Below are 112886 nucleotides of genomic sequence, written 5' to 3'. Positions count from 1 at the left end.
GCGAGCCGTTGATCACCCTCGAGACCGTGCCCCGGCCCACCCCGGCCCGGGCCGCGACCTCCTCGAGCGTGGGCCGGCCCCCGCTCCGGCCCCGCGCTCCGTGGCTTGCCATGGGCTCCGCCTCTCTCGCCGCGAAAGTCTTACCTGGCCTGGAATCTAACAGCACCGTTCGCGGCGGTGGCCGTCCTGGGGACCGCCGCCCCCCGGGCCTCCGCTCGTCGGTCTTCGACCTCGTCCTCGAGCGCCGGACCGGCCCGGACATCAGCCGTCGGCGCCTCCGGGCGGACGCAGTTAACGCTCAGATAACTGAACACGGTTGCCGTGTCCGCTCCCTTGACACCCCGCCGCCGACCGGCGACTCTTCAACACATCACTGGTGGGAGCGCTCCCACGATACCTGGCACCTACACATCCCGCACGTTCCCCGCCCGAGCCGCAGCGAACACGAACGGGCCCGTTTCCATGCCGTTGGCCGGGGGGTCGGCACGTCAGGCAACAGGAGGACGCAATGCGCACGAGCATCCGCCGGTCCCAGCGGCTGATGGCCCTCGCGGCCGTGGCCGCGCTGACCACGGGGCTGCTGGCCGGCTGCGCCAAGGACTCGGACAACAACTCGTCCGACGGCTCAGGCGGCGGAAACGGCAGTGGCAAGGGCAAGATCACGCTGACCATCGGCACCTTCGGCGTCTTCGGCTACAAGCAGGCCGGCCTCTACGACGAGTACATGAAGCTGCACCCGGACATCAACATCAAGGAGAACGTCACCACCCGTACCGACGTGTACTGGCCGAAGGTGCTCACCCGCCTCCAGGCCGGCTCCGGCACGGACGACATCGAGGCCATCGAGATCGGCAACATCACCGAGGCCGTGCAGACCCAGGCCGACAAGTTCGTGGACCTCGGCAAGGAGGTCGACAAGTCCCAGTGGCTGGACTGGAAGAACGCCCAGGCCACCACCAAGGACGGCAAGCTCATCGGGCTCGGCACCGACGTCGGGCCGATGGCCATCTGCTACCGGAAGGACCTGTTCCAGAAGGCCGGGCTGCCGACCGACCGGACCAAGCTCGCCGAGCTGTGGAAGGGCGACTGGTCCAAGTACGTCGACGTCGGCAAGCAGTACATGAAGAAGGCGCCCAAGGGCACCAAGTTCGTGGACTCGGCGTCCTCCGTCTACAACGCGGCGGTGGGCGGCGCGAGCGAGCGGTACTACGACAAGGACGGCAACGTCGTCTGGGACAAGTCCGAGGGCGTGAAGAAGGCCTGGGACGCCGCCATGAGCGTCGCGACCAGCAACATGTCGGCGAAGCTGAAGCAGTTCGACCCGACCTGGGACCAGGGCTTCGCCAACGGCAGCTTCGCCAGCGTCGCCTGTCCGGCCTGGATGATCGGCTACATCGAGCAGAAGTCGGGTGACTCCGGCAAGGGCAAGTGGGACGTGGCGGCGGCGCCGGCGGCGTCCAACTGGGGCGGCTCCTTCCTCGGCGTGCCGACCGCGACCAAGCACCAGAAGGAGGCGGTCGCGCTGGCGAAGTGGCTGACCGCGCCAGAGCAGCAGGCGAAGGTGTTCGCCAAGCAGGCCAGCTTCCCCTCGACGCCGTCGGCGTACCCGAGCCTGAAGCCGCAGGCCGACACCACGGCGTACTTCTCGAACGCGCCGCTCACCCAGATCTTCTCCGACGCGGCGAAGACCATCCCCTCGCAGCCCCTCGGCCCCAAGGACAAGCCGATCGACAACGCGATCAGCGACATCGGCATCCTCCAGGTCGAGCAGAAGGGCAAGTCGCCGGCCCAGGGCTGGGACGCGGCGTCCAAGGAGATCAAGGACGTGCTCGGCCAGTGACCAGCCCCAAACAGGCTCTCGCGCATCCCGCGTCGAGCGACGAGGCCGCGCCCGGCACCCCGCCGGGCGCGGCCCGGGCCGCTCGCGGTCGCGGTGCGCCGACGGGCGCCGACTCCTGGCGCACCCGGCTGTACCGCTGGGACATGAAGGCGTCGCCGTACGCGTTCGTGTCCCCGTTCTTCGTCCTGTTCGGGGCGTTCACGCTGGTCCCGCTGCTCTACACGGCCTGGTACTCCCTGCACGACGTGCAGTTGTCGTCGCTCGACCACCAGACCTGGGCGGGCCTGGACAACTACAAGAACCTGTGGTCCTCGGACTTCTTCTGGAACGCCCTGAAGAACACCCTGACCATCGGTGTCATCTCGACCGTGCCGCAACTGCTGGCCGCGATCGCCCTCGCGCACCTGCTGAACTACCGGCTGCGCGGCTCGACCGTGTGGCGTGTGGTGATGCTGACGCCGTACGCGACCTCGGTGGCTGCCGCGACCCTGGTGTTCACGCTGCTGTACTCCTGGGACGGCGGCATGGTCAACTGGATCCTGCACTTCTTCGGGGTGAACCCGGTCAACTGGCGCGAGTCCGACTGGGGTTCGCAGTTCGCGGTGTCATCCATCGTCATCTGGCGGTGGACCGGCTACAACGCGCTGATCTACCTCGCGGCCATGCAGGCGATCCCGACCGATCTGTACGAGTCGGCGGCGATCGACGGCGCCAACCGCTGGCAGCAGTTCAGGCACGTGACGATCCCGCAGCTGCGGCCGACGATCCTGTTCACGGTGGTCGTCTCCACCATCGGCGCGACCCAGCTCTTCGGCGAGCCGCTGCTGTTCGGCGGGGTCAGCGGGTCCAAGGGTGGCTCGGAGCACCAGTACCAGACGCTCGGTCTGTACATGTACGACCAGGGCTGGATCATCGGCAACCTCGGCAAGGCGTCCGCGATCGCCTGGTCGATGTTCCTGATCCTGCTGGTCATCGCCGCGGTCAACCTGCTGCTCACCCGACGGCTGAGGAAGTCCCAATGACGACGAGTGAACTGACCATCCCTCGGTCCGTACGCAAGGAGCGGCGGCCGCGTGGCCGGATGGGCGCCGGCAAGCAGCTGCACGCGGGCCCGGTGACGTACGTCGTGCTCACCGTCTTCGCGCTGGTCTCCCTCGCCCCGCTGGTGTGGACGGCGATCGCCGCCTCCCGCACCGACCGGCGGCTCGCCCAGACCCCGCCGCCGCTGTGGTTCGGCGCCAACCTGTTCAAGAACCTGCAGACGGCCTGGGACCAGGCGGGGCTCGGCACCGCGATGTTCAACTCGGTGATCGTGGCGGGCACGATCACGGTGAGCACGGTGCTGTTCTCCACGCTGGCCGGCTTCGCCTTCGCCAAACTGCGGTTCCGCTTCTCCAGCCTGCTGTTGCTGCTGACCATCGGCACGATGATGATTCCGCCGCAGCTGGCGGTCGTCCCGCTGTACCTGTGGATGTCGGACCTCGGCTGGTCCAACCAGCTGCAGACGGTGATCCTGCCGAGTCTCGTCACCGCCTTCGGGACGTTCTTCATGCGGCAGTACCTGGTGCAGGCGCTGCCGACCGAACTGATCGAGGCGGCCCGGGTGGACGGGGCGAGCAGCATCCGCGTCGTCTGGCACGTGGTCTTCCCGGCGGCGCGTCCGGCGATGGCCGTACTCGGCCTGCTGACGTTCGTGTTCGCCTGGAACGACTTCCTGTGGCCGATCATCGCGCTGAACCAGCAGAACCCGACCGTCCAGGTGGCCCTGAACTCGCTCGGCACCGGGTACGTCCCGGACCAGGCGGTCATCATGGCGGGCGCGCTGCTCGGCACGCTGCCGCTGCTCGTCGCCTTCCTGCTGTTCGGCAAGCAGATCGTGGGCGGGATCATGCAGGGCGCGATCAAGGGCTGACCCTTCCCGGGGGCCGGGCCACCGCCGGCCAGGCCCCCGGCAGGCGCCGGACCACCACCGCCCGCTCCTTCCCCTCCCCTCCTCACCTACTACGCCGGGTCCCCTACGACCCGGATGGGAGCGCTTCCATGCCTGAACCCGTTACCCCGGTGACCTTTCCTCCCGCCTTCCTCTGGGGCGCCGCGACCTCGGCGTACCAGATCGAGGGGGCGGCGCGGGAGGACGGCCGCACCCCCTCGATCTGGGACACCTTCAGCCATACGCCCGGCAGGACGGCCGGCGGGGAGACCGGTGACATCGCCGTCGACCACTACCACCGCTACCGCGACGACGTGGCGCTGATGGCGGAGCTGGGCCTGACCTCGTACCGCTTCTCGGTCTCCTGGTCCCGGGTGCAGCCGACGGGCCGGGGCCCGGCGGTCCAGGTGGGCCTGGACTTCTACCGCCGCCTGGTCGACGAACTGCTGGAGCACGGCATCAAACCGGCGCTCACCCTCTACCACTGGGACCTGCCGCAGGAGCTGGAGGACGCGGGCGGCTGGCCGCAGCGGGACACCGCGCACCGGTTCGCCGACTACGCGCAGCTGGTCGGCGAGGCGCTGGGCGACCGGGTGGAGCACTGGATCACCCTCAACGAGCCCTGGTGCAGCGCCTTCCTGGGCTACGGCTCCGGTGTGCACGCCCCGGGCCGCACCGAGCCGGTCGCCTCCCTGCGCGCCGCCCATCACCTGAACCTGGCGCACGGCCTCGCGGCTTCGGCCCTGCGCTCGGTGATGCCCGCCCGCAACGAGATCGCGATCAGCCTGAACTCCTCGGTGGTGCGCCCGCTGTCGCAGGACCCCGCCGACCTGGCCGCGGCCCGCCGGATCGACGACCTGGCCAACGGGATCTTCCACGGCCCGATGCTGCACGGCGCCTATCCGTCGTCGCTGCTGGAGGCCACGAGCTCGGTCACCGACTGGTCGTACGTCCTCGACGGCGACACCCGCACGATCAACGTCCCGCTGAACGCACTGGGCCTGAACTACTACACCCCGGCCCTGGTGTCGGCCGGGTCAGGCAAGCCCGAGGGCCCCCGGGCGGACGGCCACGGCGCCAGCGCCCACTCCCCCTGGCCGGGCGCCGACGACGTGCTCTTCCACCAGACGCCGGGCGAGCGCACGGAGATGGGCTGGACGATCGATCCGACGGGCCTGTACGACCTGCTCATGCGGTACACCCGCGAGGCGCCGGGCCTGGCGCTGTACGTGACGGAGAACGGGGCCGCCTACGACGACAAGCCCGACCCGGACGGCCGGGTCCACGACCCCGAGCGCATCGCCTACCTGCACGGCCACCTCGCGGCGGTACGCCGGGCGATCACCGACGGCGCCGACGTACGGGGCTACTACCTGTGGTCCCTGATGGACAACTTCGAGTGGGCGTACGGCTACGGCAAGCGGTTCGGCGCGGTGTACGTGGACTACGCGACGCTGGAGCGGACGCCGAAGTCGAGTGCGCGGTGGTACGGCGAGGCGGCTCGGACGGGGGCGTTGCCGGGGGTGGAGTCCGCCGTCTGAGGGCCCGTCAGGGGCGCGGCGATCCCCCCGGATCGCCGCGCCCCTCGGAGCGAGTGCGTCAGTTGAAGGCGCCGAACGCCTTCGAGAAGGCGAACGTGTCCTGGACGATCGAGCTGCAGGTGGGGTCGGCGGAGTTCTTCGCGCCGCCGGCGCACTGCTTGTCGCGGGCCGCGGACCACATGGAAAGTCCGCCGAGGCCCTTGGACTTGGCGAAGTTCACCAGCTGAGTGGCGTCGTCCACCTTGAAGATCTCGGAGGAGACGTCGTTGACGCCGATCATCGGGGTGACCGCGACGGCCTTCCAGGCGGCGGAGTCGGACAGGCCGAGGACGCTCTTGACCTGCGCCTGGGTGGCGGTCGCGGCCTGCTGGGCGTAGTCGCCCATGTCGCCGTTGTACGCGGGGCCGTAGTCCATCGCCATGATGTTGACGGTGGAGGTCTTCACGCCGTTGGACTTGGCGTCGGACAGCAGGTTCACGCCGTCCTGGGTGAGACCCTCGGGCATCACCGGGAGGGTGAAGGAGACGTCCAGGTCCGGGTGCTGCGCCTGGAGCTTCGCTATCGCCTTCGCCCGGAGGGTGTTGGCCGCCGTGTTCGGCAGTGCGCCTCCCTCGACGTCGAAGTCGACCTTGGTCAGCTTGAAGGCGTCGATCACCTTGCCGTAGGCCGCGGCGAGGGCGTCCGCGGAGGAGCAGGTGGTGGCCAGTTCGGAGCCGGAGGCGCCGCCGAAGGACACCCGGACGTCACCGCCCTTCGCGCGCAGCGAGCCGATCTGCGCGGCGACCCCGTCGCTGGTCAGGTCGGTCACACCGCCCCACTTGGGGGTGCAGCCGCCGCCGTCGGTGACGAAGGCGAGGTTGTAGTTCTTCACGCCGGTCGCGTCGGCCGCGCCGACCAGGTCGAAGGCGGGGTAGAGGGAGGTGTCGACGTACGGGGCGAAGCCGGCGGAGGCGGTGGTGCCGCTGCCGGTGGTCCGTGAGGCCGTCGGGGTCGGGGTGGCGGTCCTGGTCGGGGTGGAGGTGGGGGTGGCGCTGTTGGTCGGCGTGGCGGTCGGGGCCGGGGACTGGGTCTGGGTGGGGCGGCCGCTCGGCTCGGGGGTGGCGCCGCCGTCCGCGGAGCACTGGGCGTTGTCGATGAGACAGCCCGTGGGGGCGCCGCTGCCGTCGACGACGAAGCCGACGGTCACCGACCTGCCGGGGGCGAGGCCGTCGGTGTCCCACTTCGCCGGCTTCACCGTGACGTGCGAACCACTGGCGCTGTACTCGCCGTTCCACAGGGAGCTGATCTTGGCACCCGCCGGGAGGTCGAACTCCAGGGTCCAGGTCTTCTCGGTCTGGGCGCTGTTGTTGGTGACGACGTACTGGGCGGTGTAACCGGTCGACCAGTCGCTGGTCCTGGTGTACGCGGCGTTCACGCCGGCGGCGTGGGCGGTGCCGGTGAGCAGGACCGCGCCGCCTCCGACCGCGGCCGCGGCCACGAGGCCGCCGATCGTCTTGTTCCTGCCACTGATCCTGCGCCGGTGCGTGCTCATGCGCGTGCCTGCCTTTGCTGCTCACGGGGGTTCACAGGGGTTTCCCAGCCCTGGGGGGTGCGGCAGCACGCTAGCGATCCGGAATCGGGCAAAGCGCTTGTTAGGGACGGCGGTTGCAGACCTTAGGGTTCGCTTAAGGAAGGGATCGGGGGCGATTAATGGTCGAGACCAGTCGGGACCGGTTTGCCCGATCGGCGTCTTCGCACCGATCCCCGGTGTCCCCGCCGGGCCGGCTTGCCCCCGTCCAGCTGGAACCAGATCCGCACCTCGGCGCCGCCCAGCACCGAGGAGCCGACCCGTACGTCCCCGCCGGTGGACTCGGCGAGGCGCCGCACGATGTCGAGCCCGAGGCCGGTCGAACCGGCGCTGCCGGAGCCGCGGCCGCGGGCCATCGCCGCCTCCGGGTCGGCTATGCCGGGACCCGCGTCGGAGACCAGAACGATCACCGCGTCCTCGGCGTTGTGCACGTCGACCGCGAAGGCGGTGCCCTCGGCGGTGTGCCGGAAGACATTGCCGAGCAGCGCGTCCAGCGCGGCGGCCAGGTCGGCGCGGACGACGGGTATCCGCACCGGCCGCTCGACGCCGGCCACCCGCCATGTGCGGCCCTCGTCCTCGGCGAGCGCGGACCAGAACTCCATGCGTTCTCGTACCACTTCGGCCGCGTCGCACCCGGCGCCGGGGCCGGGGGCGGCCGTCTGGGGCTTTGCCTCCCGGGCCGTACGGATGATGGTGTCGACCTCGCGCTCCAGCTGGGCGACGGCGGCCCGGGTCTGCTCGGCGGCCGGCCCGGCGCCCAGCGAGGCCGCGTTGAGCCGGAGCACGGTCAGCGGGGTGCGCAGCCGGTGCGAGAGATCGGCGGCCAGCTCCCGCTCGTTGGCCAGGAGTTGGACGACCTGGTCGGCCATGGAGTTGAACGCGACTGCCGCGAACCGCAGTTCGGCCGGGCCGTCCTCCGGCACCCGGGCGCCCAGTCTGCCCTCGCCCAGCGCGTGGGCCCCCTGGACCAGTCGCTGGGCGGGTCGCACCATGCGCACTCCGAGCCGGTCGGCGACCGCGACCGAGCCGACGATCAGCGCGAGGCCGACGCCCGCGAGCACCGCCCAGGCCGTGCCGACGCCGTTGCTCACCTCGGACTCGGGTACGTAGACCTCGACCACCGCGATGTCCCCGGAGCCGAGCGCGACCGGCTGGAGGAGGGTGGAGCCGCCGGCCACGGAGGTGGTGGAGGCCCGGCCCAGCTTCCGTACCGCCTGGATGTCGCGGGCGGTGGCGCGCTGCCGGCCGACATCGAGCGCGGACCGGCCGTCGCCCGCGGGCAGATGCACGGCCATCCCGGCGTCGGCGCCGGCCGAGGCCACCACCCGCTCCAGTTTGTCCCGGTCGGTGGTGATGGACAGCGCGGGCGCCACCGCGGCGGCCTCCCGCCCGGCGTTGGAGAAGGCCCGGTCGCGCGCCATCTCCTTGACGACCAGACCGAGCGGCACGGCGAAGGCGACCACGACCATCGTGGTGACCGCCAGGCACACCTTGACCAGGGCCCACCTCATCGCGCCGGCTCCCCGTCGCCCGCGCCGGCAGGAGGTTCGATCTTCACACCGACGCCCCGCAGCGTGTGCAGATAACGGGGCCGGGCGGCCGTCTCCCCCAGTTTCCGGCGCAACCACGACAGATGGACGTCGATGGTCTGGTCGTCGCCGTAGGACTGCTGCCAGACCTCGGCGAGGAGTTCCTTGCGCGGGACGACGACACCGGGCCGGCCGGCGAGGAAGGCGAGCAGGTCGAACTCGCGCCGGGTGAGGTCGAGGCGGGCCCCGTCCAGTTCGGCCTGGCGGCGCAGGGGGTCGACGGTCAGGCCGCCGACGCGCAGCACGGACGAGGGCGGGCTCTCCGCGCCGCCCGAGCGGGCCCTGCGGAGCACGGCCGCCATCCGCGCGGAAAGGTGCTCGACGGAGAACGGCTTGGTCAGATAGTCGTCCGCACCGGCGTTGAGCAGCCGGACGATCTCCGTCTCGTCGTCCCGCGCGGTGGCGATGATGACGGGCACGTCGGTGATGCCGCGGAGCATCTTCAGGGCCTCGGAGCCGTCCAGGTCCGGCAGTCCGAGGTCGAGGACGACCACGTCGAAACGGAAATGGGCGACCTCGCGCAGCGCCTCGAGTGCCGTACCGACGCTGCGCACGGTGTGTGCGGCGTCGGTCAGATGCCGGATGAGCGCCGAGCGTACGAACTGGTCGTCCTCCACCACGAGCACACTTGCCATGCGCCGCACCGTACGCCATGCGGCCCACACCGGGCGGGCGCCTGTGGATAACTGGGGACACGTGCGCACGGCGGTGCCCCTGGGGCAGTATGGCCCGCGATGCGCAGAGGACTCGTACACGTACTGGCGTGGCTGCTCGCGACGGGAGCGGCGGTCACGCTGTCGTGGTGGGGTGTGCACACGGTGATGGCCGGGACGGCGTACGACCCGCCACGCGCCCTGCCGGTCACGGCCGCCGACGCCACCACGCAGGGCACGCAGGCCCTGGGCTCGCCGACGCACCGGCCGTCCGCGTCGACGCGGCCGTCGGCCGGCTCGCCGTCACCGGCCCCGGCCACCCGGAGGCCGAGCCCGTCCCCCACCCCCGCCGCGTCCGCGTCCGCGTCCACGTCCATGTCCGGCCAGGTCAAGTCGTACGACACCGACGGCGGCCGGGCGGTGTTCGAACTGGACGCGTCCAGCGCCACGCTCGTCTCGGCGACGCCCGGGACCGGCTGGTCGATGCAGGTGTGGAAGACCACGACCTGGATCCGGGTGGAGTTCACCAGGGGCACGGACCGGGTGTCGGTGATGTGCACCTGGCACGACGGACCGCCGCACGTGGACGTCGGCACCTACTGAGCGTCGCCCCGCGGGATCGGCGAAGGCCGTCCGGCGGTGGAGCGGCCGGACCGTTTCCTTGCGGAGTGGTGGCGCACCAGATCAGCACCGGTCGCAGAACGACACACGGACGGCTCCTGAAATGCCGTGAGTTGGCCCGGGCGGGATCGCTTCCGGCGCATTCCGGTCCGCGTGGCGGCCGGTTCCGACCGGGTCGCGGGGGCTAGCGGAAGACCGAGGGCGGTGGGGCCGGGGAGGCCGCCGCCGTGTCGTCCGTCACGGGGAGCGCACCGCCCGGGAAGTCCGTGAGCGCCTTGCCGTGTTCGACCCGGCCCGGGTGCTGGCCGGAGGCGGCGCGGCGGGTGAGTTCGGCCAGCGGGAGAGGGGCGTCGGAGGCGACCAGGACGGCGTTGCCGAAGCGCTTGCCGCGCAGCACGGCCGCGTCGGCGATCAGCGCGAGTTCGGCGAACCGGGCGGCGGCGGTGGCGATCTGGCCGCGCAGATGGGCGAGCGGCGGGCCGTCGGCGAGGTTGGCGGCGTAGACACCTGACGGTTTCAGGGCCCGGCGGACGTCGTCCAGGAACTCGGTGGAGGTGAGGTGGGCGGGGGTGCGGGCGCCGCTGAAGACGTCCGCGATGATCAGGTCGGCCCAGCCGTCCGGCACCTTGGCGAGACCGGCCCGGGCGTCCGCCGACCTGACCCGGATCCGCGAGTTCGGCTCCAACGGCAGTTCCCGCCGGACCAGTTGGACCAGTTTCGCATCCCGCTCGACGACCTGCTGGGTGGAGCGGGGCCGGGTGGCGGCGGTGTACCGGGCGAGGGTGAACGCGCCACCGCCGAGGTGCACGGCGTGCACGGGCCCGCCGGGCGGCGCGACGAGGTCGATGACATGGCCGAGGCGGCGCTGGTACTCGAAGGAGAGATACGTGGGGTCGTCCAGGTCGACGTGCGACTGGGGCGCGCCGTCGATCAGCAGCGTCCAGGCGCGACGGCGGTCGGGGTCGGGCACGAGCTGCGCGAGCCCGCCGTCGACCGCCTCCACGACGGCTTCGACGGCGGTCGACCTGCGCCGCGCCTGCCGCGCGCTCCTGAACCCGCCCATCGGACCATTGTCGCAGGCCGTCCTCGCGGGCGCCTCACGGGCAGCCGGCGGTCACCCGGCCCCACGGCCGCCCGGACCGCCTCACCGGCAGTTGTCGGCCGCCGCGATCAGCCGGGCCGCCTCACCGAGGGCCCGGCGCAACCTCACCGGGTCCGTGGCGAGGTCGGCCTCGCCGGGCGGCAGCAGCCAGCCCGAGCCCTCGACAGGCGGCTCCGGGTTCAGCCTGAGTCCGCGCCCGTCGGTCTCCGTGCAGGTGCTGCCCGGCACGTCCCAGCCGGCCGCCGTGCCGGCCGGAACCAGAAAGCCGAGGGTCGCGCAACCGCCGTCGTGCAGAACGGGCCCCACCGCGTCGCCGGAGCCGCGCCGCAGGATGTCGACCGCCTCGAGGCCCTGCCGGGCCGGCACCGTCACGAGATCGCATGCCGATGCGTCCGCGTCGTCTCCCCCGGCCGACGACGGCGACGTACAAGGTTCGTTGCTCTGGCTGGTCTCCATGCCGGCCTCCACCACACAGCCCTGTTGCGGTCCATGGAATCCAACGCGCGAGCGCGTCAACGGCCACGGCACAAGTGCGCCGCAAAGGATGGCACTTCATGGCAGATCGTGGATGAGATATCCGGTTTGTAGCCAAACACAGCGTGGCGGGTCCTTCACAGCAGGTACGTTCATGCCCGCCGGAACCAGGGCGTCACTCGGACAACTCGTCCCGAATCCGCCCCGGATCCGGCACGGTTCGACGGTTCGCACGAGAGGACCCGGCCATGGCGTCGTCAACCGTGACCTCGTCACAGCCCGAACGGCCACCCCGGCCGAACCTCGCCTTCCGGCAACTGCGCGGCAGGCGCTCACCAGCCGAGTTCGCGGCGCTCGTACGGCGCGCCGCGCGCGAGATCGGTGAGCGGGTGAGCTGTGACGCGCGGTACGTCGGCAGGGTCGAGGCGGGCGAGATCCGCTGCCCGAACTACGCGTACGAACGGGTGTTCCTGCACATGTTCCCCGGTCGCACGCTCGCCGACCTCGGCTTCGCGCCCCGCTCGTCCGTCCGCGGCCGCGCGGCGCGTACGCCGGCGGAGGCACCGGAGGAAGGCGTCGCCGCGGAGGCGTCCGATGAGTCTCGGGGGGCACTCGAACCGTATGACGCGCAGGACCCGTACGGCGCGCCAGAACCGTACGCGAAAGACCACCTGAACCACGAGGAGAGCGACGTGCTGCGTCGCGCATTCATGACCGGCGGCGGCGCCACTGTGGCCGCCGCCACACTGGGCCCGATGGGGCTCACCACGAACGCCGCGACGGCGGTCCGGCCCGCGCGCCGCCCCGGCGCCCCCGAGGCGACCGCCCTGGAGGAGGCCGTCCGCCGCATCCGACTGCTCGACGACCGGCACGGCGCGGACGGCCTCTACCGCCGCGCGGCGGCTCCGCTGCGCGCGGCCTACGCGCTGCTGGACGCCGGGGCGACCCGGCAGACCACCGCCGACCGGCTGCACTCGGGCGCCGGTGAACTCGCCATCTCCGTGGGCTGGCTGGCGCACGACTCCGGGCGCTTCGACGACGCCCGCTCGCACTACGCGGAGGCGTTGGCCACGGCCCGCATGACGGGGGACCCGGCGCTGGAGGCGCACGCCTTCTGCAACACCGCGTTCCTGGCACGGGACGCCGGCCGCCCCCGAGAGGCGGTCCGCGCGGCCCAGGCCGCCCAGCGCGCCGCCGCTCCGCTGGGCTCGGCGCGCCTGATGTCGCTGCTCGCGCTGCGTGAAGCCGGCGGCTGGGCGGGGCTCGCCGATCGCACGGGCTGCGAACAGGCACTCGTCCGGGCCCAGACCCTCTTCGCCCGGGGCCGCTCGGACGCCGACCCCGAGTGGATGAGCTTCTACGGCGAGGCCGAGCTGGAGGGCCTGGAGGCGCAGTGCTGGTCCACGCTGGGCGACTGGCGGCGGGCGTCCCGGCACGCGCGCCGGGCGGCGCATCTGCAGGATCCGCACTTCACGCGGAACATCGCTCTGTATACGGCCGAGCTGGCCGACGACCTGGCACGTGAGGGTCGTCCCGACGAGGCGGCCGCGGCGGGTCTGCGGGTGCTGGCCCTGCTGGACCAGGTCCAGTCCTCGCGTATCCAGGGGATGCTCGCGGGGACGGCTCGGGTGCTTCTGCCGCACCGGCGGGCGTCGGGTGTGTCGGAGTTCCTGGACCGGCACGCCGCCATGCCGCGAACGGGGCGGGCCTGAGGGCGGTCGCCCCGGTCCGTGGGCGCGTTGTGGCCGGCCGCTACCCCGCCAGGTGGCCCGTGTCGTTCCAGCTCTCGATCGCCGGCTCGTCGTAGGCCCAGCCGAGGACGGACAGCGAGGTCGGGTTCAGACGGATGCGCGCGGCGAAGTCCAGGGGCAGGCCCAGCCAGCGGGCGCCGATCGAGCGGAGGATGTGGCCGTGGGCGAAGACCAGGACGTCACGGTCGGCGGACCGCGCCCACGCCACCACCTCGTCCGCGCGAGCGGTCACGTCGGCGATGCTCTCGCCCCGCGGCACCCCGTCCCGCCAGATCAGCCACCCCGGCCGCACGGCCTGGATCTCGGCCGGCCTCATGCCCTCGTACGCGCCGTAGTCCCACTCCACGAGCGGGTCCCAGGAGGTGGCCCGGTCCCCGAAGCCGGCCAGTTCGCAGGTCTCCCGCGCGCGTGCGAGCGGACTGGTGCGCACCTCCGCCCCCGGCAGCCCGTCCAGCGGCGCCCGGTGCAGTCGCTCGCCGAGCAGTTTGGCTCCCCGCCGGCCCTCCTCCAGCAGCGGTACGTCGGTCCTGCCGGTGTGCTTGCCGGACAGTGACCATTCCGTCTGTCCGTGCCGGGCCAGCAGGATGCGCGGTGCCATGGGAGACCTTTCCGGGAGTGGACGCCACACGGACGCCACGAAAACAAGAAGAGAGGACTTCCCCATCATCGCTCACCCCCGGTCGGGGCAACCCGGCAGGCGGTCTCGGCGTCTTTGTGGGCGTCTTTGGGTGCCGGAGGGCTCTCTTGGGCGAGATACGGACACCGTAAAGTGGCACGGTCGCCGTCCAGGGCGCGCCGCACAGCAGAACGGGGAGGGCGATCGGATGCCGCAGACCGAGACACCGGGCACCGAAGGGGCCCCGCGTACCCGGCTGCGCTGGTGGACCGAGCTGCCTCTGATCCTCCTGGTCTACGGCTGTTACTCGGCCGGCCGTCTCCTCGCGCGCGGTGACGTGCGCACCGCCGTCGACCACGGCCTGTCGATCCTGCGCCTCGAGAAGGCCCTGCACCTCAACGCCGAGCACCCCCTCAACCGGCTGTTCACGCGCGAGCCCTGGCTCGGTGTGCCGGCGGACTTCTGGTACGCCTCGCTGCACTACCTGATCACGCCCGCCATCCTCGTCTGGCTGTTCCGGGCCCGCGCCGAGCACTACCGGCGGGCCCGCACCTGGCTCATGACGTCCACCTTCATCGGCCTGATCGGCTTCACCCTGCTGCCGACCTCCCCGCCCCGGCTGCTCTCCGCCGGGCAGGGCTTCGTGGACACCATGGCGCGCTACAGCTCGTACGGCTGGTGGGCCGGGGACGCGAGCGCGCCGCGCGGCATGGGCGGGATGACCAACCAGTACGCGGCGATGCCGAGCCTGCACGTCGGCTGGGCGCTGTGGTGCGGGGTGATGCTGTGGCGCCACGGCGGCACCCGCCTGGCGAAGACCCTCGCCGTCGCCTACCCGCTGGGCACCGCGCTCGTGGTCATGGGCACCGCCAACCACTACTTCCTGGACGCGGTCGCGGGGGTCGCCGTGATGGGTGTCGGCCTCCTGCTGGCGCCGCAGGTGATGCGGGCTCTGGACCTGCTCCGGGCCCGCCTGTTCCCGCGCCGCACACCGGTCACCGGGCCGGCGGGTTCCCCGATTGTCAGTGCCGGATGCCAGACTTCCGCGGGTGAGCGAATTCCACGGCAGCGCGAGTCGCGGCTCGACGCCGGGGCCGAACCGGACACCTCCCCCAGCGACACGGGAGAAGGGGCTCCGGCACCGGCTCGCTGAGCTGCGCGGTCCCGACGTACCGGCCAAGGCCCTGGACGCGCGCGCCCTCGCGGCGCTCGCCGCGAACCCCGGGTGCGCGCGGCGGGCGATCCTGGACGGCGCCGGGGTGGACAAGGCGCGGCTGGCGAGCGCGCTGGGCGCGCCGTCCGCTTTCGGGCAGTCGCAGTTCGCGCTGACCCGGGGCAACGCGTTCGAGGCCAGGGTGAAGGCGGACGGCGGCGCGGAGCTGCTGCGGCTTGCGCACGCCCGTCTCGATGCGGGCGCCGAACCGCCGGGCGCGGCCGCCGTACCCGACCTGACCGCGCACGGCCCCGAGGGGCGTACGGCCCGTACGGCGCTGGCGCTGCGGAAGGCCACGGGTGCGGGCGGCTGGACACTCCTCGACCATCCGATGCTGGCGCTGGACGTGGCCGGCTCGCTCGCCTTCCTGGAGCCGGACGCGGTGGTGGTGCACCCGGACGGCAGCTGGTCGGTGGTGGAGATCAAGTCCTTCCCGATGCTGGACGGTTCGGCGGACCCGGCGAAGGTCGGCGCGGCGGCCCGCCAGGCGGCGGTGTACGTCCTCGCCCTGGAGGAGGTGGCCGCACGCCTCGATCCCGTGCCGGTCGTACGGCACCGGATCCTGCTCGTGTGCCCGAAGGACTTCTCCAACCTCCCCGCCGCCTCGGCCGTCGACGTCCGCAAGCAGCGCGCGGTCACCGCCCGCCAGCTGACCCGGCTCACCCGGATCGAGGAGATCGCCGGCGCCCTGCCCGAGGGCACGTGCTTCGCGCCCGACCGCAGTGCCGAGGAGCTGACGGCGGCCGTGGAGACGGTACCGGCGACCTACGCACCCGAGTGCCTGTCCGCGTGCGAACTGGCCTTCCACTGCCGGGAACGCTCCCGCGAGGAGGGCGCCGTCACCCGCCTCGGCCGGCCACTGCGCGCGGAACTGGGCGGTCTGACCACGGTCGGGGACGTCCTCGCGGCGGCCCACGGCCGGATGGGCGACCCGGACGACCCGGCCGTCGCCGCCCTGCGCCGGGCGGCGGTCCTGCGCGCCGAAGCACTGGCGGAGGCCTCATGTCCCTGATCGCCACCCTCGCCCGGCTCGAGGCCGTCAGCCGCGACCGCGCCCAGCCCACCGCGACCGTCCGGCACCGGCATCTGTCGGAGCGCCCGCTGGTGTTCGTGCCGCTCACCACCGCCGGTGAGGCCGGTGCTCCGCTCGGCGCGCTGGTCGGCACCGACCGGGACGCCCCGCGCCTGCTGGTCGTACCCCAGCCCCGCGACCGCGACCTGCGGTTCTCCTTCCTCGCCGACCTGGCCGACGTCGTCCTGCCGTACATCGACTCCTACGCGGACTCCGTGGAGGCGGCCGAGCGCACCGAGACCGACCCGGAGACCGGCAGGCGGGTCAAGGTCGAGGTGGAGCTGTGCGCGGACGCGCCCCAGCTGATCGTGCCGAGCCGGGCCGGCCTGGACCTGGTACGGCTCCTCGGCCGCTCGATGCGTTTTCGCCGTACCGCCGAGCAGGACCCGGAGGCGCCCTATCCGGCGCCGCCCCGGGTGCCGCTGCTCGGCCGCTGGCTGACGCACTACGGCGAGCGTTCCCGGGTCCCCGGCTCCTCCCTGCTCCTCGCCCTGACCGAGGTGCTGTCGCAGCACTGGGCGACCGGCCAGTCCAGCCTGGAGGACCAGCACCTGGGCGCGCTGCTCGCCTGGATCGACCCCCCTCAGGGCGAATCCGGCGCCGCGGCCGCCCGTCGGGCCGAGCTCGCCAGGGACTCCGCAGGGCAACTGCTGTGCCCGCCGGCCGGCCCCGCGACCGACCCGGCGTTCGACAACAAACTGCTGGCCCCGGCGATCGAGCGCTACGACCGCGCGCGCACCGCCCTCGCCGCCGCCGAGGACGCCCTGGCCGCCGACGACCGGCTGGCCGCGCTCACGGCGGCCGAGCGGGAGATCCGCGCCCTGGTGGGCAGCCGCACCCTGCCCACCTGGGACGCGGTGTGGCGGGGCCTGGACCTGCTGCGGGCGCTGCCGCCGGGCGCGCATGTCGAGGAGCGCTGGACCCGCGACCGCTGGTCCTTCACCGGCCACCGGGACCGGGTGCTGGCGGGCGAACCGCCGCAGCCGCGCCGGGACGACGCGGTGACCGCGGCGAACAAGCTGGCCACGCGCGAGCGCGAGCAGGCCCGGGTCGAGGCGCAGGAGGCGCTGGACGACCCGCTGGTGATGGCGGGGCGGCGGCTGGCCGGGGAGGCGTTCGCGGGCGAGGTGACCGATGTCGTCATGGCCTTCAGCGAGGGCAAGCGGCCGAGCCCACGTCCCCTGGTGACGGTCCGCACGGACGACCGGCCGTATCTCGCGGAGCGCGCGAAGGTGTACCGCTCGCTGGCCGGCAAGCCGCAGTCGGCGGAGTTCGTGGGGTACGAGGACGCCTCGGACGGCAGCGTGCTGGTCCTGCGCGTCCTGGACAGGATGGGTCGGGGCAAGGAGCCCGAGCCCGGTTCGGTGCCGGAGAAGGGCGACCGGATCTGCTTCACCCTCTTCGAGCACGAGCAGCGCGGCGGGGCGAAGCTGCCCGCCCCGGAGGAGACCCCGTGGACGCACGGCGGGCCGCCGGGTGAGCCCGCGCCGGAGGCCCCCGACACCGTGACCGAGGAGGACGTGCTGTGACGACGGTCGACTTCGATCCCGGAGCCGCTGCCGCCCGCGCCACCGACGCGATCCTCCACGACACCCTGCACGGCACCGAGCGGGGCGTGGTCGTGGACTCCCCGCCCGGCGCCGGCAAGTCCACGCTCGTGGTCCGCGCGGCCCTCGAACTGGCCGACGCCGGACGCCCGTTGATGGTCGTGGCCCAGACGAACGCCCAGGTGGACGATCTCGTCCTGCGGCTCGCCGAGAAAAACCCGGACCTGCCGGTCGGCCGGCTCCACAGCAGCGACACCGACCCCTACGACAAGGCGTTGGACGACCTGCCGCAGGTCCGCACGTCGGCGAAGGCGGCGGACCTGAACGGCCTGCCGGTGGTCCTCTCCACGGCCGCGAAGTGGGCGCATGTCAAGGTGGACGAGCCATGGCGGCACGCGATCGTGGACGAGGCGTACCAGATGCGCTCGGACTCCCTGCTCGCCGTGGCCGGCCTGTTCGAGCGGGCGCTGTTCGTCGGCGACCCCGGCCAGCTGGACCCGTTCGCGATCGTCGGCAGCGAGCAGTGGGCGGGCCTGTCGTACGACCCCTCGGCCTCCGCCGTGACCACGCTCCTGGCGCACAACCCCACGCTTCCGCAGCACCGCCTCCCGGTCTCCTGGCGCCTGCCCGCGTCCGCCGCGCCGCTGGTCTCCGACGCGTTCTATCCGTACACGCCCTTCCGCAGCGGTACGGATCACGGCGACCGGCGGCTGACCTTCGCGGTCCCGTCCGACGGCTCCGGCCCGGACCGGGTGGTCGACGAGGCGGCGGCAACCGGCTGGGGCCTGCTGGAGCTGCCCGCCCGGCACACCCCGCGCACGGACCCGGAGGCGGTGCGGGCCGTGGCCACGGTCGTGCGCCGTCTGCTGGACAGAGGCGGCGCGGCCCTGTCCGAGCGCTCGCAGGCCCCCGCCCCGCTCACCGCCGACCGCATCGCCGTCGGCACCGCCCACCGCGACCAGGCGGCGGCGGTCCGCACGGCGCTCGCCGACCTCGGCGTGGCGGACGTCACGGTCGACACCGCGAACCGTCTGCAGGGCCGGGAGTACGACGTCACGGTCGTCCTGCACCCGCTCTCCGGCCGCCCCGACGCCACCGCCTTCCACCTGGAGACGGGCCGCCTGTGCGTCCTGGCCTCCCGGCACCGCCACGCCTGCATCGTGGTCTGCCGCGAGGGCGTCGGCGACCTGCTGGACTCCTACCCGTCCACGGAACCGGTCCAGCTGGGCACCCTGGTGAAGTTCCCGGACGGCTGGGAGGCGAACCACGCCGTGCTGGCGCACCTGGCGGAGCACCGGGTGGGGTTGCGGGGATGAGGGCCCCTTGCGTTCGCGCGGGACAATGGACGGTGGCCCACCTGAAGGCGGGGCCCAGCGAACCGTACGAGGAGGAGACGAGACATGGCGGAGCCCACGCCGCGTCGTAACGAACCGCGGCTACGCCCCGCGCCCCTGCTCTTCGAGCCCGCGGAGGCGGCCGGCGATCCCGAGCACTTCTTCGATCTGGAGTCGATCGAGGATCCGCGGGCACTGCTGGCCCGGGCCACGGAACTGACCCAGGCGTTCCGCGCGGCCGCCGACCGCGCCGTGGAGTTCCAGGCCATCGCGGCCGCCCAGCTCGCCGACCCGCGCCGGTTCGACCGGCTGACCCCGGCGGACATCGCCGAGCGCGCGGAGTGGACCGAGGACTACGCGAAGAAGATGGTCGAGTTCGGGCGGGACCTGATGCGCGGGAACGCCGAGGGGCGGACGTCCCCCGACCCCGTCTGACCCAGGGCCGCGCCGACCCGGCCGCCGCGTGTAACCCCGTATGGCATATGCCAGGCGGGCAAGATACTCCTCCCTCAGCGGCTCTGTCCCGATTTTCGGCAACTCAGAAGAACGGTTCGCTCACGCCCGGTACATCTGGATCCATGAGCAGCGAACCGAACGTCACCCGAGCCACCTCCGACGGCGTCGACTGGCTCGCCTCGGCAGGCGCGTACCCGCCAAGCGCGCCGGCCCTCGGGGAAGAGCGCCCCGGCAGCCCGGCGGTCCTGCCCTGCGGCACCGTCTTCGACGTGGTGAGCGCTCCGGCGATCTTCGGCCGCCGGATGCTGGACCGGCTGTGGCAGGACGGCCCGGGCTCCGGCCCGGTGGCGGTGTTCCGGGGCCGTGTGCTGCTGTTCGCCGCGCCGGGCACGGCCCAGCGGCTGCCCTCGCTGCTGGCCTGGGAGGAGTGGGGCTCGAATCGTGCGGAGGCGGTGCCGCCGCTGCTGTGTCACGGCACCGGCGACGCGGTGACCGTCCCGGCGCCGGCCGGCGGCGACACCCCCGGCGAGGCGCGCTGGCTGGTCGCCCCGGACAGCCGGCACCCGTGGCTGCCCGGGCCCGAGGTCGTCCTCTGGGCGGCCGTGCGGGCAGCCCGCGCGGCGGTGCGCATATCGATTTTTCCTCCCGCCGACCAGGGTGCTAAGGTCTACGACGTCAGCAGGCGCCGCTAGCTCAGTTGGTTAGAGCAGCTGACTCTTAATCAGCGGGTCCGGGGTTCGAGTCCCTGGCGGCGCACAGTGGCGATGGCGAGGCATGTCCGCAGAAAGCGGGGAATGTCTCGCCATCGTTGTTTTTGCGCGACTTCGCCGCGTGCTGTGGGGGCTTCGCCAGCCCACACCCCCGTCGGGTCGGTCCAGCGGCCCCGGCCCGCACGCGCACCGCCCCGGTGACCGTGGGCCGCGAGCGCGCCTCCCCCGTGATCGCGGGCCGGAAGGTCAGCCGCTCACCCGCGGCGTGATCCGCACCGTCCAAGCCCCCGAAACCGTTCTGCCCTCCACCTCCACCTGGACGTGCTCCCCGGGCACGGTGAAGCTCTCGCCGAGGGCGACCGGGGCGTCGGCGAGGGGTGGGTAGACCGAGTTCTCCCAGCAGGCCTCGGTGTGCGGGTGGGCGTCGACGACCTCCACCGGCCCGCCGCCGGACTCCGCGCCGCTTCTGACCCGGTACACCAGCACCCCCTGCCGGCAGGAGGCCCGGTCGTTCCCGGCCGGGCCGCGGGCCTCGAAGCCCAGGGCGCTGTCGGGACCGGTGCGCACGACCGCCAGCTTGACCCCGTGCCCGAGGCCGAAGGCGGGGGCGCCCGCCGCGCCCTGCACCGGGACGCCGAAGCCGGCCTCCAGCGGCTCCAGGGTCAGCCGGGTCGGCCGCGCGCCGCGCACGCACACCACCTGGCGCGGATCCAGCCAGCCCAGCTTCCACTTGTGCCAGGCGAACACATCGGGCGACAGTCCGAACTGGCTGCCCATCAGGTCCCAGTCACCCACATGGGTGTCCCAGTCACCCTTGCCGTCGACCGGACGGTGGTAGAGGTCGGGCAGATCGAACATGTGACCGGTCTCGTGGGCGAGGACGAGGCGGTCCGGCGGGTGCTTCTCGAAGACCGTGACGACCCGGCGGACGTCCGTGCCGTCCAGGTGCACCGGTGTGTCGAGGTTCACGACCTTCGTGGCGTCCGAGTCGACGCCGGGCGCGTCCGGGTCGGCGACGAAGTACACGACGCGGTAGCGGGAGAAGTCGACCTCCTTGTCGGCCACGGCGAACGCGTCCCGCAGATAGGCGGCCCGGTCCTTTGCGCTCCAGTCCCGTTTCATGGCGTAGGCCGCGGACGGCCGGGGCATGCGCAGCCAGTGCTTCAGCGGGTGCGGGCGCAGCGTGAAGCGGCCGTAGGAGGCCTGTTCGAAGTAACGGCTCGTCCCCGGGAAGTGATCGGCGGTCAGCTGGGCGGGGGTGGTGCGTGGGACGGCGTCCGGGAAGGAGAGGAAGATCAGCACGGCGTCGAGCGCGCCGATCGGGCGGGCGTAGTCCGGGTTCCAGGTGTCCACGCCCTCGGAGTGGTGGGCGTCGGTCCGGTGCAGGGCGCACGGGGCCGTGGAGAAGGGCTCGGCGACCGACGGGCCGGAGAAGATCGATGTCGCGGCGAGCGCCGACAGCGTGGTGCACACGGCGGCGGTGCTGCGCAGCTTGGGCACGGATGACCTCCGGGAGCGGTTCTCGGGACCGCAACCAGATTGCTGGTATTTGTCGCTCTATGCCCTGTTCACCTGCACCACAAGGGTGAGCGCGCCCCCCTGGCGCGCCCGCGCGCTCCGGCGCCCGACACCCCGAAACACTCACGGAACGTCACAACTGGTCGGGGGCCTGAAGAACCCGCCCACGTGCGGGCAGAAACGATCTGTCAGAAACTGTGCTCCGTCCGGGACACTGGAGAGTGGCTGGAAGGGCCCGGGGCCAGCCTCTATGATCGGCACACTTTCCGGCACGGACAGGCACGGACACAGATCGAGTGCACTGCGGGAGCGAGCGGTGAGCGGAACGTCCGAAGGGCCGACGCCCGCGGCAGACCTCGACCGGTCAGCCGTCACAGACAGTGACCACACCACCTACCACCGTGTCTTCGCGGCTGCCCCGCTCGCCATGGCCGTCGTGGACCGCGCGGGCCTCGTCGCCGGCGCGAACGCGGCCTTCGGCGAGCTGCTCGGCACGGATCCGGACACACTCACCGGCCGGGTCGCCGCCGACCTGGTCGACCTGGCCTCGGACGCCCGCAGCTGGCACGCCTACCGCGAGGTCCTGCGCGGCCGGCAGGCGCGGCTGCGCTGCACCCGCCGGCTGAAGCATCCCGAGGGGCACTCGGTGTGGGTGCAGGTGACCGTGGCACCGCTGGGCGGCGAGCCCGGCGTCCTGCTCTCGGTCGCCGACATCGGCGCCCGCCGTGAACTCCAGGCGCGGCTCAGGCACTTGCAGATGCACGATCCGGTGACCCGGCTGCCCAACCGCACGTTGTTCTTCGAGCGGCTGTCCGCGGCACTGGAGGCGGAGGCGTACGAGCAGAGCGGCACCGGCCGGATCGGCCTGTGCTACCTGGACCTCGACGGCTTCAAGGCGGTCAACGACACCCTCGGCCACCGGGTCGGCGACCGGCTGCTGGCGGCCGTCGCCGAGCGCCTGACCCGGGTGGCCGACGAGGCCGGCTACGCCCGCGCCGTCACCCCTCTCGTGGCCCGGCTGGGCGGCGACGAGTTCGCGCTGCTCGTGGAGGACTCCACCGGCACCGAACAGCTCGCCGATCTCGCCGAGTCGGCGCTCAAGGCGCTGGAGGAACCCTTCGATCTGGCCGGGCAGCGACTGTCGTTGACCGCGTCCATCGGGGTCGTCGAACGGCACGCGGCGGGTACGACGGCCACGGGCCTGATGCAGGCGGCGGACACGACCCTGTACTGGGCGAAGGCCGACGGCAAGGCCCGCTGGACCCTGTTCGACCCCGAGCGCAACGCGCACCGGATGACCCGTCAGGCCCTGTCCTCCACCCTGCGCCCCGCCATCGAACGCGGCGAATTCGCGCTCGAATACCAGCCGTTGGTGGGCATGGAGGACGGACGCCTCTCCGGGGTGGAGGCGCTGATCCGCTGGAATCATCCTCAGTTCGGCACACTGACGCCGAATCGGTTCATCGGACTGGCCGAGGAGGACGGCTCGATCGTCCAGCTGGGCCGCTGGGCGCTCGCCACCGCCTGCCGCCAGGCCCGCCGCTGGCAGCTGGACCATCCCGCGGAGCCGCCCATCTTCGTCAGCGTCAACGTGGCCGTACGGCAGGTCTGGGACTCCGACCTGGTGGCGGACGTGGCGGCGATCCTGGCCGAGTCCGGGCTCGCCCCGCATCTGCTGCAGCTGGAGCTGACCGAGTCGGCGGTGATGGGCTCGGCCGGCCGGCCGCTCCAGGCCCTGCAGGCCCTGAGCGACATGGGCGTGCGCATCGCCATCGACGACTTCGGCACCGGCTACTCGAACCTCGCCTACCTCAGCCGGCTCCCGGTCTCCACGCTGAAGCTGGACGGTTCCTTCGTGCGCGGCTTCCAGTACGAGGCCGACCAGGACCCCGCGATCGCCCCCAACCCCGCCGACGAGGTCATCGTCGAGGCGATGATCCAGCTCGCCCACCGGCTCGGCATCACTGTCACCGCCGAGTGCGTGGAGACCTCGGCCCAGGCCACGCGGCTCCGCCGCATCGGCTGCGACACCGGCCAGGGCTGGCTGTACTCCCGCCCGGTGCCGCCGGATCGTATCTCCGAGCTGCTCGACACCCAGGCCTACGCGGCCGGCAAGCCGTAGGCGTCCGCGATCAGCTCGTAGGAGCGCAGCCGGAGTTCGCCGCGGTGGGCGTGGGAGACGAGCATCAGCTCGTCGGCGCCGGTGCGCTTGTGGAGGTCGTCCAGGCCGGCCCGGACCTCGTCGGCGGTGCCGTGCACGATGTTGGACGTCCAGGAGGTGATGAACTCCTCCTCCATCGGGCTGAACTCGTGCTGCTCGGCCTCGTCCGGGTCGGGGAAGAGGCCGGGCCGGCCGGTGCGCAGCCGGAGCATGTTCAGGGCCATCGCCCGGGTCTGGCGGCGGCTCTCGCGCTCGTCGTCGGTGGCGAGGGCGGAGACGCCGATGAGGGCGTACGGCTCGTCGAGCACCGCGGAGGGGCGGAAGGTCTGCCGGTACAGGTCCAGGGCCGGGATGGTGTTCTGCGCGGAGAAGTGGTGCGCGAAGGCGAACGGCAGGCCCAGCAGGCCGGCGAGTCGGGCGCTGAAGCCGGAGGAGCCGAGCAGCCAGATCGGCGGGCGGTGCGGGGACTGGACGCCGCCGGGGGTGGTGGCCTGGACGGGGCCCGGGATCGCGTGGATCCGGCGGTACGGATGCCCGTCGGGGAAGTCGTCGTCCAGGAAGCGGGTGAGCTCGGCGAGCTGCTGCGGGAAGTCGTCGGCGCCCTCGTTCAGGGTGTCCGTACGGCGCAGGGCCGCGGCGGTGGCGCCGTCCGTGCCGGGGGCGCGCCCGAGGCCGAGGTCGATACGGCCCGGTGCCATCGCCTCCAGCGTGCCGAACTGCTCGGCGATCACCAGGGGGGCGTGGTTGGGCAGCATGACGCCGCCCGAGCCGAGCCGGATGCGGTCGGTGTGGGCGGCGAGGTGGGCGAGGATCACGGCGGGCGAGGAGGAGGCGACGCCCGGCATCGCGTGGTGCTCGGCGACCCAGTACCGGTGGAAGCCGCGCGCCTCCGCGAACCGGGACAGCTCCACGCTGGTGCGCAGCGCGTCGCCGGCGGTACTGCCCGCGCCGACGGTCACCAGGTCCAGTACGGAGAGGGGGACGGGGGCGGTCCCGTGCGTCGTGCCCCGGATCTCGTCTGCCGACACGGTGTGGGCCTCCTGTTTGTGGCGTGAGCTGTCCAGCACGCTCTAACAGGAGGCAGTCTCCGCTTATTCCGGTCGGGTCAGGCCTGCACGATCGGTTCCCTGGTGAACAGCTTCCCCAGCGTCGGCGCGTTCACCCGCCGGTCGGCGAGCCGCAGCCCCTCCCACACCGACACCTGGTTCGCCGTGAGTACCGGCTTGGACAGCGCCTTCTCCAGCAGGGGCAGATGCGCCGCCGTGTGCAGCGCGGTGTCCGGCAGCAGCACCGCCTCCGCGTCGGGGACGTCCGCGGCCCGCGCCAGCGTCAGCACGTCCTCCTCGCCCCACGTGCCGACCTCGGCGGCCGTGATGATCCCCGAGGAGCGGGTGCCGGTCACCTCCAGGCCGCCGGCCCGCAGGAAGTCCGCGAACAGCGCGGCGATGTCCTCCGGGTAGGTCGCCCCGACCGCGACCCGCCGCACCCCGAGCTCCCGGGCCGCGTGCACGAAGGCGAACGACGTCGAGGACGCGGGCATCCCGGCCAGCCGGGCGAGCGTGCGCACCTGCTCCTGGGCGCCCTCCCAGCCGTGCACGAAGCCGCCGCTGGTGCAGGCCCACACCACCGTCTCGGCGCCCGTCAGCCGCAGGCTCTCCATGCCCGCCGCGAGCCGGTCGGCGGAGCCCATCTCGCGCAGCGCCGCCACCCGGTGCGCGTCCTCACCGATGTCGGTGTGAACCACGTCCACCCGGATGTCGCTGCCGAGGAGCTGCTCGATGCGTGGATAGTCGTCCTCGGCGGAGTGGCCCGGGTAGAGGAATCCGAGTGCGGTCATGTCCAGCCTTCCTGCGTCTCTTCCGGCAGTGCGGGCGGCCAGGCACGCGCCGATTCGTCCAGCAGCGCCTGGTACGGCCCCACGGCCCGGGTACCCAGTCGGCGCAGCGCCGCCCACATCGTGACCTGGTTGGCGGACAGCACCGGAATGCGCAGCTCGGCCTCCAGCTGGGGGATCACGTCGTAGGTCGGCAGGTTGGTGCAGGAGATGAAGAGCGCGTCGGCGGTGCCGGAGCGGACCGCCTGCCGGGCCATGGCGACGACGTCCCGGTACGGCACCCGCCAGATGTGCCGGGTCAGCCCCATGAAGGCGCACCCGGTGACCTGCACCCCGGCCTCGGCGACGAAGTCTTCCAGGGCCCGGGTGACGGACACCGTGTACGGCGTGACCAGCGCGACCCGGCGGATCCGCAGCTCGGTCAGCGCCTCCAGCAGCGCCCCGGAGGTGGTCACCGGGGGCGGCGCGCCCGCGAGGCTCATCGCCGCGCACATCGCCCGCTCCCCGGCGATCCCGCCGACGAAGCTGCCGGAGGTGCAGGCGTAGGCGACGACCTCGGGCGCGACGGCGGTCAGCGCACGCACGGCGTCGCCGAGGGTCTCGTGCTCGCTCACCAGCCGGGCCAGGTCCAGGCTCACCTCGACCGGCACGAACGGGGTCCGGGTCAGATGCAGGGACACCTCGCCGGGCACCCAGCGCCACAGTTCCCGGTCGAGGGCGAAGTCGAAGGGGGCCACCACTCCGACCCCGCGCTGGGGGCGGGGTCCGCCGAGAAAGGAGACGTCCATGGCTGCCACCCTCACGCTGGGAGACGAGCGGGCAACGGATTGCGGATGCGCCCGTGTTGACGAAGGTAGGTTCGGGTGCGAGCGTGGTCAATCCGCGCATATTCCCCGCGTGATCCGCGCACGTCAGACGCTCGGAGCCGCCCCGTATGACGACCCTCCCGACCCTTCTCGTCCTGGACGCCGAGCCGCCGCCCCGGCTCGGCCGGCTCACCGGCCGCGCCCGGATCGTGCACACGGACGCCGCGCACCTGGCCGAGCGGCTGCCGCAGGCGGACGTGCTGCTGGTCTGGGACTTCACCTCGCGCGCGGTCCGCGAGGCCTGGCCGGGGGACGGGCCGAGGCCGGCCTGGGTGCACACGGCGAGCGCCGGAGTGGACCATCTCCTGGGCCCGGAGCTGGCCGCGTCCGACACGGTGGTCACGAACGCGCGCGGGATCTTCGACCAGCCGATCGCCGAGTACGTGGCGGCCCTGGTACTGGCGGTCGCCAAGGACCTGCCGCGCACGCTGGAGCACCAGCGGGAGCGGACCTGGCGGCACCGGGAGACCCGGCGGGTGGCGGGCACGCGCGCGTGCGTGGTCGGCTCGGGCCCGATCGGCCGGGCGATCGTCCGCACGCTGAAGGCTCTCGGGGTGACGACGGCGCTGGTCGGGCGGGTGCCGCGGACCGGCATCCACGGCCCGGCCGACCTGGACCGGCTGATCTCCCGCGCGGACTGGGTGATCGCGGCGGCGCCGCTCACCGAGGAGACGTACGGCATGTTCGACGCCCACCGCTTCGGCGTGATGCAGCCCTCGGCGTTCTTCGTCAACGTCGGTCGCGGTCAGCTCGTCGACGAGGCCGCCCTCGCCCGCGCCCTGACCCGGCGCTGGATCGCGGGCGCGGCCCTCGACGTCTTCACCACCGAACCCCTCCCCCCGGACAGCCCGTTGTGGGGGCTGCCGGGGCTGATCGTCTCCCCGCACATGAGCGGGGACACGCTCGGCTGGCGGGACGAACTGGGCGCACAGTTCGTGGAGTTGTACGAGCGCTGGGCGGCGGGCAGATCTCTGGTGAACGTGGTCGACAAGAAACGTGGTTACGTCCCCGGTCACTGACCCCTGGGAGGGTGCATGCAGCTCACCGACCTCACCGCCGTATCGCTCCTGGAGGGGTACCGCAAGGGCGAGTTCAGTCCCGTGGAGGCGACCGAGCAGGCCCTGGAGCGGGCGCGGCGCATCCAGCCGGAGGTGAACGCGTTCGTGCGGCTCACCGAGGAGGACGCGCTGGCACGGGCGCGGGAGTCGGCGGAGCGCTGGCGGCGGGGCGAGCCGGCCGGGCTGGTCGACGGGGTGCCGGTGACGGTCAAGGACATCCTCCTCATGCGCGGCCACCCGACACTGCGCGGCTCCAGGACGCTCGCGGAACAGGGGAGTTGGCAGGAGGACGCCCCTTCGGTGGCCCGTCTGCGCGAGCACGGCGCGGTGTTCCTGGGCAAGACGACCACCCCGGAGTTCGGCTGGAAGGGCGTGACGGACTCCCCGCTGTCCGGGATCACGCGCAACCCGCACGACCACTCCCGCACCGCCGGTGGCTCCAGCGGGGGCAGCGCGGCGGCCGTGGCGCTCGGTGCGGGTCCCCTGTCGCTCGGCACGGACGGCGGGGGCAGCATCCGCATCCCGGCCGCGTTCTGCGGCGTCTTCGGCCTGAAGCCGACCTACGGCAGGGTGCCCCTCTACCCGGCGAGCGCCTTCGGCACGCTGTCCCACGCGGGCCCGATGACCCGGGACGCGGCCGACGCGGCCCTCCTGCTCGACGTCATCGGAGTGCCGGACGCCCGCGACTGGTCGGGGCTGCCGGCCGCGCCGGGCTCCTTCACGGAGGGCCTGAAGGGAGGGGTACGAGGGCTGCGGGTGGCGTACTCCCCGTCCCTCGGCGGCCAGGTCGCGGTCCAGCCGGCGGTCGCGGCGGCGGTGCGGCGGACGGTGGCCCTGCTCGCCGACCTCGGCGCGTACGTGGAGGAGGCCGACCCCGATTTCAGCGACCCGGTGGAGGCCTTCCACACCCTGTGGTTCAGCGGCGCGGCCCGGCTCACCGAGCGCTTCTCCCCGCGCAAGCGGCAGCTGCTGGACCCCGGCCTGCGGGAGATCTGCGTCCAGGGCGCCCGGTACAGCGCGCTGGACTATCTCGCCGCCGTCGACGTCCGCATGGACCTCGGCCGGCGCATGGGCCGCTTCCACGAGCGGTACGACCTGCTGGTCACCCCGACTCTGCCGGTGACCGCGTTCGAGGCGGGCCCGGAGACACCGCGGGGCTCGGCGCACCGGCGCTGGACGGGCTGGACGCCGTTCACCTACCCGTTCAACCTGACCCAGCAGCCCGCGGCGACCGTCCCGGTGGGGGCGGACGGGGACGGCCTGCCGGTGGGCATGCAACTGGTCGCCGCCCGGCACCGGGACGACCTGGTGCTGCGAGCCGCACACGCGTTGTACGAGGCCGGGGCGGTGACGGCGCCTTCCCTGCTTCCCTGAACCAGCGGGCGCCGAGCATGCGGCCGCTGCCTACCCTGCCCCGCGGCCCGCACACCACCGGTGAGCCGGCCCACGCCTGGGGACTTTCGCCCCACACCGGTACCCGCCCCTCCTCAGGCCCGCCGGAAGGACAGTGTTTCCCCCGCCGCCCCGGTGCGCCACAGGTCGTTGCAGGCCTCGGCCATCGCCTCCAGGCCCTCGACCACCTGGCCCCAGACGATCCCGGGCACCCAGCCCACGTCGCCGTTGAGGAGCAGGTTGTTGCGCTCGTAGAACAGGGCCAGGTCGACCACCGTGCTGCCGGGGCGGACCTCGCGGTCGTAGCCGTAGGCCTTGGTGCCCAGCTCGGCGCCGGCGAAGGAGAAGTAACAGAGGTCGCCGGGAATCGGGGTGACCGTCGGGTTCTCCAGTGGGGGTTCCGTGGAGGCGAACGGCGGGAAGAGGGCGTAGATCTCGTTGCGGGCGTACTTGGCGTGATAGACGTCACCCGCGAGCGGGAGCGCCTCCCATACCGCCGCGCAGGTCAGGGGCGCGCGGTCGGCCAGCAGTCGTGCCGTGCAGTGCACGTCCCGCTTGTCGAGCGAGACGGTGACGAATCGTTCGGCCATGAAACAAGGGTGCATAGCCGGGGTGCGCTTGGGTAGCCGCGCCGCCATGGCTCCACCACTTGGGAACGACGTACACACAATACGGACGGAACGCAGACACACCCGGCGGTCCGTGCTCGGCGGCCTCGCGGCCCTCGGTGTGCTGGGCGCGGCGGGCTGCACGCGGGTCGCCGAGGCGTCCGGCAAGGAGGGCGGGGACCTGCTCCAGCGGCTCCGCGCGCAGGGCGTCGTACGGCTCGGGATCGCCGGTGAGATCCCCTTCGGGTACATCGACAGGGACGGCCATCTCACCGGTGAGGCGCCCGAGCTGGCCAAGGTGATCTTCAAGCGGCTCGGGGTGGACAAGGTGCAGCCGGTGCCCACCGAGTTCGGGTCGCTGATCCCGGGGCTCAACTCCCAGCAGTTCGACGTCGTGGCGGCCGGGATGTACGTCAATCCGGAGCGCTGCCAGCAGGTGATCTTCGCCGACCCGGACTACCAGATGCTGGATTCGTTCATCGTGCGGAAGGGGAACCCGATGGGGCTGCACTCCTACCGCGACGTGGTCGCCAAGAAGGCGAAGTTCGCCACCGGCACCGGATACGCCGAGATCCAGTACGCGGTCGAGGCCGGGTACAAGCAGAGCGACATCCTCATCGTCCCGGACCAGGTCGCGGGGCTGAACGCCGTCGAGGCGGGGCGCGTCGACGTCTTCGCCGGTACGGCCCTCACCACCCGCGAGGTGGTGAAGAAGTCCGGAAAGGCGGAGGCCACCCGGCCGTTCGCGCCGCTCGTCAAGGGCAAGCCGCACGTCGACGGTGGCGCCTTCGCGTTCCGGCCGACCGAGACCCGGCTGCGGGACGCCTTCAACGTCGAGCTGCGCAAGCTGAAGAAGAGCGGCGAACTGTTCCGCATCCTCAGGCCGTTCGGCTTCACCAAGGCCGAGATGACCGACCTCACCGCGAAGGAGCTGTGCGGCGGATGACCTCGGGACTGTGGGAACTGGTACTCAAGGGCGTCTGGACCACCGTCCAGCTGCTGGTGTTCAGTGCGCTGCTGGCCACCGCGGTGTCCTTCGTCGTCGGCATCGCGCGCACCCACCGGCTGTGGATCGTGCGTTTCGTGGCCGGCTTCTACACCGAGGTGTTCCGCGGCACCTCGGCGCTGGTGATGATCTTCTGGGTGTTCTTCGTGCTGCCGGTCGCCTTCGGCTGGCAGCTGGTGCCGATGTGGGCGGGCACGCTGGCGCTCGGGCTGACGTACGGCGCGTACGGCTCGGAGATCGTGCGCGGCGCGCTGCAGGCCGTCGACCCGGCCCAGCGGGAGGGGGGGATCGCCCTCAGCTTCACTCCGGCGCAGCGGATGCGGCTGATCCTGCTGCCGCAGGCGGTGCCGGAGATGATCCCGTCCTTCTGCAATCTGCTGATCGAGCTGCTCAAGGGCACCGCGCTGGTGTCGGTCATGGGCATGGGCGATCTCACGTTCAGCGCGAACCTGGTCCGGCTGGCGCTGCAGCAGAGCGCGGAGATCTACACATATGTGCTGCTGATCTACTTCGTGATCGCCTTCGTGCTGACGCGTCTGATGCGGGGACTGGAGAAGCGGCTGAAGGCCGGGGTCGGCAAGGACGCCGGCACGGAGTCGGCGGCGCGTGAGCTGAAGCGGGCACAGACGACCGGAGTGGGGGGTGGCGTCGCATGAAGTGGGACTGGAGCGCCGTGAGCGGTTTCATGCCGCACTTCTGGGACGGGCTGCTGGTCACCCTGGAGGCGCTGGCCCTCGGTTCGCTGCTGTCGTTCACCCTGGGTCTGGTGTGGGCGCTGCTGACGCGGATGCCGACCCGGTGGGTGCGCTGGCCGGTCGGGGTGGTCACGGAGTTCGTGCGCAACACCCCGCTGCTGGTCCAGCTGTTCTTCCTGTTCTACGTGCTGCCCGAGTGGGGTCTGACCTTCTCGGCGCTGACCACCGGCGTGTTCGCCATCGGTCTGCACTACTCGACGTACACCATGCAGGTCTACCGGGCCGGTATCGAGGCGGTGCCGGCCGGCCAGTGGGAGGCGGCGACCGCGCTGAACCTGCCCCGGAGACGTACCTGGACCGCGGTGATCCTGCCGCAGGCGATCCGCCGGGTGGTTCCCGCGCTCGGCAACTACGTGATCTCCATGCTCAAGGACACGCCGATGCTGATGGTGATCACGGTGCTGGAGATGCTCGGCCAGGCCCGGCTCTTCTCCCAGCAGCACTTCCAGTTCACCGAGCCGGTCACCGTGATCGGCGTGGCCTTCATCCTCATCTCCTACCTGGCCTCCCTTCTCCTGCGAGCCCTGGAGCGACGCCTTGTCCGTTGAGACCCGTCCACAGCCCTCCCTGACCGACGCCCAGCCGACCGAGCTGATCCGTCTGGAGAACGTCACCAAGCGGTTCGGCGAGAACACCGTGCTGGACCGGCTGAACTTCTCCGTCGACGCCGGCCGGCACGTGACCCTGATCGGGCCCTCCGGTTCCGGCAAGACCACGATCCTCAGACTTCTGATGACCCTCACCCAACCGGACGAGGGCACGATCACCGTCGACGGGGAACAGCTGTTCCCGGCGCCGGAGAAGCAGATCCGGGAGGTGCGCAAGAAGATCGGGATGGTGTTCCAGCAGTTCAACCTGTTCCCGAACATGAGCGTGCTGCGGAACATCACCGAGGCCCCGGTGCAGGTCCTCGGCATGTCCAAGGACGAGGCCGAGGAGCGGGCCCGGGAGCTGCTGGACCTGGTGGGACTCGCCGACAAGTGCGACGTCAGGCCGACCCGCCTGTCCGGCGGTCAGCAGCAGCGGGTGGCGATCGCCCGGGCGCTGGCCATGCGGCCACGGGTGCTGCTGCTGGACGAGGTCACCTCCGCGCTCGACCCGGAGCTGGTCGCAGGAGTGCTCGACCTGCTCAGGGACATCGCCCGCAGCACGGACATCACCATGCTCTGCGTGACCCACGAGATGGGTTTCGCCCGGGACATCTCGGACCAGGTACTGATGTTCGACGGCGGACGGGTGATCGAATCGGGTCCCCCGGAGCAGATCTTCACCGAGCCGGAGCAGGACCGCACCCGGGAATTCCTCAGCGCGGTCCTGTGACCGCGGGACGTGGATCCGGCAGATTCCGAGGTCCGGCCGCTGGGTCATGACGTTGGCATATGCCAGAGGGTCTGCGCCGCAGTTGGGAGGGGCCCGGCGAGCGCGACAATCTCGCCAACCCCCTCTCCCGGCAACGGGTTTGCCCGTTATCGTGGTACCGATCCGCCGACCGGATCCCGCGGCCCACACAGGCGAGCGCAGGGGGAAACACCGTGGCGCTGAAGCACGAGCCGACCGCCCCGTACCACTCCGCCCAGGACGCCCTGCGCGTGCTGGAGACCGTGGCCCGCCACTCCGCCGGCGTCACCGACTCCGAGCTGGCCCGCCGCACCGGCCTCGGCCCCGAGCGGCTCACCGCCCTGCTGCGCATGCTGCGCCGCGAGGGCTACGTCGAGCAGATCGCCGGCGGGGCGTACGTCACCGGCGACACCCTGCGCCGCCTCACCTCCGCGCACGACAGGGAGCGGGCCGTGCGCGAGCAGCTCCAGCAGACCCTGGACCGGCTGCGCGACTCGGTCGGCGCGGCGGTCTACATGAGCCGGTACGTCGACGGCGAGGTCAGGGTCACCCAGTACGCGGCCGGGCCCGGCACCCCGGCGGTCAACGAGTGGGTCGACTTCCGCACGGCCGCCCACGCCACGGCGGTCGGCAAGAGCCTGCTCACCCAGCTCGACCACAACGGCCGCCGCGACCACCTCTCCCGGCACAAGATGGCCCGCCTCACCTCGCGCACCATCACCAGCGACAAGCTGCTGCTGTCCCGGCTGGAGTCCCAGCCTCCGACGGTGCCGGTCCTGGACCTCCAGGAGTACGCGATCGGCACGGTCTGCGCGGCCGTCCCGATCACCGCGGGGTCGTCGGTGGGCTGCCTGGCGCTGTCGCTTCCCGTGGAGCACGCGCACCGGCTGAAGCAAGCGGCGGACGCGCTGAACCGGAACGCGGCACCGGTCCTGCTGTCCCTGACGATCTAGGACACCTGGGGTGGTCATGAGCACCCCTCGGGACCAGGTAGTATTTTCTTCGTCGCCAGCCGCGGAGGACACACACCACGGCGGGCGGGAGTCATGCGCCGCTAGCTCAGTTGGTTAGAGCAGCTGACTCTTAATCAGCGGGTCCGGGGTTCGAGTCCCTGGCGGCGCACGATGACGATGGCGAGCCATGTCCGCGAGAAGCACGGACATGGCTCGCCATCTCTGTTATGGCGCGGCCGCGCCGCGCGTGGCGGGGGCCTCGCCACCCACGCCCCCGCCGGCCTCCCCGGGGCTGAGAAGCCGGTACCGTTCCTCCCCCGGTGGCCTCCACCACACCGGATCGGCACACGGAACCCCCTCCTTCCTGAGCCGCGCCCGGTGGATCTTGTTCGTGGCCGTCACCGGCATGCGCTCCACCACCCGCACGAAGCGGGGCGCCATCTTCGTCCCCAGGTCGGGCTGGGCCGCCAGGAACTCCGCGAAGCCCGCCGGGTCGAAGGTGCCGGCGATGGTCGCCATCACCTGGTCCCCGGTCACCGGGTCCGGCACCCCGTAGACGGCGACGGCCACCGCGCCCTCGTACCTCGCGACGATGTTCTCGATCATCGCGGCGGCCAGGTTCTCCCCGTCGACGCGGATCCTGTCATCGGCACGGCCCGCGAAGTAGAGGTAGCCGTCCGCGTCCCGGTAGAACAGATCACCGGTCCAGTACACCCCACCCCGGCGCCGCTCGGCCTCGGCGGCCGGGTTCCGCCAGTACCCCTCGAACGGGTTGGGCCCCCGGTTCACCAGCTCCCCGATCGCCTCCTCGCCGTTGAGCAGCCGTCCGGCGGAGCCGAAGGCGGCCGACGGGCACTCGCGCCCGGTGGCGGGGTCGAGCACCGCGAGCCCCGGCCCGGCCGGTCCCACCGCGCCCTTCGGCGTGCCCGGCGCCCACTGGATCGCCGCACCGCCCTCGGAGGAGCCGTACCCCTCCACCAGCCGCACCCCGAACCGCCGCTCGAAGGCCGCCGCGTCCACCGCGCCCGCCTCCGTGCCGAAGCCGAGCCGCAGCGGGTTGTCCCGGTCGTCCGCACGCTCCTCGGTGGCGAGCACGTACTGGATGGCCCGGCCGACGTACGTGAAGTACGTCGCCCGGTAGCGGCGTACGTCCGCCAGGAACCCGGACGCCGAGAACCGGCGCCGCAGGGCGACCGACGCGCCCGCCGCCAGTGCGGGGGCCCAGTCGGCGATCACCGCGTTGCCGTGGAACATCGGCATGCAGATGTAGTGGACGTCGTCCGCGCGCACCCCGAACTGCCGGACCAGCGCCTGACCGGCCGCCGCCAGCCGGCCCTGGGAGCAGAGGGCCGCCTTGGGCGCGCCCGTCGAGCCGGAGGTGAAGTACAGCAGCAGCCGGTCGGCCGGGGCGGCGCGGGACGGGTCGGGCACGGCGTCGGCGTAGGGTGCGAGAAGGGCGCCGTACTCTTCGCCGTCCGTCACGAGGATCCGCACCCCCGGCAGCTCCAGGCCCGCCAGCAGGGGCAGGTGGATACGCTCGGTGACCAGGAGCGGGCACTCGGTGTGCAGGATGTCCCGGGCCAGCTCGGAACCCCGGCGGGTGGGGTTGATCCCGGCCACGGCCGCTCCGGCGAGGGCGGCGGCACCGAGCCACAGCGGGAACTCCTCGGTGTTGTCGAGGAGTACGCCGACGTGCGGGACGGCGCCCGGCGGCAGCAGGTCGGCCAGGAGTGCCGCCCGGGCGGCGGCGCCCGCGGCGACCTGATGCTGCGTCAGCGTGCGACCCTCGCACATGAGCCCCGCCCGGTGGTCGCCCCACCGCGCGGCGACCAGCTCGGCGACCGTGCGTGTCATGGACTCCATGGAGGCGCACGGTAACTGACATGGCGTCAGATGTGGAGGCTAGGGCAGGAAGCCGTCCGCGAGCGAGAAGACCGAGTGGGCCACCACCATGAAGGTGACGCAACCCGCGATGAACACGCCGAAGAACGCCACCAGGCAGCCGGACTCGGCGGCGAGCCTCCCCCGCGCCGGGGCGTGCGCGGTCGCACGCTCGGGTTGCTCGGCCGCGTAGTGCACGGTGAGGATGTCGCCCTCGACCGTCGTCCCCGGCCCGTTGCTCTCCTCGAAGCGGACGGTACGGCCCTCGCGGGTGGTGAACTCGTACACGTGGTGGAGCGTCGTGCTGACGGAGGTCTCACCTCCGCCGCTGGTCGTGGCGTACGTCCGCAGGCAGCGCGCCTCGGCGGTCAGCCCGCCGTTCCAGGCCCGGCGCACCTCCCGCGACCGGCGCAGGAGCCTGACCAGCACGAAGACCGCCAGGGCGATCATGAGCGCGGGCACGGCGTAGAAGAGCAGCTCAAACATGAGGTTCCCCCGAGGTCGGTACGCCGCCCCGCTCGGCCGGCGTGCGAGGAACGTACCCGCCGGTAGGGGCGGCCCGCCTCAAGGGAACCTCAGTTTCCGTGCCGTGGCGTAACGGTCCTCAGAAGGTGACGTCCGAGCAGGCGTAGAACGCGTTGCCCGTGTCGGCGATCGTCCACACCGCGACGATGACGTGGTGCCCACTCAGCCCGGTCGGCAGGGTGCCGCTGTGGCTGAGGGTGGCCGGCGGGCGCTGGCCGTTGTACGGGACCGTCAGGAACGGGGTGAGGTTGAGGTCCGAGCGGGACAGGGCGTGGTTCTGGTTCCAGCCCTGCTTGGTGACGTAGTACTTGAAGTCCGTCGTGGCGTGCATGGCGGTGAACTGCCAGCGGAAGGTGTACGTCTGGCCGCCGGTCACCTTGGTGGTGGGCCAGGCCCCGCCGGACGGGGTGGTGGGCGAGCTGAGCTGGGCGAACCGGCTCAGGCCGCCGTTGCAGATCTGCCCGTCGGCGGGCCTCGCGACCGGGAAGCCCTTGGGGCCCTCGACGCTCTGCGGCTCGTACTGGATGTCACCGCAGCCCGTCACCGTGCCGTTGGCGCAGAGCTTCTGCCTGCTGATGGGGAGGTCGGTGTAGCCGTGCCCGCTGGCGCCGCCGGTGGAGAGCGCGAACGCTCCGGCGGTCGCCACGCCGAGCACGACCGCGGACAACTTGGTCTTGGTGCGCATACTGCCGCTCCTGGAGAACGTGGGGAGTTCGGTGAGCTGTGCAGGTAGGTCTAGACCAAGTGTCAGATTATTGCCGTCTGTTGACTGTGTCCATACAAACGACGTGTCCGCACCCGTCGGGGATCGCTACAACGGCTCCCCTCGCCCCGAGCAGAACGCGACCGTCAGGTCCCGCACCAGCACCTTCCGGTCGTAGTCGTCGAGTTCGACCAGGCCGCGTGCCGCCAGCCGGGTCACCATGTCCTCCACCGAGTCCACCACCGAGCCGAGCGTGTCGGCCCGCCGCCGGGCGTCCAGCGAGGCGATCCGGCGCCGGTTCATCGCGGGGGCGACCTCCGGGGCGTACTCCACCCGGACCGGCTGCACCGAGAAGACCTCCACGCCGACCGGCGCGGCCTCCTCTGCCACCAGCCCGGTCAGCGCGTCCCCGGCCGCCGTCACCCCGCCCCGCGTCCCGGCTCCCGGCTCCACCGGCACCCGGGCCAGCGCCGCCTCCACGCACTGGCGCAGGTACGCCTCGTGGTCCTCGACACCGAGCACCGCCCGCGCGGTGTCCCGCACCCGCCACACCACCAGCACGACCACCCTGAGCGCCAGCCCGTCGGGATCGGCCGCCGGCATCGCCTCGCTGCGCCAGTGCCGCAGCCGCACATCGACCAGGCGGCGCGGAAGCAACGGGTTCACCCAGAGCAGCCCGGTGCGCCGGACCGTCCCCCGGTAGCGGCCGAACAGGCCGAGCACCCAGGCCCGCCCGTTCCGCCCCCGGGCCAGCCCGCTGAAGCCGAGCATCCCGAGCACCCCGGCCCCGACGTACGCCGCCCACTGCGCCGGACCGAGACCGGCGCCCGCGGACGCGGGCAGCCGCAACGCCCGCGCCACCGCCGGTGACAGCAACCCCGCCCACCACGAGGTCGCCACGCACCCGGCGAGCCCGCACGTCCCGGCCAGCACCCCGAAGGCGCCCGGCAGCGCCCGCGCCGGGCGCTCCGCCAGCTCCGGACCGACCTCCGGCCGCGGCCGGCTGGGCACCGGCTCCGCGCCCGTGGGCCGCGGCTCCTCACCGGTGTCCTTCCGGCGGGCCACGACCACGGACTCGAGCGGTACCTTCACCGGGCCCAGCGGTTCGGAGCCGTCACGGAAGAGCAGATGGACCGGGATCTCGGTGGTCTCCTCGTTGTGGATCAGCCGGGCCTGATGCGCGCCCGGCTCCGCGGCGGCGTCCGGCTGCCCCTCGGAATCGGGCGGTGTGTGTGACGTGTTCGTACTCATGCGTGCCTCCAGCCTCCGCGTTAACGCGTCGTGAACAGGGGTGTTCCGGGGCCTCCCGGGTCGGGGACCGGCTGCCCGGTCGGGCGGTCAGAGGCCGGTCGTCCGGCCGGGAACCAGGTCCGCGAACAGCCGTCGCCAGGTCTCCGGCCCCGGATAGCCGTCGGCGGCGCCACCGCGCCAGCCCTGGGCGCGCTGGAAGGCCTCCACGGCTCGCCGGTCCGCCTCGCCCCAGCGCGGACCGGCACCGTTGGCGTAGAACGCGCCGAACCCTTTCTCCATCAGCCGGCGGCCCAACTGCGTGACATACGGGCTCTCCGCGCCGGGACGGAAGTGGTGCCGGCCCGGGTAGCCGGGCACCCCGTGCGAGAAGGGCATCCCCTGCAGGACCGACCGCCCCGGCCCTGGCGCGCCCGGGACGCCGGCCCCCGCCTCGACGCCGGCCCGCCGAGCGCTCGCCGTGGCGGCGGTGAGGCCCTTGTAGCGGTAGGGGACGTACTTGTCGGCGTTGCTCCAGTAGGGGTAGGGGGTGGGCTGACTGCGGGTGTGCGGGGGTGTCTGCTCGTAGACCGTGTAGTAGGTGTGCGTGTAGTCCGTCCAGCCACCGAAGATCACCACGTGAGAGCCTTTCTCGGGGTTGTCGGGGTTGTGGTAGAGCAGGATGTCCCCGGGCTGGAGGCTCTCCTTGGTGATCTTCACACCGAACCGTTGGAGGCTGCCCGTCCACTCGTTGCCGGGCAGGCTCCAGGCCATGGAGACATAGCCCGAACAGTCCTGCCGATAACCGTCGGTCCAGTAGTCGTCCATGCTGTACGGCACCTGCGCGGCCACCCAGACCTTGGCCCGCTTGATGATCTGGGTCCGGGTGGTCGCGGGGACCGGGGCGGTCGCGGGCGCCGGTCTGCCCCCGGGGCCGTGCAGCGGGGCCTTGGTGCCCTGGGGGGTGTCGGGCTCACCGCCGCCGCCGGGGACGTGGGAGCGCCGCTCGACGGGGTGGCCGGGGGCGAGGGCGGCGGCCGGGGCGGCCGCGCCGAGGACCGCGGAAGCGGCGGCGACGACCACGAGTCCGCAGGCCGCCGAGCGGCCGCCGAGGCGGCCGGACGACAGGCGGGGACTCACCCGTCGCCCTTCGGCGCAGCCCGGGCAGCCACAGCCGCTCGCCGGGGCGATTTCCTCGAACACGGGCGCCTTCATGCGATCTACCTCACATTCGGAGAGGGTTTGTCCGCGAGTGTGCACATTGGTCTGTTTCCCAACTGTTCGCCGAAGCCTCACTTTGACGGGCCGAATGATGTACACGGCCCCTCCGACGGCCGTCCGGCCGTCCCCGGGTGGTCAAAGGCACCCCTGAAGGTCAGGTAGAGTTATCTCCGTCAGCAGGCGCCGCTAGCTCAGTTGGTTAGAGCAGCTGACTCTTAATCAGCGGGTCCGGGGTTCGAGTCCCTGGCGGCGCACCGACCGAAAGGCCCCTCGCGAACGCGAGGGGCCTTTCGTGTGACCCCGAGCACGTGCGCCGCCGTCCCCGACCGGTGCCGGCCGAGCCCGCCCGCGAGGTGCACGAGGCGATCACCGTCAGCCCGTACGTGGCGCTCGCCGGCGGTCCCCCTGTGCCGGCGCGGGCACCGGACGCGCCGGTCGGCACCCTCCGCACCCTGAACCGATCACGGCCGCGTGAGCCGCCACGGAGCAGCCCCGCGCGCCGAGCGCCGGGCAGGACCGGCCGGCGGTGCCCCTCCCCCTGCCCTGACCGAGCCGGACAAGGGGTCACCGCCGTAAGGGCCACGGCCCCGACAGCGCCGGCCTCGCCCGCCGGGACCGCACCGCTCCCGCCCCCGACGACCCGCCGAGCGCGCGCCCACGCGCGGCGGCCCGGCCCGGCGCGCGTGAACGAGCCCCCTCGCTCACCGGCCTGCGCCAAGCGGCCGTGGAGACCGGCGGGCTCGGCGTCACCCTCTTCTTCGTCCCCAGCGGCCTCGTCCTGACCTGGTCGGCGCGCGAAGGCGACGCCACCCGCCGCCCGTGCGAGGATCGCCGTGCCCTCCGCCGGCGAGCGACCCCGCCGCACAGGCGGGCGTCGCCCCGGCCGCAGCACCGGCCCCCTCGCAACCAGGCCCCGCGGCAACCGATGTCGGCGCAGGTTCACCCCCCGCACGCGTCGCGTACTCTCTCGCCATGGCAGCCCGGGACCTTCAGGAGCGGATCAAGAAGCTGATCGTGGACCGACGGCTGCCCTCGGGCGCCCCCCTGCCGACCGAGCCCGAGCTGATGGAGTACCTCGGCGCGAGCCGGAACTCCGTGCGCGAGGCCCTGAAGGCGCTGCAGGCGATGGGAATCGTGGAGATCCGGCACGGCTTCGGAACGTACGTCGGCTCGATGTCGTTCGCGCCGATGATCGAGGGCCTGGCCTTCCGCACCGTCGCCGGCCACTACCGGGGCGAGGACTCCCTGCTGCAGCTGCTGGAGCTGCGCGAGGCCGTGGAGACCGGGCTGGTCTCGCGGCTGGCCGGGCGACTGCCCGAGGCGGACCTCGTTGAACTGGACGCCCTCGTGAACCGTATGGAACAGCAGGCCGCCGAGGGAGCGGGCCTCGCCGAGACCGACCGCGCCTTTCACGCCACCCTCTACCGGGGGCTGGACAACGTGTTGCTGAGCGAGGTGCTGGAGGCGTTCTGGGACGCCTTCCACCGGGTGCAGCGGGACCTGGTGGACGTGCCGCAGGACCCCAGGATCACCTGCCGCCAGCACCGGGAGATCCTGGACGCGGTCCGGTCCGGCGACTCGCTGCGGGCGGAGGAGGCCATAAGGGACCATTTCGGCAACATCCGTGTCCGCCTCTCCACCACCGGCACGCCCCGGCCCTCCGGGACCACCGGCGCACCCCGGCCTCCCGAACCCCACGCGCGCCACAATGAACGGGTTTGACCGGTAAACACCGCGTTTCGCGTCTTGCGATCATGCGGAGCGCCGTAGAAACCTGGACATCCAAGCTGCCGCCGTTCGGCGGGAGTTGGGGGGAAGCAACCGGTTGCCGGCGGCGGGGAAGGGGGCCCCGCTCATGAACCGATGCCGAGGGGGGCATCATGCAACCGGAAGGCCGCGGTCCCGTGTCTATAAGGTGGGGAAGACGTGGGGACTGCGAGCCACCACTGATCCGCGCGTGCGGGCACAAGGGGAGCCGGCCCGGGCGGCAAGGACCGACGAAACACGCGGTGACCTGCGTGTGGGGGGAATGACTCATGACGTCGACGCCGACGGGCGCCGGACAGACCCATGCTCACAACGACCCGTCACAGACCACTCAGCTCAGGGCGATCGGGCACCGGACGGCCCAGTTCCGCCGGATGAGGAAGAGCCTGCCGAGATACGACTACGAGCACTACAGCCGTCTCGCGGGCCCCCTCACCCAGCCCGATCCGACCAAGCCGTACCAGGTGCAGTACCGGTCGCTGCTCTCGCAGGAGCCGCACCGCGTCCGTGCCGCGCTGATGCTGGGCGCGGCCCCGGTGCTCTCGCTGGTCCTGCTCTTCTGGCTGCTCCAGCCCGAGCACTGGACCGAACGCGACTATCCCGCCTACGACTTCCTTCCGGCGCTCGACGTCGTCATGCTCGTCTCGATCGGCCTGATCGAGTTCTTCCGCTGCATGAACGTGCTGTCCAACGCGCACGCCACACTCGTCGCCCGCGACCCGGTCCCCGTGGTCCCCGAGACCGGCACCCGTGTCGCCTTCATCACCACCTTCGTGCCCGGCAAGGAGCCGCTCGAGATGGTGACGAAGACCCTGGAGGCGGCCGTGCGGCTCCGCCACCGGGGCCTGCTGCACGTGTGGTTGCTGGACGAGGGTGACGACCCGGCCGTCAAGGAGGTCTGCGCCCGGCTCGGCGTGCACCACTTCACCCGCAAGGGCGTCGCGCGGTGGAACCGGCCCAAGGGCCCGCACCGCGCCAAGACCAAGCACGGCAACTACAACGCCTGGCTGGAGGCGCACGGCGGCGACTACGACTTCTTCGCCTCCGTCGACACCGACCACGTACCGCTGCCCAACTACCTGGAGCGGATGCTCGGTTACTTCCGCGACCCGGACGTCGGCTTCGTCATCGGCCCGCAGGTGTACGGCAACTACGACACCTTCGTCACCAAGGCCGCCGAGTCGCAGCAGTTCCTCTTCCACGCCCTGATCCAGCGCGCCGGCAACCGCTACGGCGCCCCGATGTTCGTCGGCACGTCGAACGCCGTACGCATCAGGGCGATCAAGCAGATCGGCGGCCTGTACGACTCCATCACCGAGGACATGGCGACGGGCTTCGAGATGCACCGCGCCAAGAACCCCGCGACGGGCCGGAAGTGGAAGTCGGTCTACACCCCGGACGTGCTCGCGGTCGGCGAGGGCCCGAACGCCTGGACGGACTTCTTCACCCAGCAGCTGCGCTGGTCCCGGGGGACGTACGAGACGATCCTCAAGCAGTACTGGAAGGGCCTGTTCACGCTGGGGCCGGGCAAGCTCTTCAACTACACGATGATGATCATCTTCTATCCGATGTCCGCCCTCAACTGGATCCTCGCGGCGCTGAGTTGTGCCCTGTTCCTGGGCCTGGGCGCCTCGGGCGTGAACATCGACCCGACCGTGTGGCTGATGCTGTACGGCAACGCCTCCGCCCTTCAGATCGGCCTGTACATCTGGAACCGGCGGCACAATGTCTCCCCGCACGAGCCGGAGGGCTCCGGCGGCGTCGCGGGCATGGTGATGTCCGCCCTGTCCGCACCGATCTACGCGCGCTCCCTGATGGACGCCGTGCTACGCCGCAGGAGCAGGTTCGTGGTGACGCCCAAGGGCCAATCGGCAAGTCCCGACACGCTGTTCGGGACGTTCCGGGTCCACTGGTTCTTCATCCTGGTCTTCGCCGGCTCACTCGCCGCCGGCTTCGTGTTCGGGCACTCCCACCCGGCGATGATCACCTGGGCGTGCTTCGCCCTGCTGATCACCGCCTCCCCGATCTTCGCCTGGCAGTACACGCTGCGTCAGGAGCGGAAGAAGCCGAAGCCGGCCGCTGCGGTCGCCGAACCCCGGGACGCGGTGCCCGCGCCGTACGCGGCCCACGCACCGCACGTCCCGCAGCAGCGGCCCACCTGGGCGGGCGCCGGGCAGGGGGACCGGAGTGCGGACCGGAGCGGGGAGAACGAGCAGACCATGCAGATCGCCCTTGGCGGACTTGGGGGACGTAAGGAATGAAGGACCAGGCCGGCCGCCGTCGCGCCCGCAGGCTCGCGATCGGTACGGCGGTGGTACTCGCGCTGGCCGGGATGAACGGGCCGTGGGTCTATCGCTTCGGCACCGCGCAGTACCACCAGTACAAGATCAACAGACCCGAGTACAAGGCCGAGAACGGCCACTGGGACATCATCGAGTTCCCGCCGGAGTACCGCCAGGACACCATCCACGCGGCGCTCCTGCACACCGGCAAGGTGCTGCTGGTCGCCGGCTCGGGCAACAACCAGGACAACTTCGACCACAAGAAGTTCGACACCCGGATCTGGGACCCGCTCAAGGGCACGATCAAGAAGATCCCCACACCCAACGACCTGTTCTGCACCGGCCACACCCAGCTGGCCAACGGCAACCTGCTGATCGCGGGCGGCACCAAGCGGTACGAGAAGCTCAAGGGTGACGTCAAGAAGGCCGGCGGCGTCATGATCCTCTACAACGAGAACCCGGACAGGCCGATCACGCTGCCCGCGGGCACCAGGTTCACCGGCAGGCAGAACGGCAAGACGTTCGTCTCCCAGGACCCGGTCCTGGTCCCGCGCGCCACGAAGGTCTTCGACAAGACCGGCAAGTGGCTGCGGAACAACCCCGGTTACGGCCGTGTCTACGTCGAGGCGCAGGCGGAGGGCAGCCAGTACGAGACCGGCACCCAGGACAACTACCGGATCCAGGGCCTGACCGGCGCCGACGCGCGCAACACCTACGGGATCGCGCAGAAGCTCGCCCTCGACAAGAAGGACTTCGAAGGGATCAAGGACGCCTACGAGTTCGATCCGGTCGCCGAGCGGTACATCAAGGTCGACCCGATGAACGAGGCCCGCTGGTACCCGACGCTCACCACGCTCTCGGACGGCAAGGTCCTCAGCGTCTCCGGCCTGGACGACATCGGACAGCTGGTGCCGGGCAAGAACGAGATCTTCGACCCGAAGACCAGGAAGTGGACGTACACCAGGACGACCCGGCAGTTCCCGACGTATCCGGCACTGTTCCTGATGCAGAACGGGAAGATCTTCTACTCGGGTTCGAACGCGGGGTACGGGCCGGACAACATCGGCCGTGACCCCGGCATCTGGGACGTCGGCACCAACAAGTTCACCAAGCTGCCCGGGCTCAGCGATCCGAACATGATGGAGACCTCCGGGACCGTGCTGCTGCCTCCGGCCCAGAACGAGAAGTTCATGGTGATCGGGGGCGGCGGGGTCGGCGAGTCGGCGCTGTCGAGCAGGAAGACGCGGCTGATCGACCTGAAGGCCGCCCGTCCGAAGTTCGTGGACGGGCCCGCGTTGGAGAAGGGCACCCGGTATCCGCAGTCCTCGATCCTGCCGGACGACACGGTGCTGGTGTCGGGCGGCTCGGAGGACTACCGCGGGCGCGGCGACTCCGACATCCTCCAGGCCCGGCTGTACCACCCCGACAGCAACAGCTTCACGCAGGTCGCCGATCCGCTGGTGGGGCGGAACTACCACTCCGGCTCGATCCTGTTGCCGGACGGACGGGTGATGTTCTTCGGGTCCGACTCGCTGTACGGGGACAAGGCGAACACCAAGCCGGGGAAGTTCGAGCAGCGGATCGAGATCTACACGCCGCCGTATCTGTACCGGGGGTCCCGGCCTACGCTCGGCGGGGGTCCGCAGACGATCGCTCGGGGCGCCTCGGGGACCTTCACGTCGGATCACGCGGGCAGTATCAAGAAGGCGCGGTTGATCCGGCCGAGTGCCTCGACGCATGTGACGGACGTGGATCAGCGCTCGGTCGCACTGGACTTCAAGACGTCCGGGAACAAGATCACGGTGACCGTGCCGAAGAACCGGAATCTGGTGCAGTCCGGCTGGTACATGCTGTTCGTGGACGACGACCAGGGGACACCGTCCAAGGCTCAATGGGTCAGGGTTCCGTAGTCACCTGCTGTTCCCGGCCAGGGCGAGTGCGTAACTCGCCCACCAGTCCCCGGCCTTCGGCCCTCCCTTGCAGGTGCCGTCGGACTCCCCCGGCCGCTTGACCCACAGGTAGGCGTCCACCAGGGGGTCGGCCGTCTTCGTCGTCGGGGTTTCGCCGAGGGCCCGGCCCGGCGGGTTGCACCACCGCTGGGCAGGGTCGCCGGCCGTGTAGGGGCCGTTGCCGTTCCTGCTGGTGTCGATGACGAAGTGCTTGTCGCCCACCTTCGCCGAGAGCTGCTTGCCGTAGGCGATGGAGTCCTGGGTGGAGTAGAAGTTGGAGACGTTGACGGAGAAGCCGTCGGCCTGTCCGACGCCCGCCTGCTGGAGGGGCTGGAAGATCTGGTCGGGGTGGCCCCAGCCGGCGTTGCCCGCGTCCAGGTAGACCTTGGTGTTCTTCAGGGACTTGAGCTTGGCGATCGCTCCCTTGAGGAGGTCGTAGCGTTCCTCCTGGAACTGGGCCGGGGTGCAGCCGTCGACGAGGTGGAGCACGGCGTCCGGTTCCAGGATGACGATGGCGGAGCGGTCCTCGATGCCCCGGGCCACGGCGTCGATCCAGGCGCGGTAGGCGTTGCCGTCGGCGGCACCGCCCTGGGAGTACTGGCCGCAGTCGCGGTGCGGGATGTTGTAGAGCACCAGCAAGGCCGTGCGGTCGGACTTCTCGGCGGCCTCGGTGAAGCCGCGGGCCTCCTTCTCCGGGTTCTCCGGCCCGATCCACTCTCCCACGGGCTGTTCGGCGATCTTCCGGACCTGCTCGGCCTCGGTCCTCTTGCCGGCCTTGGTGTAGGCGGCGAGCTGGCGGGCCGCGGTGCCGTCCGGGTTCACCCAGAATGGGTCGGCGTTCCTGGGCTGTTGCGTGATGCGGGCCCCCGCCTCCCCGTTCTTGTCGCCGCCTCCGGAGGAGCATCCGGCGAGCAGCAACGCCGCCCCCAGCACCACCGCCGCCGACGCCCGCGCCGAACGACGGGCCCCCCTGCTGTCGTACATGCGAATCCCCCTGGTCCCCCTGGGCGAACTGGTCCAGGTGTCCGATCCTGGCATATCCGGCGGTCCGTCACGAGGTCGCGTGACGGGGCGTACGGGGGTCAGCGGGTGGTTCCGGTGAGGTAGGCGGAGACCACCACGTTGGCCGTGTAGCTGCTGCTGGCACGGTCGAAGGTGCCGCCACAGGTGATCAGGCGCAGCTCGGCGCGGCCGGCCCGGCGGGGGCCGTAGGCCTGCCGGGCGTCGAAGCCGGCGCGGGGCAGCACGCTGACGTCGTCGATGGTGAACTGGGCGACCCTGCCGTCGGAGCGGACCACGCGGACCGTGTTGCCGGGCTTGAGCGTGCTGAGCTTGTAGAAGACCGCGGGCCGGGTCACGGTGTCGACGTGTCCGACCAGGAGCGCCGCTCCCTTGGCACCGGGTGCGGTGCCGGCGCCGTACCAGCCGACCACGCCCGGCTGGTCGAAGGGCGGCGGGTCGACGGCGCCCCGGGCGTCCAGGCCCCGGCTCACCACCGGCGCCTGCACCCCCAGCTGGGGAATGTCGACGCGCTGGGGCAGGGCGGACCCCAGTGGCTCGGCCGGGCGGGGCAGCCGGGCGGCCTGGGCGGGCGTGAGGGCGAACAGGTCACCGGTGGCGGGGCCGTCCGTGCCGTGCGGTACGCCGGTGAGCCCGCGCCCCCACAGCCACAGCGCGAACAGCAGCAGCGTCCAGGTCAGGCCGGTGATGAGCCGCCCGGTGCCGGTGTCGCGCTCGCGGTCGTCGTACATGGGCCGCCTTCAGCGCGTACCGCGGTCCCGGCGGGCGCGCAGCCCGACGGCGACCGCCGCGATCGCGGCGAGGGCCAGGCCGGTCACGGTCTGGACGGTGCCGGGGCCGGAGTCGGTGGTGGCCACCGTGGCGAAGTGCGCGGTGCCACCGCCGCCCGCGTCGACGGGGGCGATCGGAGAGGCGGCGGCCCCGGCGGGCTCCCCGGCGGGGTCCTGGGCGGCGTTCTGCGCGGGCTGCTGGTACCGCCCGGTCCCTTGGCCGGCGCCCGTCCCGCTGTCGACCACGGTGATCCTTCCGCTGATCACATAGTCGGCGCAGGTGACCCTGATGTCGTAGGCGCCCGGCTTGAGGGAGGAGCGGACGCGGGTCTCCCCGGACAGGGCGCCCTGGCTGCCGGTCAGCCGGGCGTCGGAGACGAACGCGGTCGAGACGGCGGTCCCCTGCTTCCCTGAGCAGCCGTGCACCCGCAGGGACACGTCCGCGCCGGGGGCGGCGGAGGCCGGGGTCACGGAGACCGAGCCTTCGTCGGCCGCGTGGGCCGCCGGGGCGAACGCGGTCGCGGCCAGGATTCCCGTACAGAGAGTGAGGCGTAGTGAGCCCATCGTGAACCTCCAGTTATCAGGAGGCTCCCCCGCCCGGGGCGCCACCGCATCCTCGGGGGGCGCACCATTGCTCCGAACGGGTGGACCGGGTTTTGAAAACTCCAGGTCAGGTGGGTTGGGTCCGGATCAGACGAGGTCGACCAGGTCCGCGATGGAGTCGACGACCCTGGAGGGGCGGAAGGGGTAGCGGTCGACGTCGTCGGGCTGGGTGACGCCGCTGAGCACCAGGAAGGTCCGCATCCCGGCCTCCAGGCCCGCGAGGACGTCGGTGTCCATGCGGTCACCGATCATCGCGGAGGTCTCCGAGTGGGCCCCTATGGCATTGAGGCCGGCCCGCATCATCAGCGGGTTGGGCTTGCCGACGAAGTACGGCTTCTTGCCGGTGGCGGCGGTGATCAGGGCGGCGACCGAGCCGGTGGCGGGCAGGTCGCCCTCGACGGAGGGGCCGACGTTGTCGGGGTTGGTGGCGATGAACCGGGCGCCGCCGTTGATCAGCCGCACGGCCTTCGTGAGGGCCTCGAAGGAGTAGGTGCGGGTCTCGCCGAGGATCACGAAGTCGGGCTCGTGGTCGGTGAGGATGTAACCGATGTCGTGCAGCGCGGTGGTCAGACCGGCCTCACCGATGACGTAGGCGCTGCCGCCGGGCCGCTGGTCGTTCAGGAACTGGGCGGTGGCGAGCGCCGAGGTCCAGATGTTCTCCACCGGCACGTCCAGGCCCATGCGGCGCAGCCGGGCGTGCAGGTCACGAGCGGTGTAGATGGAGTTGTTGGTCAGCACCAGGAAGGGCCGCCCGGACTCCCGCAGCTTCTTCAGGAAGGCGTCGGCGCCGGGGATCGGGACGCCCTCGTGGATCAGGACACCGTCCATGTCGGTGAGCCACGACTCTATGGGCTTGCGGTCTGCCATGTTGTGCGTCTCCTGGCGTGCGTACGGTCAAGAAGGCGGGGGCGCCGGAACGACGGCGTACCGACGCCCCCAGCCTAGTCAGACCTGTGTGATCCGTACCCCGTCGAGCACCTGGTAGCGGCTTCGTGCGGGGCGGGTCAGCTGCCCGTGGCCGACTTCCAGGCCTCGACGTACGACGTGAGGTTCTCGTCGATGTCGTTCCAGTCCGGCGTGAAGAGGTCCACGCCGTCCATCAGCTTGGCGAGGGCGACGGCGTTGGCGTCGGTGGCCTTGACGTCCTGGCGGGCGGCGAATCCGCCGCCGATCGCGCTGACCTCCTGCTGTTGCTTCCGCGCGAGCATGAAGTCGAGCAGCCTCCTGCCGTTCTCGCTGTGCGGGGCCTTGGTGACCAGGCCGGCCGCGTAGGGCAGGGCGAAGGTGGTGGGCTTGCCGTCCTTGCCGGCCGGGAACCAGATGCCGAGGCCCGGCATGTCCTTGGCCTGGGCGTAGTTCATCTGCACGTCGCCGTTGGCGACGAGCAGCTCGCCCTTGTCGACCTTGGGGGCGAGCTTGCCGGTGGAGGCGGACGGGCCGACGTTGTTGGCCTGGAGCTTCTTCAGGTAGGCGAGGGCGGCGTCCTTGCCGCCGAAGTCGTGGATGGCCTTGATGAGGACGGCCGTGCCGTCACCGGCGACACCCGGGGTCGAGTACTGCAGCTTGTTCTTGTACTTGGAGTCCAGCAGCTCGTCCCAGGTCCTGGGGGCCTGCTTCAGCTCCTTCTTGTTGTAGACGAACCCGAAGTAGTTGTCGACGACGGAGATCCAGGTGCCGTCGACGGCCTTGTCGGCGCCGCTGACCTGGTCCGCGTCCTTCGGCTCGTACTTCTGCAGCACGCCCTTGCTGTCGGCCTCCTGGATGAACGGCGGCAGGGTGACCAGCACGTCGGCCTGCGGGTTGCTCTTCTCGCGGACGGCGCGCTGCACCATCTCGCCGGAACCGCCCTCGACGTACTTGACCTTGATGCCGGTCTGCTTGGTGAAGTCGGCGAAGACCTTGTCGTACCAGCCGTCTCCGTTCTCCCCCTTGAGACCGTCGGCACTGTAGACGGTGACGACCTTGGCGTCGGAGGCGGCGGAGGAACCGCCGCAGGCGGACAGGGCGGGGGTGGCGAGCAGGGCGAGGGCTACGGCGAGCGTGATGCGGGTTCTGGGCATGGCGAGGCCAACTCCTGGCGTTTTCGCGGGGGTAAGGGGGTTGCGGAGTGAACGGCGGTGGGGATCAGCGGTACGACGCCCGGGTGCGGACCCGGGAGACGGCGAACAGGACGAGCAGCGTCGCGGCCATCAGCACCACGGCCACGGCGGAGCCGGTGAAGAGGGCACCGCGGTCGGTGGCCGCGTAGATCAGGACGGGCAGCGGGGTCCAGTCGGGCGGATAGAGCATCATCGTGGCGCTCAGCTCGCCCATGGACAGGGCGAAGCAGAGGCCGGCGGCGGCGGTCAGGGAGGGCAGCAGCAGGGGCAGCCGTACCCGGAGGAGGACACGGGAGGGACGGGCGCCGAGGGAGGCGGCGGCGTGTTCGTAGGCCGGGTCGAGGCGGGTGATCGCCGCCGACACGGACTGGTGGGCGAAGGCGGTGACCAGCACGGTGTGCGCGAGGATCACGATCCACCGGGTGCCGTTGAGCAGCATCGGCGGCTTGGAGAAGGCCACCAGGACCGACAGTCCGACCACGACCGACGGCACGGCGACCGGCAGCACGAACAGTGCGTCCATGAGCCTGCGGTACCGCTTCTTCAGGGCCGCTCCGGCCAGCGCGGCCCAGGTGCCGGCGGTCAGCGCGAGCAGGCTGGCGGCGGTTGCGGTGAGCAGGCTGGTGGTGAGCGCCTGGAGGGCCTCGCCCCGGGTCGCCGCCCGGTAGTTGGCGATGGTCGTCCCCGAGGGCAGGACACCGGACCAGTGGGTGGCGAAGGAGGCGCCGAGGACGACGAGGAGGGGAAGGGCGAACAGCGGCAGGAAGAGGACGAGGAACACCGCCCACACGACCCACCTGGCCCCACGGCTATGCACCAGCACGACGGCTCACCACCCGGTAGAGGCCGTACAGCCCCACGGAGATCAGGACGTTGGCGACGGCGACCACGCAGGCGCCCGGGTAGTCGGACTCCAGGATCGCCTTGCTGTAGACGAGCATCGGCAGGGTGGTGACCCCCTTCGCGCCGGTGAACAGCACGATCCCGAACTCGTTGAGACAGAGCACGAGGACGAGGCTCCCGCCGGCCGCGAGCGCGGGCAGCGCCTCGGGCAGGATCACCCGCCGTACGATCCGCGGCGCCCGCGCCCCCAGCGAACTTGCCGCCTCCAGCTGCGCGGTGTCGAGCTGCGAGAAGGCGGCGAGCAGCGGCCGCATCACGAACGGTGTGAAGTAGGTGACCTCGGCCAGCAGCACGCCCCAGGGCGTGGTGAGGAACTGGAAGGAGCCGATGATCCCGGTCGTGCCGTAGACGAACAGCAGCGCCAGCGTGATCAGGAAGGACGGGAAGGACAGGTACACGTCGATGAACCGCGCCACCGCCCTCGCACCGGGGAACGGGACGAACGAGATGACCAGCGAGAGCAGGAAGCCCAGCACCAGGCATCCGGCGGTGGAGGCGAGTGCGAGCCAGACGGTGGTCCACAGCGCGGTCCGGAACCCCTGAGAGGCGAAGACGTCGGCGTACGGCTGGAGGGAGGTGCCTCCGCTGTCCGGCTGGAAGGACTGCTGGACGACGAGGGCGAGGGGGTAGAGGAAGAAGAGGGCGAGGAGGGCCACCGGAGGCAGGGCCCACAGCAGTGCCCCGTAGGAGCGCGGAGAACCGCTCGACCCGGCACGAACGACCCGCGCGTCCCGGACGGCATCAGCCATGACCCACCCCCGCGGGCAGCAGTACCGCATCCTCGGAAGCGAAGTGCAGGCTCACCGGGTCCCCGTGCCGAGGCGGATCCTTCAGCTCCCGCACGTCCGCCATCAGGGAATGCCCGTCCACCTCGACGTACAGCCGATGCGTGGCTCCCCGCCACTGGATCTCCCGTACGACGCCCGCGAGTTGATTGGGACCGGCCCCCAGCCCCACCAGGTGCGGCCGCACGCACAGCGTGGCCCGCGCCCCCGCGACCACATCCCCGGTGTCGACCTTCAGCCCGGTCCCGGCGAACTCCACGCCCCCGGACGCGACCGTCACCGGCAACAGATTCGCGCCGCCGACGAAGGACGCCGTGAACTCGTCGTCGGGCGCCCGGTACAGCTCCCTCGGCGTCCCGCAGGCGCGCAGCCTCGCCTTGTCCATGACCGCGATCCGGTCGGCCAGCGTCAGCGCCTCGACCTGGTCATGGGTGACGTACAGCATCGACAGCCCGGGCAACTCCCGGTGCAATCGGGCGAGTTCGGCGAGCATCCCGGACCGCAGCTGGGCGTCCAGCGCGGACAGCGGTTCGTCCAGGAGCAGCACGTCCGGCCGGATGGCCAGCGCGCGGGCGATGGCGACCCGCTGCTGCTGCCCGCCGGACAGCTCGCGCGGGTGCCGGCGGGCGTAGGCGGCCATGCCGGTCATCTCCAGCGCCTCGGCGACCCGCTGCCGTATCTCGCTCCTGGGCGTTCTGCGCGCCTTGAGTCCGAAGGCCACGTTGTCGTCGACCCGCATGTGCGGGAAGAGCGCGTACTGCTGCACGACCATGCCGATACCCCGCCGGTACGGCGGCAGGTCCGTCACGTCCCGGCCGCCGAGGAGCACCCGCCCGGACACGGGCCGTACGAATCCGGCGACCGCCCGCAGCGCGGTGGTCTTGCCGGAGCCGGACGGTCCGAGCAGCGCCATGACCTCACCGGGCTCGACGGTCAGGTCGAGCGAGTCGAGGACGACGTTGCCGTCGTAGGCGACGGTGACGGAGTCGAAGCGGATGCTCATCTCACCGTTCTTCCGTGAGCAGGGTCGGCAGGCCGGTGACGGAGTCGAGGACGTGCGTGGCACCGGCGGCGCGGAACGCCTCGTCGCCGTGGGCGCCGGTGCGTACGCCGGCGATCAGCCCGGCCCCGGCCCGTACGCCGCTGAGCACGTCGTAGGAGGTGTCGCCGACGACGGCGACCTGGCGCACGTCCTCGGCGGCCTTCGTGCGGACGAAGGCCTCCAGGACCATGTCCGGGTACGGCCGCCCGCGCCCGCCGGCGTCGGCCGGGCACAGGGTGAGCGGGACGAGGCCCTGCCAGCCGAGGGCGTGGAGGATGGCGTCCTGGGTGACGCGGGCGAAGCCGGTGGTCAGCACGACGGTACGGCCGCTGCGGCCCAGCTCCTCGATGGCCTCCCGGGCGCCGGGCACGGGCGCGATCAGGCCGGCGTCGACCAGGTCGCCGTACGCCTTCTCGAAGGCGGAGTTGGCGCGCTGGGCGCGGTCCTCGGCGCCGAACAGGTGCCGGAAGACGGAGATCTTGGACTCGCCCATGGTGGCGCGGACGTAGGCGAGGTGCTCGGCGTGCTCGGCCGAGCCGGGTTCGACGCCCAGTTCGGCGGCGGCCGCCGCGAAGGCGCGCTCGACCAGCCCGCCGTCGGCGACGGTCGTCCCCGCCATGTCGAGTACGACGAGACGGATGTCGGGGGTGCTGTCGGTCATGGGGTGCTCACCAGCCCAGTTCGTTCGCGGTGGTCTCGGCTATCGCGGGGGCGCAGGTCATGCCGCGCCCGCCGGGCCCGGTGACCAGCCACACCCCCTCGCGCACCTGCTGCCGGTGCACCACCCGGCCGGGGTCGGTGCACTGCGCGTACACGCCCGCCCAGCGGCGGCGGATGCGCGGCAGCGGACGGCCGAGCAGCGACTCGACGACGCCGGTCAGGTGCTCGTACGGCTCCTCGACGGTGTCGAAGGCGAAGGGGTGCTCGTACTCGTGGGTGTCGCCGATGGTCAGGCCGCCGTCGGCGCGCTGCACCATGAGCAGCTGCATCTTGTGGACGGCTGCGGTCTCCGGCTGCGGCTGCCCGGCGTTGAGCCGGTCCAGCGCCGGGGAGGCGTAGGCCGGGTAGTAGCGGAAGCTGTCGGCGTCCGCGACGGAGGTCGGCAGCGGCTCGCCCAGCGGGTCGGTCTGCATCATCTGCAGCCGGACCCGGCGCACGGGCAACTCGGGCCCGGCGAGTTCGCGTACCAGTCCGCCGAGCCAGGCGCCGGTGCACAGGACGACCGCGTCGGCCCGGTGTACGTCCCCGTGGTCGTCCCGGACCGTCCCGGCGCCGACCACCTCGCGCACCTCACGGCCCGGCAGGAAGGTGTAGTTCGGTGACTTCAACAGTTCGGCGCGCAGGGCGCGTTGGGCGGTGCGCGGCTCGACGGCCGCGTCCCGCTCGCAGTACAGGGCGGCGGTGAAGTCGCCCCGCAGGGCGGGGTTGAGCGCGCGGGCCTCGCCCGGGGTGAGGAGCTTGTAGCCGCGGGCGGCGGCGTCCGCGCGGGCCACGGCGGCCTCGGCGACGGCGAGTTCGAGGGGGCCCCGGACGGGAGTCAGGGACCCGTTCGCCCGGAAGCCCAGCGCCGGCACCCGCGCGCCGATCCCTTCCCACAGCTCCCGCGCCCGCAGCGCGGTCTCCAGCTCTTCTCCCGCGTCGCGGCCACTGACCCAGATCTGCCCGAAGTTGCGCAGCGAGGCGCCGCGCGCCTCGGCCTCGCGCTCGATCTGGACGACCCGGTGGCCGCGCCGCACCGCATGCCAGGCGTGCATGGTGCCCACCACGCCTGCTCCGACGACTGTCACTTTCACGACGGCAACGCTCCTCGCGATCGGGGAACCGGAGACATCCGGCTGACAACGAGAGCGTGAACGACCCATCACGTTTGGGCTAGACCCGTTATCTTCCTGTGATGAAACGGCCAGGGTTGAAGCGGATCAAATCGGGTGTTTCACCCCTGGAGATGAGTGGTGAAGGAGAACCGGTCACCCCGGTAGAGGGACCGCACCCGTTCCAGCGGCCGTCCCTCGGTGTCCCGCGAGACGCGGTGGATCAGCAGCATGGGCAGGGCCGGCGGGGTACCGATGAGCAGGGCCTCACGGGGCGTGGCCAGCACGGTCTCGATCCGCTCGTCGGCGTCGCCGAAGGAGATGCCCTGGGCCGCGAGGTAGCCGTAGAAGGAGGAGTCGGGGTCGAAGTCGGCGTCCAGCCGGGGCACCCGCCCGACGGCGACATAGGTGCTCTCCAGGCCGACCCGCTCGTCGTCGGCGAGCAGCACCCGCTCCAGGTGCCAGACGGCTTCGCCGCGGATCAGCCCGGTCTCGGCGGCGAGGGCGTCCGGACAGGGGAAGCGGTCGAGGGTGACGAGCGTACGGCCGGGGGTGCGGCCCTGCCGCCGCACGCCCTCGGTGTAGCTGGCGAGGGACAGCGGCTGGGCGAGCTTGGGCCCGGCGACGACGGTTCCGCGCCCCTTTCGCCGCAGCCGCCCCTCCAGCACCAGCTCCCGTACGGCCTGGCGCACGGTCTCGCGGGCCACGTCGTACCGCTCGGCGAGGTCCCGCTCGGTGGGGATGACGCTGTCCTCCCCGAGTTCCTCCAGCAGCGCGGCGATCCGCGCCTTCACCGCGTAGTACTTGGGGATGCGCCCGTGCTCGGGAATGCCGGAGCGTACGGGGGCGCCGGGGGCCTGGTCGTTCGGGTAGTCCACGCAGGGATCGTCGCAGACGGGGCGGGTGGGGCCGGTGCGGCCCCCGGCTCAGCGGCGTCGGCGGGCCCGCAGCAACCCGCCGCCGACGACACCGAGGAGCACGGCGGCGGCCGCGAGCAGTCCCTGGGCGAGACCGGGCCCGGTCCCTGCCAGCTCGTCGGCCTGCTCCCCGGCGTCCTCCCCCACCGCTGCGTAGGGGAAGGAGGAGGCGGGCGGCGCGCTGGCGGTCCCGTTGCCGGGCGTGGCCTGCGCACTGCCGGACGGGCTGGGCCCGGCGCTCCCCCCGGTACCGTCCGGATCCGGCGGCGGGGCCTCGCCGTCCCGGTCGATCACGAACCGGTACGCGTTGGACTCCCCGACCCAGTCCCCGTCGTCGCCACGGCGCTGGACGACGGCGGCGTTGGCGGTGACCCGGTCGGCAGCGGTGTCGGAGGGGAGCATGAGCCTGACCTTGACGCTGACGGTCTTGCCGGGTGGCACGGTGAACCCGCCGAACCCGGCGCCGTCCAGCACACCGACCAGCTCCTGCTCGTCGGTGCTCTCGAACTTCACCGGCCGGGGCTTCGGGCCGTCGTAGAAGTCCAGCTGGGGCTGGTCGGGCCCCAGCGCGCGCCTGTCGTCGACGAGGACGACCACCGGGTGGATGTCGCTGCAGGTCCGGCCGGTGGTGTTGGTGAGGTCGATGTACCAGGTGCCGTATCCGCCGCCCGCCTCGTAGGAGCTCGGGCCGCCACGGATCCGGGTGGCCAGCGGGAAGGCCCGCGCGTCGGCGCCGACGCAGGAGGCCACGCCGGCCGCCGCCGCGGACGCCTCGGACACGGGCAGGCAGACGGCGGCCGCGGCGAGGCAGAAGGACAGGGACGAGGGCAGTCGCATGGACGCACCACCTTGCCGGGCCGCTAGGCGGACGCCACGACCTGGCCGGACATGACCTGGGGCGGGTTGGGCAGCAGCGACGCCAGGTTGTCCCGGACGAAGACGGCCGCCCTCCTGACCGATTCCGAGGCGCCCTCCTCGTTCTCGAAGATGCTGGTGGAGATCATGACTCCGTTGCCCGCGTCGACCCAGTAGTAGGCCACGAGACCGGGGATGTCCCGGACGAGCGGTACGAACCCCTCGCTCACCCGGCGCGCGGCCTCGGCCGGATCCCTCACGCCTTCATACCTTCTGACGGCTGCGTACACCGCTGCTCTCCTCACGGTTAGACGTCGCCCGTGAAGAGTCGTACCCGCGGCCGTGGCCGCCCGCTCGCGAGCACCGCGGCGGTCACCGGAACGGACCGGCACATGGCCCGAACGGCGGGCCCGCACGGCCGCCCCTTCGGGCCGCCGACGGCGGTACCGCCCGCCCCGCCCGCTACTCCTCCCGGCCGAACAACGGCGCCAGCAGCAGCTGTGCCGCCCCCTCCGCGACCACCCGCTCCCCGCCCGGAGCCACCCCCACCGGCACCTCCCCGCCCAGCACCCCCTCGCGCCGGGCACGCGCGCCGAGCACCTCGCCGACGCCCCGCACGAACACCTCCGGCGCCCCCGCGATCGTCCGCCCGCCGAGCAGCACCAGGTCGATGTCCAGCAGCCCGACGAGGTTCGCCGCCCCCACCCCCAGCACCCGCGCCGCCTCCCCGGGCTCCCCCCGCCCCACGGCCCCCAGGCACAGCGCCTCCACACACCCCCGGTTCCCGCACTCGCACACCGGCCCGTCCAGCTGGATCACCTGGTGCCCGAACTCCCCCGCCCCGGTCCGCGCGCCCCGGTGCACGCGCCCACCGATCACGAGCCCGGCCCCGAGCCCCGTACCGAGGTGCAGATACGCGAAGGATCCGCCCTCGCCCCCCACCGCCAGCCCGAGCGCCGCCGCATTGGTGTCCTTGTCCACCACCACCGGCACCCCCAGCCGCTCCGCGAGCGCGTCCCGCAGCGGAAACGCGTCCCACTCGGGAAACCCGGTGACCCGGTGCAGCACGCCCCGCGCATGGTCGAGCGGCCCCGGTAGCGCCACTCCCACCCCGAGCAGCGTCCCGACCCGGGCGAGTCCCCCGTCCGCGAGGCCCAGGCAGTCCGCGACCAGCCCCTCCACCGCCCCGGCGACCACCCCGAGCACGGCCCCGGCCCCGGCCCCCAGGTCCAGCTCCGTGCGCCGCTCCCCCACCACGGCCCCGTCCAGGTCGACCAGCACCACCCGCAGCTCGTCCCGGTCGAGATGCACGCCCACCGCGTGCCCCGCCTCGGGCACGAGCCGCAGCACGGTCCGCGGCTTGCCTCCGGTCGACGCGCGCCGCCCGGCCTCCGCCGCGAACCCCTCCTCCCGCAGTCGCGCGGTGATCTTGCTGACGGCCTGCGGGGTCAGCCCGGTCCGCTCGGCCAGTTCGAGCCGGCTGATGCCCTCGGCCCCGGCCTCCCGCAGCAGCCCCAGCACCAGCGCGGCGTTGTGCGAGCGCACCGCGCCCAGGTTCGCGCCCACCGGCCCGCCGCCGTTCCCCGGCCCCGGCCGCATCCCCGTTCTCGTCCTGTTCACGCCACCCATTCTCCCCACCACTTGCACTTTGGCAACAGCGTTGCGAAAGTGGGGGGCATGACAGGACGCAAGACTGCTGCCCCCCTCCGCGTCGGCCTGATCGGCTACGGCCTCGCCGGCTCCGTCTTCCACGCCCCGCTGATCGCCGCCACCGAGGGCCTCACCCTGGACACCGTGGTCACCTCCAACCCGGAGCGGCAACAGCAGGCCCGCGCCGAGTTCCCGGACGTGACGCTCGCCGCCGGCCCCGAGGAGCTCTTCGACCGCGCCGACCGGCTGGACCTGGTCGTCATCGCCTCCCCGAACAAGACGCACGTCCCGCTCGCCTCGGCCGCCCTCAAGGCGGGCCTGCCGGTCGTCGTCGACAAGCCGGTCGCCGGTACCGCGGCCGAGGCCCGCGACCTCGCCGCCCTCGCCGAGGAGCGCGGTCTGCTCCTGTCGGTCTTCCAGAACCGCCGCTGGGACAACGACTTCCTGACCCTGCGCAAGCTGCTGGAGAGCGGCGAACTCGGCGACGCCTGGCGCTTCGAGTCCCGCTTCGAGCGCTGGCGCCCCGAGCCCAAGGGCGGCTGGCGCGAGTCCGGCGACCCGGCAGAGATCGGAGGTCTGCTCTACGACCTCGGCAGCCATGTCGTCGACCAGGCCCTGGTCCTCTTCGGCCCGGTCACCGAGGTGTACGCCGAGTCCGTCGTCCGCCGCCCCGGCGCCGAGACCGACGACGACACCTTCATCGCGCTCACGCACGCGAACGGCGTCCGCTCCCACCTCCACGTCTCCGCGACGGCCGCCCAGCTCGGCCCCCGCTTCCGGATGCTCGGCTCCCGCGCGGGCTATGTGAAGTACGGCCTCGACCCGCAGGAGGCGGCCCTGCGCGAGGGACTGCGCCCCGGCCCGCGGTGGGGTGCCGAACCCGAGTCCCTGTGGGGCCGTGTCGGCGCCGGCGAGTCCCCCCTGACCGGCGGCGGCACCCCCGTGCCGACCGTGCCCGGCGACTACCCCGCCTACTACGCGGCCGTCGCCCGCGCCCTGACCGGCGCCGGCCCCAACCCGGTGACCGCGCTGGAGGCGGCCGCCGCGCTCGACGTACTGGAAGCGGCCCGCAGGTCCGCCCGGGACAAGGTGACGGTGACCCTCTGATGCCGCGGACCACCCCCGAGCCCACCCCGTCCGTGGAGGAGCTGGAGGCGCAGGAACGCCGCCTGGTCTTCCGGCAGTTCACCCACGAAGACGCCTGGGCCCTCGGTACGCTCCTGGTCGAGCTGGCCCGGGAGCGCCAGGCCCCGGTCGCCATCGACATCCACCGCGCCGGCCAGCAGCTCTTCCACGCGGCCCTGCCGGGCTCCACCCCGGACAACGACGCCTGGATCGCCCGCAAGCGCCGGGTGGTGGAGCGCTACGGCTCCTCCTCCTACCTGGTCGGCGCCCGCTTCCGCGCCAAGGGCACGACGTTCGAGGACTCCTCCCGCCTCGATCCCGACACCTACGCGGCCCACGGCGGCTCCTTCCCGATCCACGTCGAGAACGCGGGCGTCATCGGCGCCGTGACCGTCTCCGGGCTGCCCCAGCTGGAGGACCACAGGTTCGTCGTGGCGGCGCTGGAGCAGTTCCTGAAGGTGTGACGCCCAGCGGGATTACGTGACGTGTCCCTCCGGTTGGGAATGGCTGCAGACGTGATGATCACGGCCCCACCCGGAGGGACAGCCCCATGAGCACCCCGAGCACCTTGAAGGACAGGATCGGCCGCTACGGCGTCTGGAACGTCGGCCTGCGCGCGGAGGACCCCGCCCGGCGCGGGGAACTGGGCGAGGCGGCCGCCGAGTTGGAGGAACTCGGCTTCGGCGCCGTCTGGCTGGGTGGCAGCAGCGCCGCCCGGCACGCCGTACCGCTCCTGGAGGCCACCAGCACACTCACCGTCGGCACCAGCATCCAGAGCATCTGGGACTACGACGCCGAGTCCAGCGCCGCGTCCTTCGCCGAGGTGGACGCGGCCCATCCCGGCCGCTTTCTGCTCGGTCTCGGCGTGAGCCACGCCAAGCTCGCCGACCAGTACCGCCGCCCGTACTCCGCCCTGGTCGCCTACCTCGGCAGCCTGGACACGGCAGGGGTGCCCGCGGAGCGCCGGGTACTGGCCGCCCTCGGCCCGAAGACCCTGGAGCTGGCCCGCGACCGGGCGGCGGGGGCGGTGCCGTACCTGGTCACGCCCGAACACACCGCCCAGGCCCGCGAGATCCTCGGCGCCGGCCCGCTGCTCGCCCCGGAGCTGAAGGTGGTCCTGGAGACCGACCCGGCCCGCGCCCGCGCCCTGGCCCGCGGCACCCTCGCCATGTACCTCGCGCTGCCGAACTACACCAACAACTTCCTGCGGCACGGCTTCACCGAGGACGACCTGGCCGGGGGCGGCAGCGACCGGCTGGTCGACGCGGTGTTCGCCTGGGGCGAGGCGGACCGCATCCGCGACCGCATCGACACCTTCCACCGGGCGGGCGCGGACCACGTGGCTCTGCAGGTGATCACCGACGCCGAGAGGGACGAGCTCCCGAGGGAGGAATGGCGCCGGCTGGCTTCTCTGCTGGGGTGAGCCGAAGCGCCCGGAAGGGGCGCGGGGAACTGCGCGATCAACCACGAACCACCCGTGGCCGACCGCGAACCCGCGGTTCCCCGGCGCTCCCCAGCGGAGCGTCTACGCGTCTTTGAGCTCCTGCCGCTGCCGACCGAGCCCCGAGATCTCCAGCTCGACCACGTCCCCGGCCCTCAGGTACGGCTTCGGCTCGGGCCGCCCCATGGCCACCCCCGCCGGAGTCCCCGTGTTGATGACGTCACCGGGATACAGCGTCATGAACTGGCTGACGTACCGCACGACCTCCGCCACCGGGAAGATCTGCTCGGCCGTCGTACCGTCCTGCTGCAGCTCCCCGTTGACCCACAGCTTCAGGGACAGGTCCTGCGGGTCGGCGACCTCGTCCGCCGTCACCAGCCACGGCCCCAGCGGGTTGAACGTCTCGCAGTTCTTCCCCTTGTCCCAGGTCCCGCCGCGCTCGATCTGGAACTCCCGCTCGGACACGTCATGGGCCACCGCGTACCCCGCGACATGCGCGAGCGCCTCCTCGGCCGACTCCACATAGCGGGCCGTGCGCCCGATGACGACGGCCAGCTCCACCTCCCAGTCGGTCTTCGACGAGCCCCGCGGCACCAGCACGGTGTCGTTCGGCCCGACCACCGTGTCCGGCGCCTTGAAGAAGACCACCGGCTCGGTGGGCGGCTCGGCGCCGGTCTCGCGGGCGTGGTCGTGGTAGTTGAGCCCGATGCACACGATCTTGCCGATGCGGCCGAGCGGCGGACCGATCCGCAGCCCCGTCGCGTCCAGCGCGGGCAGCTCGCCGGCCTCGGCCGCGGCCCGTACCCGGCCGAGCGCGCTCTCGTCGGCGAGCAACGCGCCGTCGATGTCCTCGACGATCCCCGACAGGTCCCTGAGGGTTCCCTCGGCATCCAGCAGCGCGGGCCGCTCCGCCCCTGCCGTGCCGACTCGCAGCAGCTTCATGGTCACCATCTCCCTCGATCGCGGGCGCCCGGCCGATGTGTGCAGCCATCGGAGGACTGGCCGATCCTCCAGTCCCGCTGTCCACTCCGCAAGACCCTGTTCACGTACTGGACTGTCACCGCGCGCTCCTACCGGTACAGCACAGCCCGCTCCACTGCGCTCCAGGCCGTGCTGGTGACGACGTACAGCGCGGCGGCGAGCGGGACGACGGCCACGGTGACGAGCGTGAAGAAGGACGTGAACGGCATGACCTTGTTGACCGAGCCGAGCCCCGGCACCTGCCCGCCGTCCCCGGCCGCCGGCGCGACGGCGTCGGCCGCCGTCATCCGCTTGGTACGCCGGTAGTTGAAGGTGGCGATGACCGTGACGAGCGCGAAGAGCCCGAGATAGACCAGGCCCGACGGGCCGAGGAACCCGCCCCCGCCGAGGGCGTCGGCCCACTTCCCGCCCAGCGGCGCCGCGAGCAGCCGGTGGTCGAGCAGACCGTTGCCCCGGCCGTCGATCGTGGAGCTGGAGAAGAGCGTGGAGCTGGAGAAGAGGTGGTAGAGGAGGAAGAACGCGGGCATCTGGAGCAGGCTGGGCAGGCAGCCGGAGAGCGGCGAGACCCGTTCCTCGGCGTGCAGTTCGAGCACCGCCCGCTGCAGCCGCCGCGGGTCGTCGGCGTGCCTCCCGCGCAGCTCGGCGATCTTCGGCCGGAGTTCGGCGCGGGCGCGCTGACCCCGGGCGGCGGCACGGGACAGGGGGTGGACGAGGAGTCGTACGAGCGCGGTGAACAGAACGATCGCGGCGGCGGCCGCGGAGGCGTGGAAGAGCGGCTGGAGCAGGTCGGCGAGGTGCTCGACCAGGTGGGCGAAGAGGGAGAAGACGGACATGGGTGAGCCTTCCGAGGGTCTCGTCGTGCCGGAAGAGGTCGGACCGGGAACGGCCGGAACGGCATGACGACCCGCGCGGGGGCACGTTACGCAGGCGTGCGGGGGGGGACGTGCCCTACGCGGCGGTCGCCGGGAAGGCGTGTCCGGGTGCCCGTGGCCGGCGCCGGCCGGGCGCGTCGGGATCGCGTTGCGGCAGGAAGGCCGTACGCCGGGCCCGGTCGCGAATCGCCGTGCGCACCCGGGTGGGCGGGACGGCGGGCGCCGAGCGGGCGGCGATCAGCGCGCAGGCGGCGAACGCCGCCCCGGCCGCCGTGGTCGCGGCGAGCGCCACGGTCGCGGAGAGATTGCCGGTGTCGAGCAGCAGGACCGGCAGCAGCAGGAGCAGCGGCAGGAGCAGCAGCGGGGCGAGCGCACGCGAGCGCGCGAGACTGCGGACCACCTGGCTCCCCTCCCCACGGTCACAACCGCCGACGTCCACCCGCCCTTTATACCCGGCCGGCGACAACTGGGCGCACAGCGGGCGGAGATGGCGGAAACCCGCTCGCGCCCGAGGGGTGGCCGACGGACAATGTGCGGGTGCCTCGTACTCCCACCTGCGTCCTGACCGACACATCTCCCGCGCGGACCCGGGACGGTCACGCGGTGGACCGGTTCGTCGAGATCGGCTCGTTCACCAAGGTGCTCACGGGTACGGCGCTCATGCGGATGGCCGCCGCGGGCCTGCTCGACGTCGACGACCCCGTCGAACGCTGGCTCCCCACCGCCCCGCCCACCGGCATCACGCTGCGGCACCTGGCCGACCACACCTCCGGGCTGCCGCGCCTCCCGCCCGGCACGGCGGGCCGCGATCCGTACGCCGCGTTCGACCGCGCCGCGCTGCACCGGCTGCTCGGCCGGCTGGACGCGGTCGTGGTCCGGCCGCCGGGACAGCAGGAGGAGTACTCCAACCTCGGGTACGCCGTCCTGGGCGCGGCACTGGTGGGCGCGGCCGGTGCCTCGTACGAGGAGCTGCTGGCCGAGCACGTTCTGCGGCCGCTGGACGTCCGCGAGGTGAGCGTACGGCCCGGCGCGGACCGGCGGCTGCTCGCCCCGGGGCTGTTCGGCAGGGGCCGCAGGCCCTGGACCATGGACGGGGCGATCCTTCCGGCGGGCGGGCTGTGGGCCACCCCGCGCGCGGTCGCCGAGCTGCTCGTCCGGCTCGTGATCGAGCGCCGGCTGGGCGATCCCGCTCCCTCCTGGCAGACGGCCGGCCCGGTCCACTGGCACAACGGCGCGACCCGTCACGCGTCGGTCTTCGCCGGCGCCCGCGCGGACGGCCGGTGGGTCGTCGTCCACCGGCTGGGCGGCGACCACGAGGAGACCGACCAGACGGGCGTCGGCCTCCTCGCCGAGGACGCCCCGGCCGGCTCCTGACGTCGACCGCCCGGCCGGTCAGGCCGGTTCCGTCGCCAGCGGCTCCAGCAGCCGCTTGGGCTTGAGCAGCGCGCGGCTGACCGGATCCGCCGGGTCCGGGTCGAGGCCCGTGCCGGGCTCCATGACCACGTCCTCGAGCGGTACGGCGATCCCGCACGTGCGGCATTCGCCGTACGCCCCGAGTTCCGTGCCGCACTCCGCGTGCCGGAAGTAGCGCAACCGCGTCTCGGTGAGGTGCTCGCGCCCCCACAGGCCGAGGGCGAGCAGGGTCGGCCACAGCGCGCGGCCTCGCTCGGTGAGGACGTACTCGTCGCGCGGCGGCGACTGCTGGTACCGGCGTTTCTCGAGGACGCCCTCGGCCGTCAGGGTCTGCAGCCGGGCGGCGAGGACCGCGCGGGGGATGCCGAGGTGGACCAGGAAGTCGTTGTACCGGCGCACGCCGTACAGCGCGTCCCGGACGACGAGCAGCGTCCAGCGCTCGCCGACGACCTCGAGTGCGCGGGCGATCGAGCACTCCTGTGTCGCGTAGTCCTTGCCCAGTGCCATGCCCTCCACTGTAGCCACTCTCCGACCGCTTGGTTCAGTGACCGAACCGATGGTGTTACGGTGGGCGGAGTGGTCAGTTCAATGACCGAATCGTGAGTCGACGCGGCCCCTCCACGTCCCTCGCGCCGCCCAGACCCCGGAAGGACGGGACCACGCCATGACCGGGCTCGACTCCGCCGCCACCCCCACCGCCGCGGCCGTACGCGGCGCGACCGCCCGGGACACCCCGGTACGCCCGCGGGCCACCCTCGTCCTGACCAGCGCGGCCACCGCCGTGGCGCTGATGACGTACACCGCCCCGATGATCACGCTGCCGGACACGGCCGCCGCCCTGCACACCCCGCTCTCCGCCCAGGCCTGGCTGCTGAACGGCACCCCGCTCGGCCTCGCCGCCCTGCTCCTGGTGGCCGGCAGCCTCGCCGACGACTACGGCCGCCGCCGCGTCTTCCTCGCCGGCACGCTGGCCCTCGGCCTCACCACCTTCCTCGGCGCCTTCACGACGTCGACCTGGCAGTTCACCCTCGCCCGCGCCGCCCAGGGAGCGGCCAGCGCGGCGATCCTGGCGAGCAGCCTCGGCCTGCTGGTGACGGCCTTCCCCGCAGCGCGCGGCCGGCTGCACGCCACCGGCGTCTGGGGCGCCTTCGTCAGCGGCGGCATCGCCGTCGGCCCGCTGGTCGCGGGCGCGCTGCCGAGCTGGCGGATCGCGTACGGCGTCCTGGGCGCCGCCACGCTCCTGGTCGCCGCGCTCGGCACCCGCGTACTCACCGAGTCCCGGGCTCCGCGCGGCGGCCGGCCGGACGTCCTCGGCGCCCTCACCTTCGGCCTGGCCCTGGTCGCCCTGGTCGCGGCCCTCACCCTGGGCCGCGACGGCTGGCTGCGCGCCCCGGTCGGACTCCTCTTCGCCGCCGCCGTGGTCCTGATCGCGGTCTTCGCCGCGGTGGAACACCGCACGGCCACACCGATGATCGACCTCGGCCTGCTCCGCCACGCCCGCTTCCTGGCCTCGGCCGCCGGCGGTCTGTTCACCGGCCTCGCGGTGATCGGAATGTTCAGCTTCCTGCCGGCCCTGCTCGAGCAGACGCTCCGCCTGTCCCCCATGGACACGGCCTGGCTGTACCTGCTCTGGTCCGGCCTGAGCTTCACGGTGGCCCTCCAGGTCAAGCACCTGGCCGGCCGGATCGCCCCGCGCGCCCAGCTGGCCATCGGCTTCACCCTGCACGCCGTCGCCGTCCTGACCATGCTCGGCGCCCTTGCCTCCGGCTCCTGGACCCGGCTGCTGCCCGGCCTGATCATCAGCGGAATCGGCAGCGGCCTGCTCAACGGCGCGCTGCCGCTGCTGGCCGTGGAGTCGGTCCCGCGCGAACGCGCCGCGATGGGCTCCGGCGCCCAGCAGACCTTCCGCTACATCGGCTCCTGCGCCGGCGTGGCCCTGACCATCGCCCTCGCCACCTCGTCCCACACCCTCACCCGCGGCGCGAACATCGCCCTGCTGGTGTCGGCGGGACTGGCGGTGGTGGGCGCGGTGAGCGTGGGGGCGCTGCGGGAGCGGGCGCAGCGGCGCTAGACAGGGCCCAGGCGCTGTCGTGCATGGCGTCGCGGGGCGGGCGGGAGTCCGACCACAGGGCCTAGCGGGGCCGCGTGGAGACGAGCTTGCCCCACACCGCCATCCGGTAGCGCGAGGTGAACTCGGGCGTGCAGGTGGTCAGGGTGATGTAGTAGCCGGGCGCGTCGTACCCGTAGGACGGCCGCACGAGGGAGCGCGGCACGGCCCGCACGACCCCCGAGTCCGTCGCCGAGGTCTGCGGCAGGATCCGGTCCACGTCGTACGTGTACGTCGCCGTCCGCGTCTCCACCTCGACGTCGTCCCCGCGCCGCAGCCGGGGCAGGTACCGGAACGGCTCGCCGTGCGTGTTGCGGTGCCCGGCGAGCGCGAAGTTCCCTTGCATGCCCGGCTGCTGGGTGCCCTGGTAATGGCCCACGTACCCCTTGTCGAGGACGTCGGCCTTGCTCACGCCCTCGGCGATGGGGACCCGCAGCCCCAACCGGGGGATGACGAGGACGGCGTAGGCCTGGGAGCGCCGGGGGGCGCCGACGGGGACGTACGGCCGTCGCGCCGTGCGGGGGCTGGAGGCGCCGGCGGCGGGTGCGGACGCCGTGGGCGAGCCGGGGGCCGTGGGTGACGTGGAGCCGAGACCGGTGCCGGATCCCCCGCTCCCCCACTCCCGCTCCAGGGCCTCCACCTGCCGTTCGGCGCCGCGCCGGGCCTCCCGGTTGGTCCACCACAGCTGGTGCACGACGAGCAGCATCAGCAGCACCCCGACGGTGACGAGCGCCTCGGCCCCGCCCCGCAGCACCCGCCGTCGCCGGGCACGCCGCCGCCGGTCCCTGTGCCGTACGACCCGCACGCCCGACGACGCAAGCATCCGCAACCACCTCCACGGGAGCCGCCCGCAGGGTAGGCGCGGGCGCCACAACTGGCCATAGCCACAAGGCTTCGATACGCGACCCGCACCCGGACACACACCTCTCCGGCAAGTCGCTCTCGTCCCCCTCGCGCCGAAGTCGGTCCGGACGCCGCCGGTGGACGCAGTGACGGCGTAACGGCATGGGAACGCGGCGAGGTGGCTGACCAGCGCTTACTCCCTCTTGTCACCGCTCGGCAGTACGGTGTCCCCCATGCGCCCCGACACGCCTGCCGAGAACGTCGACCACACCGCCGAAGCGGCACGCCTGGAGCGGACCGCCGGCCTGTATCCCGAGGACGCCGAAGCCCTGCTTCTGAGGGCGGCGGCCCACCTCGAACTGTCCGGCGACCGCCCCGCGGCCACCACGCTCTACGACCGTCTGCTGTCCGCTTCGGACGGCCTGGAGAATCCCGCCCTGATCCGCGCCCTCAAGGCCTCGAACCTCTGGGAGTACGGCCACGAGGCGGAGGCGAGGGCGATCATCGAGGGCCTGCGCACGTCCGCCCCCCGGGACCCGGCCCCCTGGGTGATCATCGCGGAGTCCCTGGAGTCGCACGACGAACTGGAGACGGCGGCGGAGACCTTCACGGAGGCGGCGACCCTGCTGTTGCCGGAGGGCGCGGAACCGGCACCGGCCACCCACCCCCTCCTCTACGGCCGCCACCGCGTGCGCCGCATGCTGGGGCTGGCGCACGACGCGTGGGACACCCTGGCCGACACCCTCCACACATCCCCCGTGCCGCTGGACGAACTCCACGACCCGAAGCGCGTCTGGTCCCTCGGCTCCGACAACCCCGCCGAACTCCAGGCGGAAATCACCCGCCTCCAGGCCGAACTGGGCGCCTTCCGGGAGGCCCTCTCGCGCCCCTTCCCGGTGGCGGTCCTCCACTGGCCGGCCCCGGAGCTCTCGGAACTCCTCTCGGCGTACCCCGCCCTCTCCACGGAGTACCCGTCCCACGAGACCCACCTGTCGACCATAGAGTCCTCGCTCCGCGAACTGTCCTCGTCGGGCACGGCCAACCTGGGCATCGTCACGGGCACGGTCCCGTCGTACGAGGCGTTCGCGGCGTCGGAGGGCGCCTCACCGACCGACGCCACCCTGCTCCCGCAGTACGCGACGACGCTGGCGGCACGGGGGCGGGCGGTGGCCTGGCCGCCGCAGCGGGGGATGGAGTGTTGGTGTGGGGCGGAGCAGGGTTACGAGGAGTGCCATGGGGGTCCGCAGGTCTGATCACCGGACCCCTGGGCTTGGTGCGGTGGGACTCGCAACCGTGATGGAATCGGCACCGCAGCAGTGGCCCCCCGACTCGATCGACGCGAGCCCGGGGGTACCCAGCGGTCAATCGAACGGACCGAGCCACGATCGTGAGGCAGAGCCGCGTTGAAAACGATGAAGCCGTTGTCTCCCGCCGTCTCGGCGCGCATGAGCAAGCAGGTCAGCAAGGACACGGCCTGCGAGCTGGCGGTCCGTCGCCTGCTCCGCGCGGCCGGACTGCGGGGGTACCGCGTCGAGTACCCGGTACCAGGGATGGCTCGCCGCCGGGTAGACGTGGCCTTCACCTCGGTCAAGGTGGCCGTCCTGATCGACGGTTGCTTCTGGCACGGGTGTCCCCAGCACGCCACGCAGCCGAAGTCGAACGCGGAGTGGTGGCGCCAGAAGCTGGACCGCAACATGGCGCGCGACGTGGAGACGACCGAGCATCTCACGTCAGCCGGGTGGGAAGTGTTGCGTTTCTGGGAGCATGAGGCGCCGGAGGACGTGGCCTTGCGCATCGCGGCGGTGGTCGAACGGCGGAAGGCCGAACAGGGGCGCGGGAGGAATCGTTGAGCGGGCTGACCTTCGTCGACGTGTGCTCCGGGGCAGGTGGGCTCGCCCTGGGGCTGGAGCGGGCCGGGTTCGAACCGCGCCTGCTGCTCGACGAGGACGACGACGCCTGCAGGACCCTCCGGACCAACCGTCCGCACTGGAATGTGCTCCAGACCGACCTGCTGGACTTCGACCCGAGCGAACACCCACACAGTTACGACGTCGATCTCCTGGCGGCCGGTCTCCCCCGAGTGAAGTCGAGCGCGACAGTGACGCGCCGATCATCCGACGCCGAGCTCCGCCTCATCGAGGCGACCGCCTATCTGATCCACGCTGTCCGACCACGAGCGCTGATCATCGAGAACGTGCCGACCTTGGTCGATGAGGACTCCTTCGCACCTATACGGGACTTCCTCCACAAAGAGTTGGAGCACCTCGGCTACGAGCTCACCTGGTTCGTCCTGAACGCCTCCGCCTTCGGAGTCCCTCAGGACCGCATGCTGGGCATCCTCACCGCCATCAAGCAGGAGTGGGCGAGCCCCTTCCAGCCACCTCGGCCCACCGTCCACGAGCACGTGTCGGTCGGAGAGGCGCTGGCGCCGTCGATGCGTTCCCGCGGCTGGCCGGACGCCGACCGCTGGGCGGCCCAGGCGACGAGCGTGGCGCCGACCCTGGTGGGCGGCTCCAAGACGCACGGAGGCGCGGACTTCGGGCCGCGGGGCACGAAGGCCAAGTGGCGACGGATGGGGGTCTACACGAAGTCGTCCGGGAACGAGCCCCCCGGCCGCGACTTCAAGTGGGATCCGTCACTCGGGGATGACGGACTGGTACGGATCACAGTGGCCCAGACGGCCATCCTCCAGGGCTTCCCGGAATCGTGGGAGATCGCCGGGCTCAAGACCGCCCGGTGCCGCCAGATCGGGCACGCGACACCGCCGCCTGTCGGAGAGGCGCTGGGACGGGCTGTCGCCGCAGCGCTCGTTCCGGATCCGCCAGTCCAATCGGCCGGCTAGACTTCCGCCACATGACCAGCACGGCGTCCCACAAGCCCATCCTCGACCAGCCTCGTATCCTTGACCTCTTCGCGGGTCCCGGAGGGCTGGACGTCGCCGGTCACTCGCTCGACATCCCGAGTCTCGGTATCGAATGGGACAGGAGCGCGTGCCTGACCCGGTACGCCGCCGGTCTCGACACCCTGCACGCCGATGTGAGCGCGGTGCGCAGATACGCCTTCGAGTCGTTGCCGCCGGAGATCAACGTGCTCGCTGGTGGCCCTCCGTGCCAGACGTACTCAGTGGCCGGGCACGGCGCCGGGCGCCAGGCCTTGGACAGGGTCAAGAAGTACATCGACAGGCTAATGCCAGGTGACTCCGACAAGAAGATCGACGAAGAACTCAAGGGTCTCCCCGATCCACGCACCGCACTGGTCCTCGAACCTCTCCGGTACGCGATTCAGGCAACCCGGAGCCCCAACCGTGAGAACCGACCTTACGATGTGATCGTCCTGGAGCAGGTCCCCGCAGTGGCACCGCTCTGGGAGCACTACGCCAAGGTGCTGGCCGAGACAGGGCTCCCCGACGGGACCAGATACAAGGTTGTCGTCGGCGTTCTGGACACCGAGACCTATGGGGTACCGCAGACGCGATCTCGCGCGGTGTTGATCGCTCGGCGCGAAGGGCTCGGTGAGCCCTCACTCCCCTCCCCCACACACCGTTTCTACGATGCGAAGGAATGGAACCGGAGCAACGGGACGAGCGCACCTGACCAGGTCCGTCAGCCGACCCTTGATGAGGGCGGCGCGTCGGGGAGCGACGAGGACAGGCTTCCTTGGAGGTCGATGCGTGATGCCCTCTCGGATCCGGTGGGCTCACATCCCGGGCGTGTCACTCCCTTCTTGGTCCGCTCGAACTACGGCAGTTCGGGTCATCCGGGGAGGCGTGGGGTGCGGACCGACCAGCAGCCCGCCACCACAGTCACCGGCCGTATCTCCCGCTTCGTGGTTTTCGAGCACCTCAACGAGAAGGTCGTCTACGAAGGACCGCGGTTCAGCATGAACGAAGCGGGCCTGCTGCAGAGCTTCCCGCCGGACTACCCGTGGTCCGGTACGGCGCAGGCTCAGCAGGTGGGCAACGCCGTACCGCCCCTGTTCGGTGCGCACCTCCTCAGCTCCGCTCTCGGACTCCCCAGGCCGGACCCTGAGGTACTGAGGAAACCGTGGCAGCCGGCAACGGAGGAGCAGCGAGCCAAGCTTCGAAGCAACGGCTGTGGGTCCGCCGACGCGTGCACCGACAGGTGTCCGCAGCCTAAGGACCAGGTGCCGCCGCCTTCTTCCATGCGCCCACGCAAGAGGAAGAAGGCGGCGACCAAGTAGCCCGCGCGCAGCGCCAGGTCAATCCCCGGGCTTCCGACCCCTGACCGGCGCGGTCTCAAAAAGCTCTGCGAAGTAGCTGGTGAGCGTGGCCACGGACTCCTCAGGGACAGGGTCCTCGTCGGGCCCCTTCGGGAGTTCGTATCGCTGTACCGGTGGCGCTGATTCCGCTTCCGCGATCCAGTCGCGCAGGTGTACGGGGTCGCGAGGTCGATCAGGCGCGAGGATGTCGTAGATCAGGGTCGCGCCGGCCGCGTTGATCGCGACGCTGAGGCCATCGACCTCTCGCCCGGTGGTGACCAGTCCGCTTTTCAGCAGGCGGACAATGGCCTGAGCGGTGGGACGGTGGTCGATCATCTCCTTCTTCAGAACGCTGTGGATGAGGTCCTGGTTTCCGCAGGCTGCCTCGACCGGCTCGTAGTCCGCCCCGTTCCTGAACAGCTCCGCTGCCCACCACAGGCGTGAGAAACACTGCCGGTCGGCAGGTCCACGGAAGCGCTCCGCGGCGACACGCCTTTCCGGCTTCTTCGCCGTCGGTTCCGAAAGGTGACGCCAGACCACGTAGTCGGGAGCCACCGCCAGTCCGAGGTGGTTCCACAGACGCTTGTCCGCCGCTTCTCGTCGCGTCAGCCGCAGCGTGGCATGGAGTCTTGGCGCGAGCCATGCGTCGGCTCGGGTTCGGTCCTCCCGGAACTCGAACATGGCGTCTTCCACCAGGCTCCGGATCGGCTCGACCCACCATCTGGCGTCGTCCTCGGGAAGCGGCTCGACGACCTTGGCGAGGTCGATGCCGCCATGGACCTGTTCGCCCCTGAGCAGCTCTTCGGTGAGGAACGGATCGACGGCCGAGGTGGCGAGCAGCGCCAGGCGCTCCGGTACGTGGTTCGGTTGGGTGATCACGTCTCACTCTCGCGGTTCATCTGTTCCAAACTGCGGATCACATAGGCAAGCGCCTTGGTGGCATCGGCACGGCGGACCGCCGCGTAGTGGATACGGGTCTGCAGTTCGACCCAGCCCGATTCGCCGGTGCGCCGGCGGTGCACCTGCCGTAGGGCCTCCTCGACGTGTACGCCGGGAACGACGTCCGGGAGCATCTCCCGCAGCACCTCGCCCTGCCAGTCGGTCGGGAAGACCGGGCTCCCACCGGGTTCCACCTCCAGATCGCCGATGGCACCGTGGAACACCGCGGTCCAGACGTCGGTGGCCATCTGCGCGACCAGGAGGTCACGTACCTTGCTGTCCACTCCCGAGCCGTTGCTGTCCAGCAGCCCGATGACACCCTCGACGTCGGTGTTCACGAACACCGTGGGGACTCTGGCCGAGGCATCCACGATCCAGGGCGCGTCGGCGTAGGCCTGGAGCCACTCTCGGGCGCTTCTCTTGAACGACGCCGTCTGGACGTCCAGTTGGAGTCCACGGACCGGCTCGTCGGAGACCGTGTCGACGATCCAGCTCCGTTCGGTCTCGGCGATCGACCGTCCGCGCACTCCGTCCACCGTCCCGACGGCGTACACGGCGAGGGAGGCTCGACCCAAGTGGTCGTCACGGAGCACCTCCAGCGCCCCCGACCAGTCCCGTCCACCCTCTGCGTCAAGCGTGAGATCCGCGGAAGTGCGGACATTGGTCTCGCCGTCGGTCAGCACGGCGAGGACACGCAGATCGGACCAGGCCGCGTCCGGCGCGTTCGCCCCCGGTGGCAGCGTCGCCGACAGGCCGATCGTGGCGCTCACCCAGTCGGTGTGGCCGGCGATACCGAGCGCGACGGACTGCTGCTGGGTCGAGTACGCGGTGGTCTCCAGTTGGTCGCGGGTGCCGTCCGAGAGCTTGAGGGAGACCGAGGTCACTCTCAGTGTGACCGGCCGGTTGAGCCGCTTGTACGGGTAGATCTTCACGCGTCACTCCCCCTTTCCGGCACGGAGTTCGAGGACGAGGCGGGTGAGCATGGTCCTGACCGGGTGACTGCTCACATCGGTAAATCCCTGGAACTTCGCGCGACGCACGCCGGGAGTGAAGCGCAGGGTCCCGTCCTCCACCTCGCAACCCTCGACGGCGACGAGTTCCGCCCACTCCAGCTTCGGACGGCCTCCGGACCGCACATCCAGTTGCGCGACCGGCACCATCGGGACGATCTCGTCGCCACGCGGGATGCTCACTTCGGCGGTGATCCGCCACTCCCCGTCGTCGCCGACTGTCGCGTCGAGCGTGTCCAGCACCGGAACCACCGGCCCGGCGGGGGCCTTGGCCTTAGGCCTCGTTCTTACGGTCAACGCCTTGCGCACGGCCTCCCCGCCCTCGTGACTGGTGCGCTTCGGCCGTGCGACAAGCTCCCTGACCGCATTGTTGACCTCAGCCGTCAGCGCGCTGATCCGCCGATACGCGGACGGGGACCAGCGCAGAGTGAGCTCCTCCGTCTGTCCCCAGCGGTCATGCTCAGGCGGTTCCGCCGCACGCAGGAATTCCTCTGCCTCCTTCGCGAAGGGAGCAGTTTCTCCGGCTGCCTCGCCCACCAGTAGAACGGCCTGGAAGGGATTGGTCCCGAGCGGCAGTCTCTGAACCCCGGCCCTCCTGACGGTCATACGGTTGCCGCGCAGCGAGTGCACCTGGTTCTTCCCCCCGTCTCCGTCCCTGTCCCCCTCGGCCTCGGTGACCAGAAGAACCGCCTGGTGCGTACCGAGCGTCCCATGGGCGCCGCCGGAGAGCGGCAGCTTCAGCGGGACGTTTCGCGCCGCGACCTGCCCGGCCTCGGTGAGACGGTCCACTGTGGTGCCCTCGTAGTGCGCCCTGAGGGCACGAGTCCGGGCGGGCTGCTCGACGGACGGATCCACCTGCTTCTCCGGCACGACCTCCTTGCCGTTCTGAAAGGCGCGGACAGAGACCTCAAGGAGGGGAAGCCTGCTGCCTCCGCCCGTCATCGCGGCCCAGAAGTCACGTCCCAGCGCCTCTACCAGACGACCGTGCATCTTGCGGATGTCACGCGTGTCCTCATCGCCGTCCTCGACACCGCCGGACTCGTCGTCCGCGTCGGACCCGCTCTCAAGGCTGGCGACATCGTGCGCGCCGACGATGAGAAAGGAGGTGCCGGGTTCGTCGCTCTCCCTGGTCAGGTACAGGCGTGCGACGGTCTCCTCGTCCGCCCACCAGGAACGGGCGACCATGGCACCGGGCGAATCGGGATCTGGGCGTCCGAACCAGGCCGGGCCCGCGTACGGCTCGCCGTCCACTTCCCGCCACGGCAGTTCGAGACGGCCGATGACCCTTCGCTCGGTACGTCCCTCGTGAGGCACGGACAGAGTGGAGTTGATGAGCACGAGTCCGAGGGCGCTGGTGGCCCACAGTGTCGCCTTGCCCAGGCCGTACGAACCACCGGCGCCGGGGCCGGACTTCAGGCTCTCCAGCTGACGCCTGACCACCGCGGCGAACTTGCCGTCCGCGTAGTCGTCGCCGATCAGCCCGGAAGCGTTGTAGTCGTCCACACGCAGCAGGACCAAGCGGCCCTTCTCGTACATGTCGCGTACACCGGCGTCCACGACCCGGCCGACCTTCTGGTTACCGGCAGCCTCCGAGACGGCGGAGTAGTGCGGGAAGAGATCGTTCCAGAGGATCGCCTCACGGAAGGAGTCAAGGGCCTCACCGGTGAGCTCATGCAGGGTGTAACGGACCCGGACCGGGCGGCCGTTCTCCGTCAGTCGCTCGTCGAGGCTGTTCTGACAAGTCTCGCGGGCGAGAACCTGCACGTCGGCGTCGAATGCGAAGGCTGCGGCATTGCCCAGGTCACGGCCGCCGTCGGGGTAGCCGGGGCGGTGATACCACGTGACCGGGAGGCCGGCCTGGGTATCGGTAGTGCGGGTATGAACCGTCCCGACGTCGGTGCCGAGCGCCTTTGCGATGTCCGTCATCACGGTGGGGCGAGGCGTCGACCGGCCCGTGATCCACGCGGACACGGCGGCCCGAGTCAGCTGGAGCTCGTCGGCCAGTTCAGCCTGTGTCTTCCCCGCGAGCTTGAGCTGTCGGGCCAACCAGGGCCCGAACTCCTCACCTGTCTCCACGTGCCACCTGCTCTTCCCCTGGAGCCGCGTGCAGCTCGCATGTCGTAGACCAGGAGGCTAATTTGACGACGAGAACACTGTCAACCAACAGTTGATCGAGCCCGGGTCCTCCGACCGCTCAAGCGGATGGGTCGAGTTGCCCGACTTTAACCACGTTTACATCTCCATCTTCCACGGAAGCCCCCAACTCCCGAGCAGCAAAGCCGAGTTGAGGACGGTAGGGGTTGACCGCCAGGATCGGCGCCCGATAGCATGAAGAACGGCGACAAGTTTCGCCCCGCCGGTGAACCTGAATGCAAATTCGAGGGGGATCGGGCGGCAGGACAGAACTCTGTCCAAAATCGACCGAGAGCCAAAAGCCACAGGTCTGTCCTAACCTCGACCCGAGCCCCTCTTCAATCAAAATAGAGGCACTGGCTGCATGGGGTTGCAACCTGCCACCCTGATTTCCAGTGAGGACATTTCGTCCGGAGATTTCGTACACCTATTTTCCACGGGGGGCATTTGGGCTTCATCGCACCCCTGCGACAACGAAACCGACAGGGGTATTTTCAATGGATGAGTACTACGGATACGACCTGGATTCAGACCGTGGCCGGAGCCACCTCGAACTTGACATCGCAATTGGGGAGGTGGAAATGAAGGCGGCAGCGGACATTCTCAAGGGTCACCCATGCGCAGATGAATTTGTCAACAGATTTCCTTGCATGGCTCAATACTTTCAGGAACCCCCCGACGACACCACGCCCTCCGTCTGACCGTACTGCAACGTCACCTGACGAGCCGTGAGCTCCTCGGAGCACACCTAAACGCGCGTTCACCAGCAGAAACAGAGTTACAGGACACCTTCGCCAAGCCCTTGGGGCACCACTCGCACACCCACGGGCCGGCTGTTACGAAATCGACAGCCAGCCCGTCAGGCACACCTTCGTCCGACCGCTTGACAGTCAGGAGTGCTGAACAATGTCACCTTCGTTCCCTCCGGTTATTCAAACCGTCATTGAGCAGTCTTCCCGCGTCCTGCAAACTTACGCCGTAGACCCCGGACTCGTAGCCGAACATGCCAATGGAGAGCGCCGCATCACTCAGGGCGGATATGGCGATCGCCAGCTTTTTGAACTTGTCCAGAATGCCGCCGACGAAATCGCCGACGAGCCCGGAGGCAGAGTCCAAGTCGTCCTTACAACGACGCACCTTTACTGCGCGAACGAAGGTAATCCAGTCACTCCGGAGGGCGCGGAAACCATTCTTCGAATGAGTACGTCGAAGAAACGTGGCGGGCAGATCGGAAGGTTCGGAGTAGGCATTAAGTCGGTCCTCGTGGTGACCGATGCTCCAGAATTCTTCAGCAGCACCGGAAGTTTCGGGTTCGACCGCGCCTGGTCGTTCGAGCAAATCAAAAACGTGCCCGGTGTGGCCGCTCGTTACGGTCAGGAATTCGACGCCCCCGTGCTGCGGATGGCACGTCCTCTCGACATGCAGGCCGAGCGCACCGCCGACCCTGTCCTTCACGAGCTGCTGACCTGGGCAACCACCGTCGTGCGCCTGCCCTTGCTACCGAAGGCGGACCGTCGGCTCGGGCTGGACATGCACGGCGGGCGTGCCAAGGAAAACGGCGAGCCGCGCGACGAGTTCCCCGTGGGCTTCCAGCTCTTCTCCCCGCATGTCGCGAAGGTCGTCCTTGAGGACCGTCGTCATCTCCCACCGGCCCGCCGGACCCTGACCACCCGACAGGCCGGCGACCTGCACACCGTGACCGAGGAGAGGAACGGGGGGACCAACACCATCCGCTGGCGGGTGTTCACCACCACCCACACACCCGGTCCGGCGGCCCGGGAGGACGCCGGCGAACTCCACGGCCGGCTCTCACTCGACCTTTCATGGGGTGTTCCGGCCTTGGAGAAGGATCCGGAAAGCGGCTTGTACGTCAATTCGCGGACCCGTGGCCGGGGTACGTTCTGGTCTTTCTTCCCGACCAAGTACGAGGTGTCGTTGAGCGGCATCCTCAACGGAGCCTGGAAGACCAACGAGGACAGGCAGAACCTTCTCGACTCCTCCCCCTTCAACCAGGAGATGATCCGGGTGGCGGCGCAGCTGGTCGTCGACTCCCTTCCCGCCTTGGCGCCCGCCGAGGACCCGGCCGCCTACCTCCCCCTGCTGCCCGGCCGTGTCAAGGAATCGATCAGCTGGGCCGACGAGTTCCTGACCCGGGAGATCTGGGCCCGCACCGCGGACCGGCCGTCCCTGCCCGACCAGGACGGCGTCCTGCGCGTCCCCACGGAACTGCGGATCCACCCGCGGCTCGACAGGGACCTGAAGAGACTGTCCAGTTGGCTGCGGATGTGGAACCAGTGCCCCGGGCGCCCCTCGAACTGGCTGCACCCGAGCGTCGAGGCGGACGCACTGCGCTCCGGAAAGGTCGAGCACATCATCGGCGCGGCCGGGCACGAGAGGACCGACGTCCGCGAGTGGCTGGAGGCCTTGGTCGAAAGCGAGACCCACGAGGCGTCGGCGGTGGCCGTGCGAATCCTCGCGAACATGATCGAGGCTCGGTCCCCCTACGCCGAGGAGGCCCGCAAGGCACACATCGTGCTCACCGAGGAGCACGGTCTCGTCGCCCCCGTGCCAGGCAAGGTGTTCCGCCGCGCCGACCAGGGAGGACTGCGTGAGGCCCTGGTGTACGTGGTCGACGACCTTGCCCAGGACCCGTCGCTCGCTCATGCCCTCAACACCCTGGGCATCCGCGAGGCCGATGTCGAGGGCAGGTTCGTCAGCGTCCTGGATCAGGGCTTCGACCACTACAGCGACTCGGACTGGGAGCGCTTTTGGGAGTTGTTCCGTCAGGCGGGTGTCCGTCGGATGGCCCACAAGGTCCTGGAGCGGGTGTCCGTTCCGCGCTCGACGCTTCGGGTACGGACCTCCGATGGGCGATTCCGGCCGGTCGAGGACTGCATGCTGCCAGGTGTCGTCGTCGATGCGAAGCGGGACCCGAGCATCGCCGTCGACATGGCGTTCCACTCCGACGACACCCCGTTCTTCTCCCAGGTCGGTCTGCGGGAACGACCGTCCGGTGGGGTGCAGCCCCAGGCGGGCGAAGAGTGGTTCGAGGAGTACCGCGAAGCCGTCCATGCCGCCTATCTCCGCGGTCTGGACAGTCGCGCCCCGCGCCCCACGCTGAACCGAATGAAGGTCGAGGGCGCGGCGATCGGTGGTCCGCTCCACCTCTTCCGCGCCCTCTCCGAAGAGTCCCGAGCGGCCTTTCTGAAGGTGTTGCCCGACGACGCCGTCGTGGACAACTGGACGCTTCAGATCGGCGCGCAGACCAGTACCCGCCAGGCAGTGGCCTCGCCGATCCGTTGGATGCTGAGGAAGTTCGGCTCAGTCAACACCTCGCAGGGGATCAAGCCTCTGAGGGAGGCCGTCGGCCCCCAGCTCGCCGGCTACCGGGACGTGTTGCCGGTAGCCGACCTCTCCCCTGAGAAGGCTCGCAGGCTGCGGCTCCCGACCACCGTGGACGAGGTTCCCGCCGACCGCTGGGACGCGCTCCTCGACGAGGTGACCCGTAGCGAGGACGACTCCTTCGTCGGCGCCACCTACGTGATGCTGACCCGGTTCGGCGCGGACTTCCCCGAGGGCTCCCTGACGCGGTGCCGGATCGGCGACGACTGGGGAACCCGTCCCGACGGCGAGATCACGATCGCCGTCGGAGCCGCTCAGTACCGGGCGCTCCGCGCCGAACAGCTCCCCGCACTCCTCGTACCGACCGCCGAGGATGCCGAACTGATGATCGAGAAGTGGGGGATGCTCCGCTATGCCGATGTGATCAGCCGGGAGACCCGTGAGGAACCGGAGGGTGACCCCGTCCCTCTCGTCGAGCTGTTCCCTGCCCTGCGACAGCGCCTGAACAGCGGGCACCGGAACAGCATGGTGCAACGGTGCAGCGAGCTGGAGGAGGTCATCCGTACACCCCACGGCACGCATGCCTCCCCTCTGGACGCCGTGCGCCAGGACGGCACCGTCAAGGTCCGCGTGCCGCTGGAGCCCGAGCCGATGCTGCGTCTCATCGACCGCGAACTCGGCCTCGGTCTCGGCGCCGCCGGTTGCCGCACGGTCCTGGAGCACCAGGACCGCATGGCTCGTGACAGCGAGCTGAAGGCAGCGCAGAAGGCGGTGCGCGAGGCCACGAACGTGGTGGCCAAGATCGAACTGCTGATCGGTGCCGACGCGCTCCGGGCCGGTCTCCCCGAGGGACTGATGGAGGCCGAGATGCAGGCGACCGACGGCGTCGAGCCGTCCGGGCGCCGGATCGCGCAGATGGCGTTCAACGCACACGGTGACGGTGTGCTCCAGCAGCACGCTCGGGACATCCAGGCACGCTTTCCCAATGCGCCTGTGGCGTACGGGGGTTCGCCGGCGGCCATCGCGTTCGTGTCGGAGATGAAGCTGCCCGTCTCGTTCGCCGGTTCGAGGACCCCGTCCCTGCCTCCGTTCGAGACCGTGGAGGGCCCTCGGGACTTCCCTCGCCTCCACGATTACCAGGAAGACCTGGTCCGGAACATCTCCACGATGCTTGATCGGCTCGCTCCCCAGCGCGGCATGCTGTCCCTACCGACCGGCGCCGGCAAGACCCGTGTCACCGCCGAGGCCGTGATCCGTTGGGTGAAGCGGGTCGGAGACCTCAAGGGTCCGCTGCTGTGGATAGCGCAGACCGAAGAGCTGTGCGAACAGGCCGTACAGAGCTGGAAGTTCGTCTGGAGCAAGGTGGGCGCCGAACGCCCGCTCACCATCAGCCGGCTGTGGAGCACCAGCGAGGTCGGGAACGTCGTCGATCACCCGCACCTGGTGGTCGCCACCGACGCCAAGCTGGAACGGTGCCTGGGCACCGACCAGTACACCTGGCTGCGCCAAGCCGCACTGGTGATCGTGGACGAGGCACACACCGCCATCTCCAAGCGGTACACCGAGATCCTGGGCCAATTGGGGCTCACTCAGTACGAGACCGGCCGGCATCTCCTGGGTCTGACCGCCACCCCGTTCCGCAGCGCCAACGAAGAGGAGACCCGCCGTCTGGTCAGCCGCTTCGGCAACCGGCGACTCGACCAAGGAGTCTTCCCGTCGGGCGACCCGTATCGCGATCTCCAGGACTGGGGCATGCTCGCCCAGGTCGAGCACCGCACCCTTGAGGGCGGCCGCATCGAACTCACACGGGACGAGAAGACACACGCCGACCGCATGGCCGTGCTCTCTCGCTCCGCCGAACAACGACTCGCCGACGACCACGAACGCAGTCGGCGCATCGTCGACTCGGTGGCCGAACTACGCGACGACTGGCCGACGTTGCTGTTCGCCACCTCCGTCGACCACGCCAAATACCTGGCCGCCATGCTCAACGACCGGGGTGTCCCGTCCGCTGCCGTGGACTCGACGACCAGCACGCAAGACCGCCGCAACCGCATCGAGAACTTCCGAAACGGACGCATCCGAGTCCTCACCAACTACGGTGTGCTCACCCAGGGATTCGACGCACCCGCCACTCGTGTCGTCGTCGTGGCCCGGCCGGTCTACAGCACCAACGTGTACCAGCAGATGATCGGTCGCGGACTGCGCGGACCGCTGAACGGCGGCAAGGAAAGCTGTCTGATCCTCAACGTCAGCGACAACATCGCCAACTTCGACACCCACCTCGCCTTCACCCAGTTCGAGCATCTCTGGAGCCGGAAGTGACCGACGTCTACCAGGACAGCCCTCCGCTCACCGACGAGCAACTGGCCGTCGTCGTACAGCCCTGGGACGCGCGCGTCCTGGTCACCGCCGGCGCCGGAGCGGGCAAGACGCACACCCTGGTGCGCCGGCTCGACGCACTGTGCGGCCACGAGGACCCTGAACAGGCGCTGGAGGCGGCCGAGATCCTGGTGCTGACTTTCTCCCGAGCGGCGGCCCGGGAACTGCGCGAACGAATCTCCCGGCACGGCGAACGAGCCCACCGAGTACGCGCCCGTACGTTCGACGCGTGGGCCTACGAGGTGCTCCTTCAGGCGCATCCGGACGGCGAGTGGGGTGCGGTCGGCTTCGACGAGCGGATCGCCGCCGCGACCTGCGCGATCGAGAAGGGCGCGCTGGAGGTCGGCGACGCGGTGCCACCGGCTCATGTCGTGATCGACGAGGTGCAGGACCTGTTGGGCGGTCGCCGTGAGCTGGTGGAGACGCTTCTCGACCGGTACCAGGACAGCTGCGGGTTCACCGTCGTCGGAGACGTCGCCCAGTCGGTGTACGGCTTCCAGATCGAGGACCTGGGCGAACGCGCCGACGAGACCGGTCGGTTCTTCGACTGGCTGCGCTGCTCCTACCCCGACGACCTGGTGGAGCTGCATCTCACGCGGAACTTCCGGGCCACCACCGCCGAGGCCCGGATCGCACTGGCGCACGGCCCCCTTCTCCAGCAGGTCACCGACCCGGACGAGGCCGGAAGGCTCTACGACGAACTGCGTGATCTCCTCCTGGCTCCGGCGAACGGCATGGGCGACCTCGACGACGAGTTCACCCTGGACGGCCTGCGTGACCTCTCCGACACCTGCGCCGTCCTCACCCGTGACAACCAGCAGGCCCTCGTGATCTCCGGCCTGCTGCACGCGCACGGCATCGACCACCGGCTGCGGCGCCCGCTGGAGGAGCGTCCGGTGCCGTACTGGGTGGCCGAGCTGCTGCGTCGCACGGAGGCGACCGGCCTCACCGAGGACCGGTTCCGTACGCTCCTCTCGGAAATCCCTCTTCCCTACGAACCTGACGCCGCCGCCCTGTGGACGGTGCTCCGTAGGGTCGCGCGTGGTGCGGGGCGCGGAGTACTCGACCTGGGCCGGCTGCGCCGCGCGGTCGCCGACGGCAGGTTCCCGGACGAGGCGGCGGACCCGGAGAACGCCCGCATCGTCGTCTCGACGGTACACCGAGCCAAGGGCCTGGAGTTCGACCGGGTGATCGTACTGACGCCACCGACCCTCGCCAAGCTCCACAAGCAATACCAGGATGAGTTGGACGTTCCGGCCGAAGTCCGCTCCCTGTATGTGGCCATGACGCGTGCCCGCCAGGACCTGTACCACGTGGCCCCTCCCGAACTGCCGCACTTCAAGCGGGCGGGGAGTCAGCGCCGTGGCCGTCGCTATCTCGGGTCGTGGCGGTCGTACGACAGGTACGGGATCGTGGCCGAGGCGGGCGACGTGTGCCGGGACGACCCGCCCGGCCGTCAGAGCGACCCCGTCGCAACCCAGGCGTATCTCCTGGAACAGGTGCGCCCCGGCCAGGAGGTGCTGCTGCGCAAGCGCCACGACCTGCCGATGGGCGAGGCCGAGAGCCCGCCGTACGCCCTGATGCACGACGGCAAGGAGATCGGAGAGGCCTCGCAGCGGTTCCGCGAGGATCTTTTCCAGGTACAGAAGGTCAACCGTACCTGGGACCCTTGGTGGCCCGACGAGATCCAGGGCCTGCGGATCGACACCCTGGAGACCGTGACGGGCAGCACATCAGCGGGCACGAACGCCGGACTCGGTGAGCGAGGTGTGTGGATCGCCCCGCGGATCACCGGCATCGGCCGGTACCGGAGAGCCGACGACCACGAGGAGCAGCGCGCATGACGCAGGTGGCAGGTCCCCACTCCGAGCACTATCGGGTCCGGGACGAGGAACTCCTGGTGGGGCTCCGTCGTGAACTCCTCGGCCCCGCCGAGGACGCCGTGCCGGACGATCGGGACGAGGTACTCACCCAGGACGCGCCGATCGACCGATACCTGACCGGTGTGTTGTACCCGCGTGCCGCGGACAGGGCCGCGAAGGAACGGACGGAGGAGGACGCAGCCGAGCAGGAAGGCCTGGACGCCGCCCCTCTGCTCAGCCGGGAAGACGTCGAGGAGTCCGGTACCGCGCAGGAGGTCGGCGCTTCGGGAGACAGGCGTCCTTCCTCGATGGGTCTCACCTTCGCGGTCCGCCCGACCATAAGCAGGATGATCGTGGTCTCCGCCCGCGCGGCCGTCTACGAACCCACCGATGCCGACGGCAAGCCCGTTCCGGCACGCCGCGCCGAGGCCCGCACCACCGCCGACCAGCGGGAGCAGTGGCGGCGCAGGGAACTCGACTTCCCTGACCAGCACATCGACGTGACCCGACCGGATCCGAAGAAGTCGATCGAGCTCACCCCGGAGGCCGCGTTGCATGTCAACGTCCGGCCCGTCGACCCGGTCAACAACACGGTCACGATCACGGTCACACTGATCAATACGCAGAAAGTCGGCGAGCGGGATCTTCAGGACGCCTTCTCTTTGTTCCAGTGCGGTCTGACGGTCCGGGCCGCCGACGGCTCCACCGCCTTCGTCGAGCGTCCGGCCCCGGCCGCCGCCCATGACCCGGAGATCGCCACGAGTCGGTTGCTGCACCGCCACGCCCCGACCTTCGCGGTCGGCCACGGTTGCGCCGCCGAGTGGGACTGGACTCCCCAGCCGATCGGTATGACCGAGACCGAAACGCCCGCCGTCCCCGAGGTGCGAAGCCAGTTCGTGCCCACGGTGGAGGTGCTGCTGACCGAGTCCAACCCGGAGATCGACAGCTCCGCCCTCTCGATGCTGGGGCTGGCCGAGCAGTCCGATGCCGATGTCCTGGCCGCTCTGGAAGGGCTGGCCACCGGATACGAACACTGGATCGACCGTAAGTCGGCCGAGGCGGACGCTCTGACGGGCACCATCCACGAGAAGCCCGCCCGCGACCAGGTGAGCGCCTGCCGCGAGGCACTCGGCCGTATCCGTGAAGGCATCGAGCTGCTGCGGACCAAGCACGACCTCATGCATGCGTTCCGCCTCGCGAACTGCGCCATGGCGGACCAGCGCGCCCGTAGCAAGTGGGTGAAGGACGGCCGGGTGGGCGCCCCTGTCCCGGCCGCCGGCCGCTGGCGCCCGTTCCAGATCGCGTTCCTGCTGCTCTGCCTGGCCGGCATCGACGACCCTGCGCACGACGATCGGCGGGTGTCCGACCTGCTGTGGTTTCCCACCGGTGGTGGCAAGACGGAGGCGTACCTCGGATTGATCGCCCTCACGTCTTTCCTGCGTCGCATCCGCAAGGGAGCGGACGGCGGCGGGGTCACCGTCCTCATGCGCTACACCCTGCGACTGCTCACCCTCCAGCAGTTCGAGCGAGCGGCGATTCTGCTCTGCGCCATGGAGCACATGCGACGCCGGACACCCGAGCTGGGCCATGAGGAGTTCTCCGTCGGCATGTGGGTGGGGCGTTCTGCCACCCCCAACACGCTGGCCGCCGCCGGCCTGAAGCTCGACGAACTGCAGAGGAACCTCGACAAGCGCCTCGCGACCGAGAATCCCGTCCAGTTGCATGCCTGCCCCTGGTGCGGGACCCGCCTCGACGCACGGAACTACGAAGTCGACGAGGACGCCAAGCGGATGTACGTCCGATGCCCGGGCGGGGGATGCGACTTCGCCGACGGCCTGCCAGTCCACCTGATCGACGAGTCGGTGTACGACGCACGACCGACCCTGGTGATCGCGACCGTGGACAAGTTCGCGTCGATGCCGTGGCGGCCGGCCACCTCCGCACTCTTCAACCTCGACGATCCGGCCGATGGCACCCCTCCCCCGGAGCTGATCGTCCAGGACGAACTGCACCTGATCTCCGGACCACTGGGAACTCTCACCGGCCTCTACGAAACCGCCGTGGATGCCCTGGCCGACCGTCCCAAGGTGATCGCCTCCACCGCGACCATCCGTCGCGCCGCCGACCAGGGACGCCACCTATTCGCCCGCAAAGTACGGCAGTTCCCGCCCGCCGGCCTGGATGCCCGCGACTCGTGGTTCGCCGTGGAGACACCGCGCGAGGATAAGGCGAGCCGACGCTACGTCGGCCTCCTGGCCCCCGGCACCAGCCAGTCCACCCTGTTGATCCGTACGTACGCCACCCTGCTGCACCGGGCCAAGCAGGCGAAGACCGAGGACGAGGTCCGCGACGCGTACTGGAGTCTTGTCGGCTACTTCAACAGCCTCCGACTGCTGTCGGCGGCCGAACTCCAGGTCCATGACGACGTGGTGGCCTATCTGGAGCTGCTGGCTGCGCGCGAGGGGGCGGAGGTCCGCTCGGTCGGCAACTACTCGGAGCTGACGAGCCGTATCGACGCCAGTGAGATCCCCACCCGCCTCAAGGGCATCGAAAAGCGGTGGCCCGACCACGACGCCGTGGACATCCTCCTGGCCACCAACATGATCGCGGTCGGCGTGGACGTGGACCGTCTCGGTCTCATGGCCGTGATGGGCCAACCGCAGACGACCGCCGAGTACATCCAGGCCACCAGCCGGGTCGGCCGCGCGCACCCCGGTCTGGTCGCGGTCATGCTCAACTCGACGCGATCCCGGGATCGTTCCCACTACGAGAGCTTCCAGCATTTCCACTCGGCCCTGTACCGCGAGGTCGAGTCCACGTCCGTCACCCCGTTCTCCGCCCGCGCCCGTGACCGGGGCCTGCACGCGGTGATCGTGGCCCTCGCCCGCATCATGATCCCCGCCGCCCGCCCCAACGAGGGCGCCGGCCAGGTCGAGTCCTATGAAGACGTGCTTCGCGGCCGCATCAAGTCGATCCTCCTGGAACGCGTCGAGGCGGTCACCCCGGACGAGAGAGACGCCGTGTCCCAGGCCTTCGACGAGTTCGTCGAGTGGTGGTGCGAGGAAGCCGACATCCACAGCAGCCTGCTGTTCGTACCCCAGAGGGGCCGTCGCACTCCTTCGCTGCTGAAGGCGTACGACGACGAGTCCGAGGACGTGGACGCGTGGTCCACGTTGTGGAGCCTGCGTGACGTCGACGCCGAGACCGCCCTGTTCTTGGAGGGAACCCGATGACCCCGCCTCCCGCCCGCCGTCGCCGGACCGGTACGAACGGCGCCGCACCCGCGCACAACCTTCCACGGCGGGGTGCGGTCCGTCGTGCCCAGGCGATCACCACCTACGGGGTAGGCTCACTGATCGCCGTCGATCATGAGTCCTTCATCGTCTCGGGGCTCGACGAGGCCGAGCAGAGCTGGAGTCGTGACGAGTCCCCTCGGATCCATGAACGGCGCTTGGCCCGCCTGCTCGACATCGACTACTTCCGGCTGCCGCCCGCTTCCGACGACACGAGCAGGGACGGTCTCCGAGTCCGACGGTTCCCGTTGATGCACTCCTGCCCCGAGTGCAACGACCTGCAGCGGCACCGCGATTTCAACCCTCCCGCTGGTAGAAGCGTCTGCGGCACGTGTGAGGTCGACTTGGTCCCCTCCCGTTTCGTCGTCGCGTGCGAGGCCGGACACCTCGGCGAGTTTCCGTACTGGCAGTGGGTACACCGCTCCAAAGACCGCGGTGGCTCGCCGACGGCACAGTGCGGGGGAAAGCTCAAGCTGCGCACGTCCGGGCACACTTCCTCGCTCCGCTCCATCCTGGTCTCCTGCACCTGTGGGCAGGCTCCCGAGGTCTCGATGGAGGGTTCCTTCCGCAGGAACGCGCTCAAGGACCTGGGCCTCAAGTGCCGAGGCGCCCGTCCATGGCTCGGTGCCTCCGCCCCCCTTCAGGAGTGCGGACTTCTCCTGCGGACGTTGCAGCGCGGTTCTTCCGCGGTATGGCAACCGGTGCTGAAGTCTGCGCTCTCCATCCCGCCGTGGAGCGACGGCCGCGCGGATCCACTCGCGGAACACTGGGACGCTCTTCGTGAGTACGACGAGCGCGACCATGTCGAGATCTATCTCAAAGGGGTGTTCAAGGGAAAGTGTCCCGTGCCGCTGGACGAGGTGATGGCGCTGCTCGAAGCGGAGCGCGAAGAGGACCCCGACGGCGAGGCGGCCCCCACCTTCGACCACCGCTACCGCGCCCTTCGCAACAAGGAGTACGAGCGTCTCCGCGCGGGCAACGATGAGAGCGAGCACAACCGCGACGAACAGTTCGTCTGCGAGACCCCGTTGGGCGACCAGAGCGTGCTCGATCCACTCGGTGTCACCGGCCCGATGCTGGTCAAGAGGCTCCGCGAGGTGCGCGCCCTGAAGGCGTTCACCCGGCTCGTCGACGCCGAGTCGACGACCGACTCCAAGGAGATGCCCTTGTCCGAACACCCCCTGCGCTGGCTCCCGGCCATGGAGGTGCGGGGCGAGGGAGTCTTCCTCCGCCTGGACGAGGACCGGCTGGACGCCTGGGAGAGGGCTCCGGCGGTGGCAGCCCGGATCGAACGGATGCGTACCGCCCACCAGCGGGTACTGGAGGAGCGGGCCGAAGACCCGAGCCGCGTCACCCCCTCCCCCGCCACCCCTCGCATGGTGCTGCTGCACACCTTGGCCCACGTCCTCATCAACGAGTGGAGCCTGGAGGCGGGCTACCCGGCCGCGTCCCTGCGCGAGCGCCTGTATGCCGCCGACGACATGGCCGGGGTACTCGTCTACACGGCGACGAGCGACTCCGCAGGCAGTCTGGGCGGACTGGTCGCCCAAGGCGAGCCGGAGATTCTCGATCGCACGGTCCGTTCGGCCGTCCACCGTGCCGAGTGGTGCTCCTCCGATCCACTGTGCGTCGAGACCGAAGCGTCCGGCACCGGCGGATCGAACCTCGCGGCGTGTCACGCCTGCGTGATGCTCCCGGAGACCAGTTGCGAGCACAACAACATCCTGCTCGACCGTGCTCTGCTCGTGGGCACTCCGGATGATCCTGATCTGGGCTTCTTCGCGAAGCTGCTGACACGCTGACATGCCCGACTTCGGTCAGGGGACCGGAGCGGTCGCTCACGCTCCGCCTCCGGTCCCCGCGGACCGAAAGCCTCGACGTCCGCCTCGAACTGCACCTGAACTCGGTCCAGAACCTCATCCGCGTCGAGATCATGCCTTCGAAGCCAGTGGAGGAGGTCGGCGATGGCATCGATCACCACCATCTCCGCCATTGCGATCCTCAGCCTCTCGACTCGTCAGGGAGCATGGTCGGTGCTCCTTTGCAGAGGTTCAGGACATTCTCGGCTCTCGAGACATGCCCGTTCTGGACATGACCGTGCGGCGTGCTCAAGCTGGTTGCGTGTTCGACCCACCTGACCTTGCGCTCAGGCAGAAGCTGGACGCCCCAGCGCTCGGAGATGCCAGCGACAAGTGCCATGCCACGTCCTGTCTTCCTATCCTCGGTGGAGTCGACCAGCGTCGGTAAGGCACGCGTGTCGGAGTCGTGTACCTCGATTCCCCGGCAGCAGCGGCTGTTCACCGGCACAGAAGACATCAAGGCTGAAGTGCCCTGCGGGGTGGGAGGGAGGGAGTTGAGCCTGCCGTCGGCGGCGACTGCGCCGTAGGACCCCCCGGGAAGTGGGCGTATCACCGGCATCGGCCCTTGGGTCGGCTGCGTTCGAGCCCTTGGCCGGGAGCGCTCGTATGCACGCCGGGCAGTTCGGCGACCCTGCGCTGGCGTGGGCGCCGTATCTCCTGTGGCGTCGACAGCGGCCCTTGGCCGGGCTCCCACGGTTCATCGGCGAGGTCGCACCTTCCGCGCGATGCAATGCACAGCGGAAAGGCCTGGTCGACTGCAGGCGGCGGTCAGGGGGCGCGGTACGCGTGCTGTCGCCGAAAGTGACGAACGATATCGATGATATAGAAAAAGCGATAACAGCAGTAATATGCCAATTATGCGGACGCAAACCGTGCGGACGCGGCAACGGATCCTCCGGGCCGCAGCGGATCTGCTGACGCGCGAGGGTTGCGCGGCTGTTTCGACGCGGGCGGTGAGCGCTGCGGCCGGGGTGCAGCCGCCGACGCTGTACCGCCTGTTCGGAGACAAGGACGGGCTGCTCGACGCGGTCGCGGCCTTCGGGTTCCAGCAGTACCTCGCCGAGAAGCAGGCGCTCGGGGACACCGGCGACCCCGTCGACGACCTGCGCCGCTCGTGGGACCTGCACGTGGGATTCGGCCTTTCCCGACCGGGTTGCTACGTACTGATGTACGGCGAAGGGCGTTACCGGGGGGATTTTCCAGCGGGGCCGGAGACCATCGCGATTCTGCGCCGGAACATCGCACGGGTGGCCGCCGCCGGCCGCCTTCGCATGAGCGTGGCGCGCGCGACTCAGCTCATGCACGCCAACGGGGTCGGCGTCGTGCTGTCACTGATCTCGACCCCACCGTCCGAGCGGGATCCCGAGCTGCCGACGGTCGCCCGTGAACACGTACTGCGAACGATCACGACCGTGGGTGACGACGAGCCCGGGGCGTCGGTGGGCGTCGCGAGCCGGGCCGCGGCGCTGCGCGAAGCCTTGCGCGAGAGCGGCACCACGGCCCTGACGCGATCCGAGCGGGCGTTGCTGGCCGAGTGGCTCGATCGCCTCGCCGATACGGGTGAGCCGGAGCCCGTCGCCCGAGGAAACACCCGGCAGAAGGGATGACCGCGATGCCCACAGGTGACCAGATGGTTCCCATGGCCGTGCGGGAGGCGGGGCGGTCCGCCGGGCGGATGATCGGCTCTGCCGTCGCGGTGCTCGACGGGAGAGGGACGGTGGTCGGCTGGACGCAGGCTGCTCAGGGACTCACCGGCTTCTCCACCGCCGACGTGATCGGCCGCTCCGCCCTGGAGGTGCTGGCGGCACCTGAGGAGAGCGCGAAGGCACCGGCGTACGCGGAGCGGTGCCGTATCGAGGGCGGCTGGTCCGGCCTGGTCTGTCTTCGCCACCGCGACGGCGGCCGACTGGAGGTGAATCTGCGGGTCGCCCCGCTGGCGGGGCAGGGTGGGGGGACCCGCTGGCTCGTCTCCGCGACCGGCATGGCCGACATCTCCTCCTCTCCGGTGAACGGACTGGGGCTGGACTCTCTCCTGTCCAGTGCGCCGGTCGGCATCGCCGTCCGGGACCCGGAGTTGCGCTGCACCTGGGTGAACGACGCCCTGGCGCTCCAGGACGGCATCCCTCGCGAGCAGCGGCTGGGCCGACGCCTCACGGAGGTGCTGCCGGGGTACGACGCCGAAGCGGCCGAGGCGGTGATGCGGCGGGTCCTGGAAAGCGGCACGCCGAGGGTCGACCACGAATACCGGCTGAGCCTGCCGGCGGCGCCGAGGCGGGAGCTCGCGTTCTCGGTCTCCTTCTTCCGCCTCGACGACAGGGAAGGCCGCGCGCTGGGCGTGTGCGCCATGGTCGTCGACGTGACGGACCGCGAGCGGGCGCGTGAGCGGCTCGCCATTCTCAGCGAGGCCGGCACGCGGATCGGCAGCACCCTGGACGTGATGCGGACCGGGCAGGAACTCGCCGACTTCGCCGTGCCGCGCTTCGCGGACTACGTCACCGTCGACCTGGCGGAGTCGGTACCGCTGGGCGAGGAGTCGCTCGCCCGGCTCGGCGCGATGAGCGGCCGCATACCGGTCTTCCGCCGAGCGGGGGTGGCGTCGATCCACGAAGGGGCGCCGGAGTCCCTCTGGCCCCGCGGTGAGCCGGTCTTCGTCCCCGCGCCCTCGCCCTTCACCGATGTCCTGACCTCCGGCAGAGCACACCTGGAGCCGGTGCTGGACACCTCTCCCGGCACATGGCTCGACCAGGACCCGGGCCGGGCGGAGAAGATCCGCCGGCACGGGATGCATTCCTTGATGATCGTGCCGATTCACGCGCGCGGGGCGGTGCTGGGGGTGGCGGTCTTCGTCCGCACCGCCGATCCCGCGCCGTTCGAAGCGGACGATCTGCTCTTCGCCGAGGAGCTCGTCGCCCGTGCCGCGCTGTCCCTGGACAACGCCCGCCGGTACGTGCGCGAACGCGCCGCGGCCTTCGCGTTGCAGCGGAACCTGCTGCCGCGCCGCCTCACCGGCGGGGCCGCCGTCGAGGTGGCGTCCCGCTACCTCCCCGCGGACACGGAGGACGGCGTGGGAGGTGACTGGTTCGACGTCATCCCACTGTCCGGCGCCCGGGTGGCACTGGTCGTGGGCGACGTGGTCGGACACGGCATCAACGCCGCGGCGACCATGGGCAGGCTCCGCACGGCGGTGCACACGCTCGCGGCCATGGACCTGCCTCCCGAGGAACTGCTGGACCAGCTCGACGACACGATCTCCCGCCTCGCCGAGGAAGACCTCGAAGCCACGGAGGGGTCCGTCGCGGTCATGGGTGCCACATGCCTGTACGCCGTCTACGACCCGGTCAGCCGGCACTGCGCGATGGCACGGGCCGGGCATCCCCCGCCCGCGATCATCTCGCCCGACGGCCGGGTCGCCTTCCCCGACCTGCCCCCCGGCCTGCCGCTCGGCATCGGCATGGCGGCCTCATTCGAGGCCGTGGAGTTGGACCTGCCCGAGGGCTGCGTCCTCGCCTTCTACACCGACGGACTGATCGAGACGAGGGACGGGGACATCGAGGCGGGGATGCAGCGCCTGGGCGCGGCGCTGGCACAGCCGGACCGCCCCCTGGAAGAGCTCTGCTCGGCCGTGGTCGACACCGTGCCGGCCCGGGCACCGTCCGACGACGCGACGCTGCTCCTGGCCCGGACCCGCGCCCTCAGCCCGACCCAGGTCGCCGTGTGGGAGTTGCCGCCTGATCCGGCCGTCGTCGGGCACGCCCGCGCGTCGGCCGCCGGCCGGCTGGCCGAGTGGGGGCTGGCACACCTGGCGCCCACCACCGAACTGATCGTCAGCGAACTGGTCACCAACGCCGTCCGGTACGGCAGCGGCCCGATCACCTTGCGTCTGATCCGCCACCACGTGCTGGTCTGCGAGGTCTCCGACGCCAACGACACCGTCCCGCGCCTGCGCCATGCCCGGCTCACCGACGAGGGCGGTCGAGGACTGTTCCTCGTCGCACAGCTGTCCCACCGACGAGGCACCCGCTACACGACCAGCGGCAAGATCGTCTGGGCCGAACAGGAACTGACACCCTCGCTCTGAATTCGGGAGGACATGCGAACGAGGCGGCGCCCGCGGTCGGATGCCTCACGTCGTCGCGGCCAGGTCCGCCCGGCCGAAGAGGAGGGCGTAGCCCGTGGGGAGTTGGGTGAGGAGGCGGGTGGTCAGGGGTGCGCCCGCCCAGTCCGCCAGCACGCTGAGGACCGAGCTGACGTCCCAGCGGGCCGTGGCGGGCGTCGAGCCCTCGATGCGGGTGGCCACCGACTCCACGAACTCCCTCGCGGTCAGGGGGTGGGTGGCCGGGATCTGGGAGGCGATCACTCGGGCCGCCTCTCGGGGGAGGGCCTGGGCCAGGGCTACGCGTTCGTCGCCGGTCACGTGGCCGCCGAGGGCCGAGAGGACGACGCGGGTCACGCGTTCCGCCTCCGCCCTCGTCGGGTACTGGCCCTCCTCGCGTACCGCCTCGGTCAGTTCGGCCCAGCGAGCGGTGTCGGTGTCACGGGCCAGAGGGGGCGGCGTGGGGATGGTCGTTCTCGGGTGCGGGGTCGTCACAGTCACAGGGGTGGCTCCTCCTCCGGGGCGCTTCATTTCGGCACTTCGGCACGTCGGGCACTTCGACGCGTCGAGGGACCGGCATCCCGGTACCCCGTAATGCGGTGCCTATGAGAGGGAGTTCGGGCAATGTGTCGTATACGCGGCAATGGAGGGATGTGGTCCTGCCGTTGCGAGGCGGTCGCGTCCCGGGCCCGCCCGGCGCCCGGGACGCGCGCTTCCCCAGCCGGCCGGCAGGGGGGCGTCAGGTACTGAGCTGCTTGCGGCCGGCGTCGCCGCCCGCGATCTGGATGCGCCGCGGCTTGGCCTGTTCGGCCACCGGGATGCGCAGGGTCAGGACGCCGGCCTCGTACGACGCGTCGATGCGGTCCGTGTCGAGGGTGTCGCCGAGGAACAGCTGACGGGTGAAGGTGCCCGTGGGTCGCTCCGCCACGAGGATCTCCGCATCGTCGGGGGCCGGGTTCCGGCGCTCGGCGCGGACGTTGAGGACGTTGCGCTCGACGTCCAGCTCGATCGTTTCGGGGTCGATGCCGGGCAGGTCGAAGTGGACCAGGAAGTCGTCCCCTGCGCGGTAGGCGTCCATCGGCATCGCGGCCGGGCGCGCGGTGTCTCCGAAGAGCTGTTGCGTGAGGCGGTCGAACTCACGGAAGGGGTCCGTGCGCATGAGCATCACAGGTCACTCCTCTCCTCAGGTGCTGGAATGCGATGCCCTACGCCTTCTTATATAGCCCGCCGCCGGAAAGTTGACAAGGGCTGACTCAGCTAAGGCGAGTCCGCCGGCCGCGCGTTAGCCTCGGCCGTAGACAAATGGAAAGAGCTGTGAAAGAGGAGGCAGTCGTGGCCAGGGTTCCCAGTGCAGTTGTCGCCGCCACCGGACTCGTCGGCGGGTACGGCGTCGCCCGTTGGACCAAGAAGCGGCAGCTGGGTGGGGCCGTGCTGGGCGTCGCCGGGGCCGCCGCCGTCCAGCAGTGGCGCAAGCAGGCCGGCGGGAAGGCCGCGGGCGCGCTGAGCGCCGCGTACGTCGCTGCCTTCGCCGCGTCCCACCCGCTCGCCAAGAAGGTCGGGGCCTGGCCGTCCGTCCTCGGTGTCGCCGGCGCAGTCGCCCTCGCCTCCTGGGCCGTCGCCGACCGCCGGGGCTGACCCCCGACGCCGGCACTCCGGCCGTCACCGACCGCCCGGGCCACCCCCGGCACCGGCGCTTCGCCCGACGCCGACCGGGCCGACTCCGGCGCAGGGCGGCACCTTCCGGTGGCGGGTCGGGCTGAATCCGCTCGGCGAACCCCCAGGCCGACAGCCGGGCAGCGGTCGGGCCCCGTGACCCTCGCAGGGCCTCACTGGGTCAGGGATTCGGCGACCACCCGCCAGATCTCCGCGGCGAGGTCCATTGCCGCCGGCCTGGGCCTGCTCGGCGAGGCCGCGCAGGCCGGTGATGGCCTCCTCGCGCTTGCCCTCCATGAGCAGCACCCTGTGGTGCAACATGGCGAGCCTCACCCGCTCCTGACGGGACGTCACTTCGTCGAAGAGCCTGGAGCTGCCCAGCTGGGCGGCCAGGTGTGCCACGGCCCGCTCGGTGGGCTGCCGCGCGCCGGACTCGAGCCGTGACAGGTGGCCGGTCGACATGCCTTCGCCTGCGAGGGCGGCGAGGGTCAGTCCCCGCTCGGTCCTCAGTTGCCTGAGTCGGCGGCCGAAAACCGGCTGCGAGGCCCTCGACGCCGCTTGAGGGAACCTCGACCCGCACCGGTGCGGCTCCACGACCCCGCGGGTACGGCCGGCGCAGCGCCGGCCGTACCCGAAAGTCAGCGGAAGGCGGGGGCGTCCTGCGCGCCCGCTCCGGCGGCAACGCGTGCGCCGCTTCCGTCACCTCGCCGAAAAGCCCTCCGATAAGCCTGCGGACTCGTGCCCACCACCCTTCGGAAGCGCTCCCGGAAGGCGGTCGGTGAGCCGAAGCCGGTCTGGGTCGCGATGCGCTCGACGGGGTACGCCGTCGTCTCCAGCAGGTGTTGGGCCCGCCGTACCCGTGCCCGGTGCAGCCACTGCAGCGGCGTCGTGCCGGTCTGTTCGCGGAAGCGGCGGTTGAGGGTGCGGGTGCTCATGCCGGCCCGGGCCGCGACCTCGTCCACCGTCATGTCGCGGTCGCAGTGGTCCTCCAGCCAGTGCAACAGGGGCTCCAGCGTGGCGCCCGAGGGCGTCGGAGGCAGGTCGTGGACGATGAACTGGGCCTGGCCGCCCTCCCGTTCCAGCGGCATGACGGACATGCGCGCCGCGTGCGCCGCCACCGCCGAGCCGAAGTCCCGGCGGATCATGTGCAGGCACATGTCCAGAGCCGCCGCGGCGCCCGCCGACGTCAGGAACTGGCCGTTGTCGACGTACAGGACGTTCGGGTCCACCGTCACCTTCGGGTACCTCGCCGTCAGGTCCCCCGCCGCCCGCCAGTGCGTCGTCGCGCGCAGGCCGTCCAGCAGGCCCGTGGCCGCGAAGAGGAAGGCGCCCACGCAGATCGAGGCGATGCGGGTGCCGTTCGCCGCCGCCGCCCGCAGTGCCTCCGCCACGCCCGGCGGCAGCTCCCGCGGTGGTTCCACCACGCCCGGCAGGATGATCGTGTCCGCCTCGGCCAGCGCCTCGAGGCCGTACGGCGCCCGCACCGTGAACGCGCCCGCGCTCACCTCCTCCCGCACCGAACACACCCGCACCCGGTACGGCTCCCGGCCGTCGGGCAGCCGCGCCCAGCCGAAGGTGTCGATCGGGGCGGAGAGGTCGAAGGGGATGACGCCGTCCAGCGCCAGTACGGCCACCGTGTGCATGGCGGGATCTTAGACCTACGACGGATTGCGGCCAACAGCCTCCCGTCAGGTGCGTGGCAGCGAGACCGTCGCCCGTGCCTCTGGCGGGAATCCGTCGGCGCCTGGCAGTCCCGCCACTTCTGCCGGATCCGCCCGGCCCCTACCGTCACCGCGTGACCAAGTTCCTCCTCGCCGTCCACGTCCTCGCCGCCATCGTCGCCGTAGGGCCCGTGACCGTCGCCGCCGGCATGTTCCCGCCCGTCGCGCGCCGGGCCCTCGCCGCGCCCGGCGAACCCGGCGCCACCGGCACCCTGAACCTGCTGCACCGGATCTGCCGGGTCTACGCCCTCGTCGGCGTCGTCGTCCCGGTCTTCGGGTTCGCCACCGCGAGTGAGATGGGCGTGCTCGGGAGCGGCTGGCTGATCGCGTCCATCGTGCTCACCGCCCTCGCGGCGCTCGTCCTCGCCGCGCTGGTGCTGCCCGCCCAGGGCGCACTGGTGGAGGGCCGGGGCCCGAACCCCGCGCGGCTCGCCATGGTCACCGGCGTCTTCAACCTGCTGTGGGCCACCGTGACCGTCCTGATGATCGTGCGGCCGGGATCCACGACAGGAGCCTGAAGCGCCCGACCGCACCCGATCCCCGCCGTTACGGCGTGCTCGGTGCCGGCGGTGCCGACGGCCCCTGCGCACCCGGCGTGCCCTGCCCCGCCCTGGCCCGTGCCGCCACCGCCGACAGCGGGCGGGCGATGTCCTCCAGGGAGCGGCGTTCGGCCCGCACGGCCAAGGCGGCCGCGACCAGGCCCGCCACGCACATCAGGGCCGCGCCGATCGAGAACGCCAGGACCGTGTCGCCGACCTTCCCCGTGCCCGTGAGGTCGGCGAACAGCAGCGGGCCGCTGATGCCGCCGGCCGCCGTGCCGAGGGCGTAGAAGAAGGCGATGGACATCGCACGCGTCTCCATCGGGAAGATCTCGGAGACCGTCAGGTACGCGCTGGAGGCTCCCGCCGAGGCGAAGAAGAGCACCGCGCACCAGCAGGCCGTCAGCGTGCCCGCGCTCAGTGCACCCCGGTCGAACAGCCACGCCGTGCCGAACAGCAGCACACCCGACAGCAGATACGTCGAGGAGATCATCACCCGGCGGCCCACCGTGTCGAAGAGACGGCCCAGCAGCAGCGGGCCGCAGAAGTTGCCGACCGCGATCACCGCGAAGTAGTAGCCCGTGTGGTCCGAGGGCACGTCGAAGAACTTGGTCAGGATCGCGCCGAAGCCGAAGGTGATCGCGTTGTACAGGAACGCCTGGCCGATGAAGAGGGAGAAGCCCAGCACCGCCCGGCGGCGGTAGCGGCCGAAGACCGTACGGGCGATCTCCATGAACGTCACGCTCTTGCGCTGGTGGATCTCCAGCGCGTCACCCTGCGGCTCGGGCAGCCGCTCACCCTTCTCCTGCTCGACCTGGCGCTCGATCCCGGAGACGATCTCCTCCGCCTCCCGGTCCCTGCCGTGGATCAGCAGCCAGCGGGGGCTCTCCGGGACGTGACGCCGTACCAGGAGGATGACCAGGGCGAGGACCGCGCCTAGGGCGAACGTCAGGCGCCAGCCGACGTCCTTCGGGAGCAGGCCCGTGTTCAGCGCCAGGATCGACAGCAGGGAGCCGCCCACCGCGCCCAGCCAGAAGCTGCCGTTGATGATCAGGTCGACCCGGCCGCGGTACCGCGCCGGAATCAGCTCGTCGATCGCGGAGTTGATCGCCGCGTACTCGCCGCCGATGCCGAAGCCGGTCAGGAAGCGGAACAGGAAGAACCACCAGGCCTCCCAGGAGACGGCCGTGAGGGCCGTCGCCGCGAGGTACACCGCCAGGGTGATCATGAAGAGGTTCTTGCGGCCGAAGCGGTCGGTCAGGCGGCCCCAGAAGAGGGCGCCCGAGCAGGCGCCCGCGACATACAGCGCGGCGGCCACGCCGGTGATCTGGCCCGAGGTGATCGACACCCCGCTGCCCGGTTCGGCCAGGCGGCCGGCGATGTTGCCGACGACCGTGACCTCCAGGCCGTCGAGGATCCACACGGTCCCCAGGCCGATCACGATCGTCCAGTGCCAGCGGGACCAGGGCAGGCGGTCCAGCCGGGCGGGAATGTCGGTGGTGATGGTCCGGCCCGTCTCACCGGGCCTGCCGGTTTCGGGTGCGGGCGACTGCGCTGCGGCCATGGGCTCCCTCCTCGTCGAAGGACGTCCCTCCGACCGGGAGGGACGGCAGAACGGGTGCCCGCGTCCCGCCGTTTCAGGCGCCGAGCGTCCGTGTCACCGCGTAGATCAGCAGCCCCGCCAGTGATCCCACCACCGTGCCGTTGATCCGAATGAACTGCAGGTCGCGGCCGATGTGCGCCTCGATCTTCCGGGTCGTGTGCTCGGCGTCCCAGCCCGCCACGGTGTCCGTGATCAGCGAAGTGATCTCCTTGCGGTACGTCGACACCACGTGCACCGCCGCGCCCTCCACCCAGCTGTCGACCTTGTCCTGCACCTTCTGCTCGGTCGCCATCCGCGTGCCCAGCGACAGCAGCGCGGCCCGGACCCGTATCCGCAGCTCGCTGCGCTCGTCCTCGGCCGCGGCCACGATCATGGACCGTACGGCCGTCCAGGCGGACGCGATCAGTTCCTGCACCTCCCCCCGGCCCAGCACCTCGCCCTTGAGCCGCTCCACGCGCGCCCGCGTCTCCGTGTCGGACTGCAGGTCGGAGGCGAAGTCCGTGAGGAAGCGGTCCAGCGCGCCGCGCGCCGGGTGGGAGGGCATGTCCCGCATCTCGGTGACGAACCGCAGCAGTTCCTTGTAGACCCGCTCGCCGACCTTGCGGTCCACGAATCTCGGGGTCCAGCCGGGCGCGCCGCCCTCCACGGCGACCATCACATCACCGCGGTGCAGCACCAGCCAGTCGTGCGCGCGGGCCACCACCAGGTCCACCGCCCGCCGGTGCCCGCCGTCGGCGACGACCTTCTCCAGCATCTTGCCGATGCCGGGCGCGATCTCCTGCGCGTTGGCCCGCCGGGTGACCGCCTCACCGACGACCGCCTGCACGTCCGAGTCCCGCAGCACCGTCAGCGCGCCACGCAGCGCCGTCGCCAGCTCCGCCGTCACCCGGTCGGCGTGCTCCGGCTCGGCCAGCCAGGCCCCGAACCGGCTGCCGATGCCGACCGCGCGCAGCCGCTGCCGCACGACGTCCCGGGAGAGGAAGTTCTCGCCGACGAACTCGCCCAGCGAGATGCCCAGCTGGTCCTTCTTGGTGGGGATGATCGCGGTGTGCGGGATGGGCAGCCCGAGGGGGTGCCGGAAGAGCGCGGTGACGGCGAACCAGTCGGCGAGCGCGCCCACCATGCCGGCCTCGGCGGCCGCGGCGACATAGGCGGCCCACGGTCCGGCGCCCTCGTGCGAGGCCACCTTGGCCAGGACGTAGACCACGGCCACCAACAGCAGCAGGGCCGTCGCCGTGAGCTTCATGCGCCGCACGCCACGCCGGCGCTCCTCGTCGGCCGGGGTGAAGGCCGTCATGGTCTTGTACGACACGCTCCGCGCCGGCGCCGCTTCCGTCTCGGTCGGTTCCATCAGCTCCACCCGTTCGGTGTACCCACGGTGATCCCGCACACAATTGTCCCTTCCTGACCGACTCCCGGAACGGAACAAGAGTTCCCGGCGTCTGTCCGAACGGGGGTTTGGGCAGGGTCCTGACAGCTCTCCCCGGCCCATGACGCATCATGGGCTCATCAAGATCGGAGCCTCGGGCTCCCATCCCTAGGAGAACAACACAAGCGTGACCAAGCGTCATGGTTATGCGGTACTGAGTGCGCTCGTCGCCCTCGTCATGGCCGTGTCCGCCGCCATCTACCTCACCGTGACGGCCGACGACGGCACCTCGCGCGATGCCCTCACCGTCGACCGCCCGCACCACGGCTCCTCCGCCGCCCCCGTCTCGGCCGGCACCTGGGTCGGCGCCTGGTCCGCCTCCCCGGTCGGCGGCGAGCCCGGCACCGAGACGCGGGGGCTCGCGGGCCGCTCGGTGCGCAACGTCGTCCACACGAGCGTGGGCGGGACGAGTGCCCGGATCACGCTGTCCAACCTCTACGGCCAGGCGCCGCTGACCATCACGCACGCCTCGATCGCGCTCTCCGCGGGCGACGGCACCGCCACGGCCGACCCGGACTCGATGCGCCGCCTCACCTTCAACGGCGCCACCGGCGTGGTCGTCCCGGCCGGCGAGCAGGTCGCCAGCGACGCCGTACGCCTCGCCGTCCCGCACGACAGCGACGTCCTGGTCACCACCTACTCCCCCACCCCGTCCGGCCCGGTCACCTACCACCCGCACGCGCAGCAGATCTCCTACGTCGCCGCCGGCGACGCGACCGAGGACGTGAGCGGCAGCCCGTACACCCAGCAGACGCCGTACTGGCGCTACGTGACCTCCCTGGACGTCCTCAGCAACGAGGCCGACGGCACGGTCGTCGCCTTCGGTGACTCCATCACCGACGGCATCACCTCCACCACCGGCGCCGACCACCGCTGGCCCGACATCCTCTCGGGCCGGCTGCGCACCGCGATCGAGGGCGGCCGGCAGGTGCCGCGCTACAGCGTCGTCAACGAGGGCATCAGCGGCAACCAGGTCCTCGCCGACGGGCTCGGCCGGCCCGCCGAGAACCAGAGCGGCCTCGGCCGCTTCGGCCGCGACGCCCTCTCCCACCCGAACGTCAGGGTCGTCGTCATCGACCTCGGCATCAACGACATCCTGCGCAACCCGAAACTCGCCGACCCCAACGGGATCATCACCGGCCTGCGCACCCTGGTCCGCGAGGCCCACGCCCACGGCCTGAAGGCCGTCGGCGCCACGCTGATGCCCTTCCAGGGCCACCGCGGCTGGACGGCGGCCCGCGAGGCGGTACGACAGCAGGTCAACGCGGAGATCCGGGCGGGCCGGGTGTACGACGCGGTCGTCGACTTCGACAGGGCACTGCGCGACCCCTACGACCCGCGCCGGCTGCGCCTCGACTACGACTCCGGCGACCATCTGCACCCCAGCGACCTGGGTTTCGGCAGGATGGGCAAGACCTTCGACCTGAGCATGCTCAAGGGCGCGGGCCAGGCGGAGCTGTAGCTGCGACGCGGCGGAGCGCGCCCGGCCGGAGTCGGGCGCGGGCCAGGCGGAGCCGTGGACGCGGGGCGGGGAATACTGGCGGGCATGACCCGCTTGATCCTCGCCACCCGCAACGCCGGAAAGATCACCGAGCTGAGGGCCATCCTGGCCGACGCCGGCCTCCCCCACGAGCTGATCGGCGCCGACGCCTACCCCGACATCCCCGACGTCAAGGAGACGGGCGTCACCTTCGCCGAGAACGCCCTGCTCAAGGCCCACGCCCTCGCCCAGGCCACCGGCCTGCCCGCGGTCGCCGACGACTCGGGCCTGTGCGTCGACGTCCTGAACGGCGCGCCCGGTATCTTCTCCGCGCGCTGGGCCGGCCGCCACGGCGACGACAAGGCCAATCTGGACCTCCTGCTGGCCCAGATCGCCGACATCGCGGAGGAACACCGCGGCGCCCACTTCGCCTGCGCCGCCGCGCTGGCCCTGCCGGACGGCACGGAGCGGGTGGTGGAGGGGCAGCTGCGCGGCACCCTGCGGCACGCGCCCGCCGGCACGAACGGCTTCGGCTACGACCCCGTCCTCCAGCCCGAGGGCGAGACGCGGACCTGCGCCGAGCTGAGCCCCGAGGAGAAGAACGCGATCAGCCACCGGGGGAAGGCGTTCCGGGCGCTGGTGCCGGTGGTGCGGGAGCTGCTGGGCTGAGCTCGCGGAGCGGCCCCACACCTTTGAATCCAAGGTGCGGGGCCGTTTCTGCCTGTGCGCCCGGTCGGATTCGAACCGACAAACACGACCACCTAAAGATCGCCGCTCGGCCGTTGGCGTACGGGCGCGTGAGCCGCGCCCTACTTTACTGTGCGAGGCCGTTCGACGTCCGCCCCCTCCGCACCACGGAGTGACGGACCGGTTGCCGGGCAGTCCCGTACGGGAAAAGAGAAGGCGGCTCGCACCAGGTCGCCCCGGTGCGAGCCGCCACTGAGGACCCGGGTCCTCAGATACCCAGATCCTTGATGATCTTTGCCACGTGGCCGGTGGCTCGGACGTTGTAGAGGGCGCGTTCGACCTTGCCGTCCTCGTCCACGACGATCGTGGAGCGGATGACGCCCATGTACGTCTTGCCGTAGTTCTTCTTCTCGCCGAAGGCGCCGTAGGCCTCGGTGACCTTCTTGTCGGGGTCGGCGAGGAGCGTGACCTTCAGGGACTCCTTCTCGCGGAAACTGGCCAGCTTCTCCGGGGCGTCGGGACTGATGCCGATGACGTCGTAGCCGGCGCCGGCCAGGAGGTCCAGGTTGTCCGTGAAGTCACAGGCCTGCTTGGTGCAGCCGGGGGTCAGGGCGGCCGGGTAGAAGTAGACGATGACCTTGCGGCCCTTGTGGGAGGAAAGGGACACCTCGTTGCCGTCGGCATCCGGGAGGGTGAAGGCGGGGGCCACATCCCCCGGCTGGAGTCGCTCGCTCATCGGGCCAGCGTAACCGGGGGGCCTTGCGGTGCGCCGTGAGGAGAAGCTGACAGACTGTTCGGAACAGCATCAGGAGACTTCGGAGGCCGTACGGTGGCGGAGACGTCGGACACGAGAACCCCGGCGCAGATCGAGGCGGACATCAAGCGCCGCCGCGAGGTGCTGGCCGAGACGCTCGACGAGATCGGAGTGCGGGTGCATCCGCAGACGATCATCGGGGATGCGAAGGCCAAGGTCGTCGCCCATATCGATCACACGGCCGGCCGGGCGTACGTGCAGGTCAACCGGGTGGTCAGTGAGGTGCGGGCGCAGTTCGTCGACGAGGAGGGCGGACTGCGGTTGGAGCGGGTCGTGCCGGTCGCGCTGCTCGCCGTCGGAGTCGTCGGGCTGCTCACCGTGGGCTCCCGGCGGCGCAAGGGCTGACCCGGGCGCGTCCGGGCGGGTCGAGGACAGGTAGGTTCGAGGCGTGAGCGCCAACAGAAACCAGCACAGCACCCCCCATCACGACAAGCTCCCCATCCGGATGCTGCACGACCGGGTTCTGGTCAAGCAGGAGACCGGTGAGGGCGAGCGGCGGTCGGGGGGCGGCATTCTGATTCCCGCCACGGCGGCGGTCGGACGGCGGCTGGCCTGGGCCGAGGTCGTCGCGGTCGGGCAGAACGTGCGGACGGTGGAGCCGGGTGACCGGGTCCTGTTCGATCCGGAGGACCGGGCCGAGGTCGAGGTGCGGGGTGTGGCGTACGTGCTCATGCGCGAGCGGGATCTGCACGCCGTGGCCGCGGACCGCTTCGAGGGGTCCGAGGACTCCACAGGCCTGTACCTGTAAGCGGGTCAGCGAGTAGATCGGCAGGGCGAGGGGCCGGTGACGAGAGTCACCGGCCCCTTCGCGCTGCCTTTGCTATGTTCGGAAAGCGAGCCCGACGAGACGCGCCGTACCGGGATGCAGGCAAAGACGACGCACCGGAGGAAGAGTCGCCGTTCGTCTCGGAGGTGTCCGTCGTGGCCTGGGTTCTGCTGATCGTCGCCGGTCTGCTGGAGGTGGGCTGGTCGATCGGGATGAAGTACAGCGAGGGTTTCACCCGGCTGGTGCCCAGTCTGTTCACCGGTGCCGGGATCGCCGCCAGCATGGTCCTGCTGTCGTACGCAGCCAAGTCCCTGCCCATCGGTACCGCCTACGGCGTGTGGGTGGGCATCGGGGCGGCCGGGGCGGCGGTGCTCGGCATGGTGGTGCTCGGTGAGCCGGTCACCGCCGCCCGGATCTTCTTCGTGTGCCTGTTGCTGGTCGCCGTGCTGGGGCTGAAGGCGACCAGCGGTCACTGAGGCGTCACCCGGGGACGGTCACTCTCGCGTCAGATCCCCGGGTCGCCGCCTCCGGCCCCGGCGGCCGTGCCGGTCGTACCGCCGCCGTCGGCTCCGCCACCGGTGGCCGTGCCGCCCCCGCCGGTCCCGCCGTCGGTCGTGCCGCCGCCGGTGGTGTCCCCGCCGGTGGTGTTCGTGCCGCCGCCCGTGGCGTCGCCGCCGGTGGTGTTCGTGTTGCCGCCGGTCGTGTTGCCGCCGGTGGTGTTCGTGCCGCCGCCGGTGGCCGCACCGCCGTTCGTCGGCGTGCCGGTGGTGTTGCCGCCGGTCGGGCTGGCGGTCGTACCGGCGGTGCCCTGGCCGCCGTCGGTGGTCGTCGTACCGCCGTTGTTCTGGGCACCGGTCGTGCCGGGCTGGGCCGAGTCGCTGGCGCTCGGGGCCTGCGGCTGGTCGGCGCCCTGCTCCAGCTGGAGATCGAAGTCGGAGGCCGGCTTGTTCTTCAGCGCGGCCGCCGTGTACTCGGCCCAGATCTGGGTCGGCGCGCCGCCGCCGTTGATACGCGGCTGGCCGAGGGCGCCGTACAGCGGCATGTGCTTGGCCGTCACCGGGTCCTGGCCCATGACCGAGACCACCGTGGCCAGGTCCGGGGTGTAACCGGCGAACCAGGCGGCGGTGTCGTTCTCGGCGGTACCGGTCTTGCCGGCCGCCGGGCGGCCCGCTGCCTGCGCGGCGGTGGCGGTGCCGTTGTCGACCACGCTCCGCAGGATGGACGTCGTGGTGTCGGCGGCCTCCTGGCTGACGGCCTGCTTGACCGGCTGGTCGGGCAGCTTGACGTCCTCGGTGCCCTCCTTGGTGACCTTCTCCACCAGGGTGTACGTGCCGTGCCGGCCGTGGTTGGCGAGCGTCGCGTAGGACTCGGCCATGTCCAGCACACTGGCGGTGGCGGTGCCGAGGGCGATGGACGGGGACGGGTACAGGTCCGGGGTGTCGGACGGGACGCCGAGGTCGATCGCCGTCTGCTTGACCTTGGACGGGCCGACGTCGGCGGCCATCTGCGCGTAGACGGCGTTCACCGACAGGTCCGTCGCCTTGGTGACGGTGATCTGTCCGTACGACTTCTCGTCCTCGTTCTCCGGGGCGTACGGCGTGCCGTTCCAGCCCTCGACGGGCCGCTTGTTGGTGCCGTCGTACATGGTGTTCGGCGTGATCTGGCGGCCGTCCTGGGTGGTCGAGCCGTTCTGCACCGCCGAAGTGAACACGAACGGCTTGAAGGTGGAGCCGACCTGGAAGTCACCGCGGGTCGCGCCGTTCGTGTACTGCTTCACGTAGTCGATGCCGCCGTACATCGCGACGACCTTGCCGGTCTTCGGGTCGACGGAGGCGCCACCGGCGCGGACGTAGGTGTCGACCTTGTTGTTCTTCTTGTCCAGCTTGGAGATCAGCTGGTCGTCGACCGCCTTGACGAAGGCGTCCTGCCTGCTCTTCTGGATGGTGGTGGTGATGCGGTAGCCGCCGGCCGCGAGCTGGTCGTCGGTGAGGATGTTGTTGGTGGTCAGGTAGTGCTTGACCGCCTCGACGAGGTAGCCGCGCTGGCCGGACATGCCGGTGGAGAGCGTCTGCTCCTTCGGCATGGGGAACTTCATGCCGGCGCGCTTGGACTGGCTGAGCCAGCCCTTCTTGACCATGCCGTCCAGGACGTAGTTCCAGCGGGCGACGGCCGCGGCCTTGTTCTCGGGGTGGGCGACGACGTCGTACTCGCTGGGCGCGTTGACGAGCGCGGCGAGGTAGGCGGCGCGGGCCGGGTCGAGGTCCTCGGCGTTCATGCCGTAATAGGCCTGGGCGGCGGCCTGGATGCCGTAGGCGTTGCGGCCGAAGAAGCTGGTGTTGAGGTAGCCCTCGAGGATCTCGTCCTTGGACTTGCTGCGGTCCAGCTTGATCGAGATGAAGAACTCCTTGGCCTTGCGGGTGAGCGTCTGCTCCTGGCCCAGGTAGTAGTTCTTCACGTACTGCTGGGTGATCGTCGAGCCGGACTGCGTGCCCTTGCCGGTCGCGGTGTTCCAGGCCGCGCGCAGCATCGCCTTGGGGTCGATGGCCGACTCGGTGTAGAAGTCGCGGTCTTCGGCGGCCAGTACGGCGTGCTGGGCGTCCTTGGAGACCTGGGCGAGGCCGACGTTCTCGCGGTTGATCTGGCTGTCGCGTGTGTCGCGGGCGATCTGGGAGCCGTCCGCGTAGAGGTAGACGTTGGCCTGCTTGGTGGCCAGGGCGTTGGCCGGCGGGATCTTGACCAGGGAGTAGCCGAGGACGAAGAGGCCGACGAGCACAAGGACGCCGATGACGAAGGTGCCGAGCACCATGCGCCAGGTGGGGATGATCCGTCGCCACCCGGTCCGCTTGGGCCGCTTGGACTTCTTGCCCTTGCCGCCGTCGCCTCCGGCGGGCTGACCGTCGCCGGGGGTGGCGGGGAGGGTGGTGTCCTCGTCGGTGGAGGTGCGGGCGTCGGCGCTGGAGTTGGTGGTGGTGCGGGGGCCGCGGGTGGCGGCTCCGGCCGCGCCCGCGGGGCCCGCCTGGGATGCCTGGCCGGCCGCGCCCGCGGCTGCGGCTCCGGCGGCGCCGATCGCTCCGGCCGCTCCGGGCGCGCGGTTCGCGCCGCCCGGGCGCGCGGCGCGGGGGACGGTGTCGGGGCCGGTGGTACGAGGGGTGCGGCCGGTGGCGTTCGGCTCGCCGGCCGGAGAGGCGGCGGCCGTCCTGCCGGGGTCACCCTGCTCGGGCGCCCGGGGTGCGTTGACCCGTCGGAGGACCTGGGTGGTCTCGGGCGCCTGCGGCTCACCGGCACCGGGGGCGGCCTCGGCCGCCGTGCGGGACTGGTTCTCCTGGGACTCCCGGGGCGGCGTGACCCGCCGGAGCACCTGCGTACTCTCGGCCGACGGCGCCTGTTCGGACTCGGCCCCGGGCGCCTGCGGCTGGCCGGAGCCGCCTCGCCGCTGACCGGTCACGCCGGCACCCCGGGCCGGCGCGGACGCGCCGGAACCGGCCGCGGCACCGGACGCCGAGCCCTCCTGAGCCTCCGGCGCGGTCGGCGCCTGCCGGTCCGACCGGCCGTCGCGGGCCGCACCGGAGCCCGTGCCCCGAGCCGCCGAACCCCCACCGGAGCCCGACGCCTCACCGGACGTCGTGTCGGCGGCCGTGCCGGCGCCCGACGCGGTCGGGGCCTGCTGGTCCGACCGGCCGTCGCGGGCCGCCTGGCGGGCCCGTGCCATGGAGGCCGTCCGCTCCGGGGCCGAGGGGTCCTCGGACCCCCCACGGTCACCCGTTCGGCCGAGGCCGGCCTCCCGGGTCCGCCCGCTCTGCTCGGCCCCCTCGGCCCGTCCGGTCCTCGCGGGCGGGGCCGGCTGTGCCGTCGGCTCGGGCGTCTCCCCGGACCCGGCCCGGCGGCCGGTGCCCTCGGGCTGTGCCGGGCTGTCGGTCTCCCCGACCGCGCCGGGTGCCGTCTCGTCACGGCCCCCGGGGTCACCGGGCCCTTCAGCCTGCAGCGGCTCTCTCGGCGGCACGCCTTCGGTCGGCTGCTGCGGCTGCGGCTCGTCGCTCATGTCGTGCACGGACTCCTGTTTCGCGTCGTACGTTCCCGTACGCCTCGTACGCTTCTGCGCCCCCAGTTTGAAGACTCTCGCACCTGGCGTTCCGTTCCCGGATCCCGGCAGCTTCGGCATGAAATTGCATGGCCGACAGCCGGACCCCGGGACTAGGCTCCTGCGCTTCGGTGTCGAGCGGTCCCGGGAGGTGGACTGGCGTGGGCGCGGGACGGTTGTACATGGCCGTCGCGGTGGGGGGATTCAGACGGTACGCGACGTATCGGACCGCCACTGCGGCAGGGGTGTTCACAAACACCGCATTCGGCCTCATTCTCGTCTATACGTACCGGGCACTGTGGGACGAGCGACCGCACCTGGGCGGGTGGGATCAGGCGCAGGTCGTGACCTATGTGTGGCTGGGCCAGGCGTTCCTCTCGACGCTCGCGATCGGCGGCGGAGGCGTCGAGAGCGAGTTGATGGAACGCATCCGTACGGGGGACGTGGCAATCGACCTGTACCGGCCCGCCGACCTGCAGTTGTGGTGGCTGGCGACCGACCTGGGGCGGGCGTTCTTCCAGCTGCTGGGGCGGGGGCTGGTCCCCTTTCTCTTCGGCGCACTGTGCTTCCCGGTGTATCTGCCGACGGACGTGGGCACCTGGGTCGCCTTCTTCGTCGCCGTGCTGCTGGCGATGCTCGTCGGGTTCGGGATCCGGTACCTGGTGGCGCTCAGCGCGTTCTGGCTGCTGGACGGCATGGGCGTGACGCAGATGGCGTGGCTGGCGGGCTGTTTCTGCTCGGGCATGCTGCTGCCGCTGAACGTCTTCCCGGGGGCGCTCGGCGAGGTCGTACGGGCCCTGCCCTGGTCCTCGCTGCTGCAGGCGCCGGCCCAGATCCTGCTGGGGCACGCGGATCCGCTGGGAACGTATGTCTTCCAGGGGGCGTGGGCGGTGGCGCTGCTGGGTGCCGGGCGACTGGTGCAGTCGGCGGCGACGCGGCGGGTGGTGGTCCAGGGTGGCTGAGGCGGGTGGGGCGCGCCCCCTCGACAGGGGCCGGGTGCGCGAGGGCGTGCGGGCCTATCTGATGATCGCCGGGATGTGGATCAGGTCCACCATGACCTACCGGGCGTCGTTCCTGATGACCACGTTCGGCAGCTTCGCGACGACGTTCTTCGACTTCGTCGGGATCATGCTGATGTTCTCCCGGGTGCACGCCCTGGGCGGCTGGTCGCTGCCCGAGGTGGCCTTCCTCTACGGCCTGTCCGGTACGGCGTTCGGCCTGGCCGACCTGGTGATCGGGTCGATGGAGCGGCTGGGACGACGGGTGCGCGACGGCACGCTGGACACGCTGCTGATCCGGCCGGCGCCGGTGCTGGCCCAGGTGGCGGCCGATCAGTTCGCGCTCAGGCGGCTGGGCCGGGTGATGCAGGGCCTGCTGGTGCTGGGCTGGTCCATGACCCGGCTGGACATCGACTGGACGCCGGTGAGGCTGCTGCTGTTGCCGGTGATCGTGGTGAGCGGCTGCGGGATCTTCTGCGCGGTGTTCGTGGCGGGGGCGGCCTTCCAGTTCCTGGCGCAGGACGCCTCGGAGGTGCAGAACGCCTTCACCTACGGCGGTACGACGCTGCTGCAGTATCCGCCGACGGTGTTCGCGAAGGAGCTGGTGCGCGGGGTGACGTTCGTGCTGCCGCTGGCCTTCGTCAACTGGCTGCCCGCCACCTATGTGCTGGGGCGGCCGTATCCGCTGGGACTGCCGCGGTGGACGGCGTTCGCACCGCCGCTGGTGGCGGTGGGGTGTTGTGCGCTGGCGGGGCTGGCCTGGCGGACGGGACTTCGTTCGTACCGGAGCACAGGGAGCTAGGGTGAACGACTTCATCGAGCTGGAGCGGGTCGAGAAGGTCTTCGAGGTGCGCAAGAAGACCGGGGTGCTGAAACGGGAGCGCCGCGAGGTGCGGGCGGTGGACTCGCTCTCGTTCACCGTGGCGCGTGGCGAGATGGTCGGGTACATCGGGCCGAACGGCGCCGGGAAGTCGACCACGATCAAGATGCTGACCGGCATCCTGACCCCGAGCGCGGGACGGCTGCGGGTGGCGGGCATCGACCCGGCGCGGGAGCGGCGGCGGCTGGCGCACCGGATCGGCGTGGTGTTCGGGCAGCGTACGACCCTGTGGTGGGACCTGCCGCTGATCGACTCCTACCGGCTGGCCCACCGCATGTACCGGATCCCGGACGCCCGCTACCGCGAGAACCTGGACCGGTGCGTCGAACTCCTGGAGCTGGACGCCCTGTTGGACGTGCCGGTACGGCAGCTGTCACTCGGGCAGCGGATGCGCGGGGACATCGCGGCGGCCCTGCTGCACGACCCCGAGGTGCTGTACCTGGACGAGCCCACGATCGGCCTGGATGTGGTGTCGAAGGCCAAAGTGCGCGGGTTCCTGCGGGAGTTGAACGCCGAGCGCGGCACGACCGTGCTGCTCACCACGCACGATCTGCAGGACATCGAGCAGCTGTGCTCGCGGGTGATGGTGATCGACCACGGGCGGCTGATGTACGACGGTCCCCTCACGGGGCTGCACGAGGCCGGGGAGAGCGAGCGGACGCTGGTGGTGGACCTGGAACGGGAGCTGCCGCCGGTCGAGGTGCCCGCGGCGCGGGTGGTGCGGGTGGAAGGGCCGCGGCAGTGGCTGGCGTTCCCGGCCGGGCAGTCGGCGGCGCCGCTCGTCGCGCATCTCGCGGCCGAGTATCCGCTGGTGGACCTGTCGGTGCGGGAGCCGGACATCGAGGCCGTCATCGCGAAGATGTACGTCGAGAAGGCGGTCTCGTAGGCTTCTGCCATGACCGACGACGCAAGTCCGGAGCTCCGGGCGTCCGACGCCGACCGCGAACGGGTCGCCGAGGTCCTGCGGGACGCCGTGGCCGAGGGCCGGCTCGACATGGAGGAGTTCGAGGAGCGGCTGGAGGCGGCGTACAGTGCCCGCACGTACGGTGAGCTGGCCCCGCTCACCCGCGACCTGCCGGCAGCCGGTGCCGCGACTCCGCCCCCTCCCGTCTCCTTCACCAAGGAACCGGCGCGGAGCGGGAGTTGGGCGGGCCGGATCGTCGGCGGCGAGGGGTCCTCGTCGGGGGCGGTCGCCATCATGTCGGGCTTTCAGCGCAAGGGGCGCTGGACGGTGCCGAAGCGGTTCAACTGTTTCGCGTTCTGGGGCGGCGGCGAGATCGACCTGCGCGAGGCGGACTTCGCGGACCGCGAGGTCGAGATCAACTGCGTGGCGGTCATGGGTGGCGTGCAGGTCGTCGTGCCGCCGGGGGTGGAGGTCGTGGTCCGCGGCATCGGCATCATGGGCGGCTTCGACCACCCCAGGGACGACGGCCCGTCCGAGCCGGGCGCCCCGCGCGTGATCATCGGCGGCCTCGCCTTCTGGGGCGGGGTCGGCGTGGAACGCAAGGTCACCCGCGCCGAGCAGAAGCGCCTGAAGGAACAGCGCCGCCAGGAGAGGCTTGAGCGCAGGGAGTCCCGGCACGAACTGCTGCGCGAGCGACGCGAGCAGCGGGAGCGGCGTCGGGGGTACTGAGCACGGTGGTCGACTGCGGGTGCGCGGTGGCCGCTCGCGCCGTTCCTCGCGCCCCTCGGGTCACCTGGTGCACACCTTGGTCAGTTCGCCGGCCGCGTCCGTGACCGGGCCCACGTCCGGCGTCCTGTCGCCGTTCCTGATGGCCGTACGCACGTTGGCCACGGCCTTGTCGAGGTCGTCGACCGCCTTGTTGACGTCGGCGTTGCCGGTCTTGTCGCCGATCTTGTCGAGGTTCTTCTCGATGGCGTTCAGGGAGACGTCCGCCTGGGTCGGATCGTTCGCCGCGTTCTCCACGGCCTGCTGCAGGTCGGTGACGCTGTCGGCGATGGAGTCGGCGGTCTGCACGCAGTCCAGGGCCTTGTTCACGGCGTCGCATCCGGCGGTGAGCGCGGCGGCCGCCACGGCGGCGACGACGGCGGCGGTGAGACGGCGTCGGCTGACGGCCATGGTGGTGTTTCCCTCCCCTGGTAAGGCTGCCGTACCCCTAGGACGCCGAGGAGGGCGCGCGGGTTGCGCCCGCGCGCCCTCCTTTTTGATCTCTTCTTTACTTCGCGAGCGTGGCCTCCAGGGCCGCGCGCTGGTGGGCGGCGAGCTCGGCGCAGCCGGTGACGGCGAGGTCGAGCAGGGCGTTCAGCTCCTCGCGGGCGAAGGGCTCGGCCTCGGCGGTGCCCTGGACCTCGACGAAGCGGCCGTCGCCGGTGCAGACGACGTTCATGTCGGTCTCGGCGCGCACGTCCTCCTCGTAGCAGAGGTCGAGCAGCGGGACGCCGCCGACGATCCCGACGGAGACGGCGGAGACGGTGCCGGTGAGCGGCTGCCGGCCGGCCTTGATCAGCTTCTTGCCCTGGGCCCAGGCGACGGCGTCGGCGAGGGCGACGTAGGCGCCGGTGATCGCCGCCGTGCGGGTACCGCCGTCGGCCTGGAGGACGTCGCAGTCGAGGACGATGGTGTTCTCGCCGAGCGCCTTGTAGTCGATGACGGCGCGCAGCGAGCGGCCGATGAGCCGGGAGATCTCGTGCGTACGGCCGCCGATCTTGCCCTTGACGGACTCGCGGTCGCCGCGGGTGTTGGTGGCGCGGGGCAGCATGGCGTACTCCGCGGTGACCCAGCCCTCGCCGCTGCCCTTGCGCCAGCGTGGGACGCCCTCGGTCACGGAGGCGGTGCAGAACACCTTGGTGTCGCCGAAGGAGACGAGGACGGAGCCCTCGGCGTGCTTGCTCCAGCCGCGTTCGATGGTGACCGGGCGGAGCTGTTCGGGGGTACGGCCGTCGATGCGAGACATGGCGACGAGCCTAGCCCCACCTGCGCAAGGGGCCCCTCCCGCATCGGGAAGAGCCCCTTTCCAGGTGAACCAGCCGGCTCACATCATGTCTTCGATCTCCGCGGCGATCGGGTCGGCGTCGGTGCCGATGACGACCTGGATGGCGGTGCCCATCTTGACGACGCCGTGGGCGCCGGCGGCCTTCAGGGCGGCCTCGTCGACCAGCGAGGGGTCGGACACCTCGGTACGGAGCCGGGTGATGCAGCCCTCGATCTCCTCGATGTTGTCGATGCCGCCGAGGCCGGCGACGATCTTCTCAGCCTTGCTGGCCATGTTCCTTCTCCCTGATCCGAACCGCTTTGTCGCAGTAACCCACAGTTGGCCCATCTTCGCGAGCGGTCATGCCGTGCGTGCCGAATGATGGCGATCACGACAGCGGAACCGTCCGTCGACTGGTCTACACCACAGGACGGACGGTCGCCAAACCGCGCCCGACTCCAGTGGCCGGGAGGACGCCATGAGCGCCGACAGCGCGCCCGCCGACAGCACGGTCGGCCCGGCGCGGGAACGCTGGAACCGCCTGTTCCAGGGCCTGCAGAAGATGGGGCGCAGTCTGCAGCTGCCGATCGCCGTACTGCCGGCGGCGGGCATCCTCAACCGCCTGGGCCAGCCGGACGTGTTCGGCACGGACGGCCTCGGCTGGACGAACGTCGCCAAGGTCATGACGGGCGCGGGCGGAGCCCTGCTCGACGGCTCCCTCGGCCTTCCGCTGCTGTTCTGCGTGGGCGTGGCGATCGGGATGGCGAAGAAGGCCGACGGCTCGACCGCGCTCGCGGCCGTGGCGGGCTTTCTCGTCTACTACGGGGTGCTGCACCAGTTCCCGGAGTCCTGCCCCGGCGGTTCCCGGGCGATCCCGCAGGTCGGCTGTCAGGTGAGCGTCGGCACGGGGGTGGGTGCGGTGACGCCCTTCACCTTCCAGAACCCGGGCGTCTTCGGCGGGATCGTGATGGGCCTGCTGGCCGCCTTCTTCTGGGCCCGCTTCCACCGCACCCGGCTGGCGGACTGGCTGGGCTTCTTCAACGGCCGCCGCCTGGTGCCGATCCTCATGGCTTTCGTCGCCATCGCCTTCGCGGCGCTGTGCCTGTGGATCTGGCCGCCGATCGGCAGTGGGCTGGAGAGCTTCAGCCGCTGGCTGCGGGACATCGGCTCCTGGGGCGCGGGCGTGTTCGGCCTCGCCAACCGGGCGCTGCTCGTCGTCGGCCTGCACCAGTTCCTGAACGTGCCCATCTGGTTCCAGTTCGGCAGCTACACCAAGCCGGACGGCACGGTGGTGCACGGCGACATCAACATGTTCCTGGCCGGGGACCCGCACGCGGGCCAGTTCACCTCGGGCTTCTTCCCGATCATGATGTTCGCGCTGCCGGCCGCCGCGCTCGCGATCACCCACTGCGCCAAGCCGCACCGCCGCAAGGAGGTCGGGGGTCTGATGCTGTCGGTGGCACTGACGTCGTTCGTGACGGGCATCACCGAACCGATCGAGTACTCCTTCCTCTTCATCGCACCGGCGCTCTACGCGTTCCACGCCGTCTCCACCGGGGTCTCGATGGCGGTGACATGGGCGCTCGGGGTGCACGACGGCTTCAGCTTCTCGGCCGGCCTGATCGACTACGTCATCAACTGGAACCTGGCGACGAGACCATGGGCGATCATCCCCATCGGCCTGTGCTTCGCGCTGGTCTACTACGCCGTCTTCCGTTTCGCGATCACCAGGTTCGACCTGAAGACGCCGGGGCGCGAGGCGGAGGACGAGGTCGAGGACGTCACCAAGGCCTGAGCGCCGTTATCACATCGGTACGCCACGTAGCGTACTGGTAGCGGATTTGCCGGTTCCTCAGGCCCCCTCCATCGTGCTACAA

The 112886-nt window shown here is 71.2% G+C and carries 100 protein-coding genes, 4 tRNA genes, 1 pseudogene and 1 riboswitch (1 of these 106 only partly in view); of the genes and pseudogenes, 53 read left to right on the top strand and 52 right to left on the bottom strand.

Annotated features, from left to right (window positions below):
• On the bottom strand, positions 1 to 112 hold the beginning of the coding sequence (locus AB0L59_RS01035) for a LacI family DNA-binding transcriptional regulator (RefSeq protein WP_365577861.1). The gene continues 944 nt to the left of window position 1, outside the view; 112 of the gene's 1056 nt are visible here — the first part of the coding sequence; it begins with the start codon at positions 110 to 112; the stop codon falls past the left edge of the window.
• A 396-nt stretch (positions 113 to 508) separates the two neighbouring features.
• Here AB0L59_RS01035 and AB0L59_RS01030 point away from each other — a divergent pair, with 396 nt between their 5' ends.
• The 4 genes from AB0L59_RS01030 (at position 509) to AB0L59_RS01015 (ending at position 5311) form a co-directional block, all read left to right on the top strand.
• Positions 509 to 1840: an ABC transporter substrate-binding protein gene (locus AB0L59_RS01030; protein ID WP_365577859.1), complete on the top strand. Its 1332-nt coding sequence runs from the start codon at positions 509 to 511 to the stop codon at positions 1838 to 1840.
• Positions 1837 to 2862: a sugar ABC transporter permease gene (locus AB0L59_RS01025; protein ID WP_365577857.1), complete on the top strand. Its 1026-nt coding sequence runs from the start codon at positions 1837 to 1839 to the stop codon at positions 2860 to 2862. The genes AB0L59_RS01030 and AB0L59_RS01025 overlap by 4 nt, the downstream gene beginning before the upstream one ends.
• Positions 2859 to 3752: a carbohydrate ABC transporter permease gene (locus AB0L59_RS01020; protein ID WP_365577855.1), complete on the top strand. Its 894-nt coding sequence runs from the start codon at positions 2859 to 2861 to the stop codon at positions 3750 to 3752. Before AB0L59_RS01025 ends, AB0L59_RS01020 begins: the two co-directional genes overlap by 4 nt.
• Positions 3753 to 3880: 128 nt before the next feature.
• Positions 3881 to 5311 carry a GH1 family beta-glucosidase gene (locus tag AB0L59_RS01015; RefSeq protein ID WP_365577853.1) on the top strand — a complete coding sequence of 477 codons (1431 nt, stop codon included), beginning with the start codon at positions 3881 to 3883 and terminating at the stop codon, positions 5309 to 5311.
• Positions 5312 to 5369: 58 nt separating this feature from the next.
• Here AB0L59_RS01015 and AB0L59_RS01010 read toward each other — a convergent pair whose 3' ends face one another.
• The 3 genes from AB0L59_RS01010 to AB0L59_RS01000 all read right to left on the bottom strand — a co-directional run bounded on the left by AB0L59_RS01010 (position 5370) and on the right by AB0L59_RS01000 (position 9102).
• Positions 5370 to 6842 carry a cellulose binding domain-containing protein gene (locus tag AB0L59_RS01010; protein ID WP_365577851.1) on the bottom strand — a complete coding sequence of 491 codons (1473 nt, stop codon included), beginning with the start codon at positions 6840 to 6842 and terminating at the stop codon, positions 5370 to 5372.
• A 155-nt stretch (positions 6843 to 6997) separates the two neighbouring features.
• Positions 6998 to 8389 (bottom strand): HAMP domain-containing sensor histidine kinase, encoded by a 1392-nt coding sequence (locus tag AB0L59_RS01005; RefSeq protein ID WP_365577849.1) that lies wholly within the window; start codon positions 8387 to 8389, stop codon positions 6998 to 7000.
• Positions 8386 to 9102 carry a response regulator transcription factor gene (locus tag AB0L59_RS01000; RefSeq protein WP_365577847.1) on the bottom strand — a complete coding sequence of 239 codons (717 nt, stop codon included), beginning with the start codon at positions 9100 to 9102 and terminating at the stop codon, positions 8386 to 8388. The genes AB0L59_RS01005 and AB0L59_RS01000 overlap by 4 nt, the downstream gene beginning before the upstream one ends.
• Positions 9103 to 9201: 99 nt before the next feature.
• Between AB0L59_RS01000 and AB0L59_RS00995 the strand changes: the two genes are divergently transcribed.
• A complete protein-coding gene (locus AB0L59_RS00995) occupies positions 9202 to 9723 on the top strand; it encodes a hypothetical protein (RefSeq protein ID WP_365577845.1) in 522 nt (173 codons plus the stop codon).
• Between the two features lie 202 nt (positions 9724 to 9925).
• On the opposite strand, the gene AB0L59_RS00990 is transcribed toward AB0L59_RS00995, so the two are convergent.
• Together AB0L59_RS00990 and AB0L59_RS00985 are read right to left on the bottom strand one after the other, a co-directional pair.
• Positions 9926 to 10804, bottom strand: coding sequence for a fused MFS/spermidine synthase (locus tag AB0L59_RS00990; protein ID WP_365577843.1), 879 nt, complete (start codon positions 10802 to 10804; stop codon positions 9926 to 9928).
• Positions 10805 to 10885: 81 nt separating this feature from the next.
• Complete coding sequence (locus AB0L59_RS00985) at positions 10886 to 11299, bottom strand: hypothetical protein (protein ID WP_365577841.1); 414 nt, start codon at positions 11297 to 11299, stop codon at positions 10886 to 10888.
• A gap of 266 nt (positions 11300 to 11565) precedes the next feature.
• Between AB0L59_RS00985 and AB0L59_RS00980 the strand changes: the two genes are divergently transcribed.
• Complete coding sequence (locus AB0L59_RS00980) at positions 11566 to 13029, top strand: hypothetical protein (protein ID WP_365577839.1); 1464 nt, start codon at positions 11566 to 11568, stop codon at positions 13027 to 13029.
• A 40-nt stretch (positions 13030 to 13069) separates the two neighbouring features.
• Here AB0L59_RS00980 and AB0L59_RS00975 read toward each other — a convergent pair whose 3' ends face one another.
• Positions 13070 to 13666: a histidine phosphatase family protein gene (locus AB0L59_RS00975; protein ID WP_365577837.1), complete on the bottom strand. Its 597-nt coding sequence runs from the start codon at positions 13664 to 13666 to the stop codon at positions 13070 to 13072.
• A gap of 226 nt (positions 13667 to 13892) precedes the next feature.
• Here AB0L59_RS00975 and AB0L59_RS00970 point away from each other — a divergent pair, with 226 nt between their 5' ends.
• The 7 genes from AB0L59_RS00970 (at position 13893) to AB0L59_RS00940 (ending at position 20062) form a co-directional block, all read left to right on the top strand.
• On the top strand, positions 13893 to 14837 hold the full coding sequence (locus AB0L59_RS00970) for a phosphatase PAP2 family protein (RefSeq protein ID WP_365577835.1): 945 nt from the start codon (positions 13893 to 13895) through the stop codon (positions 14835 to 14837).
• A gap of 1 nt (position 14838) precedes the next feature.
• Positions 14839 to 15909: a hypothetical protein gene (locus tag AB0L59_RS00965; protein WP_365579450.1), complete on the top strand. Its 1071-nt coding sequence runs from the start codon at positions 14839 to 14841 to the stop codon at positions 15907 to 15909.
• The gene (locus AB0L59_RS00960) at positions 15900 to 17498 is read left to right on the top strand and encodes a hypothetical protein (RefSeq protein ID WP_365577833.1); all 1599 of its coding nucleotides are present in this window, start codon (positions 15900 to 15902) and stop codon (positions 17496 to 17498) included. The genes AB0L59_RS00965 and AB0L59_RS00960 overlap by 10 nt, the downstream gene beginning before the upstream one ends.
• On the top strand, positions 17495 to 18832 hold the full coding sequence (locus AB0L59_RS00955) for an AAA domain-containing protein (RefSeq protein ID WP_365577831.1): 1338 nt from the start codon (positions 17495 to 17497) through the stop codon (positions 18830 to 18832). The genes AB0L59_RS00960 and AB0L59_RS00955 overlap by 4 nt, the downstream gene beginning before the upstream one ends.
• Positions 18833 to 18916: 84 nt before the next feature.
• Positions 18917 to 19285: a hypothetical protein gene (locus AB0L59_RS00950; RefSeq protein WP_365577829.1), complete on the top strand. Its 369-nt coding sequence runs from the start codon at positions 18917 to 18919 to the stop codon at positions 19283 to 19285.
• A 143-nt stretch (positions 19286 to 19428) separates the two neighbouring features.
• The gene (locus AB0L59_RS00945) at positions 19429 to 19998 is read left to right on the top strand and encodes a hypothetical protein (RefSeq protein WP_365577827.1); all 570 of its coding nucleotides are present in this window, start codon (positions 19429 to 19431) and stop codon (positions 19996 to 19998) included.
• Positions 19989 to 20062 (top strand) — tRNA-Lys (locus AB0L59_RS00940). The genes AB0L59_RS00945 and AB0L59_RS00940 overlap by 10 nt, the downstream gene beginning before the upstream one ends.
• Before the next feature lie 200 nt (positions 20063 to 20262).
• Here AB0L59_RS00940 and AB0L59_RS00935 read toward each other — a convergent pair.
• Positions 20263 to 21516, bottom strand: a complete 1254-nt coding sequence (locus AB0L59_RS00935) for a M6 family metalloprotease domain-containing protein (RefSeq protein ID WP_365577825.1) — start codon at positions 21514 to 21516, stop codon at positions 20263 to 20265.
• A 334-nt stretch (positions 21517 to 21850) separates the two neighbouring features.
• Here AB0L59_RS00935 and AB0L59_RS00930 point away from each other — a divergent pair, with 334 nt between their 5' ends.
• Positions 21851 to 23656, top strand: a complete 1806-nt coding sequence (locus AB0L59_RS00930; RefSeq protein WP_365577823.1) for a bifunctional diguanylate cyclase/phosphodiesterase — start codon at positions 21851 to 21853, stop codon at positions 23654 to 23656.
• Here AB0L59_RS00930 and AB0L59_RS00925 read toward each other — a convergent pair.
• From AB0L59_RS00925 to AB0L59_RS00915, 3 genes are all read right to left on the bottom strand, one after another.
• Positions 23635 to 24723, bottom strand: a complete 1089-nt coding sequence (locus AB0L59_RS00925) for an LLM class flavin-dependent oxidoreductase (RefSeq protein WP_365577821.1) — start codon at positions 24721 to 24723, stop codon at positions 23635 to 23637. The genes AB0L59_RS00930 and AB0L59_RS00925 overlap by 22 nt on opposite strands.
• 77 nt (positions 24724 to 24800) lie before the next feature.
• A complete protein-coding gene (locus tag AB0L59_RS00920; RefSeq protein ID WP_365577819.1) occupies positions 24801 to 25532 on the bottom strand; it encodes a decarboxylase in 732 nt (243 codons plus the stop codon).
• Complete coding sequence (locus AB0L59_RS00915; RefSeq protein ID WP_365577817.1) at positions 25529 to 26317, bottom strand: decarboxylase; 789 nt, start codon at positions 26315 to 26317, stop codon at positions 25529 to 25531. Before AB0L59_RS00915 ends, AB0L59_RS00920 begins: the two co-directional genes overlap by 4 nt.
• A 146-nt stretch (positions 26318 to 26463) precedes the next feature.
• Between AB0L59_RS00915 and AB0L59_RS00910 the strand changes: the two genes are divergently transcribed.
• Together AB0L59_RS00910 and AB0L59_RS00905 are read left to right on the top strand one after the other, a co-directional pair.
• Positions 26464 to 27414, top strand: a complete 951-nt coding sequence (locus AB0L59_RS00910; protein ID WP_365577816.1) for a D-2-hydroxyacid dehydrogenase — start codon at positions 26464 to 26466, stop codon at positions 27412 to 27414.
• A gap of 15 nt (positions 27415 to 27429) precedes the next feature.
• Positions 27430 to 28827, top strand: coding sequence for an amidase (locus AB0L59_RS00905; RefSeq protein ID WP_365577814.1), 1398 nt, complete (start codon positions 27430 to 27432; stop codon positions 28825 to 28827).
• Between the two features lie 113 nt (positions 28828 to 28940).
• On the opposite strand, the gene AB0L59_RS00900 is transcribed toward AB0L59_RS00905, so the two are convergent.
• Positions 28941 to 29435, bottom strand: coding sequence for a DUF3830 family protein (locus tag AB0L59_RS00900; RefSeq protein ID WP_365577812.1), 495 nt, complete (start codon positions 29433 to 29435; stop codon positions 28941 to 28943).
• Between the two features lie 46 nt (positions 29436 to 29481).
• Between AB0L59_RS00900 and ehuB the strand changes: the two genes are divergently transcribed.
• The 6 genes from ehuB (at position 29482) to AB0L59_RS00870 (ending at position 33674) form a co-directional block, all read left to right on the top strand.
• A complete protein-coding gene (ehuB, locus tag AB0L59_RS00895; protein ID WP_365577810.1) occupies positions 29482 to 30399 on the top strand; it encodes an ectoine/hydroxyectoine ABC transporter substrate-binding protein EhuB in 918 nt (305 codons plus the stop codon).
• Positions 30396 to 31115 (top strand): ectoine/hydroxyectoine ABC transporter permease subunit EhuC, encoded by a 720-nt coding sequence (gene ehuC / locus AB0L59_RS00890; RefSeq protein ID WP_365577808.1) that lies wholly within the window; start codon positions 30396 to 30398, stop codon positions 31113 to 31115. The genes ehuB and ehuC overlap by 4 nt, the downstream gene beginning before the upstream one ends.
• Entirely contained in the window at positions 31112 to 31762 is a 651-nt protein-coding gene (ehuD, locus tag AB0L59_RS00885; protein ID WP_365577806.1) for an ectoine/hydroxyectoine ABC transporter permease subunit EhuD, read from the top strand. Before ehuC ends, ehuD begins: the two co-directional genes overlap by 4 nt.
• Positions 31752 to 32534, top strand: a complete 783-nt coding sequence (ehuA, locus tag AB0L59_RS00880; protein WP_365577804.1) for an ectoine/hydroxyectoine ABC transporter ATP-binding protein EhuA — start codon at positions 31752 to 31754, stop codon at positions 32532 to 32534. Before ehuD ends, ehuA begins: the two co-directional genes overlap by 11 nt.
• 212 nt (positions 32535 to 32746) lie before the next feature.
• Entirely contained in the window at positions 32747 to 33505 is a 759-nt protein-coding gene (locus tag AB0L59_RS00875; RefSeq protein WP_365577802.1) for an IclR family transcriptional regulator C-terminal domain-containing protein, read from the top strand.
• A 95-nt stretch (positions 33506 to 33600) separates the two neighbouring features.
• Positions 33601 to 33674 (top strand) — tRNA-Lys (locus tag AB0L59_RS00870).
• Positions 33675 to 33730: 56 nt separating this feature from the next.
• Here the strand turns inward: AB0L59_RS00870 and AB0L59_RS00865 are convergent.
• The 5 genes from AB0L59_RS00865 to AB0L59_RS00845 all read right to left on the bottom strand — a co-directional run bounded on the left by AB0L59_RS00865 (position 33731) and on the right by AB0L59_RS00845 (position 39056).
• The gene (locus AB0L59_RS00865; RefSeq protein ID WP_365577800.1) at positions 33731 to 35368 is read right to left on the bottom strand and encodes a long-chain-fatty-acid--CoA ligase; all 1638 of its coding nucleotides are present in this window, start codon (positions 35366 to 35368) and stop codon (positions 33731 to 33733) included.
• A 39-nt stretch (positions 35369 to 35407) separates the two neighbouring features.
• A complete protein-coding gene (locus AB0L59_RS00860) occupies positions 35408 to 35872 on the bottom strand; it encodes a DUF3592 domain-containing protein (protein WP_365577798.1) in 465 nt (154 codons plus the stop codon).
• Positions 35873 to 35990: 118 nt separating this feature from the next.
• Entirely contained in the window at positions 35991 to 36596 is a 606-nt protein-coding gene (locus AB0L59_RS00855; protein WP_365577796.1) for a lytic polysaccharide monooxygenase auxiliary activity family 9 protein, read from the bottom strand.
• Positions 36597 to 36722: 126 nt separating this feature from the next.
• Complete coding sequence (locus AB0L59_RS00850) at positions 36723 to 37865, bottom strand: SPFH domain-containing protein (protein WP_365577794.1); 1143 nt, start codon at positions 37863 to 37865, stop codon at positions 36723 to 36725.
• A gap of 87 nt (positions 37866 to 37952) precedes the next feature.
• Positions 37953 to 39056 carry a peptidoglycan-binding protein gene (locus AB0L59_RS00845; protein WP_365577792.1) on the bottom strand — a complete coding sequence of 368 codons (1104 nt, stop codon included), beginning with the start codon at positions 39054 to 39056 and terminating at the stop codon, positions 37953 to 37955.
• A 186-nt stretch (positions 39057 to 39242) separates the two neighbouring features.
• On the opposite strand from AB0L59_RS00845, the gene AB0L59_RS00840 reads away from it, so the two are divergent.
• The 4 genes from AB0L59_RS00840 to AB0L59_RS00825 all read left to right on the top strand — a co-directional run bounded on the left by AB0L59_RS00840 (position 39243) and on the right by AB0L59_RS00825 (position 45021).
• A tRNA-Lys gene (locus AB0L59_RS00840) sits at positions 39243 to 39316 on the top strand.
• 718 nt (positions 39317 to 40034) lie between these two features.
• On the top strand, positions 40035 to 40784 hold the full coding sequence (locus AB0L59_RS00835; protein ID WP_365577790.1) for a FadR/GntR family transcriptional regulator: 750 nt from the start codon (positions 40035 to 40037) through the stop codon (positions 40782 to 40784).
• 314 nt (positions 40785 to 41098) lie between these two features.
• On the top strand, positions 41099 to 43090 hold the full coding sequence (locus AB0L59_RS00830) for a glycosyltransferase family 2 protein (RefSeq protein WP_365577788.1): 1992 nt from the start codon (positions 41099 to 41101) through the stop codon (positions 43088 to 43090).
• Positions 43087 to 45021: a kelch motif-containing protein gene (locus AB0L59_RS00825; RefSeq protein WP_365577786.1), complete on the top strand. Its 1935-nt coding sequence runs from the start codon at positions 43087 to 43089 to the stop codon at positions 45019 to 45021. Before AB0L59_RS00830 ends, AB0L59_RS00825 begins: the two co-directional genes overlap by 4 nt.
• Here the strand turns inward: AB0L59_RS00825 and AB0L59_RS00820 are convergent, their stop codons facing one another.
• The 14 genes from AB0L59_RS00820 to AB0L59_RS00755 all read right to left on the bottom strand — a co-directional run bounded on the left by AB0L59_RS00820 (position 45022) and on the right by AB0L59_RS00755 (position 57464).
• On the bottom strand, positions 45022 to 46044 hold the full coding sequence (locus AB0L59_RS00820; RefSeq protein WP_365577784.1) for a glycoside hydrolase family 6 protein: 1023 nt from the start codon (positions 46042 to 46044) through the stop codon (positions 45022 to 45024). It abuts the gene before it with no gap.
• A 98-nt stretch (positions 46045 to 46142) separates the two neighbouring features.
• Entirely contained in the window at positions 46143 to 46811 is a 669-nt protein-coding gene (locus AB0L59_RS00815; protein ID WP_365577782.1) for a class F sortase, read from the bottom strand.
• A gap of 9 nt (positions 46812 to 46820) precedes the next feature.
• On the bottom strand, positions 46821 to 47414 hold the full coding sequence (locus AB0L59_RS00810; protein ID WP_365577780.1) for a hypothetical protein: 594 nt from the start codon (positions 47412 to 47414) through the stop codon (positions 46821 to 46823).
• A 126-nt stretch (positions 47415 to 47540) separates the two neighbouring features.
• The gene (locus AB0L59_RS00805; protein WP_365577778.1) at positions 47541 to 48320 is read right to left on the bottom strand and encodes an HAD-IIA family hydrolase; all 780 of its coding nucleotides are present in this window, start codon (positions 48318 to 48320) and stop codon (positions 47541 to 47543) included.
• A 137-nt stretch (positions 48321 to 48457) separates the two neighbouring features.
• Positions 48458 to 49513 carry a 2-aminoethylphosphonate ABC transporter substrate-binding protein gene (locus tag AB0L59_RS00800; protein ID WP_365577776.1) on the bottom strand — a complete coding sequence of 352 codons (1056 nt, stop codon included), beginning with the start codon at positions 49511 to 49513 and terminating at the stop codon, positions 48458 to 48460.
• Between the two features lie 64 nt (positions 49514 to 49577).
• Positions 49578 to 50375 carry an ABC transporter permease subunit gene (locus tag AB0L59_RS00795; RefSeq protein ID WP_365577774.1) on the bottom strand — a complete coding sequence of 266 codons (798 nt, stop codon included), beginning with the start codon at positions 50373 to 50375 and terminating at the stop codon, positions 49578 to 49580.
• A complete protein-coding gene (locus AB0L59_RS00790; protein WP_365577772.1) occupies positions 50362 to 51204 on the bottom strand; it encodes a 2-aminoethylphosphonate ABC transporter permease subunit in 843 nt (280 codons plus the stop codon). The genes AB0L59_RS00795 and AB0L59_RS00790 overlap by 14 nt, the downstream gene beginning before the upstream one ends.
• A complete protein-coding gene (locus AB0L59_RS00785) occupies positions 51197 to 52243 on the bottom strand; it encodes an ABC transporter ATP-binding protein (protein ID WP_365577770.1) in 1047 nt (348 codons plus the stop codon). The genes AB0L59_RS00790 and AB0L59_RS00785 overlap by 8 nt, the downstream gene beginning before the upstream one ends.
• 1 nt (position 52244) lies before the next feature.
• On the bottom strand, positions 52245 to 52943 hold the full coding sequence (locus AB0L59_RS00780) for an HAD family hydrolase (protein ID WP_365577768.1): 699 nt from the start codon (positions 52941 to 52943) through the stop codon (positions 52245 to 52247).
• A gap of 7 nt (positions 52944 to 52950) precedes the next feature.
• Complete coding sequence (locus AB0L59_RS00775) at positions 52951 to 54075, bottom strand: TIGR03364 family FAD-dependent oxidoreductase (protein WP_365577766.1); 1125 nt, start codon at positions 54073 to 54075, stop codon at positions 52951 to 52953.
• A 140-nt stretch (positions 54076 to 54215) separates the two neighbouring features.
• Positions 54216 to 54971, bottom strand: coding sequence for a GntR family transcriptional regulator (locus tag AB0L59_RS00770; protein ID WP_365577764.1), 756 nt, complete (start codon positions 54969 to 54971; stop codon positions 54216 to 54218).
• Positions 54972 to 55019: 48 nt separating this feature from the next.
• Entirely contained in the window at positions 55020 to 55847 is an 828-nt protein-coding gene (locus tag AB0L59_RS00765; protein WP_365577762.1) for a hypothetical protein, read from the bottom strand.
• Positions 55848 to 55870: 23 nt separating this feature from the next.
• Entirely contained in the window at positions 55871 to 56125 is a 255-nt protein-coding gene (locus AB0L59_RS00760; RefSeq protein ID WP_365577760.1) for a hypothetical protein, read from the bottom strand.
• A 202-nt stretch (positions 56126 to 56327) separates the two neighbouring features.
• Positions 56328 to 57464: an ROK family transcriptional regulator gene (locus AB0L59_RS00755; RefSeq protein WP_365579448.1), complete on the bottom strand. Its 1137-nt coding sequence runs from the start codon at positions 57462 to 57464 to the stop codon at positions 56328 to 56330.
• 78 nt (positions 57465 to 57542) lie between these two features.
• Here AB0L59_RS00755 and AB0L59_RS00750 point away from each other — a divergent pair, with 78 nt between their 5' ends.
• From AB0L59_RS00750 to AB0L59_RS00740, 3 genes are all read left to right on the top strand, one after another.
• Positions 57543 to 58622, top strand: a complete 1080-nt coding sequence (locus AB0L59_RS00750; RefSeq protein WP_365577758.1) for a Gfo/Idh/MocA family oxidoreductase — start codon at positions 57543 to 57545, stop codon at positions 58620 to 58622.
• The gene (locus tag AB0L59_RS00745) at positions 58622 to 59104 is read left to right on the top strand and encodes a heme-degrading domain-containing protein (RefSeq protein WP_365577756.1); all 483 of its coding nucleotides are present in this window, start codon (positions 58622 to 58624) and stop codon (positions 59102 to 59104) included. Before AB0L59_RS00750 ends, AB0L59_RS00745 begins: the two co-directional genes overlap by 1 nt.
• A gap of 86 nt (positions 59105 to 59190) precedes the next feature.
• On the top strand, positions 59191 to 60063 hold the full coding sequence (locus AB0L59_RS00740; protein ID WP_365577754.1) for an LLM class F420-dependent oxidoreductase: 873 nt from the start codon (positions 59191 to 59193) through the stop codon (positions 60061 to 60063).
• Positions 60064 to 60165: 102 nt separating this feature from the next.
• On the opposite strand, the gene AB0L59_RS00735 is transcribed toward AB0L59_RS00740, so the two are convergent.
• The 3 genes from AB0L59_RS00735 to AB0L59_RS00725 all read right to left on the bottom strand — a co-directional run bounded on the left by AB0L59_RS00735 (position 60166) and on the right by AB0L59_RS00725 (position 62334).
• A complete protein-coding gene (locus AB0L59_RS00735) occupies positions 60166 to 61023 on the bottom strand; it encodes a fumarylacetoacetate hydrolase family protein (protein ID WP_365577752.1) in 858 nt (285 codons plus the stop codon).
• A 128-nt stretch (positions 61024 to 61151) separates the two neighbouring features.
• Positions 61152 to 61895 (bottom strand): membrane protein insertase YidC, encoded by a 744-nt coding sequence (yidC, locus tag AB0L59_RS00730; RefSeq protein ID WP_365577750.1) that lies wholly within the window; start codon positions 61893 to 61895, stop codon positions 61152 to 61154.
• 115 nt (positions 61896 to 62010) lie between these two features.
• A complete protein-coding gene (locus AB0L59_RS00725) occupies positions 62011 to 62334 on the bottom strand; it encodes a DUF6412 domain-containing protein (RefSeq protein ID WP_365577748.1) in 324 nt (107 codons plus the stop codon).
• 137 nt (positions 62335 to 62471) lie between these two features.
• On the opposite strand from AB0L59_RS00725, the gene AB0L59_RS00720 reads away from it, so the two are divergent.
• Positions 62472 to 63308, top strand: coding sequence for a serine hydrolase domain-containing protein (locus tag AB0L59_RS00720; protein ID WP_365577747.1), 837 nt, complete (start codon positions 62472 to 62474; stop codon positions 63306 to 63308).
• Positions 63309 to 63326: 18 nt separating this feature from the next.
• Here AB0L59_RS00720 and AB0L59_RS00715 read toward each other — a convergent pair whose 3' ends face one another.
• Positions 63327 to 63863: a helix-turn-helix domain-containing protein gene (locus tag AB0L59_RS00715; RefSeq protein WP_365579446.1), complete on the bottom strand. Its 537-nt coding sequence runs from the start codon at positions 63861 to 63863 to the stop codon at positions 63327 to 63329.
• Positions 63864 to 64011: 148 nt separating this feature from the next.
• Between AB0L59_RS00715 and AB0L59_RS00710 the strand changes: the two genes are divergently transcribed.
• Positions 64012 to 65418 (top strand): MFS transporter, encoded by a 1407-nt coding sequence (locus tag AB0L59_RS00710; protein WP_365577745.1) that lies wholly within the window; start codon positions 64012 to 64014, stop codon positions 65416 to 65418.
• A gap of 61 nt (positions 65419 to 65479) precedes the next feature.
• On the opposite strand, the gene AB0L59_RS00705 is transcribed toward AB0L59_RS00710, so the two are convergent.
• Positions 65480 to 66277 carry a class E sortase gene (locus AB0L59_RS00705; RefSeq protein ID WP_365577743.1) on the bottom strand — a complete coding sequence of 266 codons (798 nt, stop codon included), beginning with the start codon at positions 66275 to 66277 and terminating at the stop codon, positions 65480 to 65482.
• 253 nt (positions 66278 to 66530) lie between these two features.
• Here AB0L59_RS00705 and AB0L59_RS00700 point away from each other — a divergent pair, with 253 nt between their 5' ends.
• The 4 genes from AB0L59_RS00700 (at position 66531) to AB0L59_RS00685 (ending at position 70497) form a co-directional block, all read left to right on the top strand.
• Entirely contained in the window at positions 66531 to 67550 is a 1020-nt protein-coding gene (locus AB0L59_RS00700; protein ID WP_365577741.1) for a tetratricopeptide repeat protein, read from the top strand.
• A 192-nt stretch (positions 67551 to 67742) separates the two neighbouring features.
• The gene (locus AB0L59_RS00695) at positions 67743 to 68147 is read left to right on the top strand and encodes a very short patch repair endonuclease (RefSeq protein ID WP_365579444.1); all 405 of its coding nucleotides are present in this window, start codon (positions 67743 to 67745) and stop codon (positions 68145 to 68147) included.
• Positions 68144 to 69139, top strand: a complete 996-nt coding sequence (locus AB0L59_RS00690) for a DNA cytosine methyltransferase (protein WP_365577740.1) — start codon at positions 68144 to 68146, stop codon at positions 69137 to 69139. The genes AB0L59_RS00695 and AB0L59_RS00690 overlap by 4 nt, the downstream gene beginning before the upstream one ends.
• An 11-nt stretch (positions 69140 to 69150) precedes the next feature.
• Positions 69151 to 70497 carry a DNA cytosine methyltransferase gene (locus AB0L59_RS00685; protein WP_365577738.1) on the top strand — a complete coding sequence of 449 codons (1347 nt, stop codon included), beginning with the start codon at positions 69151 to 69153 and terminating at the stop codon, positions 70495 to 70497.
• A gap of 18 nt (positions 70498 to 70515) precedes the next feature.
• On the opposite strand, the gene AB0L59_RS00680 is transcribed toward AB0L59_RS00685, so the two are convergent.
• The 4 genes from AB0L59_RS00680 to AB0L59_RS00665 all read right to left on the bottom strand — a co-directional run bounded on the left by AB0L59_RS00680 (position 70516) and on the right by AB0L59_RS00665 (position 76052).
• Positions 70516 to 71394 (bottom strand): DUF6339 family protein, encoded by an 879-nt coding sequence (locus tag AB0L59_RS00680; protein WP_365577736.1) that lies wholly within the window; start codon positions 71392 to 71394, stop codon positions 70516 to 70518.
• Complete coding sequence (locus AB0L59_RS00675) at positions 71391 to 72386, bottom strand: hypothetical protein (protein ID WP_365577734.1); 996 nt, start codon at positions 72384 to 72386, stop codon at positions 71391 to 71393. Before AB0L59_RS00675 ends, AB0L59_RS00680 begins: the two co-directional genes overlap by 4 nt.
• Positions 72387 to 72389: 3 nt before the next feature.
• Positions 72390 to 74540 (bottom strand): helix-turn-helix transcriptional regulator, encoded by a 2151-nt coding sequence (locus AB0L59_RS00670; protein WP_365577732.1) that lies wholly within the window; start codon positions 74538 to 74540, stop codon positions 72390 to 72392.
• Between the two features lie 966 nt (positions 74541 to 75506).
• Complete coding sequence (locus AB0L59_RS00665; RefSeq protein WP_365577730.1) at positions 75507 to 76052, bottom strand: hypothetical protein; 546 nt, start codon at positions 76050 to 76052, stop codon at positions 75507 to 75509.
• On the opposite strand from AB0L59_RS00665, the gene AB0L59_RS00660 reads away from it, so the two are divergent.
• The 6 genes from AB0L59_RS00660 (at position 75999) to AB0L59_RS00635 (ending at position 91413) form a co-directional block, all read left to right on the top strand.
• A complete protein-coding gene (locus tag AB0L59_RS00660; RefSeq protein WP_365577728.1) occupies positions 75999 to 80264 on the top strand; it encodes a DEAD/DEAH box helicase in 4266 nt (1421 codons plus the stop codon). The genes AB0L59_RS00665 and AB0L59_RS00660 overlap by 54 nt on opposite strands.
• Entirely contained in the window at positions 80261 to 82165 is a 1905-nt protein-coding gene (locus tag AB0L59_RS00655) for a UvrD-helicase domain-containing protein (protein ID WP_365577726.1), read from the top strand. Before AB0L59_RS00660 ends, AB0L59_RS00655 begins: the two co-directional genes overlap by 4 nt.
• Entirely contained in the window at positions 82162 to 85416 is a 3255-nt protein-coding gene (locus tag AB0L59_RS00650) for a helicase-related protein (RefSeq protein WP_365577724.1), read from the top strand. The genes AB0L59_RS00655 and AB0L59_RS00650 overlap by 4 nt, the downstream gene beginning before the upstream one ends.
• On the top strand, positions 85413 to 87278 hold the full coding sequence (locus tag AB0L59_RS00645; RefSeq protein WP_365577722.1) for a DUF1998 domain-containing protein: 1866 nt from the start codon (positions 85413 to 85415) through the stop codon (positions 87276 to 87278). Before AB0L59_RS00650 ends, AB0L59_RS00645 begins: the two co-directional genes overlap by 4 nt.
• A gap of 914 nt (positions 87279 to 88192) precedes the next feature.
• Positions 88193 to 88942, top strand: coding sequence for a TetR/AcrR family transcriptional regulator (locus AB0L59_RS00640; protein ID WP_365577720.1), 750 nt, complete (start codon positions 88193 to 88195; stop codon positions 88940 to 88942).
• 5 nt (positions 88943 to 88947) lie between these two features.
• Positions 88948 to 91413, top strand: coding sequence for a SpoIIE family protein phosphatase (locus AB0L59_RS00635; RefSeq protein ID WP_365577718.1), 2466 nt, complete (start codon positions 88948 to 88950; stop codon positions 91411 to 91413).
• Positions 91414 to 91458: 45 nt separating this feature from the next.
• Here the strand turns inward: AB0L59_RS00635 and AB0L59_RS00630 are convergent, their stop codons facing one another.
• Positions 91459 to 91929 carry a DUF2267 domain-containing protein gene (locus AB0L59_RS00630; protein ID WP_365577716.1) on the bottom strand — a complete coding sequence of 157 codons (471 nt, stop codon included), beginning with the start codon at positions 91927 to 91929 and terminating at the stop codon, positions 91459 to 91461.
• A 238-nt stretch (positions 91930 to 92167) separates the two neighbouring features.
• Positions 92168 to 92593 carry an Hsp20/alpha crystallin family protein gene (locus AB0L59_RS00625; RefSeq protein WP_365577714.1) on the bottom strand — a complete coding sequence of 142 codons (426 nt, stop codon included), beginning with the start codon at positions 92591 to 92593 and terminating at the stop codon, positions 92168 to 92170.
• A 167-nt stretch (positions 92594 to 92760) separates the two neighbouring features.
• Here AB0L59_RS00625 and AB0L59_RS00620 point away from each other — a divergent pair, with 167 nt between their 5' ends.
• Positions 92761 to 93063 carry a hypothetical protein gene (locus AB0L59_RS00620; RefSeq protein WP_365577712.1) on the top strand — a complete coding sequence of 101 codons (303 nt, stop codon included), beginning with the start codon at positions 92761 to 92763 and terminating at the stop codon, positions 93061 to 93063.
• 393 nt (positions 93064 to 93456) lie between these two features.
• Here AB0L59_RS00620 and AB0L59_RS00615 read toward each other — a convergent pair.
• Together AB0L59_RS00615 and AB0L59_RS00610 are read right to left on the bottom strand one after the other, a co-directional pair.
• A pseudogene (locus tag AB0L59_RS00615) lies at positions 93457 to 93675 on the bottom strand (helix-turn-helix transcriptional regulator); the annotation flags it as partial.
• Positions 93676 to 93719: 44 nt separating this feature from the next.
• Positions 93720 to 94724: a helix-turn-helix domain-containing protein gene (locus tag AB0L59_RS00610; protein ID WP_365577710.1), complete on the bottom strand. Its 1005-nt coding sequence runs from the start codon at positions 94722 to 94724 to the stop codon at positions 93720 to 93722.
• A 152-nt stretch (positions 94725 to 94876) separates the two neighbouring features.
• Here AB0L59_RS00610 and AB0L59_RS00605 point away from each other — a divergent pair, with 152 nt between their 5' ends.
• On the top strand, positions 94877 to 95320 hold the full coding sequence (locus AB0L59_RS00605; protein WP_365577708.1) for a hypothetical protein: 444 nt from the start codon (positions 94877 to 94879) through the stop codon (positions 95318 to 95320).
• A 28-nt stretch (positions 95321 to 95348) separates the two neighbouring features.
• On the opposite strand, the gene AB0L59_RS00600 is transcribed toward AB0L59_RS00605, so the two are convergent.
• Entirely contained in the window at positions 95349 to 96905 is a 1557-nt protein-coding gene (locus AB0L59_RS00600; protein ID WP_365577706.1) for an MFS transporter, read from the bottom strand.
• Between the two features lie 73 nt (positions 96906 to 96978).
• On the bottom strand, positions 96979 to 98295 hold the full coding sequence (locus AB0L59_RS00595; RefSeq protein ID WP_365579442.1) for a DUF445 domain-containing protein: 1317 nt from the start codon (positions 98293 to 98295) through the stop codon (positions 96979 to 96981).
• A 205-nt stretch (positions 98296 to 98500) separates the two neighbouring features.
• On the opposite strand from AB0L59_RS00595, the gene AB0L59_RS00590 reads away from it, so the two are divergent.
• A complete protein-coding gene (locus tag AB0L59_RS00590; protein ID WP_365577704.1) occupies positions 98501 to 99835 on the top strand; it encodes an SGNH/GDSL hydrolase family protein in 1335 nt (444 codons plus the stop codon).
• Positions 99836 to 99919: 84 nt separating this feature from the next.
• Positions 99920 to 100522 carry an RdgB/HAM1 family non-canonical purine NTP pyrophosphatase gene (gene rdgB, locus AB0L59_RS00585; RefSeq protein ID WP_365577702.1) on the top strand — a complete coding sequence of 201 codons (603 nt, stop codon included), beginning with the start codon at positions 99920 to 99922 and terminating at the stop codon, positions 100520 to 100522.
• A 55-nt stretch (positions 100523 to 100577) separates the two neighbouring features.
• On the opposite strand, the gene AB0L59_RS00580 is transcribed toward rdgB, so the two are convergent.
• Together AB0L59_RS00580 and bcp are read right to left on the bottom strand one after the other, a co-directional pair.
• Positions 100578 to 100650: transfer RNA gene (locus AB0L59_RS00580), tRNA-Leu, on the bottom strand.
• Positions 100651 to 100808: 158 nt separating this feature from the next.
• Positions 100809 to 101276, bottom strand: a complete 468-nt coding sequence (gene bcp / locus AB0L59_RS00575; RefSeq protein WP_365577700.1) for a thioredoxin-dependent thiol peroxidase — start codon at positions 101274 to 101276, stop codon at positions 100809 to 100811.
• 93 nt (positions 101277 to 101369) lie between these two features.
• On the opposite strand from bcp, the gene AB0L59_RS00570 reads away from it, so the two are divergent.
• From AB0L59_RS00570 to AB0L59_RS00560, 3 genes are all read left to right on the top strand, one after another.
• Entirely contained in the window at positions 101370 to 101699 is a 330-nt protein-coding gene (locus AB0L59_RS00570; protein ID WP_365577698.1) for a DUF3618 domain-containing protein, read from the top strand.
• 43 nt (positions 101700 to 101742) lie between these two features.
• Positions 101743 to 102102 carry a co-chaperone GroES gene (locus AB0L59_RS00565; RefSeq protein ID WP_031159553.1) on the top strand — a complete coding sequence of 120 codons (360 nt, stop codon included), beginning with the start codon at positions 101743 to 101745 and terminating at the stop codon, positions 102100 to 102102.
• A 66-nt stretch (positions 102103 to 102168) separates the two neighbouring features.
• Positions 102169 to 102238: riboswitch (guanidine-III (ykkC-III) riboswitch) on the top strand.
• 37 nt (positions 102239 to 102275) lie between these two features.
• A complete protein-coding gene (locus AB0L59_RS00560; protein WP_365577696.1) occupies positions 102276 to 102596 on the top strand; it encodes a multidrug efflux SMR transporter in 321 nt (106 codons plus the stop codon).
• A gap of 29 nt (positions 102597 to 102625) precedes the next feature.
• Here AB0L59_RS00560 and AB0L59_RS00555 read toward each other — a convergent pair whose 3' ends face one another.
• Positions 102626 to 105478, bottom strand: a complete 2853-nt coding sequence (locus AB0L59_RS00555) for a transglycosylase domain-containing protein (RefSeq protein ID WP_365579440.1) — start codon at positions 105476 to 105478, stop codon at positions 102626 to 102628.
• Positions 105479 to 106380: 902 nt separating this feature from the next.
• Here AB0L59_RS00555 and AB0L59_RS00550 point away from each other — a divergent pair.
• Genes AB0L59_RS00550 through AB0L59_RS00535 form a run of 4 tightly spaced genes read left to right on the top strand, consistent with a single transcriptional unit; the run spans position 106381 to position 109709 of the window.
• A complete protein-coding gene (locus AB0L59_RS00550) occupies positions 106381 to 107160 on the top strand; it encodes an ABC-2 family transporter protein (RefSeq protein ID WP_365579438.1) in 780 nt (259 codons plus the stop codon).
• Positions 107153 to 107998 carry an ABC transporter permease gene (locus AB0L59_RS00545; RefSeq protein WP_365577694.1) on the top strand — a complete coding sequence of 282 codons (846 nt, stop codon included), beginning with the start codon at positions 107153 to 107155 and terminating at the stop codon, positions 107996 to 107998. The genes AB0L59_RS00550 and AB0L59_RS00545 overlap by 8 nt, the downstream gene beginning before the upstream one ends.
• A 1-nt stretch (position 107999) precedes the next feature.
• The gene (locus AB0L59_RS00540) at positions 108000 to 108962 is read left to right on the top strand and encodes an ATP-binding cassette domain-containing protein (RefSeq protein WP_365577692.1); all 963 of its coding nucleotides are present in this window, start codon (positions 108000 to 108002) and stop codon (positions 108960 to 108962) included.
• Between the two features lie 9 nt (positions 108963 to 108971).
• Positions 108972 to 109709 carry a DUF1707 domain-containing protein gene (locus AB0L59_RS00535; RefSeq protein WP_365577690.1) on the top strand — a complete coding sequence of 246 codons (738 nt, stop codon included), beginning with the start codon at positions 108972 to 108974 and terminating at the stop codon, positions 109707 to 109709.
• A 60-nt stretch (positions 109710 to 109769) separates the two neighbouring features.
• On the opposite strand, the gene AB0L59_RS00530 is transcribed toward AB0L59_RS00535, so the two are convergent.
• The 3 genes from AB0L59_RS00530 to AB0L59_RS00520 form a co-directional block, all read right to left on the bottom strand.
• Positions 109770 to 110156: a hypothetical protein gene (locus AB0L59_RS00530; protein WP_365577688.1), complete on the bottom strand. Its 387-nt coding sequence runs from the start codon at positions 110154 to 110156 to the stop codon at positions 109770 to 109772.
• A 97-nt stretch (positions 110157 to 110253) separates the two neighbouring features.
• Positions 110254 to 110991: a ribonuclease PH gene (gene rph / locus AB0L59_RS00525; protein ID WP_365577686.1), complete on the bottom strand. Its 738-nt coding sequence runs from the start codon at positions 110989 to 110991 to the stop codon at positions 110254 to 110256.
• 78 nt (positions 110992 to 111069) lie between these two features.
• Complete coding sequence (locus AB0L59_RS00520; protein WP_030782705.1) at positions 111070 to 111303, bottom strand: glucose PTS transporter subunit EIIB; 234 nt, start codon at positions 111301 to 111303, stop codon at positions 111070 to 111072.
• Positions 111304 to 111487: 184 nt separating this feature from the next.
• On the opposite strand from AB0L59_RS00520, the gene AB0L59_RS00515 reads away from it, so the two are divergent.
• Positions 111488 to 112804 carry a PTS transporter subunit EIIC gene (locus AB0L59_RS00515; RefSeq protein ID WP_365577684.1) on the top strand — a complete coding sequence of 439 codons (1317 nt, stop codon included), beginning with the start codon at positions 111488 to 111490 and terminating at the stop codon, positions 112802 to 112804.
• The last annotated feature ends 82 nt before the right edge of the window (positions 112805 to 112886 follow it).

It is taken from the genome of Streptomyces sp. NPDC052109, from assembly GCF_040680195.1.
In the GTDB taxonomy this organism is placed as follows: Bacteria; Actinomycetota; Actinomycetes; order Streptomycetales; family Streptomycetaceae; genus Streptomyces.
The sequence above is the reverse complement of the archived record's forward strand: the minus strand, read 5'-3'. Positions and strand labels throughout refer to the sequence as shown.

Excerpts from the sequence above, each read along its gene's own strand:
- AB0L59_RS01030 (WP_365577859.1), top strand. The coding sequence starts at position 509 with ATGCGCACGAGCATCCGCCGGTCCCAGCGGCTGATGGCCCTCGCGGCC.
- AB0L59_RS01020 (WP_365577855.1), top strand. The coding sequence starts at position 2,859 with ATGACGACGAGTGAACTGACCATCCCTCGGTCCGTACGCAAGGAGCGG.
- AB0L59_RS01015 (WP_365577853.1), top strand. The coding sequence starts at position 3,881 with ATGCCTGAACCCGTTACCCCGGTGACCTTTCCTCCCGCCTTCCTCTGG.
- AB0L59_RS01010 (WP_365577851.1), bottom strand. The coding sequence starts at position 6,842 with ATGAGCACGCACCGGCGCAGGATCAGTGGCAGGAACAAGACGATCGGC.
- AB0L59_RS01005 (WP_365577849.1), bottom strand. The coding sequence starts at position 8,389 with ATGAGGTGGGCCCTGGTCAAGGTGTGCCTGGCGGTCACCACGATGGTC.
- AB0L59_RS01000 (WP_365577847.1), bottom strand. The coding sequence starts at position 9,102 with ATGGCAAGTGTGCTCGTGGTGGAGGACGACCAGTTCGTACGCTCGGCG.
- AB0L59_RS00995 (WP_365577845.1), top strand. The coding sequence starts at position 9,202 with ATGCGCAGAGGACTCGTACACGTACTGGCGTGGCTGCTCGCGACGGGA.
- AB0L59_RS00990 (WP_365577843.1), bottom strand. The coding sequence starts at position 10,804 with ATGGGCGGGTTCAGGAGCGCGCGGCAGGCGCGGCGCAGGTCGACCGCC.
- AB0L59_RS00985 (WP_365577841.1), bottom strand. The coding sequence starts at position 11,299 with ATGGAGACCAGCCAGAGCAACGAACCTTGTACGTCGCCGTCGTCGGCC.
- AB0L59_RS00980 (WP_365577839.1), top strand. The coding sequence starts at position 11,566 with ATGGCGTCGTCAACCGTGACCTCGTCACAGCCCGAACGGCCACCCCGG.
- AB0L59_RS00975 (WP_365577837.1), bottom strand. The coding sequence starts at position 13,666 with ATGGCACCGCGCATCCTGCTGGCCCGGCACGGACAGACGGAATGGTCA.
- AB0L59_RS00970 (WP_365577835.1), top strand. The coding sequence starts at position 13,893 with ATGCCGCAGACCGAGACACCGGGCACCGAAGGGGCCCCGCGTACCCGG.
- AB0L59_RS00960 (WP_365577833.1), top strand. The coding sequence starts at position 15,900 with ATGTCCCTGATCGCCACCCTCGCCCGGCTCGAGGCCGTCAGCCGCGAC.
- AB0L59_RS00950 (WP_365577829.1), top strand. The coding sequence starts at position 18,917 with ATGGCGGAGCCCACGCCGCGTCGTAACGAACCGCGGCTACGCCCCGCG.
- AB0L59_RS00945 (WP_365577827.1), top strand. The coding sequence starts at position 19,429 with ATGAGCAGCGAACCGAACGTCACCCGAGCCACCTCCGACGGCGTCGAC.
- AB0L59_RS00920 (WP_365577819.1), bottom strand. The coding sequence starts at position 25,532 with ATGACCGCACTCGGATTCCTCTACCCGGGCCACTCCGCCGAGGACGAC.
- AB0L59_RS00915 (WP_365577817.1), bottom strand. The coding sequence starts at position 26,317 with ATGGACGTCTCCTTTCTCGGCGGACCCCGCCCCCAGCGCGGGGTCGGA.
- AB0L59_RS00910 (WP_365577816.1), top strand. The coding sequence starts at position 26,464 with ATGACGACCCTCCCGACCCTTCTCGTCCTGGACGCCGAGCCGCCGCCC.
- AB0L59_RS00905 (WP_365577814.1), top strand. The coding sequence starts at position 27,430 with ATGCAGCTCACCGACCTCACCGCCGTATCGCTCCTGGAGGGGTACCGC.
- AB0L59_RS00900 (WP_365577812.1), bottom strand. The coding sequence starts at position 29,435 with ATGGCCGAACGATTCGTCACCGTCTCGCTCGACAAGCGGGACGTGCAC.
- ehuB (WP_365577810.1), top strand. The coding sequence starts at position 29,482 with ATGGCTCCACCACTTGGGAACGACGTACACACAATACGGACGGAACGC.
- ehuC (WP_365577808.1), top strand. The coding sequence starts at position 30,396 with ATGACCTCGGGACTGTGGGAACTGGTACTCAAGGGCGTCTGGACCACC.
- ehuD (WP_365577806.1), top strand. The coding sequence starts at position 31,112 with ATGAAGTGGGACTGGAGCGCCGTGAGCGGTTTCATGCCGCACTTCTGG.
- AB0L59_RS00865 (WP_365577800.1), bottom strand. The coding sequence starts at position 35,368 with ATGGAGTCCATGACACGCACGGTCGCCGAGCTGGTCGCCGCGCGGTGG.
- AB0L59_RS00860 (WP_365577798.1), bottom strand. The coding sequence starts at position 35,872 with ATGTTTGAGCTGCTCTTCTACGCCGTGCCCGCGCTCATGATCGCCCTG.
- AB0L59_RS00855 (WP_365577796.1), bottom strand. The coding sequence starts at position 36,596 with ATGCGCACCAAGACCAAGTTGTCCGCGGTCGTGCTCGGCGTGGCGACC.
- AB0L59_RS00850 (WP_365577794.1), bottom strand. The coding sequence starts at position 37,865 with ATGAGTACGAACACGTCACACACACCGCCCGATTCCGAGGGGCAGCCG.
- AB0L59_RS00845 (WP_365577792.1), bottom strand. The coding sequence starts at position 39,056 with ATGAAGGCGCCCGTGTTCGAGGAAATCGCCCCGGCGAGCGGCTGTGGC.
- AB0L59_RS00835 (WP_365577790.1), top strand. The coding sequence starts at position 40,035 with ATGGCAGCCCGGGACCTTCAGGAGCGGATCAAGAAGCTGATCGTGGAC.
- AB0L59_RS00830 (WP_365577788.1), top strand. The coding sequence starts at position 41,099 with ATGACGTCGACGCCGACGGGCGCCGGACAGACCCATGCTCACAACGAC.
- AB0L59_RS00825 (WP_365577786.1), top strand. The coding sequence starts at position 43,087 with ATGAAGGACCAGGCCGGCCGCCGTCGCGCCCGCAGGCTCGCGATCGGT.
- AB0L59_RS00820 (WP_365577784.1), bottom strand. The coding sequence starts at position 46,044 with ATGTACGACAGCAGGGGGGCCCGTCGTTCGGCGCGGGCGTCGGCGGCG.
- AB0L59_RS00815 (WP_365577782.1), bottom strand. The coding sequence starts at position 46,811 with ATGTACGACGACCGCGAGCGCGACACCGGCACCGGGCGGCTCATCACC.
- AB0L59_RS00810 (WP_365577780.1), bottom strand. The coding sequence starts at position 47,414 with ATGGGCTCACTACGCCTCACTCTCTGTACGGGAATCCTGGCCGCGACC.
- AB0L59_RS00805 (WP_365577778.1), bottom strand. The coding sequence starts at position 48,320 with ATGGCAGACCGCAAGCCCATAGAGTCGTGGCTCACCGACATGGACGGT.
- AB0L59_RS00800 (WP_365577776.1), bottom strand. The coding sequence starts at position 49,513 with ATGCCCAGAACCCGCATCACGCTCGCCGTAGCCCTCGCCCTGCTCGCC.
- AB0L59_RS00790 (WP_365577772.1), bottom strand. The coding sequence starts at position 51,204 with ATGGCTGATGCCGTCCGGGACGCGCGGGTCGTTCGTGCCGGGTCGAGC.
- AB0L59_RS00785 (WP_365577770.1), bottom strand. The coding sequence starts at position 52,243 with ATGAGCATCCGCTTCGACTCCGTCACCGTCGCCTACGACGGCAACGTC.
- AB0L59_RS00780 (WP_365577768.1), bottom strand. The coding sequence starts at position 52,943 with ATGACCGACAGCACCCCCGACATCCGTCTCGTCGTACTCGACATGGCG.
- AB0L59_RS00765 (WP_365577762.1), bottom strand. The coding sequence starts at position 55,847 with ATGCGACTGCCCTCGTCCCTGTCCTTCTGCCTCGCCGCGGCCGCCGTC.
- AB0L59_RS00755 (WP_365579448.1), bottom strand. The coding sequence starts at position 57,464 with ATGCGGCCGGGGCCGGGGAACGGCGGCGGGCCGGTGGGCGCGAACCTG.
- AB0L59_RS00750 (WP_365577758.1), top strand. The coding sequence starts at position 57,543 with ATGACAGGACGCAAGACTGCTGCCCCCCTCCGCGTCGGCCTGATCGGC.
- AB0L59_RS00745 (WP_365577756.1), top strand. The coding sequence starts at position 58,622 with ATGCCGCGGACCACCCCCGAGCCCACCCCGTCCGTGGAGGAGCTGGAG.
- AB0L59_RS00740 (WP_365577754.1), top strand. The coding sequence starts at position 59,191 with ATGAGCACCCCGAGCACCTTGAAGGACAGGATCGGCCGCTACGGCGTC.
- AB0L59_RS00735 (WP_365577752.1), bottom strand. The coding sequence starts at position 61,023 with ATGAAGCTGCTGCGAGTCGGCACGGCAGGGGCGGAGCGGCCCGCGCTG.
- yidC (WP_365577750.1), bottom strand. The coding sequence starts at position 61,895 with ATGTCCGTCTTCTCCCTCTTCGCCCACCTGGTCGAGCACCTCGCCGAC.
- AB0L59_RS00710 (WP_365577745.1), top strand. The coding sequence starts at position 64,012 with ATGACCGGGCTCGACTCCGCCGCCACCCCCACCGCCGCGGCCGTACGC.
- AB0L59_RS00705 (WP_365577743.1), bottom strand. The coding sequence starts at position 66,277 with ATGCTTGCGTCGTCGGGCGTGCGGGTCGTACGGCACAGGGACCGGCGG.
- AB0L59_RS00700 (WP_365577741.1), top strand. The coding sequence starts at position 66,531 with ATGCGCCCCGACACGCCTGCCGAGAACGTCGACCACACCGCCGAAGCG.
- AB0L59_RS00695 (WP_365579444.1), top strand. The coding sequence starts at position 67,743 with ATGAGCAAGCAGGTCAGCAAGGACACGGCCTGCGAGCTGGCGGTCCGT.
- AB0L59_RS00685 (WP_365577738.1), top strand. The coding sequence starts at position 69,151 with ATGACCAGCACGGCGTCCCACAAGCCCATCCTCGACCAGCCTCGTATC.
- AB0L59_RS00660 (WP_365577728.1), top strand. The coding sequence starts at position 75,999 with ATGGCACGTCCTCTCGACATGCAGGCCGAGCGCACCGCCGACCCTGTC.
- AB0L59_RS00650 (WP_365577724.1), top strand. The coding sequence starts at position 82,162 with ATGACGCAGGTGGCAGGTCCCCACTCCGAGCACTATCGGGTCCGGGAC.
- AB0L59_RS00645 (WP_365577722.1), top strand. The coding sequence starts at position 85,413 with ATGACCCCGCCTCCCGCCCGCCGTCGCCGGACCGGTACGAACGGCGCC.
- AB0L59_RS00640 (WP_365577720.1), top strand. The coding sequence starts at position 88,193 with ATGCGGACGCAAACCGTGCGGACGCGGCAACGGATCCTCCGGGCCGCA.
- AB0L59_RS00635 (WP_365577718.1), top strand. The coding sequence starts at position 88,948 with ATGCCCACAGGTGACCAGATGGTTCCCATGGCCGTGCGGGAGGCGGGG.
- AB0L59_RS00625 (WP_365577714.1), bottom strand. The coding sequence starts at position 92,593 with ATGCTCATGCGCACGGACCCCTTCCGTGAGTTCGACCGCCTCACGCAA.
- AB0L59_RS00610 (WP_365577710.1), bottom strand. The coding sequence starts at position 94,724 with ATGCACACGGTGGCCGTACTGGCGCTGGACGGCGTCATCCCCTTCGAC.
- AB0L59_RS00600 (WP_365577706.1), bottom strand. The coding sequence starts at position 96,905 with ATGGCCGCAGCGCAGTCGCCCGCACCCGAAACCGGCAGGCCCGGTGAG.
- AB0L59_RS00595 (WP_365579442.1), bottom strand. The coding sequence starts at position 98,295 with ATGGAACCGACCGAGACGGAAGCGGCGCCGGCGCGGAGCGTGTCGTAC.
- rdgB (WP_365577702.1), top strand. The coding sequence starts at position 99,920 with ATGACCCGCTTGATCCTCGCCACCCGCAACGCCGGAAAGATCACCGAG.
- bcp (WP_365577700.1), bottom strand. The coding sequence starts at position 101,276 with ATGAGCGAGCGACTCCAGCCGGGGGATGTGGCCCCCGCCTTCACCCTC.
- AB0L59_RS00550 (WP_365579438.1), top strand. The coding sequence starts at position 106,381 with ATGGCCGTCGCGGTGGGGGGATTCAGACGGTACGCGACGTATCGGACC.
- AB0L59_RS00535 (WP_365577690.1), top strand. The coding sequence starts at position 108,972 with ATGACCGACGACGCAAGTCCGGAGCTCCGGGCGTCCGACGCCGACCGC.
- AB0L59_RS00530 (WP_365577688.1), bottom strand. The coding sequence starts at position 110,156 with ATGGCCGTCAGCCGACGCCGTCTCACCGCCGCCGTCGTCGCCGCCGTG.
- rph (WP_365577686.1), bottom strand. The coding sequence starts at position 110,991 with ATGTCTCGCATCGACGGCCGTACCCCCGAACAGCTCCGCCCGGTCACC.
- AB0L59_RS00520 (WP_030782705.1), bottom strand. The coding sequence starts at position 111,303 with ATGGCCAGCAAGGCTGAGAAGATCGTCGCCGGCCTCGGCGGCATCGAC.
- AB0L59_RS00515 (WP_365577684.1), top strand. The coding sequence starts at position 111,488 with ATGAGCGCCGACAGCGCGCCCGCCGACAGCACGGTCGGCCCGGCGCGG.